Below are 115,343 nucleotides of genomic sequence, written 5' to 3'. Positions count from 1 at the left end.
ATCGCGGAGGTGCCCGTGGTGCCGGGCCTGCTGCCGGGGCAGCCCGCACCGCAGGCGGCGGGCAACGGGCGCTCGGGCCGGCGTGAGCAACGCAGCGCCGCCGCCAGCCGGTTCAGGGGCCGCTTCAAGGGCGAGAAGGTGCTCATCGTCGACGACGACATCCGCAACGTCTTCGCGCTCACCAGCGTGCTGGAGCAGCACGGCCTGGCCGTGCTCTACGCCGAGAACGGCCGCGAGGGCATCGAGGTGCTGGAGCAGCACGACGACGTCACCGTGGTGCTGATGGACATCATGATGCCGGAGATGGACGGCTACGCCACGACCTCGGCGATCCGGCGGATGCCGCAGTTCACCGGGCTGCCCATCATCGCCCTCACCGCCAAGGCGATGAAGGGCGACCGCGAGAAGGCCATCGACTCGGGAGCGTCCGACTACGTCACCAAACCGGTCGACACCGATCACCTGCTGGCCGTGATGAAGCAGTGGATGCACGCGGAGTGACGGCGGGCGGTTCCTTCGCGGCCGTATCCGGGGCAACGATGACGCGGCGTACCCGAGTTGGTGTGAGGGCGTGCGAATGCGGGAACCTTCTGGTCCCAAGCGCCGTTCTCGCATCATGCGCCGTGTCAATACGGTGACAGGGTGTGTCGACGCTGCGGGGTGCGGCTACCATGACGGCCACAAGGGCGGGCGGCGCTACGGGTACGTCCCCAGGGGCGAGGCCCGGCGTACCGCCGGGGCGAGGAGGACGGGCCATGGTGCAGAAGGCCAAGATTCTCCTGGTCGACGACCGGCCGGAGAACCTGCTGGCGCTGGAGGCCATCCTTTCCGCGCTCGACCAGTCGCTGGTGCGGGCGTCGTCCGGGGAGGAGGCGCTCAAGGCGCTGCTCACCGACGACTTCGCGGTGATCCTCCTCGATGTGCAGATGCCGGGCATGGACGGCTTCGAGACCGCGGCGCACATCAAGCGCCGTGAGCGCACCCGCGACATCCCGATCATCTTCCTCACCGCCATCAACCACGGCCCGCACCACACCTTCCGGGGGTACGCGGCCGGGGCGGTCGACTACATCTCCAAGCCCTTCGACCCCTGGGTGCTGCGCGCGAAGGTCTCCGTCTTCGTCGAGCTGTACATGAAGAACGTGCAGTTGCGGGAGCAGGCGAGCCTGCTGCGCCTGCAGCTGGAAGGCTCGCGGGCCGGGCACAACAGCGGCAGGGACGCGGTGGGCGTGCTGGCCGAGCTGTCGGCGCGGCTCGCGGCGGCCGAGGAGCAGGCCGAGGCGCTCAGCAAGCAGCTCGACGAGACGGCGGACGGGGCGGCCATCGCCACGGCCGCGCATCTGGAGCGCAGGCTCTCCGCCCTGCGCAAGGCGCTGGACGCCCTGGAGCCGGGCACGCCGGGCTGACCCCGTGCCGACCGGCCGGACCGGACCCGCAGGTCTGCGTGGATCGGTCGGAGGCGGGCGGTAACCTCACACGTATGGCCTCCCGTACCTCTGGCAACGGCAACTCCCGGCAGCGAGCCGGAGGTAGCGGCACGGCCAGGAAGGCGCCCGCCAAGTCCGCGGCGAAGAAGGCGGCGCCCAAGTCGGCCGCCCCGAAGAGGACTCCGGCGAAGAAGGCCCCCGCCAAGGCCCCGGCGAAGAAGGCGGCGCCCAACCCCACCCGCCCCGTCCTGCGCGGAGTTCGCGCCCTGTGGCTCGGTTCCGCGCACGGCGTGGGGGCGGTGCTGCGCGGAATAGGGCGCGGCGCCAAGGGACTTGACCCCGCGCACCGCAAGGACGGCCTCGCCCTGCTGCTGCTCGGCCTGGGCCTGGTCATCGCCGCCGGCACCTGGTCCAGCCTCGACGGCCCCGTCGGGGGACTTGTCGACATACTGGTCACCGGAGCCTTCGGACGACTGGATCTGCTGGCGCCGATCCTGCTCGCCACCGTCGCGGTCCGCCTCATCCGCCATCCCGAGCGGCCCGAGGCCAACGGCCGGGTGGCGATCGGGCTTTCGGCCCTGACGGTCGGGGTGCTGGGCCTGGTCCACGTCGGCTGCGGAGCCCCCGGGCGCGGTGAGGGCACGGAGGCCATAAGCGATGCCGGCGGACTGATCGGCTGGGCGGCCTCGCGCCCGCTGGTCTTCACCCTCGGTGAGGTGCTCGCCGTTCCGCTGCTGCTGCTCGTCACCGTCTTCGGCCTGCTCGTCGTCACCGCCACCCCCGTCAACGCCGTCCCGCAGCGGCTGCGGCTGCTGGGCGTACGGCTGGGCGTCCTGCAGGCCCCCGCCGCGCAGGCGCAGCCGGAAGGCGCCCGGTACGAGGACGGGGGCGAGGGCGCGTACCGGAGCGGGGAGGAGTACGCCGAGGACTGGCGCGGCGGCCTCGTGCGGATCGCAGAGGACGCCGACGAGGCCCGCGGCGACGCCGGCAAGGGCCGGCGCAAGCGCCTCCCGCGCAAGGCGGCCGACCCCATCGACCTCGCCGCCGCGGAGGCCGCCCACCTCGACGGCGCCGTGCTGCACGGCGTCCCCCCGACCCCGCTGCTGGCCGACCTGGGCAGTGAGATCACCGGCAGTGTGCCCGTGGCCCGCGCCGAGGAGGCCGTGCTGAAGCCGACCGGGCTGCCCGACCTGCTGCCCGCCGTCCCGGACCTGACCCGCGCCGCCCCCGAGCCCGACGCGGCCGAGGGGCTGCCGCCGCGCGCCGAGCAGCTGCAGCTGGCCGGGGACATCACCTACGCGCTGCCCGGTCTGGACCTGCTGGAGCGCGGCGGCCCCGGCCGTACCCGCAGCGCCGCCAACGATCTCGTGGTGGCCTCGCTGACCAACGTCTTCACCGAGTTCAAGGTCGACGCCGCCGTCACCGGCTTCACCCGCGGCCCGACGGTCACGCGCTACGAGGTGGAGCTGGGCGCCGCGGTCAAGGTCGAGCGCATCACGGCGCTGGCGAAGAACATCGCCTACGCGGTGGCCAGCCCGGACGTGCGCATCATCAGCCCGATCCCCGGCAAGTCGGCGATCGGCATCGAGATCCCCAACAGCGACCGGGAGATGGTCAACCTCGGCGACGTGCTGCGCCTGGCGGGCGCCGCGGGCGACGAGCACCCCATGCTGGTGGGCCTGGGCAAGGACGTCGAGGGCGGCTACGTGATGGCCAACCTGGCGAAGATGCCGCACATCCTGGTCGCCGGCGCCACCGGCTCCGGCAAGTCCTCCAACATCAACTGCCTGATCACCTCCGTCATGATGCGCGCCACCCCGGAGGAGGTCCGGCTCGTCCTCATCGACCCCAAGCGGGTGGAGCTGACGGCCTACGAGGGCATCCCGCACCTGATCACGCCGATCATCACCAACCCCAAGCGCGCCGCCGAGGCGCTGCAGTGGGTCGTCCGCGAGATGGACCTGCGCTACGACGACCTCGCCGCCTACGGCTTCCGGCACATCGACGACTTCAACGAGGCGGTGCGCAGCGGGAGGACGACCGCGCCGCCGGGCAGCGAGCGCGAGCTGCAGCCGTACCCGTACCTGCTGGTGATCGTCGACGAGCTGGCCGACCTGATGATGGTCGCCCCGCGCGACGTCGAGGACTCCATCGTCCGCATCACGCAGCTGGCCCGCGCCGCCGGCATCCACCTGGTCCTCGCCACCCAGCGGCCCAGCGTCGACGTCGTCACCGGTCTGATCAAGGCGAACGTGCCCTCCCGGCTCGCGTTCGCCACCTCCTCGCTCGCCGACAGCCGCGTCATCCTCGACCAGCCGGGCGCCGAGAAGCTGATCGGCAAGGGTGACGGGCTCTTCCTGCCGATGGGCGCCGGCAAGCCGACCCGGATGCAGGGCGCCTTCGTTACCGAGGCCGAGGTCGCGGTGGTCGTACGGCACTGCAAGGAGCAGATGGCGCCGGTCTTCCGCGAGGACGTCACGGTCGGCGGCGGGAAGAAGAAGGAGATCGACGAGGAGATCGGCGACGATCTCGACCTGCTGGTCGCCGCGGTGGAGCTGGTGGTCACCACCCAGTTCGGCTCGACCTCGATGCTGCAGCGCAAGCTGCGGGTGGGCTTCGCGAAGGCGGGCCGGCTGATGGATCTGATGGAGTCGCGCGGAATCGTCGGTCCCAGCGAGGGGTCCAAGGCCCGCGACGTGCTGGTCAAACCGGACGAATTGGATGGCGTGCTGGCGATGGTCCGTGGGCAGGATCACCCGTAGGAGCGAGCCGGGCCACCGGATCGGCTGCCGGTGCGTCACATGGTTACGGCAGGTGGGCGCACCCGGACGTCGATCGATGGACACCTCGGCCGCCCACAAGTCATACCGCCCGGTTGCCCGACACTTTTACAAGACCTCTAGACTGAACATCCGGCAGGTGGCTCACGCTCGAAAGGCGCCCCCGTGTCCCTCGGAACCCCCTCCGCAGACGACCGCACGTCCGTCGGACGGACCCTTCAACACGCTCGGATCGACGCCGGACTGACCGTCGAACAGGTCAGCGCCCAGACCCGGGTGCGCACGCCGATACTGCACGCGATCGAGGACGACGACTTCTCCCGCTGCGGCGGCGAGGTCTACGCCCGCGGGCATGTGCGCAACATCGCGCGCCTGGTGGGCCTGGACCCCGACCTGGTCGTCGCGCAGTTCGACGCGGAACGGGGCGGCCGGCCCGAGCCCGTCACCGCGGCGCCCCTCTTCGAGGCCGAGCGCATGCGCCCCGAGCCGCGCCGCCCCAACTGGACCGCCGCCATGGTCGCCGCGATCGTCGCGGTCATCGGCTTCGTCGGCTTCACGGTCTTCAGCGGCGACGACGGCGCCAAGGACACCCCGACCGCCGTGGACACCGCCGACGACAAGGCGGACGGCAAGAGCGGGGCCGACCCCTCCGGGAAGCCCAGCGCCGAGCCCACCGAGAGCGCGATCGCCCAGGCGCCGGCCGACAAGGTCACGGTCAAGCTGGTCGCGACCGACGGCAAGAGCTGGATCTCCGCCAAGGGCCACGACGGCAGCACGCTCGAAGAGACGGTTCTGCAGCAGGGCGACTCCGTCACGGTCCAGGACGACCAGCGCGTCAACCTCATCCTGGGCAACGCCGGCGCCGTGCAGCTCTTCGTGAACGGCAAGGAAGTCGACAACGACTTCCAGCTCGGCCAGGTCGAACGCATCTCCTACACCAAGGGCGATCCCGAGGTCGGCTGAGGGCCGGGCCCGCCACGCGCGCGGCCCCGGCCGGGGTGGCGCACGTAACGCCTGGTAGGCCGCCCGGCCCCGGGTGGCGACGAAGTACCCTTGTCGTCATGCCGCACCCCCCTGAAACCCGTACTGTCGCACTGGTCACGCTCGGCTGCGCCCGCAATGAGGTGGACTCCGAGGAGCTCGCGGGCCGGCTGGCAGCGGACGGGTGGCAGCTCGTCGAGGACGCCGCCGACGCCGACGTGGCCGTCGTGAACACCTGCGGCTTCGTCGAGGCGGCCAAGAAGGACTCCGTCGACGCCCTGCTGGAAGCCAACGACCTCAAGGACCACGGCCGCACCCAGGCCGTGGTCGCGGTGGGCTGCATGGCCGAGCGGTACGGCAAGGAGCTGGCGCAGGCGCTGCCCGAGGCCGACGGTGTGCTGGGCTTCGACGACTACGCCGACATCTCCGACCGGCTGCAGACCATCCTCTCCGGCGGTGTGCACGCCTCGCACACCCCCCGCGACCGGCGCAAGCTGCTCCCGCTGGCCCCCGCCGAGCGGCAGGACGCCGCCGTCGCGCTGCCCGGCCACGGACAGGACGCCGCCGAAGCACCTGCGCCCGTCGCCGACCTCCCCGCGGGCCTGGCCCCCGCCTCCGGTCCACGCGCCCCGCTGCGCCGCCGGCTGGAGGGCGGCCCGGTGGCCTCGGTGAAGCTGGCCTCCGGCTGCGACCGGCGCTGCTCGTTCTGCGCCATCCCCTCCTTCCGCGGCTCCTTCGTCTCGCGCCGCCCCTCCGACGTACTGAACGAGGCGCGCTGGCTGGCCGGGGAGGGCGTCAAGGAGATCATGCTCGTCTCCGAGAACAACACCTCCTACGGCAAGGACCTCGGCGACATCCGGCTGCTGGAGAGCCTGCTGCCCTCGCTCGCCGACATCGAGGGGCTGGAGCGCATCCGGGTCAGCTACCTGCAGCCGGCCGAGCTGCGGCCGGGGCTGATCGACGTACTCACCTCCACGCCGAAGGTGGCCCCGTACTTCGACCTGTCCTTCCAGCACTCCGCGCCCGAGGTGCTGCGCTCCATGCGCCGCTTCGGCGACACCGACCGCTTCCTGGGGCTGCTGGAGCAGATCCGCGCCAAGGCGCCGCAGGCCGGGGTGCGCTCCAACTTCATCGTGGGCTTCCCCGGTGAGTCCGAGGCCGATCTGGCGGAGCTGGAGCGCTTCCTGACCGCCGCGCGCCTGGACGCCGTCGGCGTCTTCGGGTATTCCGACGAGGAGGGCACCGAAGCCGCAGGCTACGCGGGCAAGCTGGACGTGGACGTGGTCGCCGAGCGGCTGGCCCGGGTCTCCCGGCTGGCCGAGGAGCTGACCGCCCAGCGGGCCGAGGAGCGCCTGGGCGAGACGCTGTCGGTGCTGGTGGAGTCGGTGGACGAGGAGGACGGGATCGTCGGACGGGCCGCCCACCAGGCGCCCGAGACCGACGGGCAGGTCACCCTCACCGGCGGTGCGGGCCTTGAGCCCGGGGTGTTCGCCACCGCCAAGGTCGTGGCCACCCAGGGCGTGGACCTGGTGGCCGAACCGGTCGGCGGGCCGACCGGTGAGCCGCTGGACGGCGAGGGGGCGCGCAGATGACCGCAGCCCGGCTGGTGCCGCCGAAGGTCTCCCTCTGGAACATCGCGAACCTGCTGACCATGATGCGGCTGCTGCTGGTGCCGGCGTTCGTGCTGCTCATGTTCGCCGACGGCGGCCACGACCCGGCCTGGCGCTCCTTCGCCTGGGCGGCGTTCGCCGTCGCGATGATCACGGACCTCTTCGACGGCGAGCTGGCGCGGCGCTACGACCTCGTCACCGACTTCGGGAAGATCGCGGACCCCATCGCCGACAAGGCGATCATGGGCGCCGCCCTGATCAGCCTCTCCGTGCTGGGCGACCTGCCCTGGTGGGTCACCGGAGTGATCCTCTTCCGGGAGCTGGGCATCACCCTGATGAGGTTCTGGGTCATCAAGCACGGGGTCATCCCGGCGAGCCGTGGCGGAAAGCTCAAGACACTCGCCCAAGGTGTAGCCGTGGGTATGTACATTCTCGCGCTGACGGGCCCCCTGGCCACGCTGCGCTTCTGGATCATGGGTGTCGCGGTGGTGCTGACGGTGGTCACCGGACTGGACTACGTCAAGCAGGCCGTCGTGCTGCGGCGCCGGGGCCTGGCGGCCGCGCGTGCGCAGGCGGTGGCCCGATGAGCGCCGCCCCCGACCGCGCGCGGGCCGTGCTGGAGCTGCTGGAGGAGCGCGGCTGGTCGCTGGCCGTCGCCGAGTCGCTGACCGGGGGGCTGCTGGCGGGCGCGCTGACGTCCGTCCCCGGCGCCTCCCGGACGTTCCGCGGCTCGATCACCGCGTACGCGACCGACCTGAAGCGGGATCTGCTGGGCGTGCCGGGCGAGCTGCTGGCCGACCGCGGTGCGGTCGACGGCGAGGTGGCCCGGCAGATGGCGGCCGGGGTGCGCTGGCGGCTCGGTGCCGACTGGGGGCTGTCCACCACGGGCGTGGCCGGGCCGGAGCCGCAGGACGGGCAGCCGGTGGGGACGGTCTTCCTCGCGGCGGCGGGACCCGGCGGCCAGAACGAGCAGGTGCGGCTGGGCCTGGAGGGCGACCGGGAGGAGATCCGCGCGGCCGCCGTGCTGGCGGCGCTGGAGCTGATCGGGCGCGCGGTACGGGCCGCTGCGGCGCCTTCCGCCGCATCCTTGGGCGAGGAGTTCGCGGTCGCCGGGGCCGGCGGTGGGGACCTCTTCGACGGGCTGTCCTCCGGTGAGCCCCCCGCCGCGGAATAATTCGGGACGAACTGACGTTTGACCCGTGGATCCCTTTTTCCGCCACCCCCTCGGCGAGCTGGCAAACCCCGGATGCTTCCTCGTTGGGCGAACGTCGAAGATGACTTCGCCCGACGCACCGTGGTGGTCCGAGAGGGTACGGTGGAGGGCAGAGGATCCGATACCGAGGTCCGAGGAGGAGGGAGCCACGCATGATTCTGCTCCGTCGCCTGCTGGGTGACGTGCTGCGTCGGCAGCGCCAGCGTCAGGGCCGCACTTTGCGCGAGGTCTCCTCGTCAGCCCGGGTCTCCCTCGGATATCTCTCCGAGGTGGAGCGGGGGCAGAAGGAAGCCTCGTCCGAGCTGCTGTCCGCCATCTGCGATGCGCTGGACATGCGGATGTCCGAGCTGATGCGCGAGGTCAGCGATGAGCTGGCGCTCGCCGAGCTGGCGCAGTCGGCCGCGTCCGACACCATTCCGGCCCCGGTGCGGACGTTCACCATGTCGTCCGTGACGGGTATCCCGGAGGAGCGCGTGACGATCAAGGCTCCGAAGGAGACCGTGGGCGTCGCCGCCGCGTGAGAAGCGGGTACGAGACCGCGTGACAACTGACAGAAGGGTCCGGCTCCCCACCGAGGGAGCCGGACCCTTCTGCGCGCCCGGGCGCGGGTGCGGCCTGGGCGGCCGGGACGGCGTGGGTGACGGGGGTCAGGCGGCCTGGCAGGCGGGGCACCAGTAGGTGACCCGCTCCCGGCCCGGGACCGCGCCCTGCTCCGCCCTGCGGACGGGGGTGCCGCAGCGGTGGCAGGGCAGGTGCTCGCGGCCGTAGACCCACAGCCGGCGGCCGCGGCGGTCGACGGGGGTGGTCACGCGGGCCGGGCGGAGCTTGTTGGCCTCCAGCAGCTTGCGGGCCAGCTCCAGCAGGCGGTCGAGGTGCTTCGCCGCCGAGACGGGGGTCAGGGGGTGGTTTCCGGTGAGGAAGCACAGCTCGGACTTGTACTCGTTGCCGATGCCGGCGAGGTTGCGCTGGTCGAGGAGGGCCTCGCCGAGGCTGCGGTCCGGGGCGGCGAGGAGGCGGCGGGCGGCCTCGGCGGGGTCCCAGTCCGGGCCCAGGAGGTCGGGGCCGAGGTGGCCGACGATCCGGTGCTCGTCGCGGGTGCGGAGCAGCTGCAGTACGGGCAGGCGGTAGCCGACGGCGGTCTGCCGGTCGTTGCCCAGGACGGCGCGGATCCAGTGGCCCGGGCCGCGGGGGCGCTCGCCCGCGGGCTGGATGCGCCAGTCGCCGTCCATCTGGAGATGGGAGTGGAGGGTGAGGCCGCCCTCCACGCGGGCGAGGATGTGCTTGCCGCGGGGGGTGACGTTCTCGACGGTGCGGCCGGTCAGGTCGACGGTGGCCAGTGCGGGGACGCGGAGGTCGCAGCGGGTGAGGGGGCGCCCGGCGAGGGCGTCGTGCAGGAGGTGCGAGACGCGGTAGACGGTGTCGCCTTCGGGCATCTTTCTCTCCGGCTTCTCTCCGGGCGGTTCTCGTCGGCCGGCCAGTGCGCTCCGGGCCCGGTCAGCTGCGCAGGCGCAGGCCGCGGGGGGTGGCGTGGAAGCCCGATGATTCCAGAAAGTGGCTGTAGGGGGACTCCAGGGACGGGGTGTTGTTGATGCGCTCCAGGGTGACCGAGGGGCCCAGGGCGCCGTCCCTCGCCGCCGCGCCCAGGGCCTGGGCCGCTGCCGCGAAACGGGGGTCCGCGGGGTCGGGCCAGACCAGGAGGCTCTTGCCGCCCCGCTCCACGTACATGGTCAACTCGCCGTCCAGGAGCACCACCAGGGCGCCCGCCTTGCGGCCCGGCTTGTGGCTGGAGCCCTGCGGAGGCTCGGGCCAGCCGAGAGCGGCGCCGTAGGCGTTCGCCGGGTCGGCGGCGGCCAGGACCAGGGCGCGGGGGGACTGCGCCCGGCGTCCGCCGCCGAACGGGGTCTGCGCGCCGGGCGGGGCGAAGCCGCCGTCGGCGGCGGCGTCCGCGTCGCCCGAGCGCTCGCGGGCCGCCGAGGCCGCGCGCAGGCGGTCCACCGCGCCGTCCATCGCGAACTGCGCGGCGCCCAGACCCTCCACCACATAGCCCCGGCGGGCCTGCCCGGACTCCTCGAAGACCGAGAGCACCCGGTACGCGGCGGAGAAGCCGCCCTCGACCCCCTCCGCAGCCACCGCGCCGCGCGTCACGACGCCGTGGCGGTCCAGCAGCGTGCGGGCCAGGGCGTGGGCGCGCAGCGTCGGGTCGCCCTCCCGCTCCGGCAGCAGCGACCAGCGGCCCGCCGTCGTGGGCGGTCCCTGGCGGCCGGTGGCGGAGCGCGCGGCCAGCGAGCCGGCGCCGTAACGCCCGCGCGGGACGGCCCGCTTGGCGCGGTGGGCTGTCGCCCCGGCCGTGCGGCCCGAGCCCAGCAGGCCGCGCAGCGGGGCCAGGGTGTCGTTGGTCAGCCGGCCCGACCAGGCCAGCTCCCAGACCACCTCCGCCAGCCCGGCGTCGGTGAGCGCGGGGTGGGCGGCGCGCACCTGGTCGGCGATCTGGCGGAAGAACAGCCCGTACCCGCCGGCGAGGGTGTCCAGCACCGCCCGGTGCACCTCGGTCAGCTCCAGCGGCTGCGGCTCGCCCAGCAGCAGCGGCGCCGTGTCGGCGAGATGGAGCGAGACCCAGCCGTCCTTGCCGGGCAGCGCCCCGGAGCCGGCCCAGAGCACCTCGCCGGAGGCCGTCAGCTCGTCGAGCATCGCGGGAGTGTAGTCCGCGACCCGGGAGGGCAGCACCAGCTTCTCCAGCGCCGAGGCGGGGACCGGGGCGCCCTGCAGCTGCTCGATCGCGCGCAGCAGGCCGTCGGGGCCGCGCAGGCTGTGCGTGCCCAGATGCTGCCACTGGGGGAGGAACGAGGCCAGCGCGGCCGGGGGCACCGGCTCCAGCTCCTCGCGCAGTGCCGCCAGCGAGCGGCGCCGCAGCCGGCGCAGCACCGTGGCGTCGCACCACTCCTGGCCGCTGCCCGCCGGATGGAACTCGCCCTGCACCACCCGCCCGGCCGCCGCCAGCCGCTGCAGCGCGCCCTCCGTGACCGCCGGGCCCAGGCCGAAGCGGGCCGCCGCCGCCCCCGAGGTGAACGGGCCGCGGGTGCGGGCATGGCGGGCGAGGAGGTCGGCGAGGGGATCGGCGACCGGCTCCGTGAACGCCTCCGGGACGCCCGTCGGCAGCGCCGTGCCCAGGGCGTCGCGCAGCCGTCCCGCGTCCTCGACCGCAGCCCAGCGCTCCTCGCCCGCGATCCGCACCCGGATGGCGCGCCGGGCGCGCTCCAGCTCCGGCGCCCAGTCGGCCTCCGCGCCGCGCGCGGCCAGCTCCGCGCCGCTCAGCGGACCCAGCAGCCGCAGCAGGTCCGCCACTCCCTCGGCGTCCTTGACCCGGCGGTCCTCCGTCAGCCACTGGACCTCCTGCTCCAGCTGCGCCAGCACCTCCGGGTCCAGCAGCTCCCGCAGCTCCGCCCGGCCCAGCAGCTCCGACAGCAGCCGGGAGTCCAGCGAGAGGGCGGCGGCGCGGCGCTCGGCCAGCGGGGAGTCTCCCTCGTAGAGGAACTGCGCCACGTAGCCGAAGAGGAGGGAGCGGGCGAAGGGGGAGGGCTCGGGGGTGGTGACCTCCACCATGCGCACCCGGCGCGACTCGATGTCGCCCATCAGCTCGACCAGGCCCGGCAGGTCGAAGACGTCCTGCAGGCACTCGCGGACCGCCTCCAGCACGATCGGGAAGGAGCCGAACTCGCTGGTCACCTGGAGGAGTTGGGCGGCGCGCTGGCGCTGCTGCCAGAGCGGGGTGCGCTTGCCGGGGCTGCGCCGGGGCAGCAGCAGGGCGCGGGCGGCGCACTCGCGGAAGCGGGAGGCGAAGAGCGCCGATCCGCCCACCTGCTCCGTGACGATCCGGTCCACCTCGCCCTTGTCGAACAGGACGTCCGCGGCGCCGACCGGGGACTGCTCCGTGTCGTACTCCAGCCCCGTCGCGGGGCCGGCCGCGGGGTCGAAGTCCAGCAGGTCCATGCCCAGCAGGTCGGCGTCCGGCAGGCGCAGCACGATCCCGTCGTCGGCGTGCATGACCTGGGCGTCGAAGCCGTGGCGCTCGCGCAGCCGGGCGCCGATGGCCAGCGCCCAGGGGGCGTGCACCTGGGCGCCGAAGGGGGAGTGGACGACGACGCGCCAGTCGCCCAGCTCGTCGCGGAAGCGCTCCACCACGATGGTGCGGTCGTCGGGGACGTGGCCGGCGGCCTCGCGCTGCTCCGCCAGGTACGACAGGACGTTCTCCGCGGCCCAGGTGTCCAGGCCGGCGGCGGCCAGCCGCTCGCGGGCGGCAGGCGGCTTCAGGGCGCCCAGCTCGCGCAGGAAGGCGCCCTGGGCGCGGCCCAGCTCCAGCGGACGGCCCAGCTGGTCGCCCTTCCAGAACGGGAGCCGGCCGGGGACGCCCGGCGCGGGGGAGACGATGACCCGGTCGCGGGTGATGTCCTCGATCCGCCAGGAGGTCGTGCCCAGGGTGAAGACGTCGCCGGCCCGCGACTCATAGACCATCTCCTCGTCCAGCTCGCCGACCCGCCCGCCGCCCTTCTTCGGGTCGGAGCCGGCGAGGAAGACGCCGAAGAGGCCGCGGTCGGGGATCGTGCCGCCCGAGGTGACCGCGAGGCGCTGGGCGCCGGGACGGGCCCGCACCGTGTGCGCCACGCGGTCCCAGACCACGCGCGGGCGCAGCTCCGCGAAGGCGTCGGACGGATAGCGCCCGGCCAGCATGTCGAGCACCGCCGTGAAGGCCGACTCGGGCAGGGCGGAGAAGGGGGCGGCGCGGCGGATCACCGCCAGCAGCTCCTCGACGTCCCAGTCGTCCATCGCGGTCATGGCGACGATCTGCTGCGCCAGCACGTCCAGCGGATTGGCCGGGACACGCAGCGACTCGATGGCGCCCGCGCGCATCCGCTCGGTGACCACCGCCGACTGGACCAGGTCGCCGCGGTACTTGGGGAAGACGACGCCCCGCGAGACCGCCCCCACCTGGTGGCCAGCCCGGCCCACGCGCTGCAGGCCGGAGGCGACGGAGGGCGGCGACTCGACCTGGACGACCAGGTCGACGGCGCCCATGTCGATACCCAGCTCCAGGCTGGAGGTCGCGACGACCGCCGGGAGGCGGCCGGCCTTCAGGTCCTCCTCCACCAGGGCGCGCTGCTCCTTGGAGACCGAGCCGTGGTGGGCGCGGGCCAGCACGGGGGCCGCGCCGCTGCCCGTACCCGAGGGGCCGAGGAGCTGGGCGGGGGAGTGGTCCTCGGGGAGGGGCTCGCCGCCGGCCCGCTCGTGGGCGATCTCGTTGAGCCTGTTGCACAGGCGCTCCGCCAGCCGGCGGGAGTTGGCGAAGACGATCGTGGAGTTGTGGCCCTCGACCAGGTCCGCGATGCGCTCCTCCACCTGCGGCCAGATGGAGGGCCGGTCGCCGTCCTCGCCCTCCTTGCGCGCCGCGGGGGAGCCGCCCAGCTCGCCCATGTCCTCCACGGGCACCACGACGGAGAGGTCGAACTCCTTGGCGGAGGGCGGCTGGACGACCTCCACCCGGCGGCCGGGGGAGAGGAAGCGCGCCACCTCGTCGACCGGGCGGACCGTCGCCGACAGGCCGATCCGGCGGGCGGGCCTGGGCAGCAGCCGGTCCAGCCGCTCCAGGGTGAGCGCCAGGTGCGCCCCCCGCTTGGTGCCCGCCACGGCGTGCACCTCGTCCAGGATCACCGTCTCGACGCCCGCGAGCGCCTCCCGGGAGGCGGAGGTCAGCATCAGGAAGAGGGACTCGGGGGTGGTGATGAGGATGTCCGGCGGCTTGTTGGCGATGGCGCGGCGCTCCGACTGCGGGGTGTCGCCGGAGCGGATCGCCACCTTGATGTCCGGCTCGGGCAGCCCCAGGCGCACCGACTCCTGGCGGATGCCCGTGAGCGGCGAGCGCAGATTGCGCTCCACGTCCACCCCCAGGGCCTTCAGCGGCGAGATGTACAGCACCCGGCAGCGCTTTTTGGGGTCGGCCGGGGGCGGCGTGGCGGCCAGGCCGTCCAGCGCGGAGAGGAAGGCGGCCAGGGTCTTGCCGGAGCCCGTGGGCGCCACCACCAGCACGTCGGAGCCCTTGCCGATGGCCTCCCAGGCGCCGGTCTGGGCGGCCGTGGGCGCGTCGAAGGCCCCGTCGAACCATGCCCGGGTCGCGGGGGAGAAGGTGTCGAGGACGGCCGGTCCCGGTTTCTGCGCCATGTCCCCATCGTGCACCGGACCACTGACAACGGCGGAAGCAGGAGCGAGGGCGGGGGGTCCGGGGGCGGGACCTATCCTGCTCGGCATGGCACCGGACACCACACCACCCGCGCGGCCGGCCGAGGGCGTCGCGCGGCACGAGCCGATACCGCCGCCCGACGCCGACCGGCGCGCGGTACGCGACGCGCTCGGCGTCGGGCTCGCCGTCGGACTCAGCGGCTTCGCCTTCGGCGTGACCGCCGCCGGGGCAGGCGTCACCCTGCTCCAGACCTGTGTGCTGAGCCTGCTCGTCTTCACCGGCGCCAGCCAGTTCGCGCTGGTGGGAGCGCTGGCCGCCGGGGGGAATCCGTACACCGCCGCGGCCGGGGCCTTCTTCCTCGGCGTGCGCAACTGCTTCTACGGACTGCGCCTGGCGCCGCTGCTCCAGCTCCCGGCCAGGGTGCGTCCGCTGGCCGCCCAGTGGATCATCGACGAGACGACCGCCGTCACCATCACCCAGCCCAGCCGGCGCACCGCGCGCATCGGCTTCGCGGTGACCGGTCTGACGCTGTACGTGCTGTGGAACCTCACCACCCTCCTCGGCGCCCTGGGCGCCTCCGCCCTGGGCGATCCGAACGCCTGGGGGCTGGACGCGGCGGGCCCGGCCTGCTTCCTGGCGCTGCTCGCGCCGATGCTCAAGACCGCCACCGAGCGGCTGGTGGCGGGTATCGCCGTCCTCCTGGGCCTCGGTCTGCTGCCGGTGCTGCCCGCCGGGGTGCCGGTGCTGGCCGCCGCCCTCGCGGCGCCGCTGGTGCTGTGGGCCGAGGGGCGCCGGAAGGGATCGCGCACCGACGAGGGCACCGAGGGGGAGGTGTCCGCGTGAACGCCTGGATCGCCATCGCACTGACCGCCGTGGGCTGCTACGGCGTCAAACTGCTCGGCCTCTCCGTCCCCGACGGGGTGCTGGAGCGGCCCCTGGTACGGCGGCTGGCGGCGCTGCTGCCCGTCGCGCTGCTGGCGGCGCTCACCGCCCAGCAGACCTTCGCCACCGCGCAGCGCGAACTGGTCCTCGACGCGCGGGCCGCCGGGGTGGCCGCGGCGGCCGTGGCGCTGGTGCTGCGGGCGCCCTTCCTCGTGGTGATCGCCGTGGCGGTCGTGGTGACGGCGGGACTGCGGGCGCTGCTGGGCTGAGCGTGCTCACCAGGGCCCTCAGCACCCCCGGGAGGGGCGCTGGATAATGGGGGGCATGTGGCAGACGGTTTTCTGGGAGCGGATGACGGACTACTTCGGTAAGCCGTACGTCGACTCCTTCGCGCGCGACCACGTCCTCTCCGAGCTGGGCGGGCGCACGGTGCTGGAGGCGCTGGACGCGGGCTGGGACGTCAAGGACGTGTGGCGGGCGGTGTGCGAGGCGATGTCCGTGCCCGCCGAGAAGCGCTGAGGCGGCTCAGGACCACGCGGCCACGTAGTAGCCCACCCCGTACGGCGCGTCCTCGTACAGCAGGCGCCCCGTCAGCGCCGCGCCCCGGGCCGCGCCCGCCAGGACCTGCCAGCCGGACCGCCCGCTCACCCGCAGGGCGCGGGCCTGCCGCGCGTCCAGCGCGGTGAGGGCGGCGGGGTCCGCGGCGCCCAGGGCGCGCGCCGCCGCCTCGTCGAAACCCGCCGCCCGCTCGTCGTAGGAGCCGGGCGCCTTGGGCGTACGGCAGGCGGTGCCGTCGCCCAGCACCAGCAGCGCCACCCGCTCCGCGCCCGCGGCCAGTTCGCGGCCGCTCTCCAGGCAGCGGGCGGTGTCCAGCGACTCGTCCACGCCCAGCCCCGTCACCGGTGCGGCCGACCAGCCGGTGCGCTCCAGCAGCCAGGCGCCGACCGCGAGGGACGGCGGCAGCCCGCGCGCCGCGCCGGTGGGGGCCTCGGGCGCCGCCGCGAGGCGTACGGACAGATCGACGCCGAAGCCGCGGAAGGACCCCGGGGCACCCTGGGGGTACGGGCCCACGCCGCCCGCGGGCGCCGGGCCGAGGACGTGGAGCCGGTCCGGGCGGGCGGCGGCCAGCACGCCGATCGCGTCCGCGCAGGCCGCGCGCAGCGCGTCCAACTCCCCGGCGGCGCCCGCCGCGACCTCGGGGACCAGCAGCGGAGGGCACGGGCAGCAGGCGGCGGCGATCAGCATGACGGGCAGCGTACCGGCGCCCCCGTACGGCCCCGGCGCCGCGTCCGGTGGCGACCGGCGCAGGCGTGGCGGAGGGAGCGGCGGGACGCTCACCCCCCGAGCGACTCCACGCACGCCCGCAGCGCCGCCGTGTCCCCGCCCGGGAGGACGGCCGCCAGCCGCCCGTCCGGGCGCACCACCAGCACCGAGTGCGCCGGTGCGCCCGGGTACTCCTCCGCGACCACGAGGGACGCCTCCACCGGCAGCTCCGCCACCGTGCGCAGCAGGGCCGGCATCAGCCCCGCCGTCAGCCAGTCGCCGTGCCGCCACACCCGCGTCCCCGGTGCGATCAGCACCACGACCACCGAGCGCCCCAGGCACGCGTGCAGCGAGGTCTCCCGGCCGTCGGGGGCGATCACCTCCACCTGGGCGGCGGGGGCGCCCAGCGCCGTGCCGACGGGCAGCGAGGGGACCGGCGGCGGGGTTGCGTACCCGAGGGGGGCGCCGAGCGGGCCGCGGCCCAGATGGCCGTCGGTGAGGAGCGTCAGCGCCTGGCCCCGGCGCCACTCGCCCGAGCGGCGGCGCACCAGCGCCAGCGCCTGGTCCGCCGCCCGCAGCCGCTGCCCGAGGACGCCGCGCCGCTCCGTCTCGTACGCGCCCAGGACCGCCCGCGCGCGCTCCGGGCGGCGCAGCGCGGCGGCCAGCCGCCAGGCGAGGTTCTCCGCGTCCTGCAGCCCCTCGTCCAACTGCTGCGCCCCCAGCGCCCCGTGCAGATGCGCCGCGTCACCCGCCAGCAGCACCCGCCCGCTGCGGAAGGAACGCGCCAGGCGGTGGTGGACGGTGTGCACGCCGGTGTCCAGCAGCTCGTACGGGCCCCCGCCCCACGCCGCCAGGGTCCCCTCCACCCGCCCCGTCAGCGCCTCGGGGGTGACCAGGCCCGCGTCCGGGGGCAGCAGCCAGTCCAGCCGCCACACGCCCCCCGGCAGCGGCCGCGCGCACACCTCCGACGGAGCCCCGCACAGCACCGTCCCCCCCGTCCCGCCCGCCTCGCCGCTCCCCCCGGCCCAGGGCAGCTCCGTCCGTATCGCCGCCACCGCGTGCCGCTCCACCGCCGTACGGCCGGGGAAGGGGACCGCCAGCAGCTTGCGCACCGCGGAGCGCGCCCCGTCGCAGCCGACGGCGTAGCTGCCGCGCCACCAGACGGGCTTGGCGTCCTCCCGCGCCGCGCGGGTCCGCACGGAGACGCCTGCGGCCTCCTGCTCCAGGGTGTCGACGCGGGCGTCGGGCACCAGGGTGGCCAGGTCGTGGGCGGCCACCGCCGCCCGCAGGGCGTCCACCAGGGGCTGCTGGGGGACGTGCAGCGGTCCGGGCGCCTCGTACGCGACCTGCCGCAGCGTCCGCCCCGCGGCCGGATCGGCGCCGCGCGTCGCCCGCCAGGCGGTCAGCCGCAGCCCGGCCGGCGCGCAGCCCAGCCGCGCCAGGAACGCCTCGGTCGCCGGCCGCAGCACCGCCGTGCGGGCAGGGCGGGGCGGGGAGAGGGCGGGGGAGGGCGGCTCACCGTCGAGGACGAGGGTGGTCACGCCGTTGTGCGCCAACGCCAAGGACAGGGTGAGCCCGACGGGTCCTGCCCCGACGATGACCACCGGGTCCACGATCACAAGGCGTATGCAACCCACTGGCCGACCTGCGCGTCAAGCCGGGGGCCCGGGAAGGGCGTTGGCGGGGGGTACGCCGGAGGGCGGCGGTAGGATCACCGCCGCCCTCCGGGACGTACCGCCTGCGACCGCCGTCAGATGGCCCGGCCCGTCGCCAGGTCCTCGACCTCGTCGGCGCCGACCACGGCGCCGGTGGTCTTCTTGCCCCGCCGGATACGGCCTTCCAGCCAGCTCGCGAAGGTCGTGAGCAGGAAGTTCAGCACCACGAAGATCGCCGCGACCACGAAGAAGCTCGGGATGACGTTGCCGTAGTTGGCGGACAGCGTCTGGCGTTCGGTCATCAACTCGGTGAAGCTCAGCATCACGCCGCCCAGCGCGGTGTCCTTCACGATGACGACGAGCTGGCTGACGATCGCCGGCAGCATCGCCGTGACGGCCTGCGGCAGCAGCACCAGCGTCATCATCTGGCCCTTGCGCAGGCCGATCGCCTTCGCCGCCTCCGTCTGCCCCTTGGGCAGCGAGAGGATGCCGGCGCGGACGATCTCCGCGAGCACCGAGGCGTTGTAGAGCACCAGGCCGGTGACCACCGCGTACAGCGGGCGCACCGCGCTGTCCACGTTCGTGTACTCCACGTAGAACTGGCCCGCGAAGAGCATCAGGATCAGCACCGGGATGGCGCGGAAGAACTCCACGACCGCCCCGGCCACCCCCCGTACCCACCGGTGGTCGGAGAGCCGCAGGATGCCGAGGAAGGCGCCCAGCGGCAGGGCGAGGACCATCGCCAGCCCCGCGGCCTTGAGCGTGTTGGCCAGACCGGGCAGCAGATACGTCGTCCACGCCTGGGAGGTGGTGAAGGGCTCCCACAGGGCCCATTCGAACTGGCCCTTGTCGGCCAGCTTGGCGAGCATCCACCACAGCCCCAGCACCAGCAGAACGAGGAAGACCACCGTCCACACGGCGTTGCGGAACCGGGCCTTGGGACCCGGAGCGTCGTACAGGACAGAACTCACCGCTTGACCCCCACACGCTTGCTCAGCCAGCCCAGCAGCAGACCCGTCGGCATCGTCAGGCAGATGAAGCCGAAGGCGAAGACCGCGGTGATCGGGATCAGCGCCGCCTCGTTCTCGATCATTTCCTTCATCAGCAGCGCCGCCTCCGCGACACCGATGGCCGCGGCCACCGTGGTGTTCTTGGTGAGCGCGATCAGTACGTTGGCCAGCGGCCCGACCACCGAACGGAACGCCTGCGGCAGGACGATCGACGTCATGACCTGCGTGAAGGTCAGCCCCAGCGCCCGCGCCGCCTCGGCCTGGCCGAGCGGCACCGTGTTGATGCCCGAGCGCAGCGCCTCGCAGACGAAGGCCGCGGTGTACGCGGAGAGACCGAAGACGGCGAGCCGGAAGTACTGGGTCTTGACGTCGTCGCCCGCCCCGAACGTCACCCCGTAGATGTCGGCGAGGCACAGGGCGCAGAACACGATGATGACCGTGAGCGGGGTGTTGCGCACGATGTTCACGTACGCCGCGCCGAAGCCGCGCATCAGCGGCACGGGGGAGACCCGCATGGCCGCCAGCATGGTGCCCCAGACGAAGGAGAACAGGGCGGAGTACAGCGTGAGCTGCACCGTCACCCAGAACGCCCCGAGAAGGTCGTAGCCTTCGAGGAAATCAAACACAGAACTATCCGCATCCCGCGATCGCACGTGTATGGACGGCGGGGCGCGCGGTCTGTGCGACCGCGCGCCCCTGGGACCCGGTCACGGGGACCGGGTCGGGTCGCTTCAGCTGCCGATCTGCGGCGCCGGCTCGAACTTGTAGCCGGCCGGACCGAAGACGTCGTTCATGGTCTTCTCCCAGCTGCCGTCGGACACCATCTTCTCCAGCGCCTTGTTGATCTTGGCGGTGAGCTCGGAGCCCTTCTTGGTGCCGATGCCGTAGCTCTCGTCCGAGAGCTTCAGGCCCGACAGCTCGAACTTGCCCTTGTTGGCGGGCTGCGCCGCGTAGCCCGCGAGGATCGAGTCGTCGGTGGTGAGCGCGTCGACGGCGCCGTTCTGCAGGGCGGAGACGCACTCGGAGTAGCCGCCGCGCTCGACGAGCTGGGCGTCCGGGGCGATGTCCTTCTTCATGTTCTGCGCGGAGGTCGAGCCGGTGACCGAGCAGAGCTTCTTGCCGTTCAGCTCCTTGGCGTCGGTGAACTTCTCACCGGCGCGCACCAGCAGGTCCTGGTGGGCCAGGAAGTACGGGCCGGCGAAGTCGACCTTCTGCTTGCGCTCGTCGTTGATCGAGTAGGAGGCGACGATGAAGTCGACCTCGTCGTTGGCCAGCGCGGTCTCGCGGTTCGCGCTCTTGGTCTCCTTGAACTCGATGTCCTTCTCGTCGTAGCCCAGCTCCTTGGCCACGTACGTGGCGACCTGGACGTCCATGCCGGAGAAGGAGCCGTCCGGCTCCTTCAGGCCGATGCCCGGCTGGTCGTACTTGATGCCGACGACGATCTTGTCCTTCTTGCCGTCCGTGCCGGAGGACTTGTCGTCGTCGCTGCCGCAGGCGGCGGCGGTGAGGGCGAGGGCGGTGGCGATGGCGGCGGCTGCGCCGGCCTTGCGGAGATTCATGCGGAACTTCCTTTTTCCGAGGGTGACATGGCTGACACGGCCGGGTGGTTCAGTGGTGCAGGATCTTCGAGAGGAAGTCCCGCGCCCGGTCGCTACGAGGATTGGTGAAGAACTGGTCCGGCGTCGCCTCTTCGACGATCTGGCCGTCCGCCATGAAGACGACGCGGTTGGCCGCCGAGCGGGCGAAGCCCATCTCGTGGGTGACGACGACCATGGTCATCCCCTCGCGGGCGAGCTGCTGCATGACCTCCAGCACCTCGTTGATCATTTCCGGGTCCAGCGCGGAGGTGGGCTCGTCGAAGAGCATCACCTTCGGCTCCATGGCCAGCGCCCGCGCGATGGCCACGCGCTGCTGCTGGCCGCCCGAGAGCTGCGCCGGGTACTTGTCGGCCTGGTTGCCCACGCCCACCCGGTCCAGCAGGGCGCGGGCCTTCTCCTCGGCCGCGCGCTTGTCCTTCCTGCGGACCTTGATCGGCCCGAGCATCACGTTCTGCAGCACCGTCTTGTGCGCGAAGAGGTTGAAGGACTGGAAGACCATTCCGACGTCCGCGCGCAGCCGCGCCAGCCCCTTGCCCTCGGCGGGCAGCGGCTGGCCGTCCAGGGTGATGGAGCCGGAGTCGATGGTCTCCAGCCGGTTGATCGCGCGGCAGAGCGTGGACTTGCCCGAGCCCGAGGGCCCGATCACGACGACGACCTCACCGCGGGCGATGGACAGGTTGATGTCCTGGAGCACGTGCAGCGCGCCGAAATGCTTGTTGACGTCGTCGAGGACGACCAGCGGGTCGCCCGGTGGTGCGGCGTCCTTGGTCATTGAAACCTCGGTCATCTGCCTTTCGCTCCATCCTCTTCGGTTGCCAGGACCCTAGTGACGCACGATGACCAACGTCATTACATCTGAGGGGAAATTGAGCATAACGATCCGGCTTCATTCGGACACGGGGGGTAATTGGGACGGCTGTTGGGAATCGCGGTCGCGTAACGGAACCCCTGGGAGGGCTGACGCTACTTGACGCGCGGGGTGGTGGTGGGCGTGTATCTGAGGATGGCCTGCCGTTCGGGAGGACCGGGAAGGGACGCAGAGGGGAGGGGGGACCGTGAGACTGCTGCTCGTCGAGGACGACGACCACGTCGCCGCCGCGCTCTGCGCCGTGCTGCGCCGGCACGGTTTCGACGTCGCCCACGCCCGGGCCGGCGAGGAGGCGCTGCGGGAACTGCTCCACGGCGGCCTCGCGCCCTTCGACGTCGTCCTGCTCGACCTGGGACTGCCCGACCAGGACGGTTTCGAGGTGTGCTGCCGGATACGCAAGGTCACGAGCACTCCCGTGATCATGGTGACGGCCCGGGCCGACGTCCGCTCGCGTATCCACGGCCTCAACCTGGGGGCTGACGACTACGTGGTCAAGCCCTACGACACGGGCGAGCTGCTGGCCCGTATCCACGCCGTGGCCCGGCGCGCCGGAGCGGAGGGGGAGGGGGCCGAGGGCGCCCCCGCCGAGGAGCACCCGAGCCTGCGCCTCGGCCCCCTGCACCTGCAGCTGCCCACCCGCCGCGTGCTCGTCAACGAGGTGGAGGTCGCCCTCACCCGTAAGGAGTTCGACCTGCTCGCCCTCCTCGCCCACCGGCCGGGGGTCGTCTTCCGCCGCGAGCAGATCATCAGCGAGGTCTGGCGCACCAGTTGGGAGGGCACCGGGCGCACACTGGAGGTGCACGTCGCCTCGCTGCGCTCCAAGCTGGGGATGCCCGAGCTGATCGAGACGGTCCGGGGGGTCGGCTACCGGCTGGTCGCCCCGCCGTCCCCGCCGTCCCCCGCGGCCTGAGGGCGGGCCGCTTGCGCACCCGCCTCCTCCCGCTGCTGATCGTGCTGATGACGGGCATCCTCCTCGCGCTCGCCGTCCCGCTCGCCGGGCGCATCGCCCAGCAGGACCAGCAGCACGTCGTCGTCGACCGCATGGACGACATCGCCCGCTTCGCCTCCCTGGGGCTGTACGTGACCTCGCGCTCGGAAGGCGCCGCCACCCCCGAGGAGCGCGACCGGCGCCGCGCGCTGGAGCAGGAGCTGGCCAGGTACCAGTCCGTCTACGGCATCAGGGCCGGCGTCTTCTACCGCGACCACGGCGTGATGGAGGCCGCCCCCGGCGGCTGGCGGCCGACCGACACCGCCGAGGGGCTGCGCGCCTTCAACGAGGCGCTCGCCAGCCGCCCCAGCCGCGACCCCCGCCAGGTCTGGCCCTGGCAGTCGCGGCCGCTCACCGTCGCCTCGCCGGTGGTCCGCGACGGCGACGTGGTGGCCGTCGTCATCACCGAGTCGCCGACCGGCAAACTGCGCTCGCGGATCCTCACCGGCTGGCTCTGGCTGGGCGCCGGGATCGCCGCCGCGATGCTCCTCGCCGTCGCGGCCGCCTTCCGGCTCACCGGCTGGGTGCTGCGGCCCGTACGCATCCTCGACAAGGCGACCCACGACATCGCCACCGGACGGCTGAAGTCCCGGGTCGCCGCCGGCGGCGGACCGCCCGAACTCCAGCGCCTCGCCCGCTCGTTCAACGAGATGGCCGACCACGTCGAGGATGTGCTGGACCAGCAGCGGGACTTCGTCGCCGACGCCTCCCACCAGCTGCGCAACCCACTGGCCGCGCTGCTGCTGCGCATCGAGCTGCTGAAGCTGGAACTGCCCGAGGGCAACGAGGAGATCGCCTCCGTCCAGACCGAGGGCAAGCGGCTGGCGAAGGTCCTGGACGACCTGCTCGACCTCGCCCTGGCCGAGCACGCCGCCGCCGTACCGCAGTTGACGGACGTCGCGGCGCTGGTGGACGAGCGGCTGGCCGCCTGGGGGGCGCTGGCGGCCGGCCGGGGCGTGGCGCTGGCCCGCGGCGGCAACGGCGCGGTGACCGCCTGGGCCGACCCCGTCACGCTCTCCAGCGCGCTGGACGCCGTCGTCGACAACGCGCTGAAGTTCACCCCGGCCGGCGCCCGGGTGGCGGTGAGCGTCGTCGCGCGCGGCGAGGAGGTCACCGTGACGGTCGCCGACGCCGGGCCGGGGCTCACCCCCGAGGAGCTGGAGCGGGTGGGCGACCGCTTCTGGCGCAGCGGACGCCACCAGAACGTGGGCGGCTCCGGGCTGGGGCTCTCCATCGCCCGCCGGCTGCTCGCCGCGGCGGGCGGGCGCATCGACTTCGCCGCGAACGAGCCGACGGGCCTGCGGGTGGCCGTCACCGTGCCGCGCTCCGCGCCGTCGGACGCCGGGGCGGAGGCGTAGGGCGCACGCCGGCCCGCGCGGCGCCGTTAGGGTGCACCCCCGCCGTGCCGCGCGGGTGCACACCGCCCGGACGGGGCGCCCCCTGATAGCGGTGTACGTCATGCGCCTACGCCCCCTCGCTCTCGCCGCAGCCGCCCTCACGGTGCTCGCGGCCGCACCCCCCGCCGGCACCCCCCTGGGCATCGGGGACCCCCTCTACCCGTCCCTGGGCAACCCCGGCTACGACGTCTCCGCCTACGACCTGACGCTGCGCTACACCGGCCGCAACGACCGGCCGCTGCAGGCGGTCACCCGCATCAGCGCCCGCGCCACCGGCGAACTGCGCCGCGTCAACCTCGACTTCACGCGGGGGAAGGTCCGCGACGTCACCCTGGACGGCGCCCCCGCGGAGTTCTCCTTTGCCGGCGAGGACCTCGTCATCCGCCCCCGCCGCGCCCTGCGGGCCGGCGAGCGCTTCCACCTCACCGTGCGCCACACCAGCGAACCGCTGCGCGGCGAGGGCGCCGGCTGGGTCCGTACCGCCGACGGACTGGTGATGGCCAACCAGGCCGACGCCGCCCACCGGGTCTTCCCCTGCAACGACCACCCCGCCGACAAGGCCCGCTTCACCTTCCGCGTCACCGCCCCGCGCGGCCACACCGTCGTCGCCAGCGGGCTGGCCGCCGGCCGGCAGCCCGAGGCGGCCAAGGGCGGCACCTGGACGTACCGCAGCCGCCACCCCATGGCCACCGAGCTGGCGCAGGTCTCCATCGGCCGCTCCGCCGTCCTCACCGGCCGCGGCCCGCACGGACTGCCGCTGCGGCACGTGGTCCCCGCCGCCGACCGCGAGCGGCTGCGCCCCGTCGTGGCGCGCACCGCCGCCCATCTGACGTGGATGGAGCGCCAGGTCGGCCGCTACCCCTTCGACACCTACGGCGTCCTGGCCGCCGACGCGGACCTGGGCTACGCGCTGGAGACCCAGACGCTCTCCCTCTTCGACCGCACCCTGCTCCAGAGCGCGAAGGACGACGTCTACGCCGAGAGCGTGATGGTGCACGAGCTGGCACACCAGTGGTTCGGCAACAGCGTCTCCCCGCGCCGCTGGTCCGACCTCTGGCTCAACGAGGGCCACGCCACCTGGTACGAGGCCCGCTACGCCGACGCCCGGGGCCTGGAGCGGCTGCGCGACCGCATGGCGCGCGCCTACCGCCACTCCGACGGCTGGCGCGCCCAGGGCGGCCCGCCGGCCGACCCCAAGGGCCCCGGCGAGGACGGCAAGCTGAGCATCTTCCGCCCCAACGTCTACGACGGCGCCGCCCTGGCGCTCTACGCCCTGCGCCAGGAGATCGGCACGGAGGCCTTCGACCGCCTGGAGCGGGCCTGGGTACGCCGCCACGCGCACGGCACCGCCGGCACCGCGGACTTCGTCGCCCTCGCCTCCGCCACGGCCGGCCGCGACCTCGGCGCCTTCCTGCACCCCTGGCTGTACGGCGCGAAGACGCCGCCCATGCCGGGCCACCCCGACTGGCGCTCCGGCGAGTAATACGGATGACGCCCCCGGCGGCGGCGTGCGACCATCAACGGGTCGGCGTCGCCACCGGCGGGGAATCCCCCGCAGCGGTCAGGCGTTGAATCCGGCGTAGCAGTTCGTTCATCTCATTCATTTCTACGTGAGGATCCGTTTGACCTCCCCTTCTTCCCTTCCGCAGGACGACCAGCGCACCCAGGGCGGCGTGCGGGCAGACGCCCTGATGGAGGAGGACGCGGCCTGGAGCCGCGGCGACGACCACCGGGACGGCGAGCAGTTCGAGCGCGAGGAGCGCGCCGCGCTGCGCCGCGTGGCCGGTCTGTCGACCGAGCTGGAGGACGTCACCGAGGTCGAGTACCGCCAGCTGCGCCTGGAGCGCGTCGTCCTGGTCGGCGTCTGGACCTCCGGCACCGCGGCGGACGCGGAGAACTCCCTCGCGGAGCTCGCCGCCCTCGCCGAGACCGCCGGCGCGCTCGTCCTCGACGGCCTGGTCCAGCGCCGCGACAAGCCCGACCCGGCGACCTTCATCGGCTCCGGCAAGGCGATCGAGCTGCGCGACATCGTCCTGGAGTCCGGCGCCGACACCGTCGTGTGCGACGGCGAGCTGAGCCCCGGCCAGCTCATCCACCTCGAGGACGTCGTCAAGGTCAAGGTGATCGACCGGACCGCCCTGATCCTCGACATCTTCGCCCAGCACGCCAAGTCCCGTGAGGGCAAGGCACAGGTGGCGCTGGCGCAGATGCAGTACATGCTGCCGCGGCTGCGCGGCTGGGGCCAGTCCCTGTCGCGCCAGATGGGCGGCGGCAAGGGCGGCGGCCTCGCCACCCGCGGCCCCGGCGAGACCAAGATCGAGACGGACCGGCGGCGGATCCGCGAGAAGATGGCGAAGATGCGCCGGGAGATCGCGGAGATGAAGACCGGCCGCGAGGTCAAGCGCCAGGAGCGCCGGCGCAACAAGGTCCCTTCCGTGGCGATCGCCGGCTACACCAACGCCGGGAAGTCCTCGCTGCTCAACCGCCTCACCGGCGCGGGCGTGCTGGTGGAGAACGCCCTGTTCGCCACCCTCGACCCGACCGTGCGGCGGGCGGAGACGCCCAGCGGCCGCGTCTACACGCTGGCCGACACCGTCGGCTTCGTACGGCATCTGCCGCACCACCTCGTCGAGGCGTTCCGCTCCACGATGGAGGAGGTCGGCGACTCCGACCTCATCCTGCACGTGGTCGACGGCGCGCACCCCGCGCCCGAGGAGCAGCTCGCGGCCGTCCGCGAGGTCATCCGCGAGGTGGGCGCCGTCGACGTCCCCGAGGTCGTCGTCATCAACAAGGCCGACGCCGCCGACCCGGACGTACTGCAGCGGCTGCTGCGCATCGAGAAGCACTCGATCGCCGTCTCCGCCCGTACGGGCCAGGGCATCGCGGAGCTGCTGGCGCTCATCGACGAGGAACTGCCGCGCCCGCAGATCGAGCTGGAGGCCGTCGTGCCGTACACGCACGGCTCGCTGGTCTCCCGCGTGCACGCCGAGGGCGAGGTGGTCTCCGAGGAGCACATCGCGGAGGGCACCCTCCTCAAGGCCCGCGTCAACGAGGAGCTGGCCGCCGAGCTGGCGCCGTACACCCGCTGACCACCCTGCCGAGGCCCCGTCCGTACGAGGACGGGGCCTCGCGCCTGCCCGGAGGAGACCCATGGACCAGCTGCTCCCGCTCTACGACGCGCAGATGCGCCGCAACGCCCCCGCCGACGGCCCCGGTGTCCAGGTGGAGCGGACCGCGACCGTGGTCCGCCAGACCGGTGGACCCGGCGACTGGAACGGCGTGGTCTGGTCGGCGCTCACCGCCGCCGGCGCGGACGCCGAGATCGCCGCGCAGGTGGCGCACTACACCGCGCTGGGGCTGGACTTCGAGTGGAAGCTCTACGCCCACGACGGGCCGGCGGACCTGGCCGACCGGCTGCTGGCGGCGGGCTTCGCCCCCGAGCCGGCGGAGGCGCTGATGGTGGCGCCGACCGCCGCACTGCCGCTCGACGTCCCCCTGCCGGACGGCGTCGAACTGCGCCCCGTCACCGACGCGGCCGGTGTGGACCTGGCCGTCGCGGTCCACGAGGATGCCTTCGGCACCCCAGGTGACCACCTGCGCCACCAGATGCTGGGCCAGCTCGCCTCGTCGGCCGACGAGGTGCACATCTTCGTCGCGATGGCCGGCGAGCGCCCGATCAGCGCCGCCCGCCTCGAACTCACCCCCGCCCGCGACTTCGCGGGCCTGTGGGGCGGCGGCACGGCCCCCGACTGGCAGGGCCGCGGCCTCTACCGCGCCCTGCTGGCGCACCGCACCCGCATCGCCGCGTCCCACGGCTACCGCTACCTCCAGGTCGACGCCTCGGACCAGAGCCGCCCGATCCTGCAGCGCCTGGGCTTCACCCGGCTGACGACGACGACGCCGTACGTCTACCAGGTGAAGGGACGGTAGGGCTCTCCCACCCCCCAGCCCGCCCCGGCCCGCAGGCGCCGGCGTCAGCAGGCCGCGCAGCCCCCCGCGGCAGCCGCCGGCGCCGGCACACCGACCGAAGGCAGCCCCAGCATCACACCCGTGCCCGCCGGCGCGGCCGTCCGCGCCTCCCAGGCGTCCCCCGAGCGCGTACGGCGCACGTTCCGCGCCTCGCCCTCCGCGAGGAGATGGTGCGGCGCGGCGTACGTGACCTCCACGGTCACCATGTCACCGGGACGCACCGCCGCCTCCGGCTTGGAGAAGTGCACCAGCCGGTTGTCGGGCGCCCGCCCGGAGAGCCGGTGCGTGGCACCGTCCTTGCGGCCCTCGCCCTCGGCGACCATGACCTCGACGACCCGGCCCACCTGCTTCTTGTTCTCCTCCCAGGAGATCTCCTCCTGGAGGGCGACGAGCCGCTCGTAGCGCTCCTGCACCACGGCCTTGGGGATCTGCCCCTCCATCGTCGCCGCCGGGGTCCCGGGCCGCTTGGAGTACTGGAAGGTGAACGCCTGCGCGAACCGCGCCTCGCGCACCACGTGCAGCGTCTGCTCGAAGTCCTCCTCGGTCTCCCCGGGGAAGCCCACGATGATGTCGGTCGAGATCGCCGCGTGCGGCATCGCCGCGCGCACCTTCCCGATGATCCCCAGGAAGCGCTCCTGGCGGTACGAGCGCCGCATCGCCCGCAGCACCGTGTCCGAGCCGGACTGCAGCGGCATGTGCAGCTGCGGCATCACGTTCGGCGTGTGGGCCATGGCCTCGATGACGTCGTCGGTGAAGTCCTTCGGGTGCGGGGAGGTGAAGCGCACCCGCTCCAGCCCCTCGATCGGCCCGCAGGCCCGCAGCAGCTTGCCGAACGCCAGCCGGTCGCCGATGTCCGAGCCGTAGGCGTTGACGTTCTGCCCGAGCAGGGTGATCTCCGAGACACCCTCGGCGACCAGCGCCTCGACCTCGGCGAGGATGTCGCCGGGGCGGCGGTCCTTCTCCTTGCCGCGCAGCGCGGGGACGATGCAGAAGGTGCAGGTGTTGTTGCAGCCGACCGAGATCGACACCCAGGCCGCGTACGCCGACTCGCGCCGCGTCGGCAGCGTCGAGGGGAAGGCCTCCAGCGACTCGGCGATCTCGACCTGCGCCTCCCGCGCCAGGCGCGCCCGCTCCAGCAGGACGGGCAGCTTGCCGACGTTGTGCGTACCGAAGACGACGTCGACCCAGGGGGCGCGCTTGACGATGGTGTCGCGGTCCTTCTGCGCCAGGCAGCCGCCGACCGCGATCTGCATCGCCGGGTTGGCGGCCTTCTGCGGCGCCAGCTGGCCCAGGTTGCCGTAGAGCTTGTTGTCGGCGTTCTCCCGCACCGCGCAGGTGTTGAAGACGACGACGTCGGCAGTCTCCGCGTCCTTGGGCGCGCGCACCAAGCCGGCGCCCTCGAGGAGGCCGGCCATCCGCTCGCTGTCGTGGACGTTCATCTGACAGCCGTAGGTCTTGACCGTGTACGTGCGCTGGAGCTGCTCCGACATGCCAGTGATCATCCAAACGGGTCAGGGTGCCTGAAGGCCGCTGGGCTGATCGCGTGAAGCGGCCAAGTCTCCAGTTTACGGTCCCCGCGCGGCGGTCCGTCCCCCGTGCGCCGGGCCCGCCCCCGCGACCGCGCACTACCATCGCCGCCATGGACCCGACCCCGCGCCCGCGCCGTGCGATACGCACCGGCCTCGCCCTCGCCGCCGCCCTCACGGCGGCGGCCCTGGTGCTGTGGTGGCTGGCGCCGGGCGTCCTCCCCGGCGGCGGGGAGCGGCCGAGCGGGAAGGTGGTCTTCTCCACCGGCGCCCCCAAGGGGGTCTACGCCCGCTACGGGGACATGCTCAGGGACGACCTCGCCGCCGACCTCCCGGAGCTGCGGGTCGACCTGCAGCCCAGCGAGGGCTCCCTCGACAACATGGAGCGGATCGCCACCGGCCGGGCCGACTTCGCCATCGCCACCGCCGACGCGGTCGCCGAGTACCGCTCGGGCCACCGGCCCGGCTGGCAGCGGCTGCGGGCGGTGGCCCGGCTCTACGACGACTACATCCAGCTCGTGGTGCCCGCCCGCTCCGGCATCCGCAGCGCGCAGGACCTGGCCGGGCGCACGGTGGGTGTCGGCACCGACAAGTCCGGCGTGCAGCTCATCGCCAAGCGGCTGCTGGCCGCCGCCGGACTGGACATGGCCGAGGACGTCCAGGCCGTCCGCCAGCCCATCGGCACGATGACGGACCTGCTGCGGCGCGGCGAGATCGAGGCGTTCTTCTGGTCGGGCGGACTGCCCACGGCGGCGGTGGGCGCGCTGGCGGACCGCACGGAGATCCGCCTGGTGCCGCTCAACAACCTCCTCGGCCCGCTGCACAAGCAGAGCCCCTCCGCGCACTACTACCGCTCCGCGGTGATGCCGGCCGACGCCTATCCGGAACTGCGCGACGAGCAGGCCGTCTCCACGATCGCCGTGGCGAACCTCCTGGTCACGACGGAGAGGACCGACCCGGTGCTCACCGAGGCGATCACCCGCGAGGTGATCAAGAGCCGGGACACCATCGCCAAGGAGGTCCACGCGGCCCAGCTGGTGGACCTGCGCACCGCCGTCTTCACCGACCCGCTGGCGCTCCACGAGGGGGCGGAGCGCTACTACCGCGACGAGAAGCCGTAGCCCGTACGCGACAAGGTGCCGGAACGCGAAAGGGGCGCCCCTCAGCGCAGCCGGGTGTGCACCCCGCGCGGCGGGGACGCGCTCGCCGCGGTGCGCTGGGCGCGGGAGACGTCGTAGACCCCGGGGACCCGCCGCATCGCCCGCATCAGCGTCGGCAGCCGGGAGGCGTCGCGCAGCCGCAGCGTGTACGTGTGGCGCACCCGCTGCTCGCGCGGCGGCTCCACGTCCGCCGCGACGATCGCCGCGCCCTCCGCCGCGATGGCCTCGGTCAGCTCCGCCAGCAGATGGGTGCGGACGAAGGCCTCCGCGTACAGGGTCACCCGCAGCTCCGAGCCGCCCTCCCGCCACCGCACGGACACGGGCTCGCGTCCGGCCGTCGTCATCCGCACCACCGTCGAGCACTGCACCCGGTGCACGGCCACCGCCCCGCCGCGCACCTCGAAGCCCGTCACCGCGTCCGGTGGGACGGGGGTGCAGCAGCGCGCCAGCCGTACCGCCGCGCCGGGGCGGTCGGCGACGGCCGGTCCCTCCTGCGCGGTGGCGGCGACGGCCGGGGGAGCGGGCTGCGGGGGAGCGGTGGGCATCCGGACGGGGTGCGAACCGGCGTCCGGGGCGGCGGGATGGGCGGCCAGCCAGCGGGTGATGGAGATCCGCGCGGCCGGTGTCTGCGCGTACTCCAGCCACTCGGGCGAGGGACCGGAGGCGGGCTCGGGCTCCGACGGGGAGGCGGCGGGCTCGGGGGAGAGCAGCAGTTGCAGGGTGTCCCCGTCCTGCAGCACCGTCCCCATGCTGACCAGCCGCCCGTGCACCCGCGCGCCCACACAGGCGTGGGCGTCCTCGCCGTGCGCGGCGTAGGCGGCGTCCACGCAGGTAGCCCCCGCCGCCAGCCGCAGCGGCAGACCGCGGTCGGTGAGCACCGTGATCTCCCGGTCGGGCGCCAGGTCCTCGCGCAGCGCCGTCCAGAAGGTGTCCGGGTCGGGCGCGGCGCGCTGCCAGTCCAGCAGCCGCGCCAGCCACTCGCCGACCGGACCGCCCGCCCCCTCGCGGCCGCCGAGCGCGACGACACCCGTCTCCGCCACCCGGTGCATCCGGTGGGTGCGCACCAGCACCTCCACGACCAGCCCGCGGGACTCCGCGACGGCGGTGTGCAGCGACTGGTAGAGGTTGAACTTCGGTACGGCGATGAAGTCCTTGAACTCCGAGACCACCGGCGTGAAGCAGGTGTGCAGCTCCCCCAGCACGGCGTAGCAGTCGGCGTCCTCCGGGACGAGCACCAGCAGCCGCCCGAAGTCGGCGCCGCCCAGCGTGCCGCGCTTGAGCAGCGCCCGGTGCACGGAGACCACGTGCCGGGGCCGGATCAGCACCTCCGCCGCGATGTCCGCCTCGCGCAGCAGCGCCCGTACCTCCCGCGCGGTGTCCTCCAGCGGGTCCGGCCGCGAGACGTGCTCCATCAATAGCTCGCGCGTGGAGGCGTACTCCTCGGGATGGAGGATCGCGAAGACCAGGTCCTCCAGCTCCGTCTTGAGCGTCTGCACCCCCAGCCGCTCGGCCAGCGGGATCAGCACGTCCCGCGTCACCTTGGCGATGCGCACCTGCTTCTCGTGGCGCATCACCCCCAGCGTGCGCATGTTGTGCAGCCGGTCGGCGAGCTTGATGGACATCACCCGCACATCGCTGCCGGTGGCCACCAGCATCTTGCGGAAGGTCTCGGGCTCGGCGGCGGCCCCGTAGTCGACCTTCTCGAGTTTGGTGACGCCGTCGACGAGGTAGCGCACCTCCGCGCCGAACTCCTCCTCGACCTGCTCCAGCGTCACCTCGGTGTCCTCGACGGTGTCGTGCAGCAGGGAGGCGGTCAGCGTCGTGCCCTCCGCGCCCAACTCGGCGAGGATCAGCGTGACCGCGAGCGGATGGGTGATGTACGGCTCGCCGCTCTTGCGCATCTGGCCGCGGTGCGAGGCCTCCGCCAGCAGGTAGGCGCGGCTGAGGACCGACAGGTCGGCGTCGGGGAAGAAGGAGCGGTGGGCCTTCGCCACGTGCTCCAGGGCGTCCGGCAGTCCGCTGGGTCCGCCGGCGCCCATCAGGACCGCTGCCCGGCCCAGCCGGCGCAGGTCGAGCCGGGGAAGTCCGCGTCTGCTGCTGCGGGGCGGGGCGGGATTCACGGCGTCCGCGCTGGCCTCTGCGCTCAAGGGGGCACCTCCGGCAGTCCGACCGGCGTGTGCGACGCGGGCGGCGGCCGTCGTACCCCGTCGTGTGCGCTGCGCTCGTCAGGGCCCTCGGAAACCGCCGCACGGTGCCCGGGGACGACCCCGGTGCCGGTGATTGATGGTACCGACCCCATCACGCAGGGCGACGGTGCTCCTGCGGAGCCCGGTAGCTATCACCCGTTCGAGCGATGGCGCTCTTGGTGTATCGGGTTAGCGGACCGCGCCTGCGGGGTAGAGGCGCGGTCCGCTGCGTGGTGCCCTCAGAGCCAGCCCGCCGCGGTGTCGCCCTCCGCGAGGATCACGGCGGGGCCCGTCATCTCGACGGTGCCGTCCGGGTTCTCGGTGATGAGCAGCCGTCCGCCGGGGACGTCGACGGTGTACGTCTCCGGGCGGCCGGTGGCGGCCGGGTCGACGCCGTCGCGGCGGGCGGTGGCGACCATCACCGCGCAGGCGCCCGTACCGCAGGAGCGGGTCTCGCCGGAGCCGCGCTCGTGCACCCGCATCGCGACGTGGCGGGGGCCCCGGTCGACGACGAACTCGACGTTCACGCCGGTGGGATACGCGGCGGCCGGACTGCAGACGGGGGCGGCGAGCAGGCTTCCGGCGTCCGCCAGTTCGGCGACGAAGGCCACCGCGTGCGGATTGCCCATGTCGACATGGCGGGCCGGCCAGGAGCGGGCGGGCCGCTCGCCCTCGGCCGCGACGGCGACCGTGACGGCCCCGTCCACCAGCCGTGCGCGGCCCATGGCGACCGTGACGTCGCCGTCCTTCGCCAGATGCGCGCGGCGGACGCCCGCGCGGGTGGCGATCGCCAGATCGCCGGCCTCGGCGTGGCCCGCCAGCTGCAGATAGCGGGCGAAGACCCGCACGCCGTTGCCGCACATCTCCGCCACGGAGCCGTCGCTGTTGCGGTAGTCCATGAACCACTCGGCCTCCCCCGCCATCTCCCGCGCCTCGGGATGCGCGGCGGAGCGGACGACCCGCAGCACCCCGTCGGCGCCGATACCGGCGCGCCGGTCGCAGAGCCGGGCCACGGCGGCGGGGGAGAGGTCGAGGAGGCCGTCGGGGTCGGGAACGATGACGAAGTCGTTCTCGGTTCCGTGGCCCTTGAGGAAGTGCAGTGCGGCGGAGGTCACGCCTCGATCGTACGGGGCACCGGCGTACGGGCGCGGGGCGGTGCTTCCCCGAAAAGGGGGCTCCGCGCCGCCGGGACGGTCAGCGCAGGCGCGCGATGCGCCAGACGGCCAGCGCGACCAGGACGGCGACCGTGGCGGCGTACAGCGAGGCGGCACGCCACCGCGCCCGCCGCTGCGGACCGACGGCGCCGAGGCCGGGCAGCGTGTAGCCGACGCGGCGGGCGGCCATCAGGGCCCAGCCGCCGGCGGTCAGGCTGATCAGCAGTCCGAGCATGGCGACCACCGCGCCGCCGTCCCCGAACTCGAAGGCGAGGGGGAAGGCGAACATCAGCGAGCCCAGGACGGCGCAGACGGTGATGGGGGCGAGCTGCCAGAAGCGCAGCAGCCGCGGCGGGCGCAGCTCGCGGAAGGACTCCTCGCCCATCGGGAGGCTGTTGCCCGGGGGGAGGGGGGTGTCGTCCCCGTCGTGCCCGGCGGGGGGAGCGTCGTGCAGCAGTCCCGCGGCCTCGTCCGGCGGCGGGTCCTGACGGCTGTCACGAGGGGCGGCTTCCATCGCCACGCGCCCTCCCAACCTCCGGATTGCCCTGCACGGATCGCGGTCCGGACACTCCGCGCGAACGACGCCGGAGCCCGGTCCTCCGCGGCTCGATCGATGTCGATGATGGCACGCCCCGCCCCACCGCAAGCACCGCCCGAGCGTCCCGATGCCATCACGTGATCAGGCTGTTATGGCTGCCGCCCGGGGTTTACACAGGCCCTACGCACGCGGTGGTTCCGGGCCTGCGGGGCGTTCGGGCCGGTGCTCGGCTGACCGGACGTCAGCATCCGGTATCCGGGGCGCGGTGCGCCGGCTCAGGCGGCGCGGGGCTGATCGAGGAGCTCCACCGCGTGCTCCTCCAGCCGCCCGCGGTCCGCCGCCGAGCCGCTCAGCCAGTGCACCCGGGGATCCCTGCGGAACCAGGAGTCCTGACGGCGCGCGAAGCGCTTCGTGGCGCGTACGGTCTCGGCGCGGGCCTCCTCCTGCGTGCACTCGCCGGCCAGGAAGGCGAGCAGTTGCTGGTAGCCGAGCGCGCGGGAGGCGGTACGCCCCTCGCGCAGCCCGGCCGCCTCCAGTCGGCGGACCTCGTCGACCAGGCCGGCCTCCCACATCCGGTCGACGCGCAGGGCGATGCGCTCGTCCAGCTCGGGGCGCGGCACCCCCACGCCGATCTGCAGGGTGTCGTAGACCGAGTCGTGGCCCGGGAGGTTTGCCGTGAACGGCTTGCCGGTGATCTCGATCACCTCCAGCGCGCGCACCACCCGCCGCCCGTTGCCGGGCAGGATCGCCGCCGCCGCGGCGGGGTCGGCCGCCGCCAGCCGCCGGTGCAGCTCCCCGGAGCCCAGCCGCTCCAACTCGGCCTCCAGCGCCGCGCGGACGGCCGGGTCGGTGCCGGGGAAGTCCATCGCGTCGATCGCCCCGCGTACGTACAGCCCCGAACCGCCGACCAGCACCGGGGTGCGGCCCTCGGCGAGCAGCCGGTCGATCTGCGCGCGGGCCAGACGCTGGTACTCGGCGACGCTGGCGGTCTCGCCGACGTCCCAGACGTCGAGCAGGTGGTGCGGGACGCCCCCGCGTTCCTGGAGGGTCAGCTTGGCGGTGCCGATGTCCATGCCCCGGTAGAGCTGCATGGAGTCCGCGTTGACGACCTCGCCGCCGAGCCGGCGGGCGAGGGCGACGCCCAGATCGGACTTGCCGGCGGCGGTGGCGCCGACCACGGCGATGACCTGCGGGAGCGGCTGCGGGCGGTCCTGCGGGCGTTCCCGCGGGAGGGGGGAGGCGTTGTTCACGTGGATCAGTCTCGCAAACGCCAGTTCCCGGCGCGGCCTGCCGGCAGGGGTGAGGAGTGCGGGAACCGCTTGACACTGAAATCGAACATCCATTCAGATGGAGACTCCGGCCCGGCTCCCCACCGGAGCGACTCCGCCGTAGCTCGCGGGTTATCCACAGGCCGGCACGACGGCGCGGCGGATTGTCAGTGGTACCCGCTAGCGTCGTGGACGTGAAGCGATCAACTCAGACACCCCGGGTGGAACCCATGGCAGGCACCGACCGCGAGAAGGCTCTTGACGCAGCTCTCGCCCAGATTGAACGGCAATTCGGCAAGGGCGCCGTGATGCGCCTGGGCGAGCGGCCCAACGAGCCCATCGAGGTGATCCCTACCGGATCGACCGCCCTGGACGTCGCCCTCGGCGTGGGCGGCCTCCCGCGCGGCCGCGTGGTGGAGGTCTACGGCCCGGAGTCCTCCGGCAAGACGACCCTCACGCTGCACGCCGTGGCAAACGCCCAGCGGGCCGGCGGCCAGGTGGCCTTCGTGGACGCCGAGCACGCCCTCGACCCCGAGTACGCCAAGAAGCTCGGCGTCGACATCGACAACCTGATCCTCTCCCAGCCCGACAACGGCGAGCAGGCGCTCGAGATCGTCGACATGCTGGTGCGCTCCGGCGCCCTCGACCTCATCGTCATCGACTCCGTCGCGGCGCTCGTCCCGCGCGCGGAGATCGAGGGCGAGATGGGCGACTCGCACGTGGGTCTGCAGGCCCGCCTGATGAGCCAGGCCCTGCGGAAGATCACCAGTGCGCTCAACCAGTCCAAGACCACGGCGATCTTCATCAACCAGCTCCGCGAGAAGATCGGTGTGATGTTCGGCTCGCCGGAGACCACCACGGGTGGCCGCGCGCTGAAGTTCTACGCCTCGGTGCGCCTGGACATCCGCCGCATCGAGACCCTGAAGGACGGCACGGACGCGGTGGGCAACCGCACCCGCGTCAAGGTCGTCAAGAACAAGGTCGCGCCGCCCTTCAAGCAGGCCGAGTTCGACATCCTCTACGGCCAGGGCATCAGCCGTGAGGGCGGTCTGATCGACATGGGCGTCGAGCACGGCTTCGTGCGCAAGGCCGGCGCCTGGTACACGTACGAGGGCGACCAGCTCGGCCAGGGCAAGGAGAACGCCCGCAACTTCCTCAAGGACAACCCCGACCTCGCCAACGAGATCGAGAAGAAGATCCTGGAGAAGCTGGGCGTCGGAGTGCGGCCGGAGAGCGCCGAGGGCGAGCCCGGCGCGGACGCGGCCGCCGCGGTGGACCCGGCCGGGACCGCCGCCGAGAAGGCGGACAAGAAGTCCGTGCCCGCGCCCGCCAAGACCGCGGCGAAGGCCACCAAGGCCGCCGCCAAGGTCTGAGGCCGTGACACGCCGGACCGGCTGGGACACGACAGCGGAGCCGGACGCCCCGCCCGGGCCCGGGCGGGGCGCGTCCAGCGGGGGCGGGCGCCGCCCGGGGGCGCCAGCCGACCCCGCCGAGCAGGCGCGGGCGATCTGCCTGCGCCTGCTCACGGGCACACCCCGGACCCGCAAGCAGCTCGCGGACGCGCTGGCCAAGCGGGAGATCCCCGCCGAGGTCGCCCAGGAGGTGCTCTCCCGGTTCGAGGAGGTCGGCCTCATCAACGACGCGGCCTTCGCCTCGGCCTGGGTGGAATCCCGCCACCACGGCCGGGGTCTGGCCCGCCGCGCCCTCGCGGGGGAGCTGCGCACCAAGGGCGTGGACCCGGAGCTGATCGACGAGGCGGTGGCGCGGCTCGACTCCGACCAGGAACTGGAGACCGCCCGGGAGCTGGTCGCCCGCAAGCTGCGCGGCACCCGCGGCCTGGAGCGCGACAAGCGGCTGCGCAGGCTGGCCGGGATGCTGGCCCGCAAGGGCTACTCCCAGGGCCTGGCGCTGCGGGTGGTCCGCGAGGCGCTGGAGGCGGAGGGGGAGGACACGGAGTCGCTCGACCCCTGGGACTGAGCCCGGAAGGATCTTCACACCGGCCGTGATCCTCCGCCGCGCCCGTCGTTGAGTACGTACGGGGGACACCCCCGCCCGTACTCAACCGGAGGGGGGAGCTGTGCTCGCAGCCGACCGCGAGGCCATCCTGCGACGGCAGGCGCTGCGCGAATCGACGGCCCGGACGTATGCCCGCTCGCTGCCGATCGTGCCCGTGCGCGCCCGCGGACTGACCATCGAGGGCGCCGACGGCCGCCGCTATCTCGACTGCCTATCCGGCGCCGGCAGCCTCGCCCTCGGGCACAACCACCCCGTCGTGCTGGAGGCCGTCCGCGCGGTCCTGGACTCCGGCGCCCCGCTGCACGTACTGGACCTGGCCACCCCGGTGAAGGACCACTTCACCACCGAGCTGTTCAGCACGCTGCCGGCGGGGCTGGCCGAGCGGGCGCGCATCCAGTTCTGCGGCCCCGCGGGGACCGACGCGGTGGAGGCCGCGCTGAAGCTGGCCAAGGCGGCCACCGGCCGCAGCGGCATCCTGGCGTTCACGGGCGCGTACCACGGCATGACCGCCGGAGCCCTCGGCGTCAGCGCCGGTCCCGGCCCGCTCGCGACGGACGTCGGAGTGACCCGGCTGCCGTACCCGTACGACTACCGCTGCCCCTTCGGCGTCGGCGGGGAGCAGGGCGCCCGGCTGGCGGCAGCCTGGGCCGAGAGCCTGGTCACCGACCCGCGCGGCGGCATCGAGCCCCCCGCGGCGATGATCGTCGAGCCGGTGCAGGGCGAGGGCGGCGTCATCCCCGCCCCCGACGACTGGCTGCGGCGGATGCGCCGCCTCACCGAGCGCCACGGCATCCCCCTCATCGCCGACGAGGTGCAGACAGGCGTCGGCCGCACGGGCGCCTTCTGGGCCGTCGAGCACAGCGGCGTCGTGCCCGACGTGATGGTCCTGTCGAAGGCCATCGGCGGCAGCCTGCCGCTGGCGGTCGTGGTCTACGACCAGGACCTCGACCTCTGGCCGCGCGGCGCCCACGCCGGGACCTTCCGGGGCAACCAGCTGGCGATGGCGGCCGGCGCCGCGACCCTGAAGTTCGTCCGGGAGAACGCCCTGGCCGAGCGCGCCGGGCAGCTCGGCCGGCGGATGGCCACGGCGCTGCGCCGGCTCGCCGCCGCCCACCGCTGCGTCGGGGACGTCCGCGGCCGGGGACTGATGCTGGGCGTGGAGCTGGTGGACCCCGAGAGCGTCCTCCCGGACGGGACCGCCCCCCAGCCGCCCGCCCCCGCGCTCGCCGCAGCCGTCCAGCGCGCCTGCCTGGATAGGGGCCTGATCGTGGAACTGGGCGGCCGGCACGACAGCGTCATCCGCCTGCTCCCCCCGCTCACCACCACCGACGAGCAGGCCGAGGCGGTCCTCGACCGCCTCGCCGACGCCCTCGCCGAAGCCGAGCGAGCCCACCATCCCGCGCCGGGCCTCACCGCGCTTCCCGGCAGCAGGCACGCGACGTAACGCACGGCCCTTTTCCCCGACTTGCCCGCTCCCGCCCATATCCGAGGACCTATCAGTGAACGCACGCACTGCCGGCGACGACCACGGCAGCAGCACCAGCACGCCCCGCGCCCCGGCCGGCTCCGCCGTCCCCCGCCAGTACGGGCCCGCCGACCGCCTCCTCACCGCGGCTGCGGACCCGCCCGCCGGACCGGACCCCCTCGACGATCCCGACCCCGCCGCCGTCGCCCAGGCCGCCGCGACCGAGAGCCTCCTGCGCTGCTGGGTACGCGAGCACGCGGTCGAGCGCCCGCAGGACGCCGTCCTGCGCCTGCCCCTCCCCGCCAGCGCGGCCACCCTGCGCGTCCCCGTCCGCTACTGGTCGCCCACCGGCCACCACCGCTTCGGCCCTCCCACCCTGCACGGCACCCCCGACGGAGCCCCGCCCGTCGACGCGGTCACCCTGGCCGCCCTGCTCGGCCGCGAGGCCGCGTACCGCAGCGGTGCCCCCCGCTCCGGGGCGGACAGCGCCGACCTGGTCGGCCGCGTCGCCGACTCCCAGCGCCGCACCGCCTCCTTCGCCGCCCGCCCCGCCACCCCGCGCGGACCGCAGGAGCCGCCGGCCCCGCGCTTCCTCGCCGCCGAGCAGTCCCTCGTCCTGGGCCACCCCCTGCACCCCGCGCCCAAGAGCCGCGAGGGCCTCTCCGAGGCGGAGTCCGCGAGTTACTCGCCGGAGCTGCACGGCTCCTTCCCGCTGCACTGGTACGCCGTGGACCCGGCCGTGCTGGCCGCCGACTCGCAGTGGACCCGCGGCGGCCGGACGGTCCCGGCCGTGGAGCTCGTCCGGGAACTCGCCGGTGGCGGCCTGGAGTCGCCCCCCGGCTGCGTACCGCTGCCGCTGCACCCCTGGCAGGCCCGCGAGGCCCGTACCCGCCCCGAGATCGCCGAACTGCTGGCTCGCGGCCTGCTGCACGACCTGGGTCCGCACGGAGCGCCCTGGCACCCCACCTCCTCCGTGCGCACCGTCCTGCGCCCCGGCGCCCCCGCCATGCTCAAGCTCTCCCTCGGCCTGCACCTCACCAACTCCCGCCGCGAGAACCTCCGCAAGGAACTGCACCGCGGCGTCGAGGTCCACCGGCTGCTGCGGACCGGCCTGGCGGGGGAGTGGGCCGCGGCCTTCCCCCGGGGCGCCGGCTTCGACATCGTCCGCGACCCGGCCTGGCTCGGCGTGGACACCCCCGGCGGCGCCCCGGTGCGCGGGCTGGACGTCGTGATCCGCCACCAGCCGTTCGCCGACGGCGACGATGTGCTCTGCCTCGCCGCGCTCACCGCCCGCCGCCCCGTCCCCGATGCCCCGCGCATGCGCTCCCGGCTGGAGGAGGTCGTCGGCCAACTCGCCGCGCGCACCGGCCGGTCGAGCGCCGCGGTCGGCGCCGAGTGGTTCCTGCGCTACCTGGAGGCCGTCGTACGGCCGGTGCTCTGGCTGGACGCACACGCCGGCGTGGCGCTGGAGGCGCATCAGCAGAACACCCTCGTCGTCCTCGACCCCCACGGCTGGCCGACGGGCGGCCGCTACCGCGACAACCAGGGCTACTACTTCCGCGAATCGCGCCGCGCCGACCTCGACCGCAGGCTGCCCGGCATCGGGGAGCACAGCGACACCTTCGTCGCGGACGACGTCACCGACGAACGCTTCGCCTACTACCTGGGCATCAACAACGTCCTGGGCCTCATCGGCGCGTTCGGCGCCGCCGGCCTCGCGCCGGAGGCGATGCTGCTCGCCGCCTTCCGCCGCTTCCTCACCGACGCCGCGCGCAACCTGCCCGCCGCCACGCTGCCGGGGCTGCTGCTCGACAGCACGACCCTGCGCTGCAAGGCCAACCTCCTCACCCGGCTGCACGGACTGGACGAACTCGTCGGCCCCGTCGACACCCAGTCGGTGTACGTCACCATCCCCAACCCCCTGAGAGGAGGCCGGCCGTGAACGACGACACGCTGATCCTGCGCTCCCCCTTCGCCGCCCCCACCGCGCCCGAGCGCGCCCACCCGGTCACCGGCTGGGCCGCCGCCCGTACCCCCGCCGGCCGCTTCCGCCTGGAGCCGGTCAACGCCCGCCGGGACCTCCCCCTGCTGCACGAGTGGATGAACGACCCCGCCGTGGACGCCTTCTGGGAGCTGGCCGGCCCCGTCTCCCGCCTCGCCGCGCATCTCGCCCAGCAGGCCACCGCCGGCGCCGGAAGCTGCCTGGGCCTGCTGGACGGCCGCCCGATGAGCTACTGGGAGGTCTACCGCGCCGACCTCGACCCGCTTGCCGCCCACTACGCGGCACGCCCCCACGACACCGGCGTCCACCTGCTCATCGGCGCCGAGACGGACCGGGGCCGGGGCCTGGGCCCGGTGCTCCTGCGCGCGGTCGCCGAGCTGGTCTTCGACCACCGCCCCCTGTGCGAGCGGGTCGTCGCCGAGCCCGACATCCGCAACGCGGCGTCGGTCGCTGCCTTCCGCACCGCGGGCTTCCACTTCCACGGCGAACTCACCCTGCCCACCAAGCGGGCCGCCCTCATGGTCCGCGAGCGGAGCACGCGGCCGTGGTGAGATCCGTACGGCCCGGCGCCCGTGCCGCCCGCCCGCAGGGCTCCTCACCACCCGTGACGGCGGTCACTGTCAGTGGCGCGGCATAGGGTGTGGGGCCATGGAAGACGAGAGCCAGGGCAGGCCTGGGATCAATGAGCTGCTGCACGCCGCGGTGACAGCCGTGGGCGGTGTGGAGCGGCCCGGCCAGGTCGCCATGGCACAGGCCGTCACGGAGGCGATCGGCAACGGCTCGCACCTGCTGGCGCAGGCGGGGACGGGCACGGGCAAGTCGCTCGGCTACCTCGTCCCCGCCCTGGCCGCCGGGGACCGTGTGGTGATCGCCACGGCGACGCTCGCCCTGCAGCGGCAGCTCGTGGAGCGCGATCTGCCGCGCACGGTGGAGGCGCTGCGTCCACTGCTGGGCCGCAAGCCCGAGTTCGCGATGCTGAAGGGGCGGTCGAACTACCTCTGCCTGCACCGCGTCCACGAGGGTGTGCCGCAGGAGGAAGAGGAGGGCCTCTTTGACCCGTTCGAGTCGGCCGCGCCCTCCAGCAGGCTCGGCCAGGACCTGCTGCGGCTGCGCGACTGGGCGGACGAGACGGAGACCGGCGACCGCGACTCCCTCACCCCCGGCGTCTCCGACCGCGCCTGGTCCCAGGTCTCGGTCTCGGCGCGCGAGTGCCTGGGCGCCTCCCGCTGCGGCTACGGCGCGGAGTGCTTCGCCGAGGCGGCCCGGGAGCGGGCGAAGCTGGCCGAGGTGATCGTCACCAACCACGCGCTGCTGGCCATCGACGCCATGGAGGGCGCTCCGGTGCTGCCCGGCCACGAGGTGCTGATCGTCGACGAGGCGCACGAGTTGGTCTCCCGGATGACGGGCGTGGCCACGGGCGAGCTGACGCCGGGCCGGGTGAACAGGGCGGTGAAGCTCTCGGCGAAGCTCGTCAGCGAGCAGGTGGCGGACGATCTGCTGGCCGCCGCCGAGGGCTTCGAGCGGCTGATGGAGCTGGCCCTGCCCGGACGGCTGGATCCGGTGCCGGAGGACCTCGACCTGGTGCTGCGCCGGCTGCGCGACTCCTGCCGGTCGGTGATCACGGCACTCGGCTCGACGCGTGACAAGAGCCTCAGTGACGAGGACGCGGTGCGCAAGCTGGCCCTGGCGTCCGTGGAGAACGTGCACGAGGTGGCCGAGCGCCTCACCCACGGCTCGGAGTACGACGTGGTGTGGTTCGAGCGCCACGACAGGTTCGGGGCCTCGCTGCGGGTGGCGCCGCTGTCGGTCTCGGGGCTGGTGCGCGAGAAGGTCTTCAACGACCGCTCGGTGGTGCTCACGTCGGCCACGCTGAAGCTCGGCGGCGACTTCAACGGCGTGGCGGCCTCGCTCGGCCTGCCGCCGGAGGGCACCGAGGATCCGGAGGCACCGCCCTGGCGGGGGCTGGACGTCGGCTCCCCCTTCGACTACGGCAAGCAGGGCATTCTGTACGTGGCGCGGCATCTGGCGCCCCCCGGCCGGGAGGGCAGCCGCGGCGACATGCTGGACGAGCTGGCGGAGCTGGTGGAGGCCGCCGGCGGGCGGACGCTGGGGCTCTTCTCCTCCATGCGCGCCGCACAGGCGGCGGCGGAGGAGCTGCGCGGCCGGCTCGGGGAGCTGCCGATCCTGCTGCAGGGGGAGGAGACGCTGGGCGAGCTGATCGCCCGCTTCCAGGCGGATCCGCGGACCTGCCTCTTCGGCACGCTCTCCCTGTGGCAGGGGGTGGATGTGCCCGGGGCGAGCTGCCAGCTGGTGGTGATGGACCGGGTGCCGTTCCCACGCCCGGACGATCCCCTGATGAAGGCACGCGGCGACGCGGTCGACAAGGCCGGCGGCAACGGCTTCATGGCGGTGTCCGCCACGCACGCGGCGCTGCTGATGGCCCAGGGAGCGGGGCGCCTGATCCGGGCGACGGGCGACCGGGGCGTGGTGGCGGTCCTGGACCCCCGCCTGGCCACGGCCCGCTACGGAAGCTTCCTGCGGGCCTCGATGCCCGACTTCTGGTACACGACGGACCGCAACCAGGCCCGCAGGTCACTGGCGGCGATCGACGCGGTCGCCAAGCAGGCGGAAGGCAAGCAGCCGGAAGGCTGAGACGCGCGGACGGGCGCCCATGGCGCCCGTCACCCGTTGCCCGCCCCGCCTCGTGGTGGACGGGGCCTCGTCGGCCGGCGCTCCTGGGGCAGTGAACCCCCGCGCCGGCCGGCCCGCTGGCGTCAGACGCGGCGCAGAACCGCCACGACCTTGCCGAGGATCGTCGCCTCGTCGCCGGGGATGGGCTGGTAGGAGGCGTTGTGCGGAAGCAGCCAGACATGGCCGTCCTCGCGCTTGAAGCGCTTGACCGTGGCCTCGCCGTCCAGCATCGCGGCGACGATGTCGCCGTTCTCGGCGACCGGCTGACGGCGCACGGTGACCCAGTCACCGTCACAGATCGCCGCCTCGATCATCGAGTCGCCGACGACCTTGAGCACGAACAGCTCGCCGTCGCCGACCAGTTGGCGCGGCAGCGGGAAGACGTCCTCGACGGACTCCTCGGCCAGGATCGGCCCGCCGGCGGCGATCCGGCCGACCAGCGGCACGTAGGAGGCGGCGGGCTTGCCCGCCGTGTCCGTCGGCTGCAGCGAGGGCGTCTCCGAGCCCCGCACCTCGTACGCCCGGGGCCGGTGCGGATCGCGGCGCAGGAAGCCCTTGCGCTCCAGCGCCATGAGCTGGTGCGCCACCGAGGAGGTCGAGGAGAGCCCCACGGCCTGCCCGATCTCACGCATCGACGGCGGGTACCCCCGGCGCTGCACGGAGTCGCGGATCACCTCGATGACCCGGCGCTGGCGGTCGGTGAGCCCCGAGCTGTCGGCCCGGATGCCCGGTGGGCGTCCGGGCAGCGAGCGCTTGGGAGGCCGGTCCTGGCTGTCGTCTTCGCTCATGGGATGCTGCGCCTGCCGATCGAGTGCCCGGGCGGCGATCGTCGCTGTCGTCGCTGTGCTCGCCGTGGCAGTGGTGTCTGCGGTCGTGGTCACGTCGGCCCCTCTCGATGTGGTTCTCCCTAGCTGGACAACGGTAGTTGGTTTCGAAAGGTTGCGCCAAACACACGTTCGAGTGAAAAATTTCGGTTTGGCTGACGTGATCAAACGACGGGGTGTAAAAAACTTCGCCCAGGCCGCCCCGCGGCGACGCGCCGTGCGGCCAGCGTTCCCGGGGAAGTGGCAGCGCCATCCCACATGTAGTGGTTAGATTGCGGACGCAACCCAGAGGTTGTGGTCCCCCCTCCGGCGGAGGGAAGGGCATCCCCTATGCTTGTGGCCGCTCCGGTGGGGCGGTTCCGTCCCGTCCGGATGCGCAGGCGCGTCGTGCGGTGCTTGTCGGCCGCCTGTCGGATGCCCGTCGGATGTGAAGAGCGCGACAGACACGCGACAGACAGAGGGAGGGTGGAACGAGTGCACTGCCCCTTCTGCAGACACCTGGACAGCCGGGTGGTCGACAGTCGCACCACCGATGACGGCACGTCGATCCGCCGCCGCCGCCAGTGCCCCGACTGCTCGCGCCGCTTCACCACGGTGGAGACGGCCTCGCTCATGGTCATCAAGCGCAGCGGCGTCACCGAGCCGTTCAGCCGGGACAAGGTCATCGCGGGTGTCCGCAAGGCCTGCCAGGGCCGGCCGGTCACGGAGGACGCCCTCGCCCAGCTCGGCCAGCGCGTCGAGGAGGCGGTCCGCGCGACCGGGTGCGCCGAGCTCTCGGCGCACGACGTGGGTCTGGCCATACTCGGCCCGCTCAGGGAGCTCGACGTCGTCGCCTATCTGCGCTTCGCGTCGGTCTACCGGGCGTTCGACACTCTCGAGGACTTCGAGGGCGCCATCGCCGAGCTGCGTTCGGGCGGCCCGCGGCCGCTCACGCCCGGCCCCCGGCCCCTCGCGGCGCTGCCGGACGGCGCCCCCGGGAGTCCGGCGGGTCCGGACATCCCCGCGCCCGCCCCCGCCGGATAGCGCGCACCTCCGCCCCCGCGGCGGACCCACAGACGGCCGAGGCGCGTACCGCGCCCGGCGGAAGTCGTACACAGACGTACAGACACGTAGGAAAAGACCGACACAGTGCCCGGGAAGAAGCGGGCGCAACGGGACGTTTACGTCCTGAGAGGGAGGCGGAATGACCGAGACGACGAGCGGCCCGGCGCGCAGCGCCCGCAAGGGCGGCGGCAAGGCTGCGGCTGCCAGGAACGCGGGCCTGCGGATCGAGCGCATCCACACCACCCCCGGCGTGCATCCCTACGACGAGGTGGAGTGGGACCGCCGCGACGTCGTCATGACGAACTGGCGCGACGGCTCCATCAACTTCGAGCAGCGCGGTGTGGAGTTCCCGGCGTTCTGGGAGACCAACGCCGTCAACATCGTCACCAGCAAGTACTTCCGCGGCGCCGTCGGCACCCCGCAGCGCGAGACCGGGCTGCGCCAGCTGATCGACCGCATCGTGAAGACGTACCGCAAGTCCGGTGAGGAGAACGGCTACTTCGCCTCGCCCGCCGACGCCGAGGTCTTCGAGCACGAGCTGGCCCACGCCCTCCTCCACCAGGTCTTCAGCTTCAACAGCCCGGTCTGGTTCAACGTCGGCACCCCGCAGCCCCAGCAGGTCTCCGCCTGCTTCATCCTCTCCGTCGACGACTCCATGGAGTCGATCCTCGACTGGTACAAGGAAGAGGGGATGATCTTCAAGGGCGGCTCCGGCGCCGGTCTGAACCTCTCCCGCATCCGCTCCTCCAAGGAGCTGCTCTCCTCCGGCGGCAACGCCTCGGGCCCGGTCTCCTTCATGCGCGGGGCCGACGCCTCCGCCGGCACCATCAAGTCCGGCGGCGCCACCCGCCGCGCCGCCAAGATGGTCATCCTCGACGTCGACCACCCGGACGTGGAGTCCTTCATCGACACCAAGATGAAGGAGGAGGAGAAGATCCGCGCCCTGCGGGACGCCGGTTTCGACATGGACCTGGGCGGCGACGACATCACCTCCGTCCAGTACCAGAACGCCAACAACTCCGTGCGGGTGAACGACGAGTTCATGAAGGCCGTGGAGAGCGGCGGGAAGTTCGGGCTGCGCGCCCGGATGACCGGCGAGGTCATCGAGGAGGTCGACGCCCGGCACATCTTCCGCAAGATGGCCGAGGCCGCCTGGGCCTGCGCCGACCCCGGTATCCAGTACGACGACACCATCAACCACTGGCACACCTGCCCGGAGTCCGGCCGGATCAACGGCTCGAACCCGTGCAGTGAGTACATGCACCTGGACAACACCTCGTGCAACCTCGCCAGCCTCAACCTGATGAAGTTCCTCAAGGACGACGGCGAGGGCACCCAGTCCTTCGACGTCGAGCGCTTCACCAGGGTCGTCGAGCTGGTCATCACGGCGATGGACATCTCCATCTGCTTCGCGGACTTCCCCACGCAGAAGATCGGCGAGAACACCCGCGCCTTCCGCCAGCTCGGCATCGGCTACGCCAACCTCGGCGCCCTGCTGATGGCCACCGGCCACGCCTACGACTCCGACGGCGGCCGGGCCCTGGCCGGCGCCATCACCTCGCTGATGACCGGCGCTTCGTACCGGCGCTCCGCCGAACTGGCCGCCGTCGTCGGCCCGTACGAGGGCTACGCCCGCAACGCCGACGGCCACCGGAGCGTCATGCGCCGGCACGCCGACGCCAACACGGCCGCCAAGCGGATGGACGACCTCGACACCCCGGTCTGGGCCGCGGCGACCGAAGCCTGGCAGGACGTGCTGCGGATCGGCGGGAAGAACGGCTTCCGCAACGCCCAGGCCTCCGTGCTGGCCCCGACCGGCACCATCGGCCTGGCCATGAGCTGCGACACCACCGGCATCGAGCCCGACCTGGCGCTGGTGAAGTTCAAGAAGCTGGTCGGCGGCGGCTCCATGCAGATCGTCAACAACACGGTCTCGCAGGCGCTGCGCCGCCTTGGCTACCAGGGCGAGCAGATCGAGGCGATCGTCGCCCACATCGCCGACCACGGCCACGTCATCGACGCACCGGGCCTCAAGCAGGAGCACTACGAGGTCTTCGACTGCGCCATGGGCGAGCGGTCGATCTCCCCGATGGGGCACGTGCGGATGATGGCGGCCGCCCAGCCGTTCCTCTCCGGCGCCATCTCCAAGACGGTCAACCTCCCCGAGAGCGCGAGCGTCGAGGAGATCGAGAAGGTCTACCTGGACGGCTGGAAGCTCGGCCTGAAGGCCCTCGCGGTCTACCGCGACAACTGCAAGGTCGGCCAGCCGCTCTCCGCGAAGAAGAAGCCCGCCGAGCAGGGCGGGCAGGTCGCGGAGAAGGCCGAGGCGACGATCCGCCAGGCCGTGGAGAAGGTCGTGGAGTACCGCCCGGTGCGCCGCCGCCTGCCCAAGGGCCGCCCGGGGATCACCACGTCCTTCACCGTCGGCGGCGCCGAGGGCTACATGACGGCGAACTCCTACCCCGACGACGGTCTGGGCGAGGTCTTCCTGAAGATGTCCAAGCAGGGCTCGACGCTCGCCGGGATGATGGACGCCTTCTCCATCGCGGTCTCCGTCGGCCTGCAGTACGGCGTGCCGCTGGAGACGTACGTCTCGAAGTTCACCAACATGCGCTTCGAACCCGCCGGGATGACGGACGACCCGGACGTGCGGATGGCCCAGTCGATCGTCGACTACATCTTCCGCCGCCTCGCGCTGGACTTCCTCCCCTTCGAGACCCGCTCCGCGCTGGGCATCCACTCGGCGGAGGAGCGCCGGCGGCACCTGGAGACCGGCTCCTACGAGCCGACCGACGAGGAGCTGGACGTCGAGGGACTGGCCCAGTCGGCGCCCCGCGAGCCGCAGCCGGTGCTGATGGCGGTCGGCGAGGCCCTCAAGGCGGAGCTGGGCGAAGGCACGGGGCCCCTGGACGCCCCGGAGGTCACGGAGGCGCACACCTCGGCCGAGCTGGCGGAGATGCGCCTGGGCGTGAGCGCCGACGCCCCGCTGTGCTTCTCGTGCGGCACGAAGATGCAGCGTGCGGGCAGCTGCTACATCTGCGAGGGCTGCGGCTCGACGAGCGGCTGCAGCTGAGCCGGCGGCCCGGCACCGGCCGGGAGTCGAGCGGTAGTTGAGAGAGGGCGCCGACCTGCGGGTCGGCGCCCTCTCGCGTACGCGGCGGGGTGTTACGCCGCCACCGCCACCGCGCCCCTGTCCAGGACCGCGCCCTTGTCCAGGGACGGGGGGAGCGGGGAGGCGGGGGCGGAGGGGGCGAAGACCAGCAGCTTCAGGGCCGCGAAGCGGGCGATGCCCGCCAGGGCCGAGGAGGTGAGGTAGACCGCCTGCTGCGTCACCGTCGAGGGCGAGGACACCAGCGCGTACAGCGCGTACAGCGCCGCTGTGGTGAACACCCAGCCCAGCGCAGCCGTGAAGGCCGACTGGGCGTGCATACGCCAGCCGCGGCGCCCGCTGGTGAAGGTGACACGGGCGTGCAGCTCCGATGCCAGCAGCGTGGAGGCCACGGTGACCACCGCGTTGGCCAGCGCCATCGGCACCTGGTCCGCGAGGAGCACCAGCGCACCGCTCGACGCCAGGCCCACCGATCCGCCGCACAGCACGAAGCGGGCGAACGCTGCCAGGGTGGTGCGCGCGGAGCTGGGCACGGGAGCCTCCCGGATCTGGACGCCGCCCACTGCGGCGTCCTCACCGACGCTACGGATCCCGGCTCGCGCGAACGATCAGGGCTTCCCCCCAGATCCCTGGGGGTTAACCCCCAGAGGAGCCAGGGGACTTACCCCCTACGGGCTCCGCTCACCCCTCCCGGGCAGCCCCCATGACCTGCGCGAACTCCACCGGATCCGCGTCATACCCCCGTGACAGGCTCTCCAGGCGCCACGTCCCCGACCCCTCCCGGGTGAACTCCGCGATCGTCGCCGCCGTCGCGTCCGGCAGCTGCGCCAGATCGTGCCGGGCCAGCTCGGTGTGCCCCTCCAGCACCAGCGCCTTGGGACGTGCCACCTCGCCGAACGGCAGCCGGGCGCCCGGCTGCTGTATCGCCACCCCGACGACTATGCGGCCGTAGCTCTCCGACACCCGGTACAGATCCAGGGTCAGCACCTCGTCCGCCCCGTAGCCGCGCCCGTCGCGGCTCTCCCGCTGCAGGATGATCGTGCCGTCGGGGGCGCGGCTGTCGAAGTGGACCAGATAGGCGGGCGGCCCGTAGGGATCGGCCGCCGGATACGCCGCCGCGACCAGATCCAGATCGTGCGCGGGGGCCCCGAGCGGTGCCGGGTCCCAGCTGAGCTTGATGTCGACCCTGCGGTGCCCCTTGGAAAAACCTGACAACGCCCTCCCCCTCCAGTCGAGTTGGCAATACGGCGACTGCTGTGACGCAATCCTAACGGCGCCCCCTGACAACTCCCGTGCCGCTTCCGGCCGGATCCGACCGGTCACCCGCGCAACCCCCGCGCCGCCTCCCGCAGCAGGGGCACGAACGCCTCGGCGGCCGCCGACCGCGCCACGCCCCGCGCGCTCGCCGCGTAGACCGTGCGGACCGGGGCGTCGTCGCTGTGCAGCGGCCGGAGCACCAGCCCCGGCGGCAGCGCCCCGGCAGCCAGCTCCGGGACCAGCGTCAGCCCGAAACCGGCCGCCGTGAAGCCGAACTTGGCCACCCACTCCCGGGCCACCACCTCGATCCGCGGCTGGAAACCCTTCCGCAGGCAGGCGCTGATCAGGGTGTCCTGTGCCAAGGCGCTGCCCGCGATCCACGGCTCGTCCGCCAACTCGGCCAGCCGCAGCGTACGGCGCCCCGCCAGCCGGTGACCGGTCGGCATCGCCACCAGCACCTGCTCGTCCAGGAGTCGGCTGAGCACCACACCGTCGAAGGCCGCCACCTCCTCGGCGTAACCGGAGACCACCGCGAGGTCCAACTCGCCGCCGCACAGCGCGGCCACGTGCTCGCGGCTGTACCCCTCGCGGTGGCTGACGGCCACCCCCGGACGGGCGGCGCGGAAGGCCGTCAGCGCCCGGGGGACCAGCGCCGCCCCGGCGGTGGCGAAGGAGCCCAGCCGCAGCCGCCCCATGCGCCCCTCGCCCAGCGCCGCCAGGTCGCGGCGCGCGGCGGCGAGCCGGTCGAGCGCGGCCTGCGCGTGCGCCAGCGCGTGGGCGCCCGGCTCGGTGAGCCGCACCCCGCGCGGCAGCCGGTCGAAGAGCGGCGCGCCGAACTCCGCCTCCAGCGCGCCGATCTGACGCGACACGGCGGACTGGGTGAAGCCCAGTTCGACTCCGGCAGCGGTGAACGAGCCGTGCCGGGCGACGGCGCAGAAGACCCTGAGCCAGCCGGTGTCCACATCCGCCTCCTTTCATGCGCGATGCGCATGCCAGCTATGCGAGACATTCGTTGGTGGAATGGCTCTCCGGCTGCCTAGCGTAGGGGCCATGACAGAGATCGCCTTTCTGGGGCTGGGGTCCATGGGCCTTCCGATGGCCCGTCGACTCCTTGACGCCGGGCACCCGTTGACCGTCTGGAACCGCACCGCCTCCCGGGCCGAGCCGCTCGCCGCGGCGGGCGCGCGCGTGGCCCGTACCCCTGCCGAGGCGGTGGCGGGGGCCGCGGTGGTCGTCACGATGCTCGCCGATCCGGCGGCCGTCACCGCCGTGCTGCTCGACGCGGCTCCGGCGCTGCGGCCCGGGGCGATGGTCGTCGAGATGTCGACCATCGGCCCCGACGCCGTACACGCCCTCGCGGCCCGACTGCCGGCGGGGACGGCGCTGGTCGACGCGCCCGTCATGGGCAGCACGCCCCGTGCGCGGGCGGGGGAGCTGACGATCCTCGCCGGGGGCGGGGCCGTGGCGCGCGTCGAGCCCGTACTGGCGGCGCTGGGCACCGTGGTGCGCTGCGGCCCGCTCGGCAGCGGCGCGGCGCTGAAGCTGGTGAACAACACCGCCGTCATCACCGCCCTGGCGGCCGTGGCCGAATCCCTCGCGCTGGCCGCCTCACTGGGGGTGGACCGGGAGGCCGCGGAGCGCTCTTTGGCGGCCGGTCCGCTCGCGGGCGTCATGGCGCGGGCGGCCGACACGGAGAGCCGCTTCGCGCTCGGCCTCGCGTCGAAGGACCTGCGACTCGCCCATGACGCGGCCGGAGGGCTGCCCCTCGCGGCCGCCGCGGGAGAGCGGCTGCGCGCGACGGCCGAGGCGGAGGGCGCCGCGGCGGACCTCTCGGCGGTCGTCCGCCGCCCCCGGACGGCTCCTCCGGGGCGCACCACTCCACGCGGCGAACACCCCGACCCACGCACGTACCGAAGGGAAGCACCCGTGCTCAAGGCCATCGACAACCCGACCACCGTGCCCGCCCCCGCGGGCGCCTACTCCCACGTCGCCCGGCTGGACACCGACCCCTCCCGGCCCCACACCCTGCTTTTCCTCTCCGGTCAGATCGCGCTCGACGAGAAGGGGGAACTGGTCGGCCTCGGCGACATGACCGCGCAGTCCCGCCACGTCATGGAGCTGATCGCGCGGATCCTGCGGGCGCACGGCGCGGGCCTGGACGACATCGTCAACATCCGGACGTTCCTCACGGACATGGACCTGCTGCCCGAGTACGGGGCCGTACGCGCGGAGTACCTCAAGGGCGACCCGCCGACCTCCACCACCGTCGAGGTCGCGCGGCTCTTCCGGCCCGGAGCACTGCTGGAGGTCGAGGTGGTGGCCGCTGTCGGATGATCCTCCGGATCCACTGATCAGCGTCAGATCAGGCCGTACGATGGCGCGGTGCTGGTCAAGTGGATGCGCTGCACCGTGGTGGACCGCCGCGGATTCGAACGGGCGCAGCGCAAATGGGCGGGGCTGCTCGGGGAGCCCGGCTTCCGCGGTCAGGGGGGCGGCTGGAGCCGGTCGCGCGAGGGGGTCGCGCACGTCTTCGGCTTCTGGGAGACCCGTGCGCTGTACGACTCGTTCATGGCGCGCTCCCACGACCGGCTCGCCGCCGCCCAGACGGGGACCTACCGCGATCCGCGTATCCGGCTCTTCGAGCGGACGCACGATGTGAAGGTCGGTTTCACGCCGCGCTTCGGCGACGCCGACGTACTGCGGGTGGCGCACCTGCGCGTGCGCCCCGACCGCGTGGAGAACTTCACGCTCATGCAGGAGAAGGTCTGGAACCCGGCGATGGCCGGCTCGCCCGGCATGCTGCGCGGGATCTTCGCGCAGGCACCGGGGGACGAGTTCCTGGTGCTGTCGATGTGGGACTCAGCCGCCGAGCACGGCAAGTACCGCATCGAGCGGATCGAGCGGCTCGGCCTGCGCGCGCAGACCGCCTCCGACGTGGCCGCCATGGCCGGCGACGTGATCAACGCCGAGCAGGGCTGGTCGGTCTGACGCCTCGGGGGCGCGGCATAGGCTGGCCCGTATGGCACGGCCCCGGCGCATCGTCCTCATCCGGCACGGCGAGTCCGAAGGGAACGTCGACGACACGATCTACGAACGTGAGCCCGACCACGCGCTGCGGCTCACCGAGCGCGGCCGCGGACAGGCCCGTGCGGCGGGCGAGCGGCTGCGCGAGGTCTTCGGGGACGAGCGCGTCAGCGCCTACGTCTCCCCCTACCGGCGCACCCAGGAGACCCTGAGCCACCTGGCGCTCGACCCGGCCCGGCTGCGGGTGCGCGAGGAGCCCCGGCTGCGCGAGCAGGACTGGGGCAACTGGCAGGACCGCGAGGAGGTGCGGCTGCAGAAGAGCTACCGGGACGCCTACGGCCACTTCTTCTTCCGTTTTCCGCAAGGGGAGTCGGGGGCCGATGTCTACGACCGGGTGGGCTCCTTCCTGGAGAGCCTGCACCGCAGTTTCGAGGGCCCCGACCATCCGGAGAACGTCCTGCTGGTGACGCACGGGCTGACCATGCGGCTGTTCTGCATGCGGTGGTTCCACTGGTCGGTGGCCGAGTTCGAGTCGCTCTCCAACCCGGGGAACGCCGAAACGCGGATCCTTCTGCTGGAGGGCGGCGGCCGCTATCGCCTGGACCGGCCCTTCGAGCACTGGTGCACACCCGAGTCGTACGGCTGACGGCCCCGGCGGCCGTACGAGCGCCCGTACGCCGCATGCGTACGGCTGATCCACACCCGTGCGGATAGGCTGGTCCGAAATGACCACTCACTCTTCCGACTCCGGGTGCCTGGAGCGCGCCCTCGACAGTCTGCGCGGCCTCAGTGTGGGCGACGCGCTCGGCTCCCAGTTCTTCGTCCCCGACAACCGGCCCCTGCTGGGCGGGCGCGAACTGCCGCCCGCCCCCTGGCAGTGGACGGACGACACCGAGATGGCCTGCTCGGTCGTCCTCGTGCTGGCCGCGCACGGCCGCATCGACCAGGACGCGCTGGCCGCCTCCTTCGCCCGGCGGCACGACTTCGACCGGGGCTACGGCCCCGCCGTGACCCGCATGCTGCGCCGGATCCGCCAGGAGGGCGCCGACTGGCGGGAGTTGGCCGCCGCCCTCTTCAACGGCCGCGGCTCCTGGGGCAACGGCGCCGCGATGCGCATCGCGCCGCTCGGCGCCTGGTACGCGGGCCGCGTGGAGCAGGCCGTACACCAGGCGGAGATCTCCGCCTACGTCACCCACCAGCACCGCGAGGCGGTCGTCGGCGCCATGGCCGTGGCGGCCGCCGCCGCGCTCGTCGCGGATCCGGCGGGCGCCCCGCGGCCGGTCGCCCTGCTGGACGCGGTGACCGAACTGATCCCCAGAAGCGCGGTCGCCCAGGGTGTGCGGCGGGCCCGCGACCTGCTGGACTACGACGACGTGGCCACCGTCGCCGCCGTCCTGGGCAACGGCCGCCGCACCAGCGCGCACGACACCGTGCCGTTCGCCCTGTGGTCGGTGGCGCGGAACCTGGGCGACTACGAGGGGGCCTTCTGGTCGACCGTACGGGCCGGGGGCGATGTCGACACCATGTGCGCGATCGTCGGCGGCGTCCTGGCGGCGCGCCGCGAGTGGGCGCCCCCGTCCGCGTGGCTGGAGCGGACCGAGCCCCTGCCGGACTGGGTGCCGGAGGCGGTCTGAGCCCGGCGTGTCACAGCCGGGTCACGGGGTCGTGCCAGAGCGGCACAGTGCGGCTTCCTCCCATGGGCGCGAGTGGCGCCGTCCTCTAACCTGACGGCCACGCCGGGGGGTTGATCTTGTCTGGGTGGACGGGGCGCCGGCGGTGGGGAGCTGATCGCCATGTCCGGTACGTCCAAGCCGCAACCGGGGGACGCTGCGCCGTCCGAGGCCGCACCGCCGGCGCCCGCCCGCGCTGGGGCCGCGTCCTCCGGAGCGGTGCCCGGTGCCGCCCAAGCCGCACGCCCCTTCGCCCCGCCGCGGGCCGGGATACCGGGCCCCACCGTCCAGCCGCCGTGGCAGCCCGGCGGCGCTTCCCCCTACGCCCCCGGTGACCCGGAGTGGCTGAAGGCCGTACGCCCCGGCCGCGCCCAGCCCCTGCGCGTCGCGACCCTGGCGGCGGTGCTGCTCACCGGTGTGCTGGCGGCGCTGCTGCTGGCGGACGGCGTCGGCGTGAACCTGCTGATCGTCGCGCTGCCCGCCGCCTTCGGTGCCTATGTCGCCGCCCGGGCCGCGAGGCGCACCGCACGGCCGTGGGCGCTGCTGTGGGCCGCGGGCGGACTGGGGCTGCTGGCCGTGCCGCTCCTGCGGGAATCGCTCTGGCCGGTGTCCCTGGCCATGCTCGCGGCGCTGGCCGCCGGCACCTGCGCCCTGGTCGGCGGCCGCAGCTGGTACGCCGTGCTGCTCGGGCCCGTCGGCCTGCTCGGCACGCTGCCCGCCGCGGTCGGATGGCTGGTCGAGGGGGTCAGGCAGCGGCTCGCGCACAGCAGGCGGCGCTGGGGTTTCCTGCTGCGCACCGGAGGCGTGGCGGTGGCGCTGCTGGTGGTCTTCGGCGCGCTGTTCGCCAGCGCCGACGCGGCGTTCGCGGACCTGCTCGGCGCCCTGGTGCCCGAGGTGACGGTGGGTGGCAGCCCCTGGCGCTTCCTGCTCTTCCTGGGTGGGGCGCTGGGCGCGCTGGCCGCCGCCCGCACCGCCGCCGCCCCTCTGCGCTGGGACAGGATCCCCGCCAAGCCGGGCAGGGCGCGCGGCCGCACCGAGTGGGCACTGCCGCTGCTCGCGCTCAACGCGCTCTTCGCCGTCTTCATCTCCGTCCAACTCGTCGTGCTCTTCGGTGGCTACGACACCGTGCTGCGTGAGACCGGCATGACCTACGCCCAGTACGCGCGGCAGGGCTTCTGGCAGCTGCTCTGGGTGACCCTCCTCGTGCTGGTCGTCGTCGCGCTCGCGCTGCGCTGGGCCCCGCGCTCCGGCCCCCGCGACCGCGTCCTCGTCCGCGGGGTGCTCGGCACGCTCTGCGCGCTGACGCTGGTCGTCGTCGCCTCCGCACTGCGGCGGATGGACCTCTACGTGGACGCCTACGGCCTCACCCGGCTGCGGATCTCCGTCTTCTCGATGGAGGTGTGGCTGGGCCTGGTGATCGTGATGATCATGGTCGCGGGCGTGCTCGGGGCGCGCTGGCTGCCGCGCGTGGTGGCGGGCTCGGCCGCGGCGGCCGTGCTGGTCTTCGGCCTGGTCAACCCGGACGCCCTCATTGCCGAGCGGAACATCCGCCTGAGTGAGCGGGGCATCGACACCGACTACCTCTCCACCCTCTCGGCCGACGCGGTCCCGGCCCTCGACCGCCTGGCGGAGCCCTACCGCTCCTGTGCGCTGCGGGACATCGCACAGGAGCTGGACGAGGACACCCCCTGGTACGCGACCAGCCTCGCGGAGCGGCGGGCGCGCGAGATCCTCGACCGCCGCCCCGTGTCCTACTCCGTGGAGTGCGGCGGAGCCACCGGACGCACAAACGACTGGTAAGGGACGGCCGGCGAAGGACAACCGGTGGGAGCGGACACCTGATCCTCAACCCGTGGCAGTCTCCTTCCCGCTGCCGCTGAGGGCGTCGATATCGCTCTTGCGCACCTTGATCACGAACAGGGCCGTGGCGACGGCGGACAGCACCATGGCGACCGCCGCCCAGAAGGCCGGGCCTATACCGGCGGCCAGCACCTCGGCGCCCCATCTGCCCGGCATCAGACCCGTCTTCTCGAAGACCGCCTTCGCCTCGGCGGGGGCGGTCCTCATGAAGTCCGGCAGCTGGACCTTGAACTCCGCGCGGGCCTGCGCCCCGTACACGGTGGTGAGAATGGCCAGGCCGATCGAACCGCCCACCTGCTGGGTCACGTTCAGCAGAGCCGAGGCGGCGCCCGCCTCGTGCTGCGCGACCCCCGAGACCGCCGTGAGCGTCAGGGTGACGAAGTTGAGCCCCATCCCGAAGCCGAAGAGCAGCATCGGGCCCAGCACCCCGCCGAGGTAGCTGCTGCCCGGGTCGAGCTGGGTCTGCCAGGCCATTCCGGCGGCTGTGATGATCGAACCGGTGACCATGAAGGGCTTCGGCCCGAACACCGCCAGGAAGCGCTGCGAGAGTCCCGCGCCCAGGGTGATCGCGACCGTTACCGGCAGGAACGCCAGTCCGGCCTCGACCGGACTGAAGCCCAGCGCGTTCTGCACGAAGAGCACGATGTAGAAGAACATGCCGAACATGGCCGCGGCGAGACAGGTCATGATCAGATACGTGCCGGCGCGGTTGCGGTCGGCGAACATCCGCAGCGGCGTTATCGGTTCACGCGCGCGCTGCTCGATGAGGAGGAACACCGTCAGCAGCGCCACCGCCGCCCCGAAGAAGCCCAGCGCCCGGCCGTCCCCCCAGCCCCGGTCGGCGGCCTGGATGAAGCCGTAGACCAGGGAGGCCACACCCAGGGTGGACGTGACCGCGCCGAGGATGTCGAAGCGGCCCGGATGGCGCTCCGACTCGCTTATGTACAGCGGCACGAGCGCCACGATCAGCAGACCGATCGGCACGTTGACGAAGAGCACCCAGCGCCAGTTCAGCGAGTCCGTCAGCAGGCCGCCGGCCAACAGCCCCACCGCGCCGCCGCCCGCCGAGACCGCCGCGAACACCCCGAACGCCCGGTTGCGCTCGGGACCTTCGGGAAACGTCGTGGTCATCAGGGCCAGTGAGGTCGGGGAGGCGATCGCGCCGCCGACGCCCTGCAGCGCCCGCGCGGCCAGCAGCTGCCAGGGCTCCTGGGCCAGACCGCCCAGCAGCGAGGCGACGATGAAGAGCAGGATGCCGAAGATGAACACCCGGCGCCGGCCCAGGATGTCGCCCGCCCGGCCACCGAGCAGCAGCAGCCCGCCGAAGGTCAGCGTGTAGGCGCTCACCACCCAGGTCAGGCCGGTCGTGGAGAAGTCGAGAGCGGTCTGGATGTGCGGCAGCGCGATGTTCACGATCGTCGCGTCCAGGACCACCATGAGCTGACACGCCGCGATCAGCACCAGCGCGATACCGCGTCGGTCCGCGCGGGGTGCCGCGACCGGCCCCGTACGCACGTCCGCCGTCTGAGAGGTTTTCACCGTGCCCCCCTTGAATGTGGGATAGTGAACGACATCGTTCACTGTCCCGATCGACGGTAGCGACAGGTCCACAGTGAACGCAAGCGTTCACTACAATTCAATGGAGTGGAAATCCATGGGTAGTTCGCACCGGCCCGCTCCCGGAGCGCACCCAGCAGCAGGCCGCCGCCGAGGCAGTGTGCTGGAGAAGGCCATCCTCGACGCCGTCCTCGACCAGCTGGGCAGCGTCGGCTGGAACGGCCTCACCATCGAGGGCGTGGCCGCCCGGGCCCAGACGGGCAAGGCCGCCGTGTACCGGCGCTGGTCGTCCAAGGTCGACCTCGTCGCCGACGCGCTGAAGGCCGGCCTGCCGCCCGTCGAGGCCCTCCCCGACGCCGGCAGTCTGCGCGGGGACCTCATCGGCCTCGCGCGGATGCTGCGATCGCGCATGTACTCCCGCTCCGGCCAGGCGCTGCGCGTGCTCATGGACGAGTGCGACCGCAGCCACGCCGAGCACTTCATGGAGCTGATCGTCGGCCGTGTCATCGAGCCCGGCAAGGAGCTGACGGGCGAGATCGTCCGGCGCGGCATCGCCCGCGGCGACGTCCGCGCGGACGCCACCAGCGAGCTGGTCGTCGACGTCGTCCCCGCCATGATGATGTACCGGCACAAGGTCACCGGGGCGGACCTGCGCGAGGAGGACCTGGTGCGGGTGGTGGACGAGATCATGATCCCCCTGCTCGGCACCCGGGGGGCACCGGCCGGGGGCGACCAGGGCGGGGCGTAGGCTGGTCCGGTCATGACCTACGAACCACCCACCCACGCCGTCGAGCGCTCGATCCGTGCGAAGACCGGCGCCAGGACCGTCGCCGGCATCGACGAGGTGGGCCGCGGCGCCTGGGCCGGCCCGGTCACGGTCTGCGCGGCGGTCACCGGACTGCGCCGCCCGCCAGAGGGGCTCACCGACTCCAAACTGCTCACCCCCCGGCGGCGCGCCGCCCTGGCCGCCGAACTGCCCGGCTGGGTCACGGCGTACGCCATCGGCGAGGCCGACCACCGGGAGATCGACGAGCTGGGGATGACGGCGGCCCTGCGGCTCGCCGCCGTCCGCGCCCTCGACGCGCTGCCCGTCAAGCCGGACGCGGTGATCCTGGACGGCAAGCACGACTACCTCGGAGCGCCGTGGCGGGTCCGTACGGTGATCAAGGGCGACCAGAGCTGCGTCTGCGTGGCCGCGGCCTCCGTGCTCGCCAAGGAGCACCGCGACGCGCAGATGGCCGAGTTGGGCACCGAGTATCCGGCGTACGCGTTCGCCGACAACGCCGGCTACCCCTCGCCTGTGCACAGGGCCGCGCTGGAGGAACGGGGCCCCAGTGCACTGCACCGGCTGTCGTGGGCATATCTTGATGCGCTGCCGCGTTGGCGGCACTTGAAGCGGCCGCGAACCCCTCCGGAGGCGGCGGCGCTGCAGGCGGCGGGGCAGCTCGGCTTCGACCTCTGAGCAGTTGCCCGTCGGCTGTCCGGCTGCCCGGCGGTCCGTGCAAAGCGGCACGGCCGGCGGCCGGTTCGCGAAGGTTCGCCGCTTCGATATCCGATTGACGCCACCCCGCGTCTTGATCCCTACTCACGTTTGATAGATATCAACTCATGCCTCTCTCTCCCGAGGAGCCTCAGATTCACGAGAGCGTTCCGGGCCTCGCCGTCGCGAGCCCCCGTCCAGTCCCCGGCCCCCGTCCCGCACGACCCGGCCGGCCCGGCCCCGGTCGCGTACCGGCGGCCCGTACGCCCCACAGCGCGGCCAAGCCCGCTGCCGCCGGACCTCAGCTGCAGATCATCCCCAGCTCCGCCGACGGAGCCGTCGACGCCGCGGAAGAGGCCGTCGACCTGCTGCTGGAGTCCGGCCGTCCGCCGGGCGAGGTCCTGGTCCTGACCACCGGCGACCCGCACCCCTGGGCCGCGCACGAGCTGTCCTTCGGCGAAGAGGCCTACTGGGCCCAGCAGTCGCCCGCCGAAGACGTCTTCTACGCCCACGCCGACGCAGCCCGGATCGCCGCGCGACCGGTCGTGGTGGTCGCCGTCAACGGCGGTGGCGACGAGGCCGTCGCGCGGGCCCTGGCGGGCGCCGTGCGCCACGCCGGCGCGCTGCTCATCCTGTGCGGCGACCAGCAGCGGATCGACGCGCTCGCCGCTCCCGGCGCGTAACGGCGCCCAGGCCCCCGCGGCCCTACCGCGCAGCCGTCCAGCGCAACGGGACGGCGCTCCCCCCGGCCGACGTCCGCGACGGCCCGGGGGGAGTCCGCGCTTCACGGAGGTCGTCGCCCAGCGCCTGCGGGCTGCGCCCGCCGCGCCCCTCGCCCAGGACGTTCCAGCCCTGCGGGGTCAGCGTGATGTACGCCCCGCAGCGCAGCCCGTGCAGGGTGCAGGCGTCGCGCAGCCCCCACATCCACGCACCGTCCTCCTCCGTCCACGCCTCACCGCCGGTGCGGCAGTAGAGCAGGACGGCGGTCCGCACGGGCGAGCGGCGGCGCAGGTCGTGCGGGATGACCCGGCGCAGGTGTGAGAGGAGCGCGTTGCGCGCGTACCAGCCGTCGGCGAGACCGGCGGCCATGCCGCGGCCGATACGGCGCCCGGGCCCCGAGGGTCCGAAGGAGGCGCTGGCCAGGAGCCGCTCCTCCGGATCGAGGACGGCGACGACGGCGGTGGCGGGGCTCGGGTCATGGCGGCTGAACAGGCCGCTGACCACCTCGCGGGGGCTGCGCAGCAGGGGAATGCCGGCGTCGGCCCACTCGGCGGGCTCGAGGATACGGCCGGACGAGCCGGCGTTGACGGGGGCGGCACCGAAGGCCAACTGCACACTCCTCCCTTCGTCTGCGCGCCCACTCCGGGTGGCAGCGGGCAGGGGTGCGTAAGCCCTGGGTAAGGGCCGGTTGAGGGAGCACTCCCATTCTTCCTGGCGGACTGGCCTGCGGCAACGAGCAATTGACGGCGAAGGGAGGTTTCTGGCGGTGCGCCGGATAACTCCCTTCGAGAGCCGCGCGGCCGGGCGTACGGGAGGGTCGGGTGCCCGTTGTCAGAGCCATCGGGTTGCATGGGGGGCATGAACGACGTGGAACTACGTGCGGAAGCCGATGCCGTCCTCGCCGAGCTGGTCGGTGACCCGACCGGCTCCGCGCGGCTGCGGGAGGACCAGTGGCAGGCGGTGCGCGCCCTGGTGGTGGAGCGCCGGCGCGCCCTGGTGGTGCAGCGCACGGGCTGGGGCAAGTCGGCCGTCTACTTCGTGGCCACCTCCCTGCTGCGCCGCCGCGGCGCGGGTCCGACGGTCATCGTCTCCCCGCTGCTGGCGCTGATGCGCAACCAGGTCGAGGCGGCGGGCCGGGCCGGTATCCGCGCGCACACGATCAACTCGGCCAACCCCGAGGAGTGGGAGGCCATCCACGAGGCGGTGGAGCGCGGCGGGACCGACGTCCTGCTGGTCAGCCCCGAGCGACTCAACTCGGTGGACTTCCGCGAGCAGCTGCTGCCCGGGCTCGCGGCCACCACCGGCCTGCTGGTGGTCGACGAGGCCCACTGCATCTCCGACTGGGGCCACGACTTCCGGCCGGACTACCGGCGGCTGCGGGCGATGCTCGCCGCCCTCGGCCCCGAGGTGCCCGTCCTCGCCACCACCGCGACGGCCAACACCCGCGTCACCGCCGACGTGGCCGAGCAACTGGGCACGGGCGCCGGCGGGGCGCTCGTCCTGCGCGGCACGCTGGAGCGCGAGAGCCTGCGACTGGGGGTCGTCCGCCTGCCGGACGCGGCGCACCGGCTGGCGTGGCTCGCCGAGCACCTGGACCGGCTGCCGGACTCCGGCATCATCTACACCCTCACCGTCGCCGCCGCGGAGGAGGCCACGGCCTTCCTCCGCCAGCGCGGCTTCGCGGTCGCCTCCTACACGGGGCGTACGGAGAACGCCGACCGGCTGCAGGCCGAGGCAGACCTGCTGGCCAACCGGGTCAAGGCGCTGGTGGCGACCTCCGCGCTCGGCATGGGCTTCGACAAGCCCGACCTGGGCTTCGTGGTCCATCTCGGCTCGCCGTCCTCGCCGATCGCGTACTACCAGCAGGTCGGCCGCGCCGGCCGCGGCGTGGCACGGGCCGAGGTGCTGATGCTGCCGGGCAAGGAGGACGAGGCGATCTGGCGCTACTTCGCCGACACCGCCTTTCCGCCCGAGCCCCAGGTCCGCCAGACCCTCGCCGCCCTCGCCGACGCGGGGCGGCCGCTCTCCGTGCCTGCGCTGGAGGCGGCGGTGGACCTGCGGCGCAACCGGCTGGAGACGATGCTGAAGGTCCTGGACGTCGACGGCGCCGTCCAGCGGGTGAAGGGCGGCTGGACCGCCACCGGCGCGGAGTGGGTGTACGACACCGAGCGCTACGCGCGGGTGGCGCGCCAGCGGGCGGCGGAGCAGCGGGCCATGCGTGAGTACGTGGACACGGCCGGCTGCCGGATGGAGTTCCTGCGCCGGCAGCTGGACGACGAGGGGGCCGCGCCGTGCGGCCGGTGCGACAACTGCGCGGGCCCCTGGCTGGACGCCGAGGTCTCGGCCGAGGCACTGACGGGTGCGGCGAAGGAGCTGGACCGGCCCGGGGTGGAGGTCGAGCCGCGCCGGATGTGGCCGACGGGCATGCCGGCGCTGGGCGTCGACGTCAAGGGGCGCATCCCGGTCGAGGAGCAGTGCGCCACCGGACGGGCGCTGGGGCGCCTCTCGGACATCGGCTGGGGCAACCGCCTGCGGCCGCTGCTGGCGGAGGGAGCGTCCGACGGCCCCGTACCTGACGACGTGCTGCGCGCGGTGGTGGCCGTCCTGGCCGACTGGGCGCGCTCGCCGGACGGCTGGGCGGCGGAGCCGGCCGCCCGCCCGGTGGGGGTGGTGGCGCTTCCCTCGGCACGGCGCCCGCAGCTGGTCGGATCCGTGGCGGAGGGGGTCGCGGCGGTCGGGCGGCTGCCGATGCTGGGTGGGCTGGCGTACACCGGACCGGGTGGCCCGCTGCGGCGCAGCAACTCCGCCCAGCGGCTGCGCACCCTGTCCGACGCGCTCGCTGTGCCACCGGATCTCGCCGAGGCCCTGGCCCGGACCCCGGGGCCGGTCCTGCTGGTGGACGACTTCACCGAATCCGGCTGGACGCTGGCGGTCGCGGGCCGCCTGCTGCGCGAGGCAGGTGCCGCACAGGTACTGCCGCTGGTGCTCGCGGTCTCCGGCTGACCGCGGCTGCCGCCGAAGTTATCCACAGGGGGATGCGAAGGGCGGGGGTGACCGGGCACTGTGACGACATGACTTCACACAGTGACATGGAAATCACGCTCCGTAGTCCGGCCGAGCTGGCGGACGCACTGCCTTATCTGATGGGCTTCCATCCGACGGACAGCATCGTGATGGTCGCCCTGAAGGGTGAGCGCGGCACCTTCGGCGGCCGACTCCGGCTGGGCATCCCCACCGCGCGGGAGGAGTGGTCGGACGTCGCCCAGCAGCTCGCGGACTGCCTGATCGAGGGCAGCCGCACGAGAGGGGCGGATCCCACGGGCGTCATCGTCTTCCTCTGCCAGGACCCGGCGGCCGGACCGGAGACGCCGGCCGAGGTGATGGAGCGCCTCCGCCCGCTGGCCCAGCGCCTTCGCGTCGCCTGCGGCCGCCTCGACGTCCCCGTGATCGAGGCACTCTGCATCTCCGCTGAGCGCTACTGGTCCTACTGCTGCCCGGACGCCAGATGCTGCCCGCCGCAGGGAACGGCCCTGGCCGCGCGCGGTACGACGCCCATGGCCGCCGCCGCGACCTACGCGGGCATCCGCGTCTGCGGCTCCCTGCGCGAGATGGAGGCCCGGCTCTCGGCGCGTCCCGAAATCCCCTTCGATCCGCAGACGAAGGCGCTTGACGCGGCGGGGGCGGCCCTGATCCCCCGTATCGTCGGCGCGCCTCTGGGAGACGGACCGGGGGACGGGCTGAGGGACGTGGTGACGGGGCGCGGCGGCGATGCGGGGGTCGCCGCCCCCACTGCGCGCGGCCGCCTTGGGGCGGGCGGCGCCCCTCACGCGGGCCGCCGCCGCGCGGTGCAACGGGGGCGCGGTCCCGAGGTCGAGCGGCGGGCGGTGCGCCGGGAGTGCCTCGCCCTGGCCGAGCGGCTGCTGGTCCGGCTGGCCGGCTCGCTACCGGCGCCCGCTGCGTCGGACGAGGTGGCGGACGCCTGGGACGACGCGCTGATCGGCGACGACGAGGCGGCGGCGCTGATCATCGGCCTGCAGGACCGGATCACGCGGGACCGCGCGGCCGAGTGGATGGAGGAGCCCGACGCCGCCCCGGCGCTGCGCCTGTGGCGCGCCCTCGCCCGGCGCTGCGTGGGCGCCTACGGCGAGCACGCCGCGGCGCCCCTCACGCTGGCCGGCTGGGTGGCCTGGTCCGCGGGTGACGAGACCGGCGCCCGGGTCTGCCTCGCCCGCGCCCTGGAGCTGGACCCGGCCTACGCCTTCGCGGGTCTGCTGCACCAGGCGGTGAACGAGGGGCTGGACCCGGAGCCGCTGCGCCGCTCGCTGCGCCGCAGCCGCGGCCGGTCCGCGGGCCCCGCCAACCGCTCCACCGCGCCTGACCGCCCCGGCGGAGCCGGGCCGCGCAGGCGCGGTGGCCCCTCGCGCGGCCGCCGCCGAAGTGAGGATGCGCCGGAGGGGAGGTAAGGAGTGAGGGCGAAGAGCGGTGGGCCGGACCGGAGGCCGGGGCCGAGCCGGAGAGGAGAAGGTCAAGGGACTGATTATCGTCAGGCAGACGACTATGATCACGACCATGCCCCCCTACGACCCGTCGGCCTTCCCGCCCTTCGCCGTCACCGTCGACCTCGTGGTGCTCACCGTGCGGCGTCACGCACTGTGCGCACTGGCTGTCCGCCGCGGTGAACCCCCCTTCCAGGGGCGCTGGGCGCTCCCCGGCGGATTCGTACGGCCCGACGAGGACCTTGAGGACGCCGCGGCGCGCGAACTCGCCGAGGAGACGGGACTGCATCCGCAGTCGCTTCCCGACGACCCCACCGGGCTGCCGGGGGCGCACCTAGAGCAACTCGCCACCTACGGCGACCCCAAGCGGGATCCGCGGATGCGGGTGGTGAGTGTCGCCCATCTCGTTCTCGCCCCCGACCTGCCCGCGCCGCGTCCCGGCGGGGACGCCAGCAGCGTGCGGTGGGCGCCGGTCGAGACGCTGCTGACCCGGGACCAGGAGCAGCCGCCGCTCGCCTTCGACCACGCCCGGATCCTTGCCGACGGTGTGGAGCGGGCGCGCTCGAAGATCGAGTACTCCTCGCTGGCAACTGCCTTCTGCCCGCAGGAGTTCACCGTGGGGGAGCTGCGCCGGGTGTACGAGGCGGTGTGGGGCGTGGCGCTGGACCCCCGCAACTTCCACCGCAAGGTCACGGGCACGCCCGGCTTCCTCGTCCCCGCCGGCGGCACGACGACCCGCCAGGGCGGCCGCCCCGCCCAGCTCTTCCGCGCCGGCGGCGCCACCCTCCTCAACCCGCCGATGCTCCGCCCCGACGTCTGACGCCGCGGCGGCCCGGTCACCTCCAACCCCGGGCCGCCGACGTTCATTCGAACATCGCGCCGCCGGTGGACGGCCGTCCGCGTCATGCTCGAATCACCTCTTTCGCCCCTATATCGTGTGCCGCATCCACACCTCGGGGGCGCGCTCATGATCCAGGCCATCGGACTGACCAGCAGACCCACCGCCCACAGCTTGCCGGCGGTCGACGGACTCACCTTCGAGGCCCCCGCGGGCCGGGTGACGGCACTGCTCGGTGACAAGGGAGCCGGAAAGACCACGGCCCTGCGCCTGATGCTGCAGCGTGAGGCGGGCCGCGGTGTCACGCTCTTCCGCGGGCGCCCGCTCAGTCGCATCCCGCTGCCCGGCCGCGAGGTCGGAGTCCTGCTCGGCGACACCGAGGGCCATCCGGCCCGCTCCATTCGCGACCATCTGCGGATGCTCGCCGCCGCCGTCGGCGCCCCCGCCTCCCGCGCCGACGTGCTGCTGCGGCGCGTCGGACTCGACGGACTGGCCGCCGACCGGCTGGACGCGCTCTCGCTCAGCATGGACCGCCGCCTCGGCCTGGCCGTCGCCCTCCTCGGCGCCCCGCACACCCTGGTCCTCGACGACCCGGTGCGCGATCTTTCCCCCCGCGAGGCCGCCTGGTTCCACACCGAACTGCGCGAACTCGCCGCCGAGGGCGTCACCGTCCTCACCACGCTCACCGAACCGCGCACCGCGGCCAGATTCGCCGACCGGGTACTCACCCTCGACGCGGGACGCCTCCTCGCCGACCAGGACGCCGCCGAGTTCACCGCCGCCCGCCTGCGCCACCGCGTGATCGTCCGTACCCCCCAGGCCTCGAAGCTGGCCAGCTACCTCACCCGTACCGGCAGCACCCCCGACAGCCGCGTCGAGGTGACCGGGCGGGACAGCGGTGAACTCGCGGTCCACGGCGCGGGCGCGGCCGCCGTCGGCGAGATCGCCCACCGGCACGGCATCCTCCTGCACCACCTGGCCGAGGAGACGGACACCGCTCTCCCGGCCGGCCTGGAATCCCGGGCCGCCCCGCCCGGGCCCGTGCGGCCGACGGGCCCGCTGACCGCGCCGCGTGCTCCGGCCCCCGCCCACGCCCTGCGCTACGAACTGCGCCGCACGGCCACCGGCTCCCGCATCCCCCGCCTCGCCGCGGCCCTCGCCGTCGCTGCGTCCCTCGTCCTCGCCGCGCTGGCCGCGACGCGCCCCGCCACCGGCGGCGACCACGCCCTGCGCCTCCTCGCCGGCTGGCCCACCGCCCTGCCGCTCCCCCCCGCCGCCCTCGCCGCCGGCCTCATCGGCGCCTGCGCCTTCGGCCAGGAGTACCGCTACCCCGCACTGGTCCCCGTCCTCGGCGCGGTGCCGCGCCGTCTCGGCCTGCTCGGCGCGAAGCTCGCCGTCACCGCCGTACTCGCGCTCCTGCTCGTCGTCGTGGTCCTCTTCGCGGACGCGGCCGCGCTGCTCGTCCTCTACGGCGACATCGTCGACGTGCCGGCCGACGGCCCCGCCCAACTCCTCGCCTGGGCCGCGCTCACCGTGGGCTGCGGCTGGACGGGACTGCTGGCGGCGGGCGTGTTCCGCTCGACGGCCGTCGGCGCGGCCGCGGTGCTCACCGCCCCCGTCGCGGTCGCCCCGGCCCTCGCCGCCCTCGTCGGTACGGAGGCGGGGCGCAGGATCGTGATGGGCCCGCTCCGGCTGGCCCGCACGCTGCACCTGCCGGCGGGCGACCCCGCCGGCGCCACCGAGCTCGCCGCCTCGTTGGCCCACTCCCACGGCCCGGCCGTCGGCCTCTCCCTCGCCGCGCTGCTGGCCGTGTACACCTGCGGCGCCGTGCGCCTGCGGCGCCGCTGACGGGCCTGCGGAGTGCCGCGGACCATACCGTGCACACGTCCGACGGTCGTACGAACGGCCAGGAGTTCCCTGGTAAAAGGTCCGATTTGTGGCGAATTTGCGTCAATGATCAGGTGATCGCCGATCACCCTTTCGTGTGCTTTTCACCAAAGCCCTCAAGGGCCGCCGGGCCTCCGCCGACAAAGGATTCCGTGAGTACCCTTGCGCAGACCATGATGACCACGGCTCGTTCCTCGGACTCCGGCTACGCCGGCTCGGGCGAGCTCGACCGATACCCCTACGCCGAGGCCCCGGCCGCCGCGGCAGCGGTCGCCGCCGGCCCCGCCGCCGGCCATGCCCCGCCGCCGCCCCCCGCTCCCGCCTGGGAGCGCTCCGACTCCGACCTGACCGTGCGTGCCAGCCGCCGCGCCGCCACCAGCCGCGGCCGCGGGCTCCACGGCCAACTCGTCCAGCAGCTCGGCCAGATGATCGTCTCCGGCGATCTCGGCGCGGACCGCCCGCTCGTCCCCGAGGAGATCGGGCAGCGCTTCGAGGTCTCCCGCACCGTGGTGCGCGAGTCCCTGCGTGTGCTGGAGGCCAAGGGCCTCGTCAGCGCCCGTCCCAACGTCGGCACCCGGGTGCGCCCGGTCGCCGACTGGAACCTCCTCGACCCCGACATCATCGAGTGGCGCGCCTTCGGCCCGCAGCGCGAGGACCAGCGCCGCGAGCTGTGCGAACTGCGCTGGACCATCGAGCCGCTGGCCGCCCGGCTCGCCGCCGGCCACGGCCGTGAGGACGTCCAGCAGCGCCTGGCCGACATGACGGAGATCATGAGCCACGCCCTGGTCCAGGGCGACGGCGTCACCTTCTCCCGCGCGGACGCCGAGTTCCACGGGCTGATCCTGCAGGTCGCGGGCAACAGGATGCTGGAGCACCTCTCCGGTGTCGTCACCGCCGCCCTCCAGGTCTCCGGCGGTCCGGTCGGCGGCTGTGAGCGCCCCACCGAGAGCTCCATCGCCCACCACGCGCGCATTGTCGACGCGCTCGCCGCCGGCGACAGCACCGCGGCCGAGAGCGCGATGCGTCAGCTGCTGTCCGGGCACACGGAGACGGGTCCCGTCGAGCGCGTCGTCCCCGCCCCGCGCGAGCACTGACGTACGCGGCGACCGCCCCGACCCCCACCGGGGGCGGTCGCCGCGTACGGCGGGGCGCGGAGGCGCGAGTGGCACGGCGTGTCGCCGGAACCCGGGGCCGGGTTCCGGCGACACGCCGTATGGGGGCGCTTCTGGTCCGGTGTGACCCGGGCCACGTGGATTGGGCGTAACGCTCTCGGGGAAGGCGCGATGACCTAAGAGGTGGTTGCGCTTCGCGCGCCGCCACCGATCAAGAACACTCGCCGGCGGTCCATCCCCACCGCCGGTTGTTTCCATCGTTTCGAGAGGTTGTTCGTGTCGGCCAGCACATCCCGTACGCTCCCGCCGGAGATCGCCGAAGCCGAGTCCGTCATGGCACTCATCGAGCGGGGAAAGGCCGAGGGGCAGATCGCCGGCGATGACGTGCGTCGTGCCTTCGAGGTGGACCAGATTCCGCCCACCCAGTGGAAGAACGTCCTGCGCAGCCTCAACCAGATCCTGGAAGAGGAGGGTGTGACACTGATGGTCAGTGCCGCAGAGGCGCCGAAGCGCACCCGTAAGACCGCTACGGCGAAGAGCACAGCCCCCAGGGCGACGGTCGCGAAGAAGACGGTCGCCGCCAAGACAGCCGTGAAGAAGACCACCGCGACGGCCGCCGCCCCGGCCGACGGTGATCTCGACATCGAGGCCGCCGAAGCCGCCGACGAGGCGTCCGAGGAGCAGCCGGCCAAGAAGACCGCGGCGAAGAAGACCGCGGCCAGGAAGACGGCCGCGAAGAAGACCACGGCCAAGAAGACCGCCGCCAAGAAGACCGGCAAGAAGGGCGACGGCGAGGAGGGCGACTCCGAGGAGACCCCCGCGGCCGCTGGCGAGGAGTCCGAGGGTCCCGAGGGCTTCGTCCTCTCCGACGAGGACGAGGACGACGCCCCCGCGCAGCAGGTCGCCGCGGCCGGCGCCACCGCCGACCCGGTGAAGGACTACCTCAAGCAGATCGGCAAGGTGCCGCTGCTCAACGCGGAGCAGGAGGTGGAGCTCGCCAAGCGGATCGAGGCCGGTCTGTTCGCCGAGGACAAGCTCGCCTCCGCCGACAAGCTCGCCCCCAAGCTCGAGCGCGAGCTGGAGATCATCGCCGAGGACGGTCGCCGCGCGAAGAACCACCTGCTGGAGGCCAACCTCCGACTCGTGGTCTCCCTCGCCAAGCGCTACACCGGCCGCGGCATGCTCTTCCTGGACCTGATCCAGGAGGGCAACCTCGGTCTGATCCGCGCGGTCGAGAAGTTCGACTACACCAAGGGCTACAAGTTCTCCACGTACGCCACCTGGTGGATCCGGCAGGCGATCACCCGCGCCATGGCCGACCAGGCCCGCACCATCCGTATCCCGGTGCACATGGTCGAGGTCATCAACAAGCTGGCCCGCGTCCAGCGCCAGATGCTCCAGGACCTGGGCCGCGAGCCCACCCCGGAGGAGCTGGCCAAGGAACTCGACATGACCCCGGAGAAGGTCATCGAGGTCCAGAAGTACGGCCGCGAGCCCATCTCCCTGCACACCCCGCTGGGCGAGGACGGCGACAGCGAGTTCGGAGACCTCATCGAGGACTCCGAGGCCGTCGTGCCCGCCGACGCGGTGAGCTTCACCCTGTTGCAGGAGCAGCTCCACTCCGTGCTGGACACGCTCTCCGAGCGTGAGGCGGGCGTGGTCTCGATGCGCTTCGGCCTCACCGACGGGCAGCCCAAGACCCTGGACGAGATCGGCAAGGTCTACGGCGTGACCCGCGAGCGGATCCGCCAGATCGAGTCCAAGACCATGTCGAAGCTGCGCCACCCGTCGCGTTCGCAGGTCCTGCGCGACTACCTCGACTGACGGTCCGTACGGGCCCACCGACGCCGGTCCGCCGCGGCTGTACGAGCCGGGGCGGACCGGCGTCGGATGTAACACGGGGTGCGCCGAGCATCCGGCTGACTGAGGCTGAGGGCACACACGCTCTCGGCCTCAGTCGCGTGAGGGGGTACGGGAGCGGGTGCGCCGAGCCGCCGTCCGTGTGAGGAGCCACCCCGTATGCACCGTCGTCCCCGTCTGATAGCGGTCCTGCTGGCCGTGCTCGCCGCTGCCGTCGCCGTACTGCAGCCGGGACCGGCCGCCGCCGACGGAGTGGTCGTCGGAGGGCATCCGGCCCGGATCGACGACAGCCCCTGGATCGTGGCGCTGGCGAGCCGTGCGCGGTTCGGGGACGCCCGCTCGGGCCAGTTCTGCGCCGGGGTGCTGGTGGCCCCCCGGAAGGTCGTCACCGTGGCCCACTGCCTGGGGCGCTCGGTGCTGGGGATGCCCTACCGCAAGGTGCGCGACCTGCGGGTGATCGCGGGGCGGGGCGATCTGGAGAGCAGCGGCGGCGAGGAGGTCCCGATCCGCCGGGCCTGGGTCAACCCCGCCTACGACGCCTGGACCAACGAGGGGGACATCGCCGTGATCACCCTCGCCCGCCCGGTGAAGACGGGTAAGCCGATCCAGCTGGCCGAGCAGGCTGACGACCCCTCCTACGTGAGCGGCAGGCGGGCCCTCGTCTACGGCTGGGGGGACATGGCCGGCGACGGCAGCTACGCCTCCTCGCTGCGCGCCGCCCTGGTCCGGGTGATGCCGGACGCCTCGTGCGGGAAGGCCTATCCGCCCGGCACCCCCGACGGCACGTACCTGCCGCGCACGATGCTCTGCGCGGGCGTGCGGGCAGGCGGCCGGGACGCCTGCCAGGGCGACTCCGGGGGGCCGCTGGTGGTCGGCAGGCGGCTGGTGGGCCTGGTGTCCTGGGGGACGGGCTGCGGGGAGCGGGGGAATCCGGGGGTCTACACACGGATCGCGGGCGTCGCCCGGCAGGTCGCCGAGCACTGAGCCGGGCGGCCGGGCGGAGCCGCTCCCGCAGGAGCGCTGCCGGGCCGGCCACGGCGGAGGCGGCGAGCACGGCAGCACGACAGAGGGAGAGGGCCTCCGGTGCCGGAGGCCCTCTCCCTCTGCTGTCGTCGGACTGTGCGGGGCGCCGGGGCCCTGGGCGGCAGAGCCCCGCCCGCGAGTCCTCCGAACGCCGTCAGGCGCTCAGCTCTCGGTCTCGGGCACGGTCGCCGGCGTGGCGCTCAGCCGCTCCGTCTCGTCCTGTATCTCCGAGGCGATCTTCTTCAGCTCGGGCTCGAACTTGCGGCCGTGGTGGGCGCAGAAGAGCAGCTCTCCGCCACTCAGCAGGACGACGCGCAGATATGCCTGGGCGCCGCAGCGGTCGCATCGGTCAGCGGCCGTCAGCGGGGTCGCGGATGTCAGAACAGTAGTCACGTCGCCTCTTCTCTAGCTCGACGAGCTGTCGTACCAGGGTCAACATCCAACCAGTCCGAAAACGTTCCCGCTCGCGGGTTCTTCGGCGGGATTTCGCTTGCAGCGGACAGACGCCGGGAGTACGCCCTCCCCGGGGGTGCCGGATCGGGTGGCGGGTCGCGGCGGAGATGCCGGTTCGGAGGGCTGGGCGGAGGGTCTTGCCGGGTGTTTCGCTTGTCGTCGGTACGGCAGTGGTCGGGGCCCCGTACTGCGGGCCTGCTGGTGGTCGGTGCGGTCCGGCCGGGGTCACGGGCCGGGTCGGTCGGCGTCCGGCTGTCTGGGAGGGCCTGCCCGCAGACCAGGGGTTTCATGCCTCGCGGGCGATGTGACGAAGCGCTCGCCGCACAATCCGCCGGTCGGCCCGAAGGCCGCCATCCCTTCGAATTCTCGAACATTTTATCGAATAAACGATACGGTGGGGACGCCGTCGCCCCTCGCATCCCGGCTTCCTCCGGGCCACACGCCGGTGGCCGTCCCTCGGCTGTCACAGGGCCTCGGTACCCTCTCAGCGGGCGACCAGCCATCAACCGCAGAATTCAGCGAGGAGCGAACTGAGTGAGCGCCGCAGCGACGACCACCGAGGGAGCCGTACCGTCCCTGCTCGCGGGGCAGGACCGTGACGGATCCAACTACACCGCGCGGCACCTGCTCGTCCTCGAGGGCCTGGAGGCCGTGCGCAAGCGCCCGGGCATGTACATCGGGTCCACCGACAGCCGCGGTCTGATGCACTGCCTCTGGGAGATCATCGACAACTCCGTGGACGAGGCACTGGGCGGCCACTGCGACCACATCGAGGTGATCCTCCACGAGGACGGCTCGGTCGAGGTGCGGGACAACGGGCGCGGCATCCCGGTCGACAAGGAACCCAAGACGGGCCTGTCGGGCGTCGAGGTCGTCATGACCAAGCTGCACGCCGGCGGCAAGTTCGGCGGCGGCTCCTACGCCGCCTCCGGCGGTCTGCACGGCGTCGGCGCCTCCGTCGTCAACGCCCTCTCCGCCCGGCTCGACGTCGAGGTCGACCGCTCCAGCGCCACCCACGCCGTCAGCTTCCGCCGCGGTGTCCCGGGCGTCTTCACCGGCCCCGGGGCGGACGCGCAGTTCGACGCGGCCGGCGGGCTGACCAAGGGCAAGCGGATCCCCAAGACCCGTACGGGCACGCGGGTGCGCTACTGGGCGGACCGCCAGATCTTCCTCAAGGACGCCGAGCTGTCCCTGGAGGACCTGCACGCGCGCGCCCGGCAGACGGCCTTCCTGGTGCCGGGGCTGACCATCGTGGTCCGCGACGAGCGCGATCCGGGGGCGAAGGGCCGCGAGACCTTCCACTTCGACGGCGGCATCAGCGAGTTCTGCGAGTTCCTCGCCCCCGACAAGCCGCTCTGCGACGTCCAGCGGCTCGCCGGCAGCGGCACCTTCAAGGAGACCGTCCCGGTCCTGGACGACCAGGGGCACATGACGCCCACCGAGGTCACCCGCGAGCTGGACGTCGACATCGCGCTGCGCTGGGGGACCGGGTACGACACGACGGTCAGGTCGTTCGTCAACATCATCGCCACCCCCAAGGGCGGCACCCACGTCACCGGCTTCGAGCGCTCGCTCACCAAGACGGTCAACGAGCAGCTGCGTGCGCAGAAGCTGCTGCGTGTCGCCGAGGACGACATCGTCAAGGACGACGCCCTGGAGGGCCTGACCGCCGTCGTCACCGTCCGCCTGGCCGAGCCGCAGTTCGAGGGCCAGACCAAGGAGGTCCTCGGCACCTCGGCAGCCACCCGCATCGTGTCCCAGGTGGTGGCCAAGGAGCTGAAGGCGTTCCTGACGTCCACCAGGCGCGACGCCAAGGCGCAGGCGCGCACAGTGCTGGAGAAGGCCGTCGCCGCGGCCCGTACGCGCATCGCGGCGCGGCAGCACAAGGACGCCCAGCGGCGCAAGACCGCGCTGGAGTCCTCCTCGCTGCCGGCGAAGCTCGCGGACTGCCGCAGCGAGGACGTGGACCGCACCGAGCTGTTCATCGTCGAGGGCGACTCCGCGCTGGGCACGGCGAAGCTGGCCCGCAACTCCGAGTTCCAGGCGCTGCTGCCGATCCGCGGCAAGATCCTCAATGTCCAGAAGTCGTCCGTCTCCGACATGCTGAAGAACGCCGAGTGCGGCGCGATCATCCAGGTCATAGGAGCCGGGTCCGGGCGGACCTTCGACATCGACCAGGCCCGCTACGGCAAGGTCATCATGATGACCGACGCCGACGTCGACGGCTCCCACATCCGCTGCCTGCTGCTGACGCTCTTCCAGCGCTACATGCGGCCCATGGTGGAGGCGGGCCGGGTCTTCGCCGCCGTGCCGCCGCTGCACCGGGTCGAGCTGGTCCAGCCCAGAAAGGGCCAGGACAAGTACCTCTACACCTACTCCGACAACGAGCTGCGCACCACGCTGCTGGAGCTGCAGCGCAAGGGCGTGCGCTACAAGGACTCCATCCAGCGCTACAAGGGCCTCGGCGAGATGGACGCCGACCAGCTGGCCGAGACCACGATGGACCCGCGCCACCGCACCCTGCGCCGCGTCAACATCGGCGATCTGGACGCGGCGGAGGAGACGTTCAACCTGCTGATGGGCAACGAGGTCGCCCCGCGCAAGGACTTCATCACCAACTCGGCGGCGACGCTGGACCGGACCCGGATCGACACCTGAGGTCCGCGGCGGGCCGCTCCCGCGACGGAGCGGCCCGCCCTCCTCCCGCTCCCCGGCGGTGTGCCGCCGTGCCCGTTCCCGGGGTCGGCGTCGGGCGTTCCGGGCGCCTTACCGTGCGGAGGGAGATCCCCGCCCGGATTCCCCGTGATTGCCGGGTCACATCACCTGATGGTGTGAAGGTCTGGGATTGCGTGCCCCCGCGCAGGTTGCGCCGACCATTCTGGGCGCATCGCGGCCAGCCGGCACGATCCAGCACCCAGCCGAGGAGCGATCGGTGGACAAGCACGACGGGCCCGAGGCCGGGTCCGCTCCGGCCTCGCTGGAGGATCCCTGGTACGACACCCTCTCCGCCGGTTGGGAGCAGTGGGACGACGGTACGCCGGACACGCCCGGCCACGGGGGTGCGTACGAGCCCTCGTACCAGCCCTTGTACCAGCCCTCGTACCAGCCGGTGCACGACACCGCGCGCACCGGCGGCGCGCAGCAGCCGAACGCCACCGACGAGATCTACCTGGCCGTGCAGCGCAGCCCCGAGTTCCGCGAGGTCCGCTCCCAGTACCGCCGCTTCGTCGTCCCCGGCGCCCTCGCCTTCCTCGGCTGGTACCTGGTGTACGTGGTCGCGGCGACCGCCGCCCCCGGCCTGATGGCCCACCAGGTGGCCGGCGCGGTCAATGTCGCCATGCTGGCCGGAATCGGCCAGTTCGCCACCACGTTCCTGCTGACCTGGGCCTACGCCCGCCATGCCCGGCTGCGCCGGGACCAGGCCGCGCTGGACCTGCGCTGGGACGTGACGATGCAGACGCGGGATACGAACCTGTGACTTCCGAACACCAGACCCTCGCGCTGCTGCTCTTCAGTGCGTTCGTGGTGCTGACCCTGGCCATCACCCGCTGGGCGAGCCGCAGCCGGCACGGCTCCCCGGAGGAGTTCTACGCGGGCGGCCGGCTCTTCTCCCCGTTGGAGAACGGCTTCGCCATCTCCGGCGACTACATGTCCGCCGCCTCCTTCCTCGGCATCGCCGGCCTCATCGCCCTCTACGGCTACGACGGCATGCTCTACTCCGTCGGCTTCCTCGTCGCCTGGCTCGTCGTCCTGCTGCTCGTCGCCGAACTGGTGCGCAACTGCGGCCGCTTCACCCTGGCCGACGTCGTCGCCGCCCGGCTGAAGGAGCGCCGGGTGCGGATGGTCGCGGGCGTCTCCTCGGTCACTGTCTCCGTGCTCTACCTCGTCGCGCAGATGGTCGGCGCCGGCAGCCTCGTCGCCCTGCTCCTCGGCGCCACGGGCACCGGTCAGCGCAGTTGGGCGATGGTGGGCGTCGGCGCGCTGATGGTGGTCTACGTCGTCTTCGGCGGCATGCGGGCCACCACCTGGATCCAGATCGTCAAGGCCGTGCTGCTGATGGGCGGCGCCCTCGCGCTGACCGTCATGGTGCTGATCCGCTTCCACGGAAACCTCAACGAACTCCTCAACACCGCCGCCGACCGCAGCGGCCACGGCGCGGACTTCCTCGCCCCCGGCCTGCGCTACGGCCACGACGTGGTCTCCCGGCTGGACTTCATCTCCCTGGGCCTCGCCCTGGTCCTGGGCACCGCCGGGCTGCCGCACATCCTCTCGCGCTTCTACACCGTGCCCACCGCCAAGTCGGCGCGCCGCTCGGTGGTCTGGGCGATCGGCCTGATCGGCAGCTTCTACCTCATGACGATCGTCCTGGGCTTCGGCGCCGCCGCGGTCCTGGGCTCCGCGTCCGTACGGGCGGACAGCGCCTCCGGCAACACCGCGCTGCCGAACCTCTCGCTGGCCCTCGGCGGCGGCGCCGGCTCCACCGGCGGCACGATCCTCTTCGCGATCGTCGCCGCCGTCGCCTTCGCCACGATCCTCGCCGTCGTCGCCGGCATCACCCTCGCCTCCTCCGCCTCCGTCGCCCACGACCTCTACGCCTCCCTGCGCCGCCGGCACGCCAGGCAGCGCTGGAGCGAGGTGCAGGTGGCGCGCGGCGCGGCGGTCGGCATCGGCGCGGTGTCCATCGCCCTCGCCCTCCTCGCCCGCGACCAGAACGTCGCCTTCCTCGTCGGCCTCGCCTTCGCGGTCGCCGCCTCGGCGAACCTGCCGGTGCTGCTCTACTCCCTGTTCTGGCGCCGCTTCACCGAACGCGGCGCGGTCTGGTCGGTGGTCGGCGGCCTGGCCGGGGCGCTGCTGCTGGTGGTCTTCTCGCCGGTGGTCTCCGGCGGTGCGGAGGCGGTCTTCTCCTCGGTGGACTTCCACTTCTTCCCCCTGGAGAACCCGGGCCTGGTCTCGATCCCGTTCGGCTTCCTGTGCGGCTGGCTCGGCACCGTCCTCTCCCCGCAGCCGGCGGACGCCGCCCGGCACGCGGAGACGGAGGTCCGCGCGCTGACGGGGGCGGGGGCTGTCTAGGCGCGCTGCTCAGGCGCAGGGCCGTCCCGCGTACCGTCGTCCTCCAGGCTCTCCGGCAGTACGACCGTGAACTCGGCGCCCCCCAGCGCCCCCTGGGAGACCTCGGCCGAGCCGCCCTGGCGCTCCGCCAGGCGGCGCACGAGCGGCAGGCCCAGGCCGCGTTTGCCGTGTGCGGGCAGCGGTTTGGTCGTCCAGCCGTCGGTGAAGACGAGATCGCGGCTGCCCTCGGGCACCCCGGGTCCCGAGTCCGAGACGCGCAGCACGACCGTACGGCCCCGGGGGGTGAACTCCACCTCGACGGCGCCCCGCGCGGAGCCGGCGGCCGCGTCCAGGGCGTTGTCCAGCAGATTGCCGACGATCGTCACCAGCCCGCGCGGATCGACCACCGTGTCCGGCAGCGTGCCCGCGACCCGCAGCCCCACCCCGCGCTCGGCCGCCACCGTCGCCTTGCCGACCAGCAGCGCCGCCAGCAGCGGGTCGCGGATGTGCGCGGCGACCTCCTCGGCGGTGTGCCGGTGGCCGCCCACGGTCTCGGTGACGTACTCCAGCGCCTCGTTTGCCATGCCCAGCTCCAGCAGCCCCAGGAGGGTGTGCATCCGGTTCGCGTGCTCGTGGTCCTGGGCGCGCAGCGCGTCCAGCAGGCCGTGGGTGGAGTCCAGTTCGCGGCCCAGCCGCTCCAGTTCGGTGCGGTCGCGCAGGGTCGCCACCGCGCCGCCGTCGGAGGTGGGCATCCGGTTGACGACCAGCACCCGGCCGCCGCTCACCGCGAGCAGGTCGTCGCCCGCCACCCGTCCGGCGAGCACGTCCGCCGTCCGCCCGGCGGGCAGCACCTCCGACAACGGGCGCCCGGTGTGCTCGGGCCCGAGGCCGAGCAGCCGGCACGCCTCGTCGTTCACCAGCCGCAGCCGCCCGCCGGCGTCCAGCGCCACCACGCCCTCGCGGATGGAGTGCAGCATCGCCTCCCGCTCGTCCAGCAGCGCACCGATGTCGGAGATCGCCAGATCGCGGGTGCGCCGCTGCAGCCGCCGGGACACGGCGTACGCGGCCAGCGCGCCGACGGCCAGCGCCCCGCCCGCGTAGGCGAGGATGCCGGGCACCGAGCCGATCAGCCGGTCCTGGACGCTCTCGTAGGCGATGCCGACCGAGACCGCGCCGATGATCCGCCCGCCGGGCTCGCGCAGCGGGACCTTGCCGCGGGCGGTCTGCCCCAGCGTGCCCCGGTCGATCTCCATGACCTCCCGGCCGGACAGCGCCGCACTCGGGTCGGTGGAGACCCGCTCGCCGATGCGGTCCGGGTCCGGGTGCGACCAGCGCACGCCGCGCCGGTCCATGAGGACGACGTACTCCGCTCCGGTCGCGCGGCGGATGCGCTGGGCGTCGCGCTGCACCGGATTGCCCGGGACGGGGCGCGCGGTCACCAACTGCCGTGCCATCCCGGGCTCGGCGGCGGTGGTCTGGGCGATGGCCAGGGCGCGGCGCATGGCCTGGTCGTCGAGCTGGGCGCTGAGCGGGGCGAGGAAGAGGGCGGCGGTGAGGAGCGTGACACCGGTGGTCAGCGCCAGCTGCACGGCCAGGATCTGCGAGGAGAGGCGGCGGGGGCGGCTGATCCGCGGCATCGCGGTCACGCGGCCGTCCCGGCCGGCGGTTCGGCGGTCTTCCGGGGATCGGATGTGCGCGTGCTCACACAGGTGAGACTAACTCCGCGGGCGCAGGGGTGCGGAGGGCCGGGTGCCCGGAGGCCGGCGGGCTGCGGTGCCGGTGCCGGTGCCGACAGCGTGGTGAACTTCGCGGTGCGTCGGGTGCCGTCTGCGGAGCCGCCGCTCGTGCGTGTGCTGGAATTCCGCGCGGACGTACACCCGGTGACCCTGAGCTGGAAGAACGGATGAGCCGTATGGGCAAGGACAAGGACAACGACAAGGGCAACATCGACGTCTCCGACGCCGCCTTCCTGGACACCGCCGCCCGGCGGTACGCGGCCTCGCAGGGCTGGGCGATGGAGAACGACAGCTACCCCATCCGCCCGGCGGACATGCACGGCGCGGAGGACCTGCACCGGGCGATCCACGCGGTCGGCCGGGGCAGCGAGCCGCACGACGAGATCCGCCGCCACATCATGGACCGGGCGAAGGCACTGGGCCTGTCGGCCGAGATCCCGTCGGACTGGAACACGGACGGCAGCCTGAGCGGCTGATCCGGCCGGCTCCGGCGGCTCGCACGGGACCCCCGTACGAGCCGCCGGAGCGCAGAGCGTCAGACCGGCCCCGCCACCGCTGCCACGTTCTTCTCCAGCGGGGTGCCCGAGCCGTCGCGGCGGGGGTCGGGCTCCGGGAGGGGGACCGGGGCGCCGGTGCGGCTCGCGGCACGGGCCGGGACCGGGCCCGCCCAGGCCGTCGTGAGGCGGTCCTCGCCCTTGAGGAAGCGCTGGCAGCGGACGCCGCCCGTGGCGCGGCCCTTGCGCGGGTACTGGTCGAACGGCGTCAGCTTCGCCGTCTGGATCCACGCCCCGTCCAGCGCGCCCGTCGAGCCCGCCACCGTGAACACCGCGGCCTCTGCCGCCGGGTCCACCACGTTGAACGAGATCACCTCGGCGCCCTCGGTGAGCTTGATGCCCGCCATACCGCCCGCCGCGCGGCCCTGCGGGCGCACCTGGCCCGCCTGGTAGCGCAGCAGCTGCGCGTCCGAGGTGATGAACACCAGGTCCTCCTCGCCCGTGCGCAGCTCGGCCGCGCCGACGACGCGATCGCCCTCCCTGAGCGAGATGACCTCCAACTCGTCCTTGTTGGACGGGTAGTCGGGCACCACCCGCTTGACGACCCCCTGCAGCGTGCCCAGCGCCAGGCCGGGGGAGGACTCGTCGAGCGTGGTCAGGCAGAGCGCCTGCTCGCCGTCCTCCAGCGGGAGGAACTCCGCCAGCGCACCCCCGCCGGCCAGCGTCGGCGCGCCCGTCGTTTCCGGCAGCTGCGGCAGGTCGATCACCGGCAGCCGCAGCAGCCGGCCCGTCGAGGTCACCACGCCGACCGTGCCGCGCGCCGTGGCCGGCACCGCCGAGACGATCACGTCGTGCTTGGCGCGCTTGGCCTCCTCGTCCGTCAGCGGACCGCCGTTGGCCGTACGCGCCAGCAGGCCGGTGGAGGACAGGAGCACCCGGCACGGGTCGTCCGCCACCTCCAGCGGCACCGCCCCGACGGGGGCGCCGGCCGACTCCAGCAGCACCGTGCGCCGCTCCGTGCCGTACTTCTTCGCCACCGCCGCCAGCTCGGCGGAGACCAGCTTGCGCAGCTCCGCGTCGGAGTCGAGGATCGCCGTCAGCTCCTCGATCTCCGCCGTCAGCCGGTCGCGCTCCGTCTCCAGCTCCAGCCGGTCGAACTTCGTCAGCCGGCGCAGCGGGGTGTCCAGGATGTACTGGGTCTGGATCTCCGACAGCGCGAAGCGGCCGATCAGGCCCTCCTTCGCCGCCGCCGCGTTGTCACTGCCGCGGATGATGCGGATGACCTCGTCGATGTCCAGCAGGGCGACGAGCAGCCCCTCGACCAGGTGCAGCCGGTCCGCACGCTTGGTGCGGCGGAACCCGCTGCGGCGGCGCACCACCTCGAAGCGGTGGTCGAGGTAGACCTCCAGCAGCTCCTTCAGCCCCAGCGTGAGCGGCTGGCCGTCGACCAGCGCCACGTTGTTGATGCCGAAGGTCTCCTCCATCGGCGTCAGCTTGTAGACCTGCTCCAGCACGGCCTCCGGATTGAAGCCGTTCTTGATCTCGAAGACCAGGCGCAGGCCGTGCGAGCGGTCGGTGAGGTCCTTCAGGTCCGCGATGCCCTGCAGCTTCTTCGCCGAGATCAGGTCCTTGACCTTGGCGCGCACCTTCTCCGGGCCGACGGAGAAGGGGAGTTCGGTGACGACGATGCCCTTGCGGCGCGGGGTGACGTCCTCGATCTCGGCGGTGGCGCGGATCTTGAACGTGCCCCGCCCCGCCGCGTAGGCGTCCTTGATGCCGTCCAGGCCGACGATCCGGCCCCCCGTGGGCAGGTCAGGGCCCGGTACGTACCGCATCAGCGTCTCGAGGTCCGCGCCCGGATGGCGGATCAGGTGCCGGGCGGCGGCGATGACCTCGGAGAGGTTGTGCGGGGGCATGTTCGTCGCCATGCCGACCGCGATGCCCGAGGAGCCGTTCACCAGCAGGTTCGGGAAGGACGCGGGGAGGGCGACGGGCTCGCGCTCGCTGCCGTCGTAGTTGTCGGCGAAGTCGACGGTGTCCTCGTCGATCGACTCCACCATCTGCGCGGCGGCCGGCGCCGGGCGGCACTCGGTGTAGCGCATGGCGGCCGGCGGGTCGTCGTTGCCCAGCGAGCCGAAGTTGCCGTGGCCGTCGACCAGCGGCAGCCGCATGGAGAACGGCTGGGCGAGGCGCACCAGCGCGTCGTAGATCGCGGTGTCGCCGTGCGGGTGGAGCTTTCCCATCACCTCGCCGACCACGCGCGCGCACTTGACGTACGACCGCTCGGGGCGCAGCCCCATCTCGTGCATCTGGTACAGGATGCGCCGGTGCACCGGCTTGAGGCCGTCGCGGGCGTCGGGCAGCGCGCGCGAGTAGATCACGGAGTAGGCGTACTCCAGGAAGGAGCCCTGCATCTCGTCGACGACGTCGACATCGAGGATGCGCTCCTCGAACTCCTCCGGCGGCGGGGCCTTCGTGCTGCGGCGGGCCATCTCGGCGCTGCTCCTCTTTTCGACTCTCACTGCACTGGACAGCGACTGGACGTAACGACCCGACCCCCGACTCGGCGGGCGGCCGGACCCACGACTGGACTCACGACTGACTCGTGACTGGACGGGGACTGGACGGGGACTGCACAAGCGATGCCGACCATTGTGGACCCAGCCACCGACAGAGCGGTGCGCACCCCGGCGACGGCGGAGTTATCCACAGGGCCAAGGCCGTTCGGCCCCTCGGCGCAGATCCCCGTCATACAGTGGGCCCCACGCGTTCAAGCGCGGACACGCAGCGACCGAAGGGACTCCCAGGCCCATGGGTGAAACGGCCACCTCACGCTCCGGCACCGCCGGCTCCGGCGGACTCACCGCCATCGAACACCGCCTCGACAACGGGCTCCGCGTGATCCTCTCCGAGGACCACCTCACCCCGGTCGCCGCGGTGTGCCTGTGGTACGACGTCGGATCGCGTCACGAGGTCGAGGGCCGCACGGGGCTCGCCCACCTCTTCGAGCACCTGATGTTCCAGGGCTCGGGACAGGTCTCGGGCAACGGCCACTTCGAGCTGGTCCAGGGCGCCGGCGGCTCGCTCAACGGCACCACCAGTTTCGAGCGGACCAACTACTTCGAGACCATGCCCGCGCACCAGCTGGAGCTGGCGCTGTGGCTGGAGGCCGACCGGATGGGCTCCCTGCTGGACGCCCTGGACCTGGAGAGCCTGGACAACCAGCGCGACGTGGTGAAGAACGAGCGCCGCCAGCGCTACGACAACGTGCCCTACGGCACCGCGTTCGAGAAGCTCACCGCGATGGCCTACCCCGACGGCCACCCCTACCACCACACGCCGATCGGCTCGATGGCGGACCTGGACGCGGCCTCGCTGGAGGACGCCCGCGCCTTCTTCCGCACGTACTACGCGCCGAACAATGCCGTGCTCGCGATCGTCGGCGACATCGACCCGGAGCAGACGCTCGCCTGGGTGGAGAAGTACTTCGGCTCGATCCCCGCCCACGACGGCAAGCGGCCGCCGCGCGACGGCTCGCTGCCGGAGGTGATGGGCGGCGAGGAGCGCGTGGTGGTCGAGGAGGAGGTGCCCTCGCGGGCACTGATGGCCGCCTACCGACTCCCCGAGGACGGCACCCGCGAGGCCGACGCCGCCGACCTGGCCCTGACGGTCCTCGGCGGCGGCGAGTCCTCGCGGCTCTACAACCGCCTGGTGCGCCGCGACCGCAGCGCCGTGGCCGCCGGCTTCGGGATGCTGCGCCTGGCCGGGGCGCCCTCGCTGGGCTGGCTGGACGTCAAGACCTCCGCCGGCGTCGAGGTGCCGCAGATCGAGGCCGCCGTCGACGAGGAGCTGGCCCGCTTCGCCCAGGAGGGCCCCACCCCCGAGGAGATGGAGCGCGCCCAGGCCCAGGTGGAGCGCGAGTGGCTGGACCGGCTGGCGACCGTCGCGGGCCGGGCGGACGAACTGTGCCGCTACGCCGTCCTCTTCGACGACCCGCAGCTCGCCCTCAGCGCCGTCGACCGGCTGCTGACCGTCACACCCGAGGAGGTGCGGGCCGTGGCGAAGGCGCGACTGCGCCCCGACAACCGGGCCGTGCTGGTCTACGAGCCGACGGCCGCGACCGCGCCGGATGTAGAGCAGACCGACGTCGAGGACCTCGCGCAGGAAGAAGAGGCTGCCCAGTGAGCACGAGTCAGATGACCTTCCACCCCCAGCCGCAGGCCGGCGAGGCCACGCCCTGGGCGTTCCCCGCGCCCGAGCGCTCCACCCTGCCCAACGGACTGACGCTGCTGACCTGCGACCGCCCCGGCCAGCAGATCGTCGCCGTCGAGGTGTACGTGCCGGCGCCGCTGGCCGCGGAGCCCGAGGGCCTGGACGGCGTGGCCACCCTCATGGCCCGAGCCCTGTCGGAGGGCACCGACAAGCTGAGCGCGGAGGAGTTCGCCGCCGAGCTGGAGCGCTGCGGCGCCACGCTCGACGCGCACGCCGACCACCCCGGCATCCGCGTCTCCCTGGAGGTGCCCGCCTCCCGGCTGCCCAAGGCGCTCGGCCTGCTCGCCGACGCCCTGCGCGCCCCCGCCTTCCCCGAGGCGGAGATCGAGCGGCTGGTGGCCAACCGCCTCGACGAGATCCCGCACGAGCTGGCCAACCCGGCCCGCCGGGCCGCCATGGCGCTGAGCGCCTCGCTCTTCCCCGCCGAGGCCCGGATGTCGCGCCCCCGGCAGGGCACCCAGGAGACGGTCGAGCGGATCGACGCCGCCGCCGTGCGCGCCTTCTACGACAGGCACATCCGCCCGGCGACCGCGACGGCCGTCGTCGTCGGCGACCTGACGGACGTCGACCTGCCCGCCGCGCTGGCGGACACCCTCGGCGCCTGGAGCGGGGGCACCGCGGAGCCGGCCGCCGCCCCGCCCGTCGTGGCGGACGACACCGGCCGCGTGATCATCGTCGACCGGCCCGGAGCGGTCCAGACGCAGGTGCTCATCGGCCGGATCGGTCCCGACCGCCACGACCGCGTCTGGCCGGCGCAGGTGCTCGGCGTGTACTGCCTCGGCGGCACGCTGACCTCCCGGCTCGACCGCGTGCTGCGCGAGGAGAAGGGCTACACCTACGGGATGCGGGCCTTCGGCCAGATCATCCGCTCCGGCGAGGACGGCACCGGCGCCTCGATGCTCGCCATCAGCGGTTCGGTCGCCACCGAGGTCACCGGCCCGGCACTGGAGGAGACCTGGAAGGTGCTGCGCACCCTGGCCGCCGAGGGCCTGACGGACGCCGAGCGGGACGTGGCCGTGCAGAACCTGGTGGGGGTGGCCCCGCTGAAGTACGAGACGGCGGCGGCCGTCGCCGACACCCTCGCCGAGCAGGTCGAGCAGGAGCTGCCGGACGACTGGCAGGCGAAGCAGTACGAGCGCCTCACCGAGACCGGCACGGTGGAGGCCACCGCGGCCGCGATCGCCGCCTTCCCCGTGGACCGGCTGGTGACGGTGCTGGTCGGCGACGCCGCCCAGATCGAGGAGCCGGTGCGCGCCCTGGGCCTCGGTGAGGTGACGGTCGTCAAGGGTTGACACACCGCGCCCGGGCCACGCACCCGGCCCACGCGCAGGGGCCGCTCCCGCCACCCTCCGGTGCGGGAGCGGCCCCTGCGCGTCACCGCGGGGCGCGGGCTGTCTCAGCTCGCCTCGTTCATCCTGCCTGCCTGCCTCGCGCCCCGGACGTCTTCTCCCTTACCGGACAGCCTTTTTCCCGTCGCCCACCACTCACCGATGATCCCTTGGGCTGTTTCCGGCCAGTGCTGATTTGTTTCCTGCCGGAATTCAGCGCGCGCTGCCATAATCGGTCCCGCGGGGATTTCCCGGCATGCGGCCGGCGGACGGCCGCACGTTGCATACACACGGTGCCGCGGCAGCGGAAGCGCGGCGTGGGACGGGAGGGCGGCTCGGTGGGGACCGGCTCCGCGCGCGGCGTGTGCACGGCGATCAGGGACGACATCGTCTCGGGGTTCTTCCCGCCCGGCGCCCGGCTGACGGAGGAGCAGCTGGCGCGCCGCTACGGCGTCTCCCGCGTGCCCGTACGGGAGGCGCTGCGCACCCTGGAGTCGGAGGGCTTCGTCACCACCCGCCGCCATGTCGGGGCCTGCGTCGCCGAGCCGACCGCGCAGGACGCGGCCGATCTACTGGACATCCGCGCCCTGTTGGAGCCGCTGGGCGCCGCGCGGGCCGCCCAGCGCCGCACCCCGGCGCACGTGAAGGTGCTGCGCGGACTGGTGCGCCTGGGCCGGGAGCGGGCGCGGCGCGGGGAGCTGTCCGAACTGGCCGCGCTGGACGCCTGGTTCCACGAGACGCTCGCCCAGGCCACGGCCAGCCCGGGTCTGGTTGCCCCGCTGGTGCAGCTGCGCCGCAAGATCGCCTGGATGTACGCGCCGGCGGAGCACCACCGCGCGGTGGACTCCTGGGACGAGCACGGCGCGATCGTGGACGCGGTGGCGCGCGGGGACGCGGAGCGGGCGCGGGCGCTCACCGGGGCGCATGTGGAGCGGGCGGCGGCGGCGTACCGGCTGCGGCGGAATCCGGCCGTGAATTATCGGAAACATCCCGTAAACACAACCAGCGGCGATACGTAACGCGACTCCGCTACGAGCCCGGAGAATTCGCGCGCACGACGCGCACGATGCGCAAGTCGCGCAAGAAAAGCGGAGCCGCGCGGGACCGGCGGTGAAAACCGGCTCCGTACGGCCCCGCGATTTCCGTGCGACGGCCGACCGCGCCCCGCGCCGCCCCCGCGGGCGGCGCGCGACCGCTCAGACCGTCTCCGGCAGCTCCTCCAGTCCGTCCGCGACCAGCTTCGCCAGCCGGTCCAGGGCCGCCTCGGCCCCGTGGTCCTCGGTAGCCAGGATGATCTCCTCGCCGCCCCTCGCGCCGAGGCCCAGAACGGCGAGCATCGACGCGGCGTTGACGGCGTTGCCGCCGGCCTTGGCGATGGTCACGGGAACCCCGGCGGCCGTGGCCGCGCGGACGAAGATCGAGGCGGGGCGGGCGTGCAGTCCCTCGGCCCAGCCGACGGTGACGCGGCGCTCAACCATGGTGATGCCCCTTCGGGTCGTAACGGGTTGTCTAGACCATTCTCGCATGGTGCGACCCGCGCCCGGAGCCTCGCATTCCGGATGTGCCGCCGCGCGCGTCCTCCCCAGAGTGCCCCTCCGGCCCGCACCGCGCGAGCCTTCGGAGCCGTACGCTTGCCCCATGGGCGAGAGCTACCCCGCGCACTGGGAGGCGGACGTCGTACTGCGCGACGGCGGTACGGCGCGGATCCGCCCCATCGTCGAGGACGACGCCGAGCGGCTGGTGTCCTTCTTCGCCCGGGTCTCCGACGAGTCGAAGTACTACCGCTTCTTCGCCCCGCACCCCCGCCTCTCCGCCCGCGACGTGCGCCTCTTCACCCACCACGACTGGACCGACCGCGTCGGCCTGTGCGCCACCCTGGGCGAGGAGTTCATCGCCACCGTCCGCTACGACCGCATCGGCCCCGACGAGGCGGAGGTCGCCTTCCTGGTCCAGGACGAGGACCAGGGCCGCGGCGTCGCCGCCACGCTGCTGGAGCACATCGCCGCCTGCGCCCGCGAGCGCGGCATCCGGCGCTTCGTGGCCGAGGTGCTGCCCGCCAACACCAGGATGGCCAAGGTCTTCACCGACGCCGGCTACACCCAGAAGCGGACCTTCGAGGACGGCGTCCTGCGCCTGGAGCTCGACCTGGAGCCCACCGAGCGCTCCCTGGCGGTGATGCGCGCCCGCGAGCTGCGCGCCGAGGCCCGCTCCGTGCAGCGCCTGCTGAACCCCCGCTCCGTCGCGGTGATCGGCACCGGGCGCGGACCCGGCGGCGTCGGCCGCACCGTGCTGCGGCGCATCCTCGACGGCGGCTTCCCCGGCGAGGTCCACGCCGTCAACTCCGCCTTCACCCAGGGCACTCTGGAGCCCGAGGGGGTACGGGCCCACCGCGCCGTCGCCGACATCGAGGGCCCCGTGGATCTCGCCGTCGTCGCCGTCCCGGCCGCCGCCGTCCCCGGCGTGGTCGCCGACTGCGGCGAGCACGGCGTCCAGGGCCTGGTCGTGCTCTCCGCCGGTTTCGCCGACGCGGGCCCCGAGGGGCGGGGACGCCAGCGCGACCTCGTGCGCCAGGCCCGCACGTACGGCATGCGCATCATCGGCCCCAACGCCTTCGGCCTGCTCAACACCGCCCCCCGCACCCGCCTCAACGCCTCCCTCGCCCCGTACCTCCCGGCCCCCGGACGGCTCGGCCTCTTCACCCAGTCCGGCGCCATCGGCATCGCCGCGCTCACCGAGCTGGCCGGCCGCCCCGGCCTGGGCGTCTCCTCCTTCGTCTCCGCCGGCAACCGCGCGGACGTCTCCGGCAACGACTTCCTGCAGTACTGGTACGAGGACGAGGGCACGGACGTGGCCCTGATGTACCTCGAATCCCTCGGCAACCCCCGCAAGTTCGCCCGCCTCGCCCGCCGCACCGCCCTGCGCAAACCGGTCGTCGTGGTCAAGGGCGCCCGCCACACGGCCAGCGCCCCGCCCGGCCACCGCGTCGCCCCCGCCGCCATCGAGGACGAGACGGTCTCCGCGCTGCTGCGCCAGGCCGGGGTGATCCGCGTGGACACCGTCACGGAGCTGGTCGACGCCGGCGTGCTGCTCGGCGCCCAGCCGCTGCCGGCCGGCCCGCGGGTGGCCATCCTGGGCAACTCCGAGTCGCTGGGCCTGCTCACCTACGACGCCTGCCTCAGCCAGGGCCTGCGCCCGCTGCCGCCGCTCGACCTCACCACCGCCGCCCGCCCGGCCGACTTCCGGGCCGCGCTGGCGGCGGCCCTCGCCGACGCGGAGTGCGACGCCGCGGTGGTCACCGCCATCCCCTCCGTACGGGACCCCGAGCCCGCGGCCGGGGAGTCCCGCAGCGCCACCCGCACCGAGGCCCGCGCGCTGGCCGAGGCGCTGCACGCGGCGACGGCGGCGGGCGGGGGCGCCCCCAAGCCCGTCATGGTGGTGCACCTGGCGATGGACACCCTGGCCGAGGAGCTGGCCGCCGGCCCCGTGATCCCCGCCGTCACCGCCGGCCACCGCGCCGCCCGCGCGCTGGCCGAGGCGGTCCGCTACGCCGCCTGGCGCCGCGAGGCCGCCGCACCGGGCCACGAGCCGGCCCAGTTCGAGGACCTCGACCAGGACGGCGCCGGCGCCGACATCACGGCGCTGCTGGCGGCCCACGAAGCCCCCGCCGCCCCTGACACTCCCGACGCCTCCGACCCGGCCCCCGCCCCCCTCCCGCTCCCCGCCACCGACACCGCCCGCCTGCTGGCCCGTTACGGCATCGACGTCTGCCCCGCCCTCCCCGCCCCCACCCCCGACGGGGCCGCCCGCGCCGCCGCCGCGCTCGGCTACCCCGTCGCCCTCAAGGCCACCGCCCCCCACCTGCGCCACCGCCCCGACCTCGGCGGCGTCCGCCTGGACCTGGCCGACGAGGACGACCTGCGCCGCGCCCACGCCGAACTGACCGCCACCCTCGGCGGCAGCGGGGAGCCGGCCCTCGTCGTCCAGCCGATGGTCGCGCGCGGCGTGGACACCGTCGTACGGGCCGCGGTCGACCCCCGCGTCGGCGCAGTCCTCTCCTTCGGCGTCGCCGGCGCCCCCTGCGAGCTGCTCGGGGACGTCGCCCACCGCCTCCTCCCGGCCGGCCCGCGCGACATCGCCGAGCAGGTCCGCTCCCTGCGCGCCGCCCCGCTGCTCTTCGGCTGGCGCGGCGCCGCCCCCGTGGACACCGCCGCCCTGGAGGAGCTGCTGCTGCGCCTGGCGCGGCTGGTGGACGACCATCCGGAGGTCGTGGCCGTGGAGTTGTCCCCGGTGGTCGTCGCCGCCACGGGCGTGCGCGTCCTGTCCGCCGCCGCGACCCTGGCGCCGCCCCCTGCGCGTACGGACCTGGGGCCGCGGACCCTCCCCTCGTACTGACCCCTCCGCCGCAGCGGCCCCCGAGGACCGGGCGTCTCTCCCCGCGGGCACGATCGGGTCCCCCGAAACCCCTTATGCTGAGCCCATGGCAAAGACCGGTACTCCGACCCACGGCCTGCGTGAGGCGATCGAGCGCAGCGGCTACTACCCGGCCCTGGTGGCCGAGGCGGTCGAGACCGCCCTGGGCGGCGAGCCGGTCGCCGACTACCTGGTCCACCAGGAGACGACCTTCGACTCCAACGAGGTCCGCCGCCACGTCACGGTCCTGGTGCTCACCAAGAACCGCTTCATCGTCAGCCACACCGACGAGCAGGCCGCCGACGGCACCAGCCCCACGCCCTACGCCACCACCTCCACGGAGAGCGTGAAGCTCTCCCGCATCTCCTCGGTGGTCCTCAGCCGCGTCGTCGCCCACCCCGAGTCCTACACGCCCGGCACGCTGCCGCGCGAGGTCGTCCTCACCGTCGGCTGGGGCGCCGTCAGCCGCCTGGACCTGGAGCCGGCCAGCTGCGGCGACCCCAACTGCGAGGCGGACCACGGCTACACGGGCTCCTCCACCGCCGACGACCTCAGCCTGCGGGTGAGCGAGGCGGGCGACGGGCCGGAGACGGTACGCCAGGCGCTGGCCTTCGCGCAGTCCCTCTCCGAGGCGACCTCCGCCGACGCCCCCACCGCCTGAGGCGCGCCTCCGTGACGAACGCCGCCCCCAGCGGCGCCTGGCCCGTCCCCCTGGACCCGGCCGACGCGCCCGTGCCCCGCTACGGCGAGGCCAGCCTCGCCGACCTCATGCCCACCCTCGCCGCCGGCCTCGGCGTCCCGGACCTGGCGGCGACCCTGCCGCTGGAGCCCGTCGACCGGGCCTGCGTCTTCCTCATCGACGGCCTCGGCTGGGAGCAGCTGCGCGAGCACCCCGACGAGGCGCCCTTCCTCAACGCCCATGCCGCGGCCGGGAGTCCGGGCCCCCTCACCGCCGGCTTCCCCTCCACCACGGCCACCTCACTGGCCTCCGTCGGCACCGGACTGCCCCCCGGCGCGCACGGACTGCCGGGCTACGCGGTACGCAACCCCGCCACCGGCGCCCTGATGAACCAGCTGCGCTGGCAGCCGCACACCGACCCGCACCTCTGGCAGCCCCACCCCACCGTCTTCCGACTCGCCGCCGCCGCGGGCGTGCACACCTGCCAGGTCTCCGCCCCGGACTTCGCCCACACCCCGCTGACGAAGATCGCGCTCAGCGGCGGCACCTTCCACGGCCGCCTCTCCGGCGAGGACCGCATGGACCTCGCCGCGCGCCAACTCGGCGCCGCCGACCGCGCGCTGGTCTACACGTACTACAGCGAGGTCGACGGCAAGGGCCACCGCTTCGGCGTCGACTCCGACGCCTGGCGCGGGCAGTTGATGTACGCCGACCGCCTCGCCCAGCGCCTCGCCGAGCAACTCCCGCCCCGATCCGCCCTGTACGTCACCGCCGACCACGGCATGACCGACATCCCCTTCACCCCCGAGGCCCGCTTCGACTTCGACGAGGACTGGGAGCTGAGCGCCGGCGTCGCCCTGCTCGGCGGCGAGGGCCGCGCCCGCCACGTCTACGCCGTCCCCGGCGCCGCGAGCGACGTCCTCGCCGTCTGGCGCGACGTCCTGGGCGAGCAGGCGTGGGTGGCGAGCCGGGACGAGGCGATCGACCTGGGCTGGTTCGGCCCCGTGGAGCAGCGGGTCTACGAGCGCCTGGGCGACGTGATCGTCGCCGCGGCGGACGACATCGCGATCGTCGCCACGCGCACGGAGCCCAAGGAGTCGATGCTGGCCGGCATGCACGGCACCCTGACCCCCCGCGAACAACTCGTCCCGCTGATCGAAGTACGCTCCTAGGTCTGTCCGGCGCCCCCCGATCACCCCGATCGACGGCACCGGACCGCGCCCGTACGATCCCCCGGGCGGACAGAAGCGGACGAAGAGTGAGGAAGTCTTGAGCGAGCTGGTGTTCTTCTCCGGGACCATGGACTGCGGGAAGTCGACTCTGGCGCTCCAAATCGGACACAACCGTTCGGCGCGGGGGCTGCAGGGCGTGATCTTCACCCGGGACGACCGGGCGGGGGAGGGGAAGCTGTCCTCGCGGCTGGGCCTGGTGACGGAGGCGGTGGAGGCGCCGGAGGGCATGGACCTGTACGCGTACCTGGTCGCCCAGCTGTCCCAGGGCGGCCGGGCGGACTACGTGATCGTGGACGAAGCCCAGTTCCTCTCCCCGGAGCAGATCGACCAGCTCGCGTGCATCGTGGACGACCTCGACATGGACGTGTTCGCCTTCGGCATCACGACGGACTTCCGTACGAAGCTGTTCCCGGGCTCGCAGCGGCTGATCGAGCTGGCGGACCGGATCGAGCAGCTCCAGGTCGAGGCCCTGTGCTGGTGCGGCGCCCGCGCCACCCACAACGCCCGCACGATAGACGGTGAGATGGTGGTCGAGGGCGCCCAGGTGGTGGTCGGCGACGTCAACCGCCCGGCGGAGGAGATCGGCTACGAGGTCCTCTGCCGCCGCCACCACCGCAAGCGCATGACCTCGGCGGCAGCCCACGCGAGCGCCCTCTCCCCGGACGTCCTCCCCGTCAACCACGCCTGACCCCCGCACGGCCTCTCCGCCGCCCACCGCCTCGCCCCGGTCCGGCGCGACCGTGCGACGAGCGGCTCCCGCAGCGCGTTCGCAGCCGTGGCACAGCACACCCCGACATGAGTCCAGGAGGCATGATGCGGCACTTCGTCCGACCGGAAGGCACGCCGCCCGTCAACGGCTACAGCCACGCGGTGAGGTTCACCGGGCCCATGGTCGCCGTCTCGGGGCAGATTCCGGCGGACGCCCAGGGGCAGGTGGTGGGCGAAGGGGACGCCGAGGCGCAGATACGGCAGGTCTTCGTGAACCTGGCCACCGCGTTGGCGGCCGCGGGTGCCGCCATGGAGCACGTGGTCAAGCTGACGGTGTACCTGACCGACCTGGCCGACCTGGAGACGTTCCGCCGGGTACGCGACGAGTTCCTGGACCCGGCCCGCCCGCCGGCCTGCTCACTGGTCAAGGTCGCCGGACTGGTCCACCCCGCCTTCCGGGTCGAGGTCGACGCCCTGGCGGAGCTGCCCGCCGGAGCGTGAACCCGGCGCAGTGGCCGGGCTAGTCGGTGGTGAACGTCAGGTGGGAGATGTCGCGGGCCTGGACCACCTGGTGCTGGGTGCCCCCGCTGACCTGGTTGTGCACGTCGCCGCCCGGCTCCGCCGCCCGCGCCTGGCGCCACCACTCGTCGAGCAGCCGGCGGAAGTCCGCGTCGAGGGCCGCGCGCACCCCGAGCGCGGTGGCCAGCGCCTGGGCCCGCAGCGCGTCGGCCGGCTCGGCCGCCAGCGCGGCCAGTTCCGGCTCGCCCGAGCCCGCAGCCGCAGCCGGCGCTCCGGCCTCCTCCCGCGCCGACTCCCGCGTGAAGGGGCGCCGCACCAGCGCGACGAGCCCCTGCCACGCCTGGCGGCCCGCCTCCCCGCCCGTTCCCGTGGCAAGTGCCGCGAGCGCGGCTGCCGTGATCGGATCCATGGCCGCTCCCCCTGTCCGGGTTGTCGCACCCACCATAGGAGCGCTCCCGCACCTGCGGCAACGGCGCCCCCGCGCGGGGGTGATCGCCCGTATCCGAGCCAACTCGCCCACTTCTCAGTAGGGTTGGAGAATGGCGGACGACACCTTCAACCGGCTGGACGGCCACGCCCACACCGTGGTCCAGGCCGGGCGGATCGGAGAGCTGCACCAGCACTACCACGCCTCCGCCCCGCCCGCCCCCTTCCAACTGCCGCCCTCCCTCGTGCACTTCGAGAACCGCCGGGCGGAGCAGGAGCTGGTCGACCGCGCCACCGCCGGGCCGCCCTCCCGACCCGGGCCGCGGGTCGTCTCGTTGACCGGGATCGCCGGCATCGGCAAGACCGCCCTCGGCTTCCACCTGGCCCGCCGCCGCGCCGAGGATTACCCCGACGGCGTCCTCTACCTCGACCTCGACGACCTGCGCCGCGAGGGGGTGGTGGAGCTCGCGGACGCGCTCGGCGAGCTGCTGGGCGGCCTGGGCGTCGACCCCCAGTGGCTCGGCCGCGGCTTCGCGGCCCGCTCGAAGCAGTACTGGACCCTCACCCGCGGCAAGCGGCTCCTCGTGGTCGTCGACAACGCCCGCTACGGCACGGAGGCCGCGCCCCTGCTCCCCGCCTCCGCCGCGAGCCTGGTCATCGTCACGAGCCGCGCCCCCCTGCACGACCTCCCCGGCATAGCCGCCGAGGTGCCGGTGGGACCGCTGACCGCCGAGGACGGCGTCCGCCTCCTGCACCGCCTGGTGGACGGCCCCCGGCTGACCGCCGAGCCGCAGGCGGCGGCGGAGCTGGCCGGAAGCTGCGGCGGACTGCCGGCCGCGCTGCACGTGGCGGCCCAGTGGGTACGCCGCCACCCCCGCCGCGCCCTGTCCCGGCTGGTCGCCGAACTGACCCGCGAACTGCGCGAGAAGGGGATCCCCGTGGTGGAGGCGGTCTGGGACGCGGCGTACGCCGACCTGGGCGGGCTGGCCGCCCGGCTCTACCGCCTGCTCGCCCACCACCCCGGCCCGACCGTGACCACTCTGGAGGCCGCCGCGCTGCTCGGCGCCGGGCCCACGGGAGGCGGGGAGGCCGGGGAAAGCACGGCCGTCGAGCAGGCCGAGGACGCACTGGAGGAGCTGGAGACCGCCGGCCTGCTGGAGCGGCGCGGACCCGAGCACCGTATGCACGCCCTGCTGCGCGGACACGCCGCCCGCCGCGCCCACCACGCCGATCCGCAGGGTGCGGAGCGCGCGGCGGCCCTGCGGACCCTGATCCGCTGGTACCGCCGCCAGGCGGCACGCGCCGACCTGCTGGCCGCCGGCCCCCGCATGACCTTCGCCGCGCTGCCCGAGGCACTGCCCGGCGTACCGGACGTGGAGTTCACCGACCCTCCCGCAGCCCTGCGCTGGCTGGCGGAGCGGCGCCTCCCGCTGCACGCCTGCGTACGCCTCGCCTTCGACGACGGACGCTACGAGGACGCCTGGGCGCTGGCCGAACCGCTGTGGACCCACTTCCTCGACCACCGGCACTACGCGGACGCCACCGACGCCTTCCGCACCGCCGTAGCCGCCGCCGACCGCGCGGAGGAACCGCGGGCGATGGCCCGTACCCGCTGCCAGCTGGCCCGGGCACTGTGGGAGCAGGAGCGCTACGAGGAGGCCGCCGAACAGCTGGGCCGGGCGCTGGGCATCGCCGAAACCCTGGGCGACGGCACCAACGAGCGCAAACTGACGGCTTCGGTGACGGAGTTCCGAGGCAATCTGCGGCTGGCCGTCGGAGACCTGGACGCGGCAGCCCGGGACTTCGAGGCGGCCCGGCGCGTCCACCAGGAGATCGGCAACGCCTACGGCGTCCTGCTCCAGACCTACCACCTCGGACAGACCGCCCTGCGCGGCGCCGACTACGGGCACGCGGCCGAACTGCTGGCGCAGGCGCACCGGATGGCGGCCGGGCAGCGGCGCGAGCGCATGACGGCCAGGACCGCCTTCGCCCTCGGCCGCGCGCTGCGGGGCGCCGGCCGGCCGACGGAGGCGCTCGCCCCGCTGCGTACGGCGCTGGCGGGCGCGTGCGCCCGCGGATCCACCGCCGACGAGGCACGCGTACGGGAGGAACTGGCCGCCCTCCTCGGCGAGTTGGACGAACCGCAGGAGGCCGCGGAGCACCGCGCCGCCGCCCGGCTGCTCGCCGAACGCCACGGAGCGCCCCCTCAGACCTCGTAGTCGAGATCCGCCTCCCGCGCCCGCCCCACCTCCACCCCGACCCGCAGCCCCCCGACCTCGCAGACCAGCGACACCCAGTCGGCCGCCTCCGGCGTCCGGCCCCCGGCTGCCAGCCAGGCGTGCACGGCCGAGACCGCGGCGGCCGGATCGCAGCGCAGCACCCGCCCCTCCACCAGGGACGGTGCCACCCGGACGCTCAGCAGCCCGGCCGAACGGTGCCGGACCAGGACCCGGCCGGCATCCAGGACCGCGGCGGCCGTCCGGCAGCCGGGCGCCTGCGCGAACACGTGGGCCGTCCACCCCGCGGCGGTCCAGCCGCTGGCGTGCGGCGCGGCGGCGGGCCGGGCGCGGCGCCACAGCACCGCCGCGCTGTGCAGCAGGCGCGGATCGGCCGGGGGGTGCTCCGCCGCCAGATGGTGCGCGGGCTCGGGGCCGGCGGCGGGGAAGCGGGTGATGGCCACGCGCACCCCGGCCACCTCGGCCCGTACGGCGAAAGCGGCGGCCGGCCGGGACGGCGTACGCGGTGCGGGCAGCGGGCGCGCGGCCACCGGCGTCCTCCCGGGAGGCAGCCCCAGCAGCCGGTACAGCTCCTCGCGCAGCCGGGGCAGCGCCGGCTGCCGGGCGAAGGCGCGGTGCGCGAACTCGCCGGCGTCCAGCTGCCCCGCCGCCTCCAGCGCCGCCACCAGCCCCTTCGCCCCGGCCCCGGGGTGCAGCCGGGGCGCCCGCGCGAGCAGCTCCGCCAGGGGGCTGCCGGGGATCAGCTCGCGGCCGCCGTCGTACGCGCCGATGACCGGGCGGCCCAGCGCGGCGGCGTACAGGGCGGTCGAGCCGTGGTCGGTGACCACCGCGTCGGCCGCGACCAGCAGGGCCGCCCACTCCTCGTGCGGCCGCGCCAGCACCAGCCCCGCCGCCAGCGCGGGGGCCAGCCGCCGGGTCAGCTCGAAGGGACCGGACCTGCTGTACTCGTTGGGATGGACGACCAGGGCCGGCTGGTACGCGTCGTGCGGCAGCCCCTGGGCCAGCTCGACCGCCAGCTCCGGGCGCCGGGCGAGCAGCGACTCCGGACCCCAGGTGGAGGTGAGCACGACCAGGCGGCGCGGGCCCGTACCGAGGGCGCGGCGGTAGTCCTCCCGCCGGGGGAGCGAGGCCGTCAACCGGTCCAGCGTCGGATCGCCGACCACCGCCGCCCGGGCTGCCGCCGGCGGGCAGTGCGCGGCCAGCCGGGCGAGCTGCTCGTCGTGCGCCAGGACGTGCAGGTCCGCCAGCGGCTCCCCGCCGGGGAGCAGGTAGTGGGGGTCGAGACCGGACGGCAGCAGGGGTGAACCCTCCTGTGGGAGCGCCTTGTTGAAGCCGGCGCCGTGCGGCAGCACGACCCGGGGGCCGGAGAGCGACCGCAGCTCGCCCTTCGGGGCGGCGCCGAGTATCAGATCGTGCTTACGGCCGAGGGCCTGCGCCCAGCTGAGGGTACGGGCGCCGGAGCGCTCCAGGGCGGCGAGGGCGTCCACGTCGAAGGCCGAGCCCGGCACGAGGGTGAAGCGGACCGCGATGCGCCCGTCGCCCTCGAAGACGGGAAGCACGTCGAGCAGCCGGTACAGGGACGCGGCCGACCGGACGGCGACGAGCACGGCCCGCTCGCGGTCTGTCTGTCTGTCTGCCTGACTCGCTCGCTCGCTCGCTCGCTCGCTCGCTCGCTCGCTGAAACTCTCTATTCTACCGCAAATACCCCTGAAAAGCCCGGCGTTGTCAGGATCTCTCCCCCCATCACCGGGCTCCTCGAACGGCATGCGCCGATCCTACTGACGGCGTGCTCAGTCCTGCCGCGACTCCGCCTCCGCCGCCTTCTTCTCCTTCAGGCGCACCGCTTCCCGGCGGACCTCCGCCTGCGTGGCGCGCTCCTTGCGCAGCCACTCCGGGCCCTCCTCCTTCAGCGCGTCGATCTGCGCCGTGGTCAGCGCCTCCGTGACGCCGCCGCGGGCGAGGCCGGAGATCGAGACGCCGAGCTTGGCGGCGACCACCGGGCGCGGGTGCGGGCCGTCGCGGCGCAGGTCGCTCAGCCACTGGGGCGGGTCCGCCTGCAGGGCGTTCAGCTCGGCGCGCGTCACGACACCGCTGCGGAACTCCTCGGGGGTGGCGTCGAGGTGCACACCCAGCTTCTTCGCCGCGGTGGCGGGCTTCATGGTCTGGGCGTTCTGTTGCGCGTTCATGCATGAAGGATACGAGCAGGTGAGCCGCCCCGGATCCCGGCGGCTACGCTGAGGCACGTGAACGCCACCGACGATCCCACCCCCGACCCGGCGGCCCCGGCGGTCTTCCGCCTCGGCTACGTGCCCGGTGTGACGCCCGGCAAATGGGTGCGGATCTGGCGGGAGCGCTATCCGCGCCTCCCCCTGGAGCTGGTCTCCGTCGAGCCCGCCGAGGCCCCCGCCGCGCTGCGCGGACGTCGGCTGGACGCGGGGTTCGTACGGCTGCCGATCGACCGTACGGACCTGCACGCCATCCCGCTCTACACGGAGACGACCGTCGTGGTCGTCCCGAAGGACCACCTCTTCGCCGCCGCCGACACCCTGAGCGCCGAGGACCTGGCCGACGAGCTGGCCTTGCACCCCCTCGACGACACCCTGGACTGGGCCGCCGCGGGCCTGGCGCGGCCCCCCGGCCGCCCGGCCCTGGAGCGCCCGGCGACGACCGAGGACGCCGTGCAGCTCGTGGCGGCGGGCGTCGGCGTGCTGGCCGTCCCGCAGTCGCTGGCCCGCCTGCACCACCGCAAGGACCTCACCTACCGCCCCGTGACCGGCCTGCCCGAGTCGCAGCTCGCCCTCGCCTGGCCGGAGGAGGCCACGACGGACCGGGTGGAGGACTTCATCGGCATCGTCCGGGGCCGGACCGCCAACAGCTCGCGGGGGCGCCGTACGGAGGAGGCGGCGAAGCCGGAGAAGTCCGGGAAGCCGGCCAGGGCGAAGGCCGCCGGGAGCGGGACGGCCAAGGGCGGCGGAGGCGGGGGCGCCAAGGGTGTCAAGGGCGCCAAGGGCAAGCCCCCGGCCGCCAAGCGCGCCGGCGGCGCGAACGCCCGCAAGGGCACCGCCCGCCCCCGCCGCCGCCCCTCCTGACGTACGGGCCTGACGTACGGGCGCGCGCACCGCCCTCAGTCCCACTCCACCAGCGTGAACCGCGCCCCCTCCGGATCCGCCGCCTCAGCCCGCCGCCGCCCCGCCGCCGTCTCGTACGGCCCGCGCAGGACCCGCCCGCCCAGCCCCAGCAGCCGGTCGAGGGACTCCGCGACGTCCTTCACCGCGAAGTGCGTCCCCCAGTGCGCGGGGGTGTGCGGCGGGAAGGCGGGGGACAGGGGGCGGATCGCGGCGACGGCCCGACCGCCGGCGCGCAGCGTGAGGGAGCCGTCCGGCTGCTTGTCGAAGGCGCAGCCGAAGACCCACTCGTAGAAGCGGGTGACCGCCGAGGGCTCCGGCACCCACAGCTCGTGCCAGACGGCCGCGCCGGTCTGCGGCCGCCGGGGCGGCTCGTGGGGCCCGCGCGGCTGCCAGACGCCCAGGACCGCGCCGGCCGGATCCGCGCAGAGCGCCATCCGCCCGCGCCGGCCGAGGTCCAGCGGTCCGACGGCCACCGTGCCGCCGGTGAAGCGCACCGCGTCCGCCGCCCCGTCCGCGTCCGGCACCGTGAAGTACGGCGTCCAGGCGGGCAGTCGGCGGCTCCGGGGCGCCAACTCGCCCATGCCCGCCAGATCCCGGCCGCCGCACTGGACGCGCAGCGCGTGCTCGTACGGACCCACCCGCGCGCCCGGCTCGGTGAACTGCCAGCCGAACAGGGCCCCGTAGAAGTCACGGGCGGCCGGCAGGCTGTGCGACAGCAGTGTCACCCAGCCCGGGGTGCCCGGGGCTCGTGGCACTGTCGGGTCGCTCGCTCCCTCGGTCATGGGGGAGATGCTTCCACCCGGCAGCGCAAACCGCGCCCCCTGTGCGACGAATTCTCCCCAATTCCCAGGTGAAATGTCGGCGATGGGGTTTCCGTGACGTTTCCGGAGGGTGTCCCCGCGCTCACGAAAAGCCACCGCCGGTGCCCTGTCGTGCCGCCGCGGCGACTGCGCGAGGATGGCCCCATGGAACCGCTGATCTCCGCGCCCGACCTCGCCGCCGCCCTGTCCCGCCTCGACGCCCCGGTGCTGCTCGACGTCCGCTACCGGATGGGCGGCCCGCCCGGCCGGCTCGCGTACGGGGCGGGGCACATCCCCGGCGCGGTCTTCGTCGACCTGGAGGCCGAACTCGCCGGCCCGCCCGGCGCCGGGGGCCGCCACCCGCTGCCCGAGCCCGCCGTCTTCGAGGCGGCGATGAGGCGGGCCGGGGTCTCGGCGGACCGCGACGTGGTCGTGTACGACGACTGGCTGGGCTGGGCCTCCGCCCGCGCCTGGTGGATGCTGCGCTGGACGGGTCACCCCTCGGTACGGGTCCTGGACGGCGGACTGGCCGCCTGGACCGGCCCCCTCTCGACCGCCGTCCCGGCCCCGGAGCCCGGCGACTTCCGCCCCGTACCGCGCCCGTACGGCCACCTCACGGCCGACGAGGCCGCCGCCCTCGCCCGCCGCGGCGTACTGCTCGACGCACGGGCCGGGGAGCGCTACCGGGGCGAGACCGAGCCCATCGACAAGGTCGCCGGCCATGTCCCCGGCGCCCTCAGCGCCCCCACCACGGAGAACACCGCACCCGACGGCACCTTCCGTCCGGCCGCCGAACTGGCCGGCCGCTTCTCGGAGTTGGGCGCCGTCCCCGGCGCCGAGGTCGGCGTCTACTGCGGCTCCGGCGTCTCGGGCGCCCACGAGGTGCTGGCCCTGGCGGTGGCGGGCGTGGACGCCGCGCTGTACGTCGGCTCCTGGTCGGAGTGGTCCGCCGACCCGGCGCGGCCGGTGGCGACCGGGCCCGAGCGGGGCTGATCCGACCGGGAGCACCCCGAAGCGAAACGGCGGCCGACCCCCCTCGGAGGGGGGCCGGCCGCCGTTCGCGCGCTAGCCGTTCGGGCCGTTCGGACTACTCGGGCTTCTTGCGCCGCGAGCCGAAGACGATCTCGTCCCAGGAGGGGACCGACGCCCGGCGCCCCGGACGCACCCCGTCCGCCTCGGCCTGGCGGTCCGTCTGCCCCGTCAGCCGCTCCCGGTGGCCGCGCACGCTGCGCGGCGGCATCAGCACATCCGCGTACGCCGAGCCGGCCGAGGCCGCGGCAGCCGCCGGAGCGGCGGGCTCCGCCACCTCGACGGCGGGCGGCGCGACCGGCGGCTCGGGGGTCTCCACCGCCGGCGCCGACTGCTCGGGCGCCACCAGGTCGCCCCGGACGAAGTTGGGCACCGCCTCCAGCAGACTGGTCAGCGAATCGGAGGCGCCCGACGATCCCGACGCCCCACTGCCCCGGTCGGCTCCGCTCCCCGCCTCGGGCTCGCGGTCACGCTCCCGCCCGGTGGCGCGCTCGGGACGCTCAGGGCGCTCGGGGCCCTCCGCGTCCCGGTCCGTACGCGGCAGGCGCGCGATCCGGGGGATGAAGGGGAACGAGGGCTCCGGCGGCTCGTCGGACTCGCCGATCAGCGAACGGGCCTCGTCGTCCACCGCCTGGACGAGCCGACGCGGCGGATCGTAGGTCCACCCGGCGCTGTGCGGCTCACCGGCGACGCGGTAGACGAGCAGCACCTCCCAGGTGCCGTCGTCACGCCGCCAGGAGTCCCACTGGACGGTCTCCTTCTCCACGCCGCGCATCATCAGCCGCTCGGCGACCGCCTCGCCCAGCGTCGGGCCCGTGGACTCGCCGGGGCGCCGCACCGGCGTCTTGCGCGCCCGCTCGGCCATGAACGCCCGCTCGGCGAGCACCGGTCCCTCGAAGCGCCGCACCCGGTCGACCGGGATGCCCGCGAGGGCCGCGACCTCCTCGGCGGAGGCGCCGGCCCGTATCCGCGCCTGGATGTCGCGGGGACGCAGGTGGGACTCGACCTCGATCTCGATCTGGCCGAGGCGTGCGCGGTCGTTGCGGACGGCGGCCCGCAGCCGCTCGTCAATCGGAAGGGTGTACTCCGTGGCGTCCGCAGCCTTCAGCACCAGCCGTGTGCCGTCGTTGCTGACGGCCACGACACGCAGTTCGGGCATGGGGACCTCCCGGGTCGTGCCTGCCGACGTCACGTGTGCGTCGCTGCTTCCGCTAGTCGAGTGTGGCCTGTCCGCGTGCGGACTGCCACAACCTTTCCACTTTGCTACCGAGTTGCCCGGCGTGTCGGACCTGGGTCCTGAGCGCCGTTTATGGCACGGTTACCAATTTGCAACGCTGAGTGACCATGCGGGCCACCCGTGGAACGGGACGCCGGAGCACGGGTTCGTCACAGTACTCCATTCGGGCCCCGTTCGCGCCGGAAGACCGTACCGGCACGCCGCCCAACTTCTCGCACAGGCCCCGAGTTGGCCCGCTTCGCGCCCGCCACCTGCGTCGACGCGGGGCGAAGGATCACGGAATCTCCCGATTCGGAGGGCGGCGGTCCGAGCGGAGGCGCCGCTTCTGCCGGGGCGCGGCCGAACGGGCGAACTTCCCCGGGGAATTCCCCGACCCCGGTACGGGCGGCAGCGGGTGGGGTGAATCACAGAAACCGACTATTCGGAACTTCCCGGTCCGCCCATGGGTCACTCATGGGGGAAAGGCCGAAGAGCGACCGATGTGGATGGGGATGCGCCAGACAGCAAAGCGGGATGTACGGCACGCGACCGGACCGGAGGCGGCGCCCGCGCCGACCGGGGACGGCGGCGGTGAGCGGCGGGCCCGCCGGGGGCTGGACCTGAACGGCTCGCAGGTGGCCGCCAGCGCCGGCGCCACGGTCGTGGCGGCGTTCCTGGCGTCCAGCCTCGGCGTGTACGGCACGATCATCGGCGCCGGCGTGGTCAGCGTCGGCGCGACGGTCGGCGGCGCGGTCTTCCAGCAGCTGTTCCGGCGCACCGGCGAGCAGCTGCGCGAGGCGGCGCAGGACACCGGGCGCAAGGCCGCGCACCGAACCTCCCCCCAGGCCACCCCCGGCGCCCCGCCCGGCTCCTACAGCACCGCCTCCGTCCACGGCACCCGGCTGCGCGGCAGGCGGCGCGCGGCGGCGACGGCGGCCGTGGTCTTCGCGACGGGGATGGCGGCGGTCTTCGGCATCGAGGCGGCCTCCGGCAGCACGATGGCCGGCTGGTGGGGCAGGGACGACGGCGGCGGTACGAGCATCGGCCGCGTCCTGCACACCGGCGGCGGCGGGAAGAAGCAGCCCGCCGACGACGGCGACGGGCAGGCCCCCGCGGACAGCGGCGGCCGGGACGTGAAGCCCGACCCCGGCAGCACCCCCGGCGGACAGGGCGGCAAGCAGACGGCGCCCCCCGGGAGCGGCACCCCCGGCGAGGAGGACGCCCCGGCCACGCCGACGCCCGCCCCCACGCCCCCGGCGGACGGCGCCGAGGAGCCCGCCGCCCCCACCCCGGACCCCTCCGCCCCGGAGAGCGCCGCCCCGACTACCCCAGCACCCGGCGCAGATAGTCGTTCGCGAACACCCGCCCCGGATCCAACCGCTCCCTGACCGCCAGGAACTCCCCGAAGCGCGGATAGACCGACGCCAGGTAGTCCGCGTCGCGGGTGTGCAGCTTGCCCCAGTGCGGCCGCCCCCCGTAGGCGGTCATGATCCGCTCCACCGCCGTGAAGTACGCCTCGTACGGCGTCCCCCGGTACAGGTGCACGGCTATGTACGCGCTCTCGCGGCCCGAGGCCGTCGACAGCGGCAGGTCGTCCGCCGGCGCGGTCCGCACCTCCACCGGGAAGCCGACCCGCAGCCCCGAGGAGTCGATCAGGGCGCGCAGCTCGCGCAGCGCGTCCATGGCCGCCGCGCGCGGCAGGGCGTACTCCATCTCCACGAAGCGCACCCGGCGCGGACTGGTGAAGACCTTGTACGGCAGATCGGTGTACGTCCGCTCCGACCAGGCGCCGGCGGCGATCCGCGCGATCGGGGGGACCGCGGCGGGGACGGCGCGCCCGACCCGGCAGGCGACCTCCCAGACCCCGTTGGAGAGCAGTTCCTCCTCCAGCCAGCGGCCGACCGCGCCCAGCGGGGCGGCGGGGCCGGGGGAGCGGTTGTTGCGCTTGGTGTGGCAGCCGGTGGTGTGCGGGAACCAGTAGAACTCGAAGTGCTCGTTCTCCCCGGCCAGTTCGTCGAAGCGCGCGGTCACCTCGTCGAAGGGCATCGGCTGCTCGCGCGCGGTCAGCAGGAAGAGCGGCTCCACCGCGAGGGTCAGCGAGGTGAGCACGCCCAGCGCGCCCAGCCCCAGCCGGGCCGCGGTGAAGACCTCCGCGTTCTCCCGGGCCGAGCAGCTCAGCACCTGCCCGTCCGCCGTCACCAGCTCCAGGCCCACCACCTGCGCCGCGATGGAGGCGGAGGCCCGCCCGGTGCCGTGCGTGCCGGTGCTCACCGCCCCGGAGACGGTCTGCTCCATGATGTCGCCCATGTTGGTCAGCGACAGCCCCGCCGCGGCCAGCTCCCGGTTGAGCACCTTCAGCGGCGTCCCCGCCGCCACGGTGACCGTCGGCCCGCCCTCGGCGCCGCGGTCGACGGCGAGGATCCCCGTCAGCCGCTCCGGCCGTACGAGCAGCCCCTCGGTGGCGGCGACGGGGGTGAAGGAGTGGCCCGTACCGACCGCCTTGACCGTCAGCCCCTCCGCCGCCGCCCGCCGCACCGCCGCGGCGACCTCCTCCGTACTGGACGGGCTGACGCTGCGCGCCGGCCGCGCGGTGACGTTCCCCGCCCAGTTACTCCACGTGCTCCCGTTTCTCCCCGCCACTGTCCCCAGCATTCGTCCCCTCCCGTGCGGGCACCGACCGCAGCCGGCGGTACCCCAGCAGCGCCACCACGGCCGCGAGCGCTCCCGCCATCCCCGGTACGGCGTACCCGGCCCGCGCCCCGGAGGCGTCGATGACCCATCCGGTGACCGCCGAGCCGAGGGCCACGCCCACGGCGAGGCCGGTGCTCACCCAGGTCATGCCCTCGGTGAGCCGGGCCGGCGGGACGAGCTGCTCGACCATGGCCATGGTGGTCACCATGGTCGGAGCGATCGCCATACCGGAGACGAACAGCGCCACGGCCAGCAGCGGCAGGCTGTCGACCAGTTGGAGCGGGATCATACTCACCGCCATCGCCGTCACTCCCAGCAGGAAGCGCCTGGACAGCGGTCCCCTGGGATGGACGAGCCCGAAGACCAGCCCGGCCAGCCCCGAGCCCAGCGCCCACAGCGCCAGCACCAGGCTCGCGGCGGACTTGTGGCCCTCCTCCTCGGCGAACGCCACCGTCGCCACCTCGGCGCCCGCCAGCAGCGCGCCCGTCGCCACGAACGCCGCCACCAGCCACGGCAGTCCGGGCGTACGCAGCACGGCGCCGCCGGTGTGCTGCCCGGGCGGGTGCGGCGGCGGCTCGGTGGCCCGCTGGGAGGTGAGCCACCACACGCCCGTCAGCAGGAAGAGGGCGGCGAGCAGCGGGCCCGCCTCGGGGAAGAGCGAGGTGGACAGCCCGATGGCCAGGATCGGGCCGAAGATGAAGCACAGCTCGTCGACGACCGACTCCAGCGAGTACGCGGTGTGCAGCCGGCCGCGGTCGTCACGGTAGATCAGCGCCCAGCGGGCGCGGATCATGGAGCCCACGTTGGGCACGCAGCCGGCGACGGCCGAGAAGACGAAGAGCAGCCAGCGCGGCCAGCCGCTGCCGGCCGTCAGGCACAGCAGGCCGATCGCGGTGACGGAGACGAGCGTCACCGGGCGCATCACGCGGCGCTGCCCGTAGCGGTCGGTGAGGCGGGAGATCTGCGGGCCCAGGACGGCCGAGGCGACGGCCAGGGTGGCGGTGAGCGCGCCGGCGAGCCCGTAGCGGCCGGTCAGCTGGGAGATCATCGTGACGATCCCGAGCCCCGTCATCGCCAGCGGCATCCGGCCCAGCAGGCCGGCGGCGGAGAACGACAGGGTGCCGGGACGTGCGAAGACGGCGCGGTAGGGGCCTAGCAAGTGCGGCTCACAGGGGTGCGGTGCGGCTCTGACGGGGGCGCTGCGGACAGGCGGTCCTCCCGCCCGCGCGCCAGGGCGCCGGCGGGAGGTTTTCCCCAGCTTAGGAGCCCTTCTCACCCGTTGCCCTCCCATGCCGGGCGGGCGGGGCGGCCGGGCGGTCTGCCGGGGGCGCCGGGCCCGGGAGGCTCTCGGGCGGCCGCTGATGGCAGGATCGGGGTATGCCTGACGCGCCCGACGTACGCCCCTACGACGCCCTGCTGCTGCTCTCCTTCGGCGGACCGGAGGGGCCGGCGGACGTCGTGCCGTTCCTGGAGAACGTGACCCGGGGCCGGGGGATCCCCCGCGAGCGGCTGGCGGAGGTGGGGGAGCACTACGTCCGCTTCGGCGGGGTCAGCCCCATCAACGCCCAGAACCGCGAACTGCTCGCCGCCCTGCGCGCCGACCTCGCCGGGCACGGCGTGGACCTGCCCGTCTACTGGGGCAACCGCAACTGGACGCCGCTGCTCACCGACACCCTGCGCGAGCTGGCCGCGGCCGGCCACCGCCGGGTGCTGACGCTGGTGACCAGCGCCTACTCCTCGTACTCCGGCTGCCGGCAGTACCAGGAGGACCTGGCCGCCGCCGTCGCCGCGCTGGAGGCCGAGGGCGCCGTCGCCCCGGGCGCCTTGCGGATCGACCGGATCCGCCACTACTTCAACCACCCCGGCTTCGTCGAGCCCATGGTCGACGGCGTCCTGGACGCGCTGAAGGAGCTGCCCGAGGAGGTCAGGGACGGCGCGCACCTCGCGTTCACCACCCATTCCATCCCCACCGCCTCGGCCGACACCTCCGGCCCGGCGGGCGGCGCGTACGTGGCGCAGCACCTGGAGGTCTCCCGGCTGATCGCCGGGGCGGTGCGCGAGGCGACCGGCACGGCACACCCGTGGGAGCTGGTCTACCAGTCGCGCAGCGGCTCCCCGCACACCCCGTGGCTGGAGCCGGACATCTGCGAGCACCTGGCGGCGGTACGGGCCCAGGGCGCGCCGGCGGTGGTCATGGCGCCGATCGGCTTCGTCTCCGACCACATGGAGGTCGTCTACGACCTCGACACCGAGGCCATGGCCAGGGCGGCGGAGCTGGGCCTGCCCGCCGTCCGCTCGGCGACCGTCGGCACCGACCCCCGATTCGTCGCGGGGATACGGGAGTTGGTGCTGGAGCGCGCGGCGGCGGAGCGCGGCGCCGCACCCCCGCGCCGCGCCCTGGGGGCCCTGGGCCCCTGCCGCGACGTGTGCCCGGCCGACTGCTGCCCGGGCCGCGCCCGGCGCCCCGCGCCGGCCGGCGAGGCGGAGGAGCGGTGAGGGAGGCGAAGGACGAGGGAGCACGGGAGGACACCGCGGTGGAGTCACTGAAGGACGAACTGCTCGCCGTGGCCCTGGACGCCGCCCGGCAGGCAGGCGCGCTGCTGCGCGACGGCCGCCCGGCGGACCTCGCCGTCGCGGCGACCAAGACCAGCAGCGTGGACGTGGTCACGGAGATGGACCTGGCCGCGGAGAAGCTCATCACCGGGCTGCTCACCGCCGCCCGCCCGCACGACGGCGTCCTCGGCGAGGAGGGCGCCAGCGTCGAGGGCACCAGCGGGGTGCGCTGGGTCGTCGACCCGCTCGACGGCACGGTCAACTACCTCTACGGGCGCCCCGAATGGTCCGTGTCGATCGCGGCGGAGCTGACCGGGACGGGGGAGCGCCTCGTCGGCGTGGTCGAGGCGCCGATGCGCGGGGAGACGTACCACGCGGCGCTGGGCCGCGGCGCCCGGCTGGGCGGTGAGGTCGTGCACTGCCGCCCCTCGCCGCCGCTGGCCCAGGCGCTGGTCGCCACCGGCTTCGGCTATCTGCGCGGGCGGCGCGCCGCCCAGGCCGCGGTCGTCGGCGCGCTGCTGCCGCGGGTGCGGGACATCCGGCGCGGCGGCTCGGCGGCGATCGACCTGTGCGACGTGGCGTGCGGGCGGCTGGACGGCTACTACGAGCGCGGACTCAACCCCTGGGACCTGGCGGCCGGCGACCTCATCGCCCGCGAGGCCGGCGCGCTCACGGGCGGCCGCCCCGGGGAGGCGGGCTCGGGCGAGCTGATGGTCGCCGCGTCACCGGGCGTCTTCGGCCCGCTGCGGGAGGCGCTGGAGGAGCTGGGCGCCTGGCACGACTGAGGCCCCGGGGCCGTACGACCCGAAGCCGCCCTGACCGCCCCTGACCGCCCCCGACCGCCCGCGGACAGCGTGAAGCCCCGGTGCGCCAGGCGCACCGGGGCTTCACGTCTCTGGGTCATTTGCGGCCGGCGGCGACCTCGACACCGTGGTCGGCGGCGAGCCGCCGGAGATCCTCCAGCTCGGCGGTCTCCACCTCGAGCAGGAAGTCATCGCCCGACTCGCGGGCCCGGTCGATGTCGGACTCGGTGCTCTTTATACGCTGCAGAATGCCAGCGGTGAATGCGTCCATGTGAGCCCCCTCGGCGGTCGATGGGCACGGGGGTGTGCCGACGGAAGGTGATCACAGGGTCGCCCGGCGGCTACAGCGCGTGTGCCGTGCCTTGGGGTAGCCGGACAGATGTGATCGGCGGGTGTGCAGTCGTCCTCCCCGCAGGGCACATGCCGGAAACATGATTCCGCGACTTTTCCCTTTACGCCCTGTCAGAAGCCGTGTAAGGGCGCAGGACGGCCTGGCCCGGAGGAGTTCGGAATCAGTCTCTTACGACCGGTTTACCGGTCGTACAGGCAGGATGGAGGGCGGCTCCCCTCCCGCGGGCCCTGCCCGGGCCCCCTCGGGCACCCGCCGGGTGCCCATTGGGCCGTTCGGGAGCCCCCGCGCGTCCGCACTGTGCGGCGCCCGCACGGAAGGACACCCCCTTGCGCGTACTCGTCGTCGAGGACGAGCAGCTGCTCGCCGATGCCGTGGCCACCGGGCTGCGGCGCGAGGCCATGGCCGTGGACGTGGTGTACGACGGCGCGGCCGCCCTGGACCGCATCGAGCTGAACGACTACGACGTCGTCGTCCTCGACCGCGACCTCCCGCTCGTCCACGGCGACGACGTCTGCCGCCGTGTCATCGAGCTGGGCATCCCCACCCGGGTGCTGATGCTCACCGCGGCCGGCGACATCAGCGAGCGGGTCGCCGGGCTGGAGCTGGGCGCCGACGACTACCTGCCCAAGCCCTTCGCCTTCAGCGAGCTCATCGCCCGGGTCCGGGCCCTGGGCCGCCGCGCCACCCAGGCGCTGCCGCCGGTGCTGGAGCGCGCCGGCATCCGCCTGGACCCCAACCGCCGCGAGGTCTTCCGCGACGACAAGCAGGTGCAGCTCGCGCCCAAGGAGTTCGCCGTGCTGGAGGTCCTGATGCGCAGCGAGGGCGCCGTGGTCTCGGCCGAGCAGCTGCTGGAGAAGGCCTGGGACGAGCACACCGACCCCTTCACCAACGTCGTACGGGTCACGGTGATGACCCTGCGCCGCAAGCTCGGCGAGCCGCCGGTGATCATCACCGTGCCCGGCTCCGGCTACCGGATCTGACGCGATGAGCGAGCCGCCCGCCACCCCTGCCGCCCCCGCCGCGCCCCCCAAGCCCACCTGGGACCCGATCCCCGGCCGGGGCGGCGCCGCGCCCGCCCTCGGCTACCCCTGGCTGCGCCCCACCATCCGCATAAGGCTCACCCTGCTCTACGGCGGGATGTTCCTGATGGCCGGCATGGTGCTGCTGACGATCATCTACCTGCTCGCCGCCCAGGCGCTGCACGACGGGGGCGCGGCCAACGTCCAGCTCGTCTACGGCGACAACATCAGGGTCGAGTCCCTGACCCCCTGCGCCGAGAAGCAGTTCGCCCAGCGGGCCGGCATCACCAGCAAGTTCGAAGTCAGCATCGCCGACTTCAACAAGATCCAGTCGACCTGCATCGACGCCCAGCGCAGCCACGCCCTGGACTCCCTGCTGCGGCGCTCCCTGCTCTCGCTGCTGGGCCTCACCGTGCTGGCCTTCGCGCTGGGCTACCTGATGGCCGGCCGGGTGCTGGCCCCGCTCGGCCGCATCACCCGTACCGCGCGCTCCGTGGCCGGCTCCGACCTGCACAAGCGCATCGAGCTGGACGGCCCTGACGACGAGCTGAAGGAGCTCTCCGACACCTTCGACGACATGCTCGACCGCCTGGACCGCGCCTTCAACGCCCAGCAGCGCTTCGTCGCCAACGCCTCGCACGAGCTGCGCACCCCGCTGGCCATCAACCGCACCCTGCTGGAGGTGCAGCTCTCCGACCCCGAAGCCTCGGCCGAGCTGACCCAGCTGGGCAAGACCCTGCTGGCCACCAACGAGCGCAGCGAGCAACTCGTCGAGGGCCTGCTGCTGCTGGCGCGCTCGGAGAACCAGATCGTCGACCGCAAACCCGTCGACCTCGCCGAGGTGGCCTCCCAAGCGGTCGACCAGGTACGCGGCGAGGCGGAGAAGAAGGGCGTGGAGCTGCGCGGCGTGCGCCACCCCGCCTACGTACAGGGGAACGGGGTACTACTCGAACGGGTGGCTCTCAACCTCCTTCAGAACGCCGTGCGTTACAACGTGCAGGAGGAGGGTTGGGTCGAGGTGGACACCAGGACCGTGTCGGACCAGCCCGGGCTGGCGGTGCTCACCGTCGCCAACACGGGCCCCGTGGTGCCCGCGTACGAGGTGGACGCCCTCTTCGAGCCCTTCCGGCGGCTGCGCACCGAGCGCACCGGCAGTGACCGGGGCGTCGGGCTGGGACTGTCCATTGTGCGATCCGTCACGCGGGCGCACGGAGGCACGGTCACGGCCGAGCCCCGCGAAGGCGGCGGATTGGTCATTCGGGTCACGCTGCCCGTATAAGGTGTGGGATCGATCACGGCCCGTGCCCGGGGGACGCCCGAGGGGCGACTGCGCTGCGTGATCGGTGTGTCCGGAATTTCACCGGGATGATCCGGGTTTACCCGGGCAGTGCTCACGGGAAGTACCGGGGGTGGCGTGCACGAGCAGGCCATCACAATGGTGTACGGTCCCGTTCGCCACCTGCCAGGATCGCCTCTTCAGGGGCCCGAGTGGGTGTCGATTGCATAACAGACTCTGATGTGAGGCAAAATCTCCGCCTCGGGTCGGGCACAAGTCCGGCCTCTCACGCGTTACGAGCGCTGGAGACACCACAGATACCCAGAGGGGGAGAAGCGCCATGGCTACGGATTACGACACACCACGCAAGACGGACGACGACGTCAACGAGGACAGCATCGAGGAGCTGAAGGCCCGGCGGAACGACAAGGCCACCTCGACGGTCGACGTCGACGAGTTCGAGGCCGCAGAGGGCCTGGAGCTCCCGGGCGCCGACCTCTCCAACGAGGAGCTGGCGGTCCGCGTGCTGCCCAAGCAGGCGGACGAGTTCACCTGCATGAGCTGCTTCCTGGTCCACCACCGCAGCCAGCTCGCGGCGGAGAAGAACGGCAACCCCATCTGCCGCGACTGCGTGGCCTGAGGACGGCAGGAAGCCGTGGGAGACGGGGACGTGAACGGCAAGGGCCTTGCGAGGCGGACCGGGGCGGCGACGCTCCAGGGCGCCCGCAAGGCGCTGACGACGGCGTCCGACGCCATCGTCGACAACGCACCGCGCATCCCCGTCCGCGATCTCGCGACGCTGCGCGGGCAGTTCCCCGGCCTCGGGCCGCATGAGCTGGCCGACAAGCTCGTCGCCGGGGCCGTGAAGGGCACCTCCACCGTCGGCGCGGGGGTCGGGGCCGCCGCGGCGCTCCCCGCCCCGCCCGCGATGCCGGTGGAGCTGGCCGGGGAGGTCTTCGGCGTCGCACTGATCGAGATCAAGCTCATCGCCGAGCTGTGCGAGGTCTACGGGCAGCGCGCCCCGGGCAGCAAGGCCGAACGGGCCTACGCCTACCTCACGATGTGGGCCGCCGACGGCGGCGCGAAGGCGAGCCGGAGCCGGGGCATCGGCACGGTGATCGGCGGTGAGGTGGCCAAGCAGCTGCGCCAGCAGGTGCTGAAGCGGCTGATCCGCAATCTGCCCGTGCTGGCGCCCTTCATGATCGGCGCCGCCGCCGGGGCCGTGATGAACCGCCGCGACACCCGCCGGCTGGCCGCGCGGGTGCGCGCCCAGCTGGCCCAGGGCCAGGTCCCCTGGGACGCCCTGCCGTACGGGGCGCGGGCGGAGCTGGACGAGAGCCCCGGAACGGACGCGAAGAAGCGGAAGGGACTGTTCGGCGACCGCGGCGCCCCGCGCGCGCTGGAGGGCTGACGCCCCGCACCCGCGACCACACCGGCGACCGCACCGGCGTCAGTCGGCCCGTACCGCGTCCAGTGCCGCCGCCAGCCGCTGCGGCGAGCGCGTCGACAGGTAGAGGTAGGGCGTCGGGTCCTGCGGGTCCGTGACCGGGATGCGCACGGCCGTCGGGATGTAGCTCCGCAGCAGCATGTACGCGCGCGAGTCCGCCCGGTGCGAACGCCAGGCGCGCGCCCCCTCGGCGTCCAGCGGCTCCACCGCGCCCAGCGCCGCCACCGGGACCCGGGCCGTCGGCGTCACCAGCGAGCCGGCCACCACCCGGATCCGCGCCGATCCGTAGGACGAGACGGCCACCGCGGCCAGGGCCGTACCGCCCACGAAGGCCGCCAGTGAGGCCAGGGCGCCCAGGGGCAGGAAGACCAGGCTCAGGCTGAGACCGACGAGGGCCACCACCACCCACCACGAGCGCGGCGCGCTGAGCCGCTCTTCGTAAGACTCCATGCCCAAAGCTTCGCACGGCCACCGGATAGGGTCTGCACCGTGACCACCAGCAACAACCCCCTCCAGCCCCCCGCGGACGCCGCGCCGCCGCGCCGGCACCCCGACGCACCGCCCCCCGGCGAGCTGCTCGGCCCCCACTACGACCAGTGCTTCGCCTGCGGCGGCGGCCAGCCGCACGGACTGCACCTCGCCGCACGCGCGGGCGAAGGGGTCAGCGTCACCGCCGAGTTCACCGTCACCGAGGCCCACCAGGGCGCCCCCGGCCTCGCCCACGGCGGCGTGCTGGCCGCCGCGCTGGACGAGACGCTCGGCTCGCTGAACTGGCTGCTGCACACCACCTCCGTCACCGGGCGACTGGAGACGAACTACCTGCGCCCGGTGCCGGTCGGCACCACCCTCTTCCTCGACGCCCACGTCCTCGCCGTCGACGGCCGCAAGATCTACGCCACCGCCACCGGCCGGATCGGCGCCCCCGACGGCCCCGTGGCCGTGCGCGCCGACTCCCTCTTCATCGAGGTGAAGGTCGACCACTTCATCGAGAACGGCCGCCCGGAAGAGGTCCAGGCGGTGCTGGCCGACCCCGACATGATGCGCAGGGCCCGCGCCTTCGAGGTGAACCCGTGACGGCCGCCGCGGACGCCGGGCCGGTGGACGTACTCCTGCGCCGCCTGGACCCCGAGGTGCCGCCCCCCTCCTACGCCCACCCGGGCGACGCGGGGCTGGACCTCGTCACCACCGAGTCGGTCGAACTGCCGCCCGGGGAGCGGGCGATGGTCGGCACCGGGATCTCCCTCGCGCTCCCCGCCGGGTACGCCGCCTTCGTGCACCCGCGCTCGGGGCTCGCGGCCCGGTGCGGGGTGACGGTCCTCAACGCCCCCGGGACGGTGGACGCCGGGTACCGTGGGGAGGTCAAGGTGATTCTGCAGAACCTCGACCCGCGCCGCAGCGTGCGGATCGAGCGCCTCGACCGCGTCGCCCAGCTGGTGATCCAGCGGGTGGAGGTTGTGCGATTCCATGAGGTGGAGGAGCTTCCGGGCTCCGCCAGGGGTGAGGGCGGGCACGGATCCACAGGAGGACACGCCTCGCTGGGGAAATCCGCGGTCAGCCATGGGTACGCTTCGGTCGTTGCCGACCGGGAAGGACAGTGACGTGTTCGGACGTCGTCGTAAGCAGCGGGAGGACGCCGTCGACAAGCTCGCCGACGGCGCGGAGCCGCAGGACGCGGAGCAGGTAGAGGACGCGGCCGAAGGCGCCGCCGGGGAAGAGGCCGGGGAGGCCGCTCCCTACGCGCTGCCGCCCGCGCCCCGGCCCGACGGGCCGTGGGACATCAGCGAGGTCGAGAAGCCGGCCGAGGCGCGCATCGACCTCGGTGGCGTCTTCGTCCCCGGGGTCGACGGTATGGAGCTGCGGGTGGAGGTCGCCGGCGAGTCCATCGTCGCGGCGACGGTCGTGCTGCGCGACAGCGCGGTCCAGCTGCAGGCCTTCGCGGCGCCCCGCAACGAGGGCATCTGGGGCGAGGTCCGGGCCGAGATCGCCGGCGGGATCACGCAGCAGGGCGGCGTCGTCGACGAGATCGAGGGCCCGCTGGGCTGGGAGCTGCGCGCGCAGGTGCCGGTGCAGCTGCCGGACGGCAAGAACGGGGTGCAGGTCGTGCGCTTCGTCGGTGTCGACGGTCCGCGGTGGTTCCTGCGCGGGGTCATCTCCGGGCAGGGCGCGGTGCAGCCGGCCGCGGCGGGGCTGCTGGAGCAGATCTTCCGTGATGTCGTCGTGGTGCGGGGCGATTCGCCGATGGCGCCGCGGGATCCGATCGTGCTGAAGCTTCCCACGGACGCGCAGATGGTGCCGGACGGGGTGCAGCAGGACGACGGTGACGCGTCTCGCTTCGCGGGGGGGATCGACTCCCTGCAGCGGGGGCCGGAGATCACCGAGATCCGCTGAGCGCTTGCGCGGTTTTGCCGGTCGTCGGACGGGTCCCCTGCGGGGGGCTGGTGCGGCGGCCGGTTCGCGTTTTCCGGGGGGTGCCGTTCGCGCCGGCTGGCGCGGTCCGGGCTTCGCCCGGAGTCCTCAAGCGCCGGACGGGCTGGGTGTGGGTCGGGTGGCGTGACAGGGTGCCGTTGCGCCGGCTGGCGCGTTTCCGGCTTCGCCGGAAGTCCTCAAACGCCGGACGGGCTGGATATGGCTCTGGTGGCGGGGTGGTTCTGGCGCCGGACGGGCTGGATGTGGGTCTGGCGTTGGGCGGGGTGGGGCGCGTGGTGGGTGGGGTAACGAATTGATCAAGTCGGGGCGTACTTCTTCTCCTGGGGTGGGGTGGGGAACCTAGGCTCCGGGGTCGTAGGTCTGTACCACCAAGGGGCGGGGTGCATGTCGTGCCGTTTGTCGGGGGAGTTGCGTGACGGCCGTTACTGAGCGGCCGCCGCCTGTCGCGCCGCCGCGGCGCAGGCTGGCGCCCGTCGTTCTGCGGCACAGTGCGCACCACGGGCTTGTGCTTGGCGCGGCCGCGCTTACCGTGCTGCTCGCCGTTGTCGTCCTCACCGCGCTCGTCGCCCTTACCGAGCACGCCGCGCAGACCGGTGCGCGCCAGCGTCTCGCCGCCGCTCCGGACGCCACCGTGCGGGTCTCCGGGCGCTACGATCCGGCCGGTTTACGGGCCGCCGATCCGCCCGTGCGCGCGGCCCTGGACGGCGTGTTCGGGCCCGTCGAGCACCAGGTGCAGCCCCTGCTGCGGGCCCCCGCCGCCGACACCCGGCAACTGCCCGCCGCCGGCGACACGATGTGGCTCACCCTGCTCGGCGTGGCGGATCCCGCCAGCCACGCCCGGCTCACCGAGGGGCGCTGGCCCCGTACCGCCGCCGGCCCCGGTGCGAAGACCGTCGAGGCCGCCTTCGACCGCGACTACGCCGCCCGCTTCGGCCTGCGCCCCGGCAGCCGGGTGGCCGCCGGCCGCCTCACCCTCCAGGTCAGCGGCCTCTACACCCGCCGCGCCGCGCAGGGCCCGCTGTGGAACGGCATGACCGGCACCTTCGGCCTGCCCGACAGCATCGTCCTGCTCGCCCCCGGCTCCTTCGCCGCCGCCCCGCCGCTGGCCGCCGACGCCGCCGCGCTGTGGATCGCCACCCCGGACTCCCGCCGCCTCACCCTCGACCAGATCGGCCCCCTGCGCGAGCGGATCCCCGCCTTCGCGGCCAGCCGCACCGACCTGTCGGTCTTCGGCGGCGCGCCGCCCCCGCTGCGGGAGGTGGCCGTCAAAACCCAACTCTCCTACGAACTGGGTCAGTTGGACGTCCCTGTGGCGGTGGCCCGCGCCGGCATGTACCTCCCCGCCGCGCTCCTCGCAGCCCTCGCCGCCGCGCCCGGGGCTTCGACCTCCACGACGCCCCGCAGTGGCGGCTCCTGCTCGTC

At 73.7% G+C, this 115,343-nt stretch carries 96 protein-coding genes and 2 pseudogenes (1 of these 98 running past the window's edge); 66 read left to right on the top strand and 32 right to left on the bottom strand.

Going from position 1 to position 115,343, the window contains the following annotated elements:
- From ACFQLX_RS10810 to ACFQLX_RS10775, 8 genes are all read left to right on the top strand, one after another.
- On the top strand, positions 1-501 hold the 3' end of the coding sequence (locus ACFQLX_RS10810) for a HAMP domain-containing protein (RefSeq protein WP_386414061.1). Its footprint begins 4,974 nt before the window's first position; only the last 501 of its 5,475 coding nucleotides appear in the window; its start codon lies beyond the left edge, outside the window; the stop codon is at positions 499-501.
- 254 nt (positions 502-755) lie between these two features.
- Positions 756-1,406: a response regulator gene (locus ACFQLX_RS10805; protein WP_386414059.1), complete on the top strand. Its 651-nt coding sequence runs from the start codon at positions 756-758 to the stop codon at positions 1,404-1,406.
- A gap of 74 nt (positions 1,407-1,480) precedes the next feature.
- Positions 1,481-4,189 carry a DNA translocase FtsK gene (locus ACFQLX_RS10800; protein WP_386414058.1) on the top strand — a complete coding sequence of 903 codons (2,709 nt, stop codon included), beginning with the start codon at positions 1,481-1,483 and terminating at the stop codon, positions 4,187-4,189.
- A 183-nt stretch (positions 4,190-4,372) separates the two neighbouring features.
- Complete coding sequence (locus ACFQLX_RS10795; protein ID WP_386414057.1) at positions 4,373-5,170, top strand: helix-turn-helix domain-containing protein; 798 nt, start codon at positions 4,373-4,375, stop codon at positions 5,168-5,170.
- Positions 5,171-5,268: 98 nt separating this feature from the next.
- Entirely contained in the window at positions 5,269-6,780 is a 1,512-nt protein-coding gene (gene rimO, locus ACFQLX_RS10790; protein ID WP_386414056.1) for a 30S ribosomal protein S12 methylthiotransferase RimO, read from the top strand.
- A complete protein-coding gene (gene pgsA, locus ACFQLX_RS10785; protein ID WP_386414055.1) occupies positions 6,777-7,385 on the top strand; it encodes a CDP-diacylglycerol--glycerol-3-phosphate 3-phosphatidyltransferase in 609 nt (202 codons plus the stop codon). Before rimO ends, pgsA begins: the two co-directional genes overlap by 4 nt.
- Positions 7,382-7,972, top strand: a complete 591-nt coding sequence (locus tag ACFQLX_RS10780) for a CinA family protein (RefSeq protein WP_386414054.1) — start codon at positions 7,382-7,384, stop codon at positions 7,970-7,972. Before pgsA ends, ACFQLX_RS10780 begins: the two co-directional genes overlap by 4 nt.
- Positions 7,973-8,163: 191 nt before the next feature.
- Positions 8,164-8,532, top strand: a complete 369-nt coding sequence (locus tag ACFQLX_RS10775) for a helix-turn-helix domain-containing protein (protein WP_386414053.1) — start codon at positions 8,164-8,166, stop codon at positions 8,530-8,532.
- Positions 8,533-8,658: 126 nt separating this feature from the next.
- On the opposite strand, the gene ACFQLX_RS10770 is transcribed toward ACFQLX_RS10775, so the two are convergent.
- Both ACFQLX_RS10770 and ACFQLX_RS10765 read right to left on the bottom strand, forming a co-directional pair.
- Complete coding sequence (locus ACFQLX_RS10770) at positions 8,659-9,444, bottom strand: DNA-formamidopyrimidine glycosylase family protein (protein WP_386414051.1); 786 nt, start codon at positions 9,442-9,444, stop codon at positions 8,659-8,661.
- Positions 9,445-9,505: 61 nt separating this feature from the next.
- Entirely contained in the window at positions 9,506-14,221 is a 4,716-nt protein-coding gene (locus ACFQLX_RS10765; protein WP_386414050.1) for an Lhr family ATP-dependent helicase, read from the bottom strand.
- A gap of 85 nt (positions 14,222-14,306) precedes the next feature.
- Between ACFQLX_RS10765 and ACFQLX_RS10760 the strand changes: the two genes are divergently transcribed.
- From ACFQLX_RS10760 to ACFQLX_RS10750, 3 genes are read left to right on the top strand one after another with little or no spacing between them, the layout of a single operon-like run.
- Positions 14,307-15,083 (top strand): AzlC family ABC transporter permease, encoded by a 777-nt coding sequence (locus ACFQLX_RS10760; RefSeq protein WP_386414048.1) that lies wholly within the window; start codon positions 14,307-14,309, stop codon positions 15,081-15,083.
- Positions 15,080-15,391 (top strand): AzlD domain-containing protein, encoded by a 312-nt coding sequence (locus ACFQLX_RS10755; protein WP_386414047.1) that lies wholly within the window; start codon positions 15,080-15,082, stop codon positions 15,389-15,391. The genes ACFQLX_RS10760 and ACFQLX_RS10755 overlap by 4 nt, the downstream gene beginning before the upstream one ends.
- A gap of 55 nt (positions 15,392-15,446) precedes the next feature.
- Complete coding sequence (locus ACFQLX_RS10750) at positions 15,447-15,641, top strand: DUF3046 domain-containing protein (protein ID WP_386414046.1); 195 nt, start codon at positions 15,447-15,449, stop codon at positions 15,639-15,641.
- Positions 15,642-15,647: 6 nt separating this feature from the next.
- On the opposite strand, the gene ACFQLX_RS10745 is transcribed toward ACFQLX_RS10750, so the two are convergent.
- From ACFQLX_RS10745 to ACFQLX_RS10720, 6 genes are all read right to left on the bottom strand, one after another.
- Positions 15,648-16,367: a class III extradiol dioxygenase subunit B-like domain-containing protein gene (locus tag ACFQLX_RS10745; RefSeq protein ID WP_386414045.1), complete on the bottom strand. Its 720-nt coding sequence runs from the start codon at positions 16,365-16,367 to the stop codon at positions 15,648-15,650.
- A gap of 89 nt (positions 16,368-16,456) precedes the next feature.
- On the bottom strand, positions 16,457-18,004 hold the full coding sequence (locus ACFQLX_RS10740) for an FAD-dependent oxidoreductase (RefSeq protein WP_386414043.1): 1,548 nt from the start codon (positions 18,002-18,004) through the stop codon (positions 16,457-16,459).
- 131 nt (positions 18,005-18,135) lie between these two features.
- Positions 18,136-19,011, bottom strand: a complete 876-nt coding sequence (locus tag ACFQLX_RS10735; RefSeq protein ID WP_386414042.1) for an amino acid ABC transporter permease — start codon at positions 19,009-19,011, stop codon at positions 18,136-18,138.
- The gene (locus ACFQLX_RS10730; RefSeq protein ID WP_386414041.1) at positions 19,008-19,676 is read right to left on the bottom strand and encodes an amino acid ABC transporter permease; all 669 of its coding nucleotides are present in this window, start codon (positions 19,674-19,676) and stop codon (positions 19,008-19,010) included. The genes ACFQLX_RS10735 and ACFQLX_RS10730 overlap by 4 nt, the downstream gene beginning before the upstream one ends.
- 105 nt (positions 19,677-19,781) lie before the next feature.
- Positions 19,782-20,609 carry a glutamate ABC transporter substrate-binding protein gene (locus ACFQLX_RS10725; RefSeq protein WP_386414039.1) on the bottom strand — a complete coding sequence of 276 codons (828 nt, stop codon included), beginning with the start codon at positions 20,607-20,609 and terminating at the stop codon, positions 19,782-19,784.
- A 49-nt stretch (positions 20,610-20,658) separates the two neighbouring features.
- Positions 20,659-21,435, bottom strand: a complete 777-nt coding sequence (locus ACFQLX_RS10720) for an amino acid ABC transporter ATP-binding protein (protein WP_386414037.1) — start codon at positions 21,433-21,435, stop codon at positions 20,659-20,661.
- 268 nt (positions 21,436-21,703) lie between these two features.
- Between ACFQLX_RS10720 and ACFQLX_RS10715 the strand changes: the two genes are divergently transcribed.
- From ACFQLX_RS10715 to ACFQLX_RS10695, 5 genes are all read left to right on the top strand, one after another.
- Positions 21,704-22,426 (top strand): response regulator transcription factor, encoded by a 723-nt coding sequence (locus ACFQLX_RS10715; protein ID WP_386414035.1) that lies wholly within the window; start codon positions 21,704-21,706, stop codon positions 22,424-22,426.
- A gap of 11 nt (positions 22,427-22,437) precedes the next feature.
- Positions 22,438-23,862 (top strand): HAMP domain-containing sensor histidine kinase, encoded by a 1,425-nt coding sequence (locus tag ACFQLX_RS10710; protein WP_386414034.1) that lies wholly within the window; start codon positions 22,438-22,440, stop codon positions 23,860-23,862.
- A 100-nt stretch (positions 23,863-23,962) separates the two neighbouring features.
- A complete protein-coding gene (locus ACFQLX_RS10705) occupies positions 23,963-25,384 on the top strand; it encodes a M1 family metallopeptidase (RefSeq protein WP_386414033.1) in 1,422 nt (473 codons plus the stop codon).
- Between the two features lie 139 nt (positions 25,385-25,523).
- Positions 25,524-26,990 carry a GTPase HflX gene (gene hflX, locus ACFQLX_RS10700; protein ID WP_386414032.1) on the top strand — a complete coding sequence of 489 codons (1,467 nt, stop codon included), beginning with the start codon at positions 25,524-25,526 and terminating at the stop codon, positions 26,988-26,990.
- A gap of 61 nt (positions 26,991-27,051) precedes the next feature.
- Positions 27,052-27,831 (top strand): GNAT family N-acetyltransferase, encoded by a 780-nt coding sequence (locus ACFQLX_RS10695; protein WP_386414031.1) that lies wholly within the window; start codon positions 27,052-27,054, stop codon positions 27,829-27,831.
- A gap of 44 nt (positions 27,832-27,875) precedes the next feature.
- On the opposite strand, the gene miaB is transcribed toward ACFQLX_RS10695, so the two are convergent.
- On the bottom strand, positions 27,876-29,360 hold the full coding sequence (miaB, locus tag ACFQLX_RS10690; protein ID WP_386414029.1) for a tRNA (N6-isopentenyl adenosine(37)-C2)-methylthiotransferase MiaB: 1,485 nt from the start codon (positions 29,358-29,360) through the stop codon (positions 27,876-27,878).
- Between the two features lie 149 nt (positions 29,361-29,509).
- Between miaB and ACFQLX_RS10685 the strand changes: the two genes are divergently transcribed.
- Complete coding sequence (locus ACFQLX_RS10685; RefSeq protein WP_386414027.1) at positions 29,510-30,517, top strand: TAXI family TRAP transporter solute-binding subunit; 1,008 nt, start codon at positions 29,510-29,512, stop codon at positions 30,515-30,517.
- Positions 30,518-30,558: 41 nt separating this feature from the next.
- On the opposite strand, the gene ACFQLX_RS10680 is transcribed toward ACFQLX_RS10685, so the two are convergent.
- From ACFQLX_RS10680 to miaA, 4 genes are all read right to left on the bottom strand, one after another.
- Positions 30,559-32,703 (bottom strand): RelA/SpoT family protein, encoded by a 2,145-nt coding sequence (locus tag ACFQLX_RS10680; protein WP_386414025.1) that lies wholly within the window; start codon positions 32,701-32,703, stop codon positions 30,559-30,561.
- Positions 32,704-32,981: 278 nt separating this feature from the next.
- Positions 32,982-33,857 (bottom strand): diaminopimelate epimerase, encoded by an 876-nt coding sequence (dapF, locus tag ACFQLX_RS10675; RefSeq protein ID WP_386414024.1) that lies wholly within the window; start codon positions 33,855-33,857, stop codon positions 32,982-32,984.
- 79 nt (positions 33,858-33,936) lie between these two features.
- A complete protein-coding gene (locus ACFQLX_RS10670; RefSeq protein WP_386414071.1) occupies positions 33,937-34,410 on the bottom strand; it encodes a hypothetical protein in 474 nt (157 codons plus the stop codon).
- 299 nt (positions 34,411-34,709) lie between these two features.
- Complete coding sequence (gene miaA / locus ACFQLX_RS10665; protein ID WP_386414022.1) at positions 34,710-35,684, bottom strand: tRNA (adenosine(37)-N6)-dimethylallyltransferase MiaA; 975 nt, start codon at positions 35,682-35,684, stop codon at positions 34,710-34,712.
- A gap of 248 nt (positions 35,685-35,932) precedes the next feature.
- Between miaA and recA the strand changes: the two genes are divergently transcribed.
- From recA to ACFQLX_RS10635, 6 genes are all read left to right on the top strand, one after another.
- Complete coding sequence (gene recA, locus ACFQLX_RS10660; RefSeq protein WP_386414020.1) at positions 35,933-37,075, top strand: recombinase RecA; 1,143 nt, start codon at positions 35,933-35,935, stop codon at positions 37,073-37,075.
- 4 nt (positions 37,076-37,079) lie between these two features.
- Positions 37,080-37,679, top strand: coding sequence for a recombination regulator RecX (gene recX / locus ACFQLX_RS10655; RefSeq protein ID WP_386414019.1), 600 nt, complete (start codon positions 37,080-37,082; stop codon positions 37,677-37,679).
- 100 nt (positions 37,680-37,779) lie between these two features.
- Complete coding sequence (locus ACFQLX_RS10650; protein ID WP_386414017.1) at positions 37,780-39,162, top strand: diaminobutyrate--2-oxoglutarate transaminase family protein; 1,383 nt, start codon at positions 37,780-37,782, stop codon at positions 39,160-39,162.
- Between the two features lie 55 nt (positions 39,163-39,217).
- A complete protein-coding gene (locus tag ACFQLX_RS10645) occupies positions 39,218-41,125 on the top strand; it encodes an IucA/IucC family protein (RefSeq protein WP_386414015.1) in 1,908 nt (635 codons plus the stop codon).
- Complete coding sequence (locus ACFQLX_RS10640; protein WP_386414069.1) at positions 41,011-41,736, top strand: GNAT family N-acetyltransferase; 726 nt, start codon at positions 41,011-41,013, stop codon at positions 41,734-41,736. The genes ACFQLX_RS10645 and ACFQLX_RS10640 overlap by 115 nt, the downstream gene beginning before the upstream one ends.
- 97 nt (positions 41,737-41,833) lie before the next feature.
- Positions 41,834-43,837 (top strand): ATP-dependent DNA helicase, encoded by a 2,004-nt coding sequence (locus ACFQLX_RS10635; protein ID WP_386414013.1) that lies wholly within the window; start codon positions 41,834-41,836, stop codon positions 43,835-43,837.
- A gap of 122 nt (positions 43,838-43,959) precedes the next feature.
- Here the strand turns inward: ACFQLX_RS10635 and lexA are convergent.
- Positions 43,960-44,634: pseudogene (gene lexA / locus ACFQLX_RS10630) on the bottom strand (transcriptional repressor LexA); the annotation flags it as partial.
- Positions 44,635-45,174: 540 nt separating this feature from the next.
- On the opposite strand from lexA, the gene nrdR reads away from it, so the two are divergent.
- Positions 45,175-45,723: a transcriptional regulator NrdR gene (nrdR, locus tag ACFQLX_RS10625; protein WP_386414012.1), complete on the top strand. Its 549-nt coding sequence runs from the start codon at positions 45,175-45,177 to the stop codon at positions 45,721-45,723.
- 160 nt (positions 45,724-45,883) lie between these two features.
- Positions 45,884-48,817, top strand: coding sequence for a vitamin B12-dependent ribonucleotide reductase (locus ACFQLX_RS10620; protein ID WP_386414010.1), 2,934 nt, complete (start codon positions 45,884-45,886; stop codon positions 48,815-48,817).
- 92 nt (positions 48,818-48,909) lie between these two features.
- Here the strand turns inward: ACFQLX_RS10620 and ACFQLX_RS10615 are convergent, their stop codons facing one another.
- The 3 genes from ACFQLX_RS10615 to ACFQLX_RS10605 form a co-directional block, all read right to left on the bottom strand.
- The gene (locus ACFQLX_RS10615) at positions 48,910-49,386 is read right to left on the bottom strand and encodes a GtrA domain-containing protein (RefSeq protein WP_386414009.1); all 477 of its coding nucleotides are present in this window, start codon (positions 49,384-49,386) and stop codon (positions 48,910-48,912) included.
- Between the two features lie 148 nt (positions 49,387-49,534).
- A complete protein-coding gene (locus ACFQLX_RS10610) occupies positions 49,535-50,068 on the bottom strand; it encodes a TerD family protein (protein ID WP_386414007.1) in 534 nt (177 codons plus the stop codon).
- 104 nt (positions 50,069-50,172) lie between these two features.
- Complete coding sequence (locus ACFQLX_RS10605) at positions 50,173-51,072, bottom strand: LysR family transcriptional regulator (RefSeq protein ID WP_386414005.1); 900 nt, start codon at positions 51,070-51,072, stop codon at positions 50,173-50,175.
- Positions 51,073-51,160: 88 nt separating this feature from the next.
- On the opposite strand from ACFQLX_RS10605, the gene ACFQLX_RS10600 reads away from it, so the two are divergent.
- From ACFQLX_RS10600 to ACFQLX_RS10580, 5 genes are all read left to right on the top strand, one after another.
- A complete protein-coding gene (locus tag ACFQLX_RS10600) occupies positions 51,161-52,444 on the top strand; it encodes an NAD(P)-binding domain-containing protein (RefSeq protein WP_386414004.1) in 1,284 nt (427 codons plus the stop codon).
- 48 nt (positions 52,445-52,492) lie between these two features.
- On the top strand, positions 52,493-53,098 hold the full coding sequence (locus ACFQLX_RS10595; protein ID WP_386414003.1) for a YdbC family protein: 606 nt from the start codon (positions 52,493-52,495) through the stop codon (positions 53,096-53,098).
- Positions 53,099-53,129: 31 nt separating this feature from the next.
- The gene (locus ACFQLX_RS10590; RefSeq protein ID WP_386414002.1) at positions 53,130-53,780 is read left to right on the top strand and encodes a histidine phosphatase family protein; all 651 of its coding nucleotides are present in this window, start codon (positions 53,130-53,132) and stop codon (positions 53,778-53,780) included.
- Positions 53,781-53,859: 79 nt separating this feature from the next.
- Positions 53,860-54,768: an ADP-ribosylglycohydrolase family protein gene (locus tag ACFQLX_RS10585; protein WP_386414000.1), complete on the top strand. Its 909-nt coding sequence runs from the start codon at positions 53,860-53,862 to the stop codon at positions 54,766-54,768.
- A gap of 255 nt (positions 54,769-55,023) precedes the next feature.
- Positions 55,024-56,604: a DUF4153 domain-containing protein gene (locus tag ACFQLX_RS10580; protein ID WP_417846105.1), complete on the top strand. Its 1,581-nt coding sequence runs from the start codon at positions 55,024-55,026 to the stop codon at positions 56,602-56,604.
- Between the two features lie 45 nt (positions 56,605-56,649).
- On the opposite strand, the gene ACFQLX_RS10575 is transcribed toward ACFQLX_RS10580, so the two are convergent.
- Positions 56,650-58,203 carry an MFS transporter gene (locus ACFQLX_RS10575; protein ID WP_386413998.1) on the bottom strand — a complete coding sequence of 518 codons (1,554 nt, stop codon included), beginning with the start codon at positions 58,201-58,203 and terminating at the stop codon, positions 56,650-56,652.
- A gap of 115 nt (positions 58,204-58,318) precedes the next feature.
- Between ACFQLX_RS10575 and ACFQLX_RS10570 the strand changes: the two genes are divergently transcribed.
- The 3 genes from ACFQLX_RS10570 to ACFQLX_RS10560 all read left to right on the top strand — a co-directional run bounded on the left by ACFQLX_RS10570 (position 58,319) and on the right by ACFQLX_RS10560 (position 60,384).
- Complete coding sequence (locus ACFQLX_RS10570; protein ID WP_386413996.1) at positions 58,319-58,969, top strand: TetR/AcrR family transcriptional regulator; 651 nt, start codon at positions 58,319-58,321, stop codon at positions 58,967-58,969.
- A gap of 12 nt (positions 58,970-58,981) precedes the next feature.
- Entirely contained in the window at positions 58,982-59,683 is a 702-nt protein-coding gene (locus tag ACFQLX_RS10565) for a ribonuclease HII (RefSeq protein WP_386413995.1), read from the top strand.
- A 146-nt stretch (positions 59,684-59,829) separates the two neighbouring features.
- Positions 59,830-60,384: a hypothetical protein gene (locus ACFQLX_RS10560; protein WP_386413994.1), complete on the top strand. Its 555-nt coding sequence runs from the start codon at positions 59,830-59,832 to the stop codon at positions 60,382-60,384.
- Between the two features lie 22 nt (positions 60,385-60,406).
- Here ACFQLX_RS10560 and ACFQLX_RS10555 read toward each other — a convergent pair whose 3' ends face one another.
- Complete coding sequence (locus ACFQLX_RS10555) at positions 60,407-61,030, bottom strand: hypothetical protein (protein WP_386413993.1); 624 nt, start codon at positions 61,028-61,030, stop codon at positions 60,407-60,409.
- Positions 61,031-61,279: 249 nt separating this feature from the next.
- Between ACFQLX_RS10555 and ACFQLX_RS10550 the strand changes: the two genes are divergently transcribed.
- From ACFQLX_RS10550 to ACFQLX_RS10520, 7 genes are all read left to right on the top strand, one after another.
- Positions 61,280-63,424, top strand: a complete 2,145-nt coding sequence (locus tag ACFQLX_RS10550) for a RecQ family ATP-dependent DNA helicase (RefSeq protein ID WP_386413991.1) — start codon at positions 61,280-61,282, stop codon at positions 63,422-63,424.
- Between the two features lie 86 nt (positions 63,425-63,510).
- Positions 63,511-64,884: a DUF4192 domain-containing protein gene (locus ACFQLX_RS10545; RefSeq protein WP_386413990.1), complete on the top strand. Its 1,374-nt coding sequence runs from the start codon at positions 63,511-63,513 to the stop codon at positions 64,882-64,884.
- 106 nt (positions 64,885-64,990) lie between these two features.
- Positions 64,991-65,737, top strand: a complete 747-nt coding sequence (locus ACFQLX_RS10540; RefSeq protein WP_386413988.1) for an NUDIX hydrolase — start codon at positions 64,991-64,993, stop codon at positions 65,735-65,737.
- Positions 65,738-65,884: 147 nt separating this feature from the next.
- A complete protein-coding gene (locus tag ACFQLX_RS10535; protein WP_386413987.1) occupies positions 65,885-67,603 on the top strand; it encodes an ATP-binding cassette domain-containing protein in 1,719 nt (572 codons plus the stop codon).
- A gap of 215 nt (positions 67,604-67,818) precedes the next feature.
- Positions 67,819-68,736: a FadR/GntR family transcriptional regulator gene (locus ACFQLX_RS10530; RefSeq protein WP_386414068.1), complete on the top strand. Its 918-nt coding sequence runs from the start codon at positions 67,819-67,821 to the stop codon at positions 68,734-68,736.
- Positions 68,737-69,030: 294 nt separating this feature from the next.
- Entirely contained in the window at positions 69,031-70,578 is a 1,548-nt protein-coding gene (locus tag ACFQLX_RS10525; protein WP_386413986.1) for an RNA polymerase sigma factor, read from the top strand.
- A gap of 195 nt (positions 70,579-70,773) precedes the next feature.
- Entirely contained in the window at positions 70,774-71,598 is an 825-nt protein-coding gene (locus tag ACFQLX_RS10520; protein ID WP_386413985.1) for a serine protease, read from the top strand.
- A gap of 201 nt (positions 71,599-71,799) precedes the next feature.
- On the opposite strand, the gene ACFQLX_RS10515 is transcribed toward ACFQLX_RS10520, so the two are convergent.
- Positions 71,800-72,030, bottom strand: coding sequence for a DUF7455 domain-containing protein (locus ACFQLX_RS10515; RefSeq protein ID WP_386413983.1), 231 nt, complete (start codon positions 72,028-72,030; stop codon positions 71,800-71,802).
- A 594-nt stretch (positions 72,031-72,624) separates the two neighbouring features.
- On the opposite strand from ACFQLX_RS10515, the gene ACFQLX_RS10510 reads away from it, so the two are divergent.
- The 3 genes from ACFQLX_RS10510 (at position 72,625) to ACFQLX_RS10500 (ending at position 77,160) form a co-directional block, all read left to right on the top strand.
- Positions 72,625-74,748: a DNA gyrase/topoisomerase IV subunit B gene (locus tag ACFQLX_RS10510; protein WP_386413982.1), complete on the top strand. Its 2,124-nt coding sequence runs from the start codon at positions 72,625-72,627 to the stop codon at positions 74,746-74,748.
- Positions 74,749-75,022: 274 nt separating this feature from the next.
- Positions 75,023-75,568 (top strand): DUF485 domain-containing protein, encoded by a 546-nt coding sequence (locus ACFQLX_RS10505; protein WP_386413980.1) that lies wholly within the window; start codon positions 75,023-75,025, stop codon positions 75,566-75,568.
- Entirely contained in the window at positions 75,565-77,160 is a 1,596-nt protein-coding gene (locus ACFQLX_RS10500) for a solute symporter family protein (RefSeq protein ID WP_386413978.1), read from the top strand. The genes ACFQLX_RS10505 and ACFQLX_RS10500 overlap by 4 nt, the downstream gene beginning before the upstream one ends.
- Here the strand turns inward: ACFQLX_RS10500 and ACFQLX_RS10495 are convergent.
- Positions 77,157-78,776, bottom strand: coding sequence for a sensor histidine kinase (locus ACFQLX_RS10495; RefSeq protein ID WP_386414067.1), 1,620 nt, complete (start codon positions 78,774-78,776; stop codon positions 77,157-77,159). The genes ACFQLX_RS10500 and ACFQLX_RS10495 overlap by 4 nt on opposite strands.
- Positions 78,777-79,051: 275 nt before the next feature.
- Between ACFQLX_RS10495 and ACFQLX_RS10490 the strand changes: the two genes are divergently transcribed.
- Positions 79,052-79,351, top strand: coding sequence for a hypothetical protein (locus tag ACFQLX_RS10490; RefSeq protein WP_386413976.1), 300 nt, complete (start codon positions 79,052-79,054; stop codon positions 79,349-79,351).
- Between the two features lie 59 nt (positions 79,352-79,410).
- Here ACFQLX_RS10490 and ACFQLX_RS10485 read toward each other — a convergent pair whose 3' ends face one another.
- The gene (locus ACFQLX_RS10485; protein WP_386413975.1) at positions 79,411-81,861 is read right to left on the bottom strand and encodes a DNA gyrase/topoisomerase IV subunit A; all 2,451 of its coding nucleotides are present in this window, start codon (positions 81,859-81,861) and stop codon (positions 79,411-79,413) included.
- Between the two features lie 319 nt (positions 81,862-82,180).
- Between ACFQLX_RS10485 and ACFQLX_RS10480 the strand changes: the two genes are divergently transcribed.
- The 3 genes from ACFQLX_RS10480 to ACFQLX_RS10470 all read left to right on the top strand — a co-directional run bounded on the left by ACFQLX_RS10480 (position 82,181) and on the right by ACFQLX_RS10470 (position 85,988).
- On the top strand, positions 82,181-83,554 hold the full coding sequence (locus ACFQLX_RS10480) for a M16 family metallopeptidase (protein ID WP_386413974.1): 1,374 nt from the start codon (positions 82,181-82,183) through the stop codon (positions 83,552-83,554).
- A gap of 11 nt (positions 83,555-83,565) precedes the next feature.
- Complete coding sequence (locus tag ACFQLX_RS10475; protein WP_386414065.1) at positions 83,566-84,933, top strand: M16 family metallopeptidase; 1,368 nt, start codon at positions 83,566-83,568, stop codon at positions 84,931-84,933.
- 374 nt (positions 84,934-85,307) lie between these two features.
- On the top strand, positions 85,308-85,988 hold the full coding sequence (locus tag ACFQLX_RS10470; protein ID WP_386414063.1) for a GntR family transcriptional regulator: 681 nt from the start codon (positions 85,308-85,310) through the stop codon (positions 85,986-85,988).
- A gap of 177 nt (positions 85,989-86,165) precedes the next feature.
- Here the strand turns inward: ACFQLX_RS10470 and ACFQLX_RS10465 are convergent, their stop codons facing one another.
- Positions 86,166-86,447: an HPr family phosphocarrier protein gene (locus tag ACFQLX_RS10465; RefSeq protein WP_386413973.1), complete on the bottom strand. Its 282-nt coding sequence runs from the start codon at positions 86,445-86,447 to the stop codon at positions 86,166-86,168.
- Positions 86,448-86,607: 160 nt separating this feature from the next.
- On the opposite strand from ACFQLX_RS10465, the gene ACFQLX_RS10460 reads away from it, so the two are divergent.
- The 5 genes from ACFQLX_RS10460 (at position 86,608) to ACFQLX_RS10440 (ending at position 92,499) form a co-directional block, all read left to right on the top strand.
- Positions 86,608-89,361, top strand: a complete 2,754-nt coding sequence (locus tag ACFQLX_RS10460) for a bifunctional acetate--CoA ligase family protein/GNAT family N-acetyltransferase (RefSeq protein ID WP_386413971.1) — start codon at positions 86,608-86,610, stop codon at positions 89,359-89,361.
- An 85-nt stretch (positions 89,362-89,446) separates the two neighbouring features.
- Positions 89,447-90,040 carry a DUF5998 family protein gene (locus ACFQLX_RS10455; protein WP_386413970.1) on the top strand — a complete coding sequence of 198 codons (594 nt, stop codon included), beginning with the start codon at positions 89,447-89,449 and terminating at the stop codon, positions 90,038-90,040.
- A gap of 11 nt (positions 90,041-90,051) precedes the next feature.
- On the top strand, positions 90,052-91,230 hold the full coding sequence (locus ACFQLX_RS10450; RefSeq protein WP_386413968.1) for an alkaline phosphatase family protein: 1,179 nt from the start codon (positions 90,052-90,054) through the stop codon (positions 91,228-91,230).
- A gap of 97 nt (positions 91,231-91,327) precedes the next feature.
- A complete protein-coding gene (locus ACFQLX_RS10445) occupies positions 91,328-91,978 on the top strand; it encodes a thymidine kinase (protein ID WP_386413967.1) in 651 nt (216 codons plus the stop codon).
- A gap of 122 nt (positions 91,979-92,100) precedes the next feature.
- The gene (locus ACFQLX_RS10440) at positions 92,101-92,499 is read left to right on the top strand and encodes a RidA family protein (RefSeq protein WP_386413965.1); all 399 of its coding nucleotides are present in this window, start codon (positions 92,101-92,103) and stop codon (positions 92,497-92,499) included.
- Between the two features lie 19 nt (positions 92,500-92,518).
- Here ACFQLX_RS10440 and ACFQLX_RS10435 read toward each other — a convergent pair whose 3' ends face one another.
- The gene (locus tag ACFQLX_RS10435; RefSeq protein WP_386413964.1) at positions 92,519-92,926 is read right to left on the bottom strand and encodes a hypothetical protein; all 408 of its coding nucleotides are present in this window, start codon (positions 92,924-92,926) and stop codon (positions 92,519-92,521) included.
- Positions 92,927-93,056: 130 nt separating this feature from the next.
- On the opposite strand from ACFQLX_RS10435, the gene ACFQLX_RS10430 reads away from it, so the two are divergent.
- A complete protein-coding gene (locus ACFQLX_RS10430) occupies positions 93,057-95,162 on the top strand; it encodes a hypothetical protein (protein WP_386413963.1) in 2,106 nt (701 codons plus the stop codon).
- On the opposite strand, the gene ACFQLX_RS10425 is transcribed toward ACFQLX_RS10430, so the two are convergent.
- The gene (locus ACFQLX_RS10425; protein ID WP_386413962.1) at positions 95,150-96,787 is read right to left on the bottom strand and encodes a translation initiation factor 2; all 1,638 of its coding nucleotides are present in this window, start codon (positions 96,785-96,787) and stop codon (positions 95,150-95,152) included. The genes ACFQLX_RS10430 and ACFQLX_RS10425 overlap by 13 nt on opposite strands.
- A gap of 183 nt (positions 96,788-96,970) precedes the next feature.
- Positions 96,971-97,366, bottom strand: a complete 396-nt coding sequence (locus ACFQLX_RS10420) for a DUF5997 family protein (protein WP_386413961.1) — start codon at positions 97,364-97,366, stop codon at positions 96,971-96,973.
- A 57-nt stretch (positions 97,367-97,423) separates the two neighbouring features.
- Between ACFQLX_RS10420 and ACFQLX_RS10415 the strand changes: the two genes are divergently transcribed.
- Entirely contained in the window at positions 97,424-98,269 is an 846-nt protein-coding gene (locus ACFQLX_RS10415) for a LysR family substrate-binding domain-containing protein (protein ID WP_386413960.1), read from the top strand.
- A gap of 35 nt (positions 98,270-98,304) precedes the next feature.
- Here ACFQLX_RS10415 and ACFQLX_RS10410 read toward each other — a convergent pair whose 3' ends face one another.
- Positions 98,305-99,090 (bottom strand): VOC family protein, encoded by a 786-nt coding sequence (locus ACFQLX_RS10410; RefSeq protein WP_386413959.1) that lies wholly within the window; start codon positions 99,088-99,090, stop codon positions 98,305-98,307.
- Positions 99,091-99,273: 183 nt separating this feature from the next.
- Between ACFQLX_RS10410 and ACFQLX_RS10405 the strand changes: the two genes are divergently transcribed.
- Positions 99,274-100,101 carry a sulfurtransferase gene (locus ACFQLX_RS10405; RefSeq protein WP_386413958.1) on the top strand — a complete coding sequence of 276 codons (828 nt, stop codon included), beginning with the start codon at positions 99,274-99,276 and terminating at the stop codon, positions 100,099-100,101.
- A 94-nt stretch (positions 100,102-100,195) separates the two neighbouring features.
- Here the strand turns inward: ACFQLX_RS10405 and sepH are convergent, their stop codons facing one another.
- Positions 100,196-101,329 (bottom strand): septation protein SepH, encoded by a 1,134-nt coding sequence (gene sepH / locus ACFQLX_RS10400; RefSeq protein WP_386413957.1) that lies wholly within the window; start codon positions 101,327-101,329, stop codon positions 100,196-100,198.
- 536 nt (positions 101,330-101,865) lie between these two features.
- Here sepH and ACFQLX_RS10395 point away from each other — a divergent pair.
- Positions 101,866-102,741 carry a hypothetical protein gene (locus ACFQLX_RS10395; RefSeq protein ID WP_386413956.1) on the top strand — a complete coding sequence of 292 codons (876 nt, stop codon included), beginning with the start codon at positions 101,866-101,868 and terminating at the stop codon, positions 102,739-102,741.
- On the opposite strand, the gene ACFQLX_RS10390 is transcribed toward ACFQLX_RS10395, so the two are convergent.
- Together ACFQLX_RS10390 and ACFQLX_RS10385 are read right to left on the bottom strand one after the other, a co-directional pair.
- Entirely contained in the window at positions 102,677-104,005 is a 1,329-nt protein-coding gene (locus tag ACFQLX_RS10390; RefSeq protein ID WP_386413955.1) for a D-arabinono-1,4-lactone oxidase, read from the bottom strand. The two genes, ACFQLX_RS10395 and ACFQLX_RS10390, sit on opposite strands and share 65 nt — an antisense overlap.
- Positions 103,962-105,203 (bottom strand): MFS transporter, encoded by a 1,242-nt coding sequence (locus ACFQLX_RS10385; RefSeq protein WP_386413954.1) that lies wholly within the window; start codon positions 105,201-105,203, stop codon positions 103,962-103,964. The genes ACFQLX_RS10390 and ACFQLX_RS10385 overlap by 44 nt, the downstream gene beginning before the upstream one ends.
- A 218-nt stretch (positions 105,204-105,421) precedes the next feature.
- Here ACFQLX_RS10385 and ACFQLX_RS10380 point away from each other — a divergent pair, with 218 nt between their 5' ends.
- Positions 105,422-106,540, top strand: a complete 1,119-nt coding sequence (locus ACFQLX_RS10380) for a ferrochelatase (RefSeq protein ID WP_386413953.1) — start codon at positions 105,422-105,424, stop codon at positions 106,538-106,540.
- Positions 106,537-107,382 (top strand): inositol monophosphatase family protein, encoded by an 846-nt coding sequence (locus ACFQLX_RS10375; protein WP_386413951.1) that lies wholly within the window; start codon positions 106,537-106,539, stop codon positions 107,380-107,382. Before ACFQLX_RS10380 ends, ACFQLX_RS10375 begins: the two co-directional genes overlap by 4 nt.
- Positions 107,383-107,497: 115 nt before the next feature.
- On the opposite strand, the gene ACFQLX_RS10370 is transcribed toward ACFQLX_RS10375, so the two are convergent.
- Entirely contained in the window at positions 107,498-107,671 is a 174-nt protein-coding gene (locus ACFQLX_RS10370; RefSeq protein ID WP_386413949.1) for a hypothetical protein, read from the bottom strand.
- A 407-nt stretch (positions 107,672-108,078) separates the two neighbouring features.
- Here ACFQLX_RS10370 and ACFQLX_RS10365 point away from each other — a divergent pair, with 407 nt between their 5' ends.
- From ACFQLX_RS10365 to ACFQLX_RS10350, 4 genes are all read left to right on the top strand, one after another.
- Entirely contained in the window at positions 108,079-108,732 is a 654-nt protein-coding gene (locus ACFQLX_RS10365) for a response regulator transcription factor (RefSeq protein WP_386413947.1), read from the top strand.
- 4 nt (positions 108,733-108,736) lie between these two features.
- Entirely contained in the window at positions 108,737-110,050 is a 1,314-nt protein-coding gene (locus ACFQLX_RS10360) for a sensor histidine kinase (RefSeq protein ID WP_386413946.1), read from the top strand.
- A gap of 337 nt (positions 110,051-110,387) precedes the next feature.
- On the top strand, positions 110,388-110,687 hold the full coding sequence (locus ACFQLX_RS10355; RefSeq protein WP_386413945.1) for a DUF4193 domain-containing protein: 300 nt from the start codon (positions 110,388-110,390) through the stop codon (positions 110,685-110,687).
- 15 nt (positions 110,688-110,702) lie between these two features.
- Positions 110,703-111,458 (top strand): hypothetical protein, encoded by a 756-nt coding sequence (locus ACFQLX_RS10350; RefSeq protein WP_386413943.1) that lies wholly within the window; start codon positions 110,703-110,705, stop codon positions 111,456-111,458.
- Between the two features lie 39 nt (positions 111,459-111,497).
- On the opposite strand, the gene ACFQLX_RS10345 is transcribed toward ACFQLX_RS10350, so the two are convergent.
- Positions 111,498-111,944, bottom strand: a complete 447-nt coding sequence (locus ACFQLX_RS10345; RefSeq protein WP_386413942.1) for a DUF3093 domain-containing protein — start codon at positions 111,942-111,944, stop codon at positions 111,498-111,500.
- A gap of 39 nt (positions 111,945-111,983) precedes the next feature.
- Between ACFQLX_RS10345 and ACFQLX_RS10340 the strand changes: the two genes are divergently transcribed.
- From ACFQLX_RS10340 to ACFQLX_RS10325, 4 genes and pseudogenes are all read left to right on the top strand, one after another.
- Complete coding sequence (locus ACFQLX_RS10340; RefSeq protein WP_386413940.1) at positions 111,984-112,568, top strand: PaaI family thioesterase; 585 nt, start codon at positions 111,984-111,986, stop codon at positions 112,566-112,568.
- Complete coding sequence (dut, locus tag ACFQLX_RS10335) at positions 112,565-113,092, top strand: dUTP diphosphatase (RefSeq protein ID WP_386413939.1); 528 nt, start codon at positions 112,565-112,567, stop codon at positions 113,090-113,092. Before ACFQLX_RS10340 ends, dut begins: the two co-directional genes overlap by 4 nt.
- A gap of 1 nt (position 113,093) precedes the next feature.
- A complete protein-coding gene (locus tag ACFQLX_RS10330; protein WP_386413938.1) occupies positions 113,094-113,882 on the top strand; it encodes a DUF3710 domain-containing protein in 789 nt (262 codons plus the stop codon).
- Positions 113,883-114,426: 544 nt separating this feature from the next.
- A pseudogene (locus ACFQLX_RS10325) lies at positions 114,427-115,343 on the top strand (FtsX-like permease family protein); the annotation flags it as partial.

Origin of the sequence: Streptomyces polyrhachis, assembly GCF_042663125.1 — a bacterium.
GTDB lineage: Bacteria > Actinomycetota > Actinomycetes > Streptomycetales > Streptomycetaceae > Streptomyces > Streptomyces polyrhachii.
Note: the sequence above shows the minus strand (reverse complement) of the source record. Positions and strands in the feature narration are given on the sequence as shown.

Bases quoted from the DNA above. Each gene is read 5' to 3' on its own strand.
- ACFQLX_RS10805 (WP_386414059.1), top strand. From the start codon at position 756: ATGGTGCAGAAGGCCAAGATTCTCCTGGTCGACGACCGGCCGGAGAAC.
- ACFQLX_RS10800 (WP_386414058.1), top strand. From the start codon at position 1,481: ATGGCCTCCCGTACCTCTGGCAACGGCAACTCCCGGCAGCGAGCCGGA.
- rimO (WP_386414056.1), top strand. From the start codon at position 5,269: ATGCCGCACCCCCCTGAAACCCGTACTGTCGCACTGGTCACGCTCGGC.
- pgsA (WP_386414055.1), top strand. From the start codon at position 6,777: ATGACCGCAGCCCGGCTGGTGCCGCCGAAGGTCTCCCTCTGGAACATC.
- ACFQLX_RS10780 (WP_386414054.1), top strand. From the start codon at position 7,382: ATGAGCGCCGCCCCCGACCGCGCGCGGGCCGTGCTGGAGCTGCTGGAG.
- ACFQLX_RS10775 (WP_386414053.1), top strand. From the start codon at position 8,164: ATGATTCTGCTCCGTCGCCTGCTGGGTGACGTGCTGCGTCGGCAGCGC.
- ACFQLX_RS10770 (WP_386414051.1), bottom strand. From the start codon at position 9,444: ATGCCCGAAGGCGACACCGTCTACCGCGTCTCGCACCTCCTGCACGAC.
- ACFQLX_RS10765 (WP_386414050.1), bottom strand. From the start codon at position 14,221: ATGGCGCAGAAACCGGGACCGGCCGTCCTCGACACCTTCTCCCCCGCG.
- ACFQLX_RS10760 (WP_386414048.1), top strand. From the start codon at position 14,307: ATGGCACCGGACACCACACCACCCGCGCGGCCGGCCGAGGGCGTCGCG.
- ACFQLX_RS10750 (WP_386414046.1), top strand. From the start codon at position 15,447: ATGTGGCAGACGGTTTTCTGGGAGCGGATGACGGACTACTTCGGTAAG.
- ACFQLX_RS10745 (WP_386414045.1), bottom strand. From the start codon at position 16,367: ATGCTGATCGCCGCCGCCTGCTGCCCGTGCCCTCCGCTGCTGGTCCCC.
- ACFQLX_RS10725 (WP_386414039.1), bottom strand. From the start codon at position 20,609: ATGAATCTCCGCAAGGCCGGCGCAGCCGCCGCCATCGCCACCGCCCTC.
- ACFQLX_RS10720 (WP_386414037.1), bottom strand. From the start codon at position 21,435: ATGACCGAGGTTTCAATGACCAAGGACGCCGCACCACCGGGCGACCCG.
- ACFQLX_RS10705 (WP_386414033.1), top strand. From the start codon at position 23,963: ATGCGCCTACGCCCCCTCGCTCTCGCCGCAGCCGCCCTCACGGTGCTC.
- ACFQLX_RS10695 (WP_386414031.1), top strand. From the start codon at position 27,052: ATGGACCAGCTGCTCCCGCTCTACGACGCGCAGATGCGCCGCAACGCC.
- miaB (WP_386414029.1), bottom strand. From the start codon at position 29,360: ATGTCGGAGCAGCTCCAGCGCACGTACACGGTCAAGACCTACGGCTGT.
- ACFQLX_RS10685 (WP_386414027.1), top strand. From the start codon at position 29,510: ATGGACCCGACCCCGCGCCCGCGCCGTGCGATACGCACCGGCCTCGCC.
- ACFQLX_RS10670 (WP_386414071.1), bottom strand. From the start codon at position 34,410: ATGGAAGCCGCCCCTCGTGACAGCCGTCAGGACCCGCCGCCGGACGAG.
- recA (WP_386414020.1), top strand. From the start codon at position 35,933: ATGGCAGGCACCGACCGCGAGAAGGCTCTTGACGCAGCTCTCGCCCAG.
- ACFQLX_RS10635 (WP_386414013.1), top strand. From the start codon at position 41,834: ATGGAAGACGAGAGCCAGGGCAGGCCTGGGATCAATGAGCTGCTGCAC.
- ACFQLX_RS10620 (WP_386414010.1), top strand. From the start codon at position 45,884: ATGACCGAGACGACGAGCGGCCCGGCGCGCAGCGCCCGCAAGGGCGGC.
- ACFQLX_RS10600 (WP_386414004.1), top strand. From the start codon at position 51,161: ATGACAGAGATCGCCTTTCTGGGGCTGGGGTCCATGGGCCTTCCGATG.
- ACFQLX_RS10590 (WP_386414002.1), top strand. From the start codon at position 53,130: ATGGCACGGCCCCGGCGCATCGTCCTCATCCGGCACGGCGAGTCCGAA.
- ACFQLX_RS10585 (WP_386414000.1), top strand. From the start codon at position 53,860: ATGACCACTCACTCTTCCGACTCCGGGTGCCTGGAGCGCGCCCTCGAC.
- ACFQLX_RS10570 (WP_386413996.1), top strand. From the start codon at position 58,319: ATGGGTAGTTCGCACCGGCCCGCTCCCGGAGCGCACCCAGCAGCAGGC.
- ACFQLX_RS10565 (WP_386413995.1), top strand. From the start codon at position 58,982: ATGACCTACGAACCACCCACCCACGCCGTCGAGCGCTCGATCCGTGCG.
- ACFQLX_RS10560 (WP_386413994.1), top strand. From the start codon at position 59,830: ATGCCTCTCTCTCCCGAGGAGCCTCAGATTCACGAGAGCGTTCCGGGC.
- ACFQLX_RS10550 (WP_386413991.1), top strand. From the start codon at position 61,280: ATGAACGACGTGGAACTACGTGCGGAAGCCGATGCCGTCCTCGCCGAG.
- ACFQLX_RS10545 (WP_386413990.1), top strand. From the start codon at position 63,511: ATGGAAATCACGCTCCGTAGTCCGGCCGAGCTGGCGGACGCACTGCCT.
- ACFQLX_RS10540 (WP_386413988.1), top strand. From the start codon at position 64,991: ATGCCCCCCTACGACCCGTCGGCCTTCCCGCCCTTCGCCGTCACCGTC.
- ACFQLX_RS10535 (WP_386413987.1), top strand. From the start codon at position 65,885: ATGATCCAGGCCATCGGACTGACCAGCAGACCCACCGCCCACAGCTTG.
- ACFQLX_RS10530 (WP_386414068.1), top strand. From the start codon at position 67,819: ATGACCACGGCTCGTTCCTCGGACTCCGGCTACGCCGGCTCGGGCGAG.
- ACFQLX_RS10520 (WP_386413985.1), top strand. From the start codon at position 70,774: ATGCACCGTCGTCCCCGTCTGATAGCGGTCCTGCTGGCCGTGCTCGCC.
- ACFQLX_RS10495 (WP_386414067.1), bottom strand. From the start codon at position 78,776: ATGCCGCGGATCAGCCGCCCCCGCCGCCTCTCCTCGCAGATCCTGGCC.
- ACFQLX_RS10490 (WP_386413976.1), top strand. From the start codon at position 79,052: ATGGGCAAGGACAAGGACAACGACAAGGGCAACATCGACGTCTCCGAC.
- ACFQLX_RS10485 (WP_386413975.1), bottom strand. From the start codon at position 81,861: ATGGCCCGCCGCAGCACGAAGGCCCCGCCGCCGGAGGAGTTCGAGGAG.
- ACFQLX_RS10480 (WP_386413974.1), top strand. From the start codon at position 82,181: ATGGGTGAAACGGCCACCTCACGCTCCGGCACCGCCGGCTCCGGCGGA.
- ACFQLX_RS10475 (WP_386414065.1), top strand. From the start codon at position 83,566: ATGACCTTCCACCCCCAGCCGCAGGCCGGCGAGGCCACGCCCTGGGCG.
- ACFQLX_RS10465 (WP_386413973.1), bottom strand. From the start codon at position 86,447: ATGGTTGAGCGCCGCGTCACCGTCGGCTGGGCCGAGGGACTGCACGCC.
- ACFQLX_RS10460 (WP_386413971.1), top strand. From the start codon at position 86,608: ATGGGCGAGAGCTACCCCGCGCACTGGGAGGCGGACGTCGTACTGCGC.
- ACFQLX_RS10455 (WP_386413970.1), top strand. From the start codon at position 89,447: ATGGCAAAGACCGGTACTCCGACCCACGGCCTGCGTGAGGCGATCGAG.
- ACFQLX_RS10440 (WP_386413965.1), top strand. From the start codon at position 92,101: ATGATGCGGCACTTCGTCCGACCGGAAGGCACGCCGCCCGTCAACGGC.
- ACFQLX_RS10435 (WP_386413964.1), bottom strand. From the start codon at position 92,926: ATGGATCCGATCACGGCAGCCGCGCTCGCGGCACTTGCCACGGGAACG.
- ACFQLX_RS10430 (WP_386413963.1), top strand. From the start codon at position 93,057: ATGGCGGACGACACCTTCAACCGGCTGGACGGCCACGCCCACACCGTG.
- ACFQLX_RS10420 (WP_386413961.1), bottom strand. From the start codon at position 97,366: ATGAACGCGCAACAGAACGCCCAGACCATGAAGCCCGCCACCGCGGCG.
- ACFQLX_RS10410 (WP_386413959.1), bottom strand. From the start codon at position 99,090: ATGACCGAGGGAGCGAGCGACCCGACAGTGCCACGAGCCCCGGGCACC.
- ACFQLX_RS10405 (WP_386413958.1), top strand. From the start codon at position 99,274: ATGGAACCGCTGATCTCCGCGCCCGACCTCGCCGCCGCCCTGTCCCGC.
- ACFQLX_RS10395 (WP_386413956.1), top strand. From the start codon at position 101,866: ATGCGCCAGACAGCAAAGCGGGATGTACGGCACGCGACCGGACCGGAG.
- ACFQLX_RS10390 (WP_386413955.1), bottom strand. From the start codon at position 104,005: ATGCTGGGGACAGTGGCGGGGAGAAACGGGAGCACGTGGAGTAACTGG.
- ACFQLX_RS10380 (WP_386413953.1), top strand. From the start codon at position 105,422: ATGCCTGACGCGCCCGACGTACGCCCCTACGACGCCCTGCTGCTGCTC.
- ACFQLX_RS10370 (WP_386413949.1), bottom strand. From the start codon at position 107,671: ATGGACGCATTCACCGCTGGCATTCTGCAGCGTATAAAGAGCACCGAG.
- ACFQLX_RS10360 (WP_386413946.1), top strand. From the start codon at position 108,737: ATGAGCGAGCCGCCCGCCACCCCTGCCGCCCCCGCCGCGCCCCCCAAG.
- ACFQLX_RS10355 (WP_386413945.1), top strand. From the start codon at position 110,388: ATGGCTACGGATTACGACACACCACGCAAGACGGACGACGACGTCAAC.
- ACFQLX_RS10345 (WP_386413942.1), bottom strand. From the start codon at position 111,944: ATGGAGTCTTACGAAGAGCGGCTCAGCGCGCCGCGCTCGTGGTGGGTG.